General features: G+C 59.6%; 107 protein-coding genes, 1 tRNA gene and 3 pseudogenes (2 of these 111 running past the window's edge). 37 read left to right on the plus strand and 74 right to left on the minus strand.

Annotated elements, in window-relative coordinates:
* The 6 genes and pseudogenes from fabG to BLW24_RS23220 form a co-directional block, all read right to left on the minus strand.
* A protein-coding gene (gene fabG, locus BLW24_RS23195) for a 3-oxoacyl-ACP reductase FabG (protein ID WP_090387264.1) crosses the window boundary here: on the minus strand, positions 1-202 show its 5' portion. Its footprint begins 542 nt before the window's first position; only the first 202 of its 744 coding nucleotides appear in the window; the start codon lies at positions 200-202; the stop codon falls past the left edge of the window.
* A gap of 16 nt (positions 203-218) precedes the next feature.
* A complete protein-coding gene (gene fabD, locus BLW24_RS23200; protein ID WP_090387266.1) occupies positions 219-1157 on the minus strand; it encodes an ACP S-malonyltransferase in 939 nt (312 codons plus the stop codon).
* A gap of 104 nt (positions 1158-1261) precedes the next feature.
* Entirely contained in the window at positions 1262-2272 is a 1011-nt protein-coding gene (plsX, locus tag BLW24_RS23205) for a phosphate acyltransferase PlsX (RefSeq protein WP_139272738.1), read from the minus strand.
* A 3-nt stretch (positions 2273-2275) separates the two neighbouring features.
* On the minus strand, positions 2276-2458 hold the full coding sequence (rpmF, locus tag BLW24_RS23210) for a 50S ribosomal protein L32 (RefSeq protein WP_002552688.1): 183 nt from the start codon (positions 2456-2458) through the stop codon (positions 2276-2278).
* A 13-nt stretch (positions 2459-2471) separates the two neighbouring features.
* Entirely contained in the window at positions 2472-2999 is a 528-nt protein-coding gene (locus tag BLW24_RS23215; RefSeq protein WP_090387270.1) for a YceD family protein, read from the minus strand.
* Positions 3000-3249: 250 nt separating this feature from the next.
* Positions 3250-4229 (minus strand): annotated as a pseudogene (locus BLW24_RS23220) (IS5 family transposase).
* A gap of 85 nt (positions 4230-4314) precedes the next feature.
* Here BLW24_RS23220 and BLW24_RS23225 point away from each other — a divergent pair.
* Complete coding sequence (locus tag BLW24_RS23225) at positions 4315-4893, plus strand: Maf family protein (RefSeq protein WP_090387272.1); 579 nt, start codon at positions 4315-4317, stop codon at positions 4891-4893.
* 50 nt (positions 4894-4943) lie between these two features.
* Here the strand turns inward: BLW24_RS23225 and BLW24_RS23230 are convergent, their stop codons facing one another.
* From BLW24_RS23230 to rluC, 3 genes are read right to left on the minus strand one after another with little or no spacing between them, the layout of a single operon-like run.
* Complete coding sequence (locus BLW24_RS23230) at positions 4944-5921, minus strand: S49 family peptidase (RefSeq protein WP_090387274.1); 978 nt, start codon at positions 5919-5921, stop codon at positions 4944-4946.
* Positions 5911-6606, minus strand: a complete 696-nt coding sequence (locus tag BLW24_RS23235; RefSeq protein ID WP_208600208.1) for an HAD-IA family hydrolase — start codon at positions 6604-6606, stop codon at positions 5911-5913. The genes BLW24_RS23230 and BLW24_RS23235 overlap by 11 nt, the downstream gene beginning before the upstream one ends.
* Positions 6599-7552 carry a 23S rRNA pseudouridine(955/2504/2580) synthase RluC gene (gene rluC, locus BLW24_RS23240; RefSeq protein WP_090387276.1) on the minus strand — a complete coding sequence of 318 codons (954 nt, stop codon included), beginning with the start codon at positions 7550-7552 and terminating at the stop codon, positions 6599-6601. Before rluC ends, BLW24_RS23235 begins: the two co-directional genes overlap by 8 nt.
* Before the next feature lie 579 nt (positions 7553-8131).
* Here rluC and rne point away from each other — a divergent pair.
* Entirely contained in the window at positions 8132-11176 is a 3045-nt protein-coding gene (gene rne / locus BLW24_RS23245; protein WP_090387278.1) for a ribonuclease E, read from the plus strand.
* 120 nt (positions 11177-11296) lie between these two features.
* On the opposite strand, the gene murB is transcribed toward rne, so the two are convergent.
* From murB to BLW24_RS23290, 9 genes are all read right to left on the minus strand, one after another.
* Positions 11297-12331 (minus strand): UDP-N-acetylmuramate dehydrogenase, encoded by a 1035-nt coding sequence (gene murB / locus BLW24_RS23250; RefSeq protein WP_090387280.1) that lies wholly within the window; start codon positions 12329-12331, stop codon positions 11297-11299.
* Positions 12328-12792 carry a low molecular weight protein-tyrosine-phosphatase gene (locus BLW24_RS23255; protein ID WP_090387282.1) on the minus strand — a complete coding sequence of 155 codons (465 nt, stop codon included), beginning with the start codon at positions 12790-12792 and terminating at the stop codon, positions 12328-12330. Before BLW24_RS23255 ends, murB begins: the two co-directional genes overlap by 4 nt.
* Positions 12792-13556, minus strand: a complete 765-nt coding sequence (gene kdsB, locus BLW24_RS23260) for a 3-deoxy-manno-octulosonate cytidylyltransferase (RefSeq protein ID WP_090387284.1) — start codon at positions 13554-13556, stop codon at positions 12792-12794. The genes BLW24_RS23255 and kdsB overlap by 1 nt, the downstream gene beginning before the upstream one ends.
* Positions 13557-13742 (minus strand): Trm112 family protein, encoded by a 186-nt coding sequence (locus BLW24_RS23265; protein ID WP_090387286.1) that lies wholly within the window; start codon positions 13740-13742, stop codon positions 13557-13559.
* Between the two features lie 61 nt (positions 13743-13803).
* On the minus strand, positions 13804-14805 hold the full coding sequence (gene lpxK / locus BLW24_RS23270; RefSeq protein WP_090387288.1) for a tetraacyldisaccharide 4'-kinase: 1002 nt from the start codon (positions 14803-14805) through the stop codon (positions 13804-13806).
* 13 nt (positions 14806-14818) lie between these two features.
* Entirely contained in the window at positions 14819-15247 is a 429-nt protein-coding gene (locus tag BLW24_RS23275; protein ID WP_090248015.1) for an ExbD/TolR family protein, read from the minus strand.
* On the minus strand, positions 15244-15876 hold the full coding sequence (locus BLW24_RS23280; RefSeq protein WP_090387290.1) for a MotA/TolQ/ExbB proton channel family protein: 633 nt from the start codon (positions 15874-15876) through the stop codon (positions 15244-15246). Before BLW24_RS23280 ends, BLW24_RS23275 begins: the two co-directional genes overlap by 4 nt.
* Before the next feature lie 72 nt (positions 15877-15948).
* On the minus strand, positions 15949-18174 hold the full coding sequence (locus tag BLW24_RS23285; protein WP_090387292.1) for a DNA internalization-related competence protein ComEC/Rec2: 2226 nt from the start codon (positions 18172-18174) through the stop codon (positions 15949-15951).
* Positions 18175-18229: 55 nt separating this feature from the next.
* On the minus strand, positions 18230-19258 hold the full coding sequence (locus BLW24_RS23290; protein WP_090375993.1) for an IS30 family transposase: 1029 nt from the start codon (positions 19256-19258) through the stop codon (positions 18230-18232).
* A gap of 166 nt (positions 19259-19424) precedes the next feature.
* Here BLW24_RS23290 and BLW24_RS23300 point away from each other — a divergent pair, with 166 nt between their 5' ends.
* A complete protein-coding gene (locus BLW24_RS23300; RefSeq protein ID WP_090387296.1) occupies positions 19425-19958 on the plus strand; it encodes a DUF2062 domain-containing protein in 534 nt (177 codons plus the stop codon).
* Between the two features lie 51 nt (positions 19959-20009).
* Here BLW24_RS23300 and BLW24_RS23305 read toward each other — a convergent pair whose 3' ends face one another.
* Genes BLW24_RS23305 through BLW24_RS23315 form a run of 3 tightly spaced genes read right to left on the minus strand, consistent with a single transcriptional unit; the run spans position 20010 to position 23210 of the window.
* Positions 20010-21254, minus strand: a complete 1245-nt coding sequence (locus tag BLW24_RS23305; protein ID WP_090387298.1) for a lipoprotein-releasing ABC transporter permease subunit — start codon at positions 21252-21254, stop codon at positions 20010-20012.
* Complete coding sequence (gene lolD / locus BLW24_RS23310; protein ID WP_178124367.1) at positions 21254-21937, minus strand: lipoprotein-releasing ABC transporter ATP-binding protein LolD; 684 nt, start codon at positions 21935-21937, stop codon at positions 21254-21256. The genes BLW24_RS23305 and lolD overlap by 1 nt, the downstream gene beginning before the upstream one ends.
* A 22-nt stretch (positions 21938-21959) precedes the next feature.
* Positions 21960-23210, minus strand: coding sequence for a lipoprotein-releasing ABC transporter permease subunit (locus BLW24_RS23315; protein ID WP_090387300.1), 1251 nt, complete (start codon positions 23208-23210; stop codon positions 21960-21962).
* Positions 23211-23304: 94 nt separating this feature from the next.
* Here BLW24_RS23315 and BLW24_RS23320 point away from each other — a divergent pair, with 94 nt between their 5' ends.
* From BLW24_RS23320 to BLW24_RS23330, 3 genes are read left to right on the plus strand one after another with little or no spacing between them, the layout of a single operon-like run.
* Positions 23305-23886 carry a PilZ domain-containing protein gene (locus tag BLW24_RS23320; RefSeq protein ID WP_090387303.1) on the plus strand — a complete coding sequence of 194 codons (582 nt, stop codon included), beginning with the start codon at positions 23305-23307 and terminating at the stop codon, positions 23884-23886.
* Between the two features lie 12 nt (positions 23887-23898).
* Complete coding sequence (locus BLW24_RS23325) at positions 23899-24201, plus strand: phosphodiesterase (protein WP_090387305.1); 303 nt, start codon at positions 23899-23901, stop codon at positions 24199-24201.
* Positions 24198-24914 carry a glycerophosphodiester phosphodiesterase gene (locus tag BLW24_RS23330; protein WP_090387307.1) on the plus strand — a complete coding sequence of 239 codons (717 nt, stop codon included), beginning with the start codon at positions 24198-24200 and terminating at the stop codon, positions 24912-24914. Before BLW24_RS23325 ends, BLW24_RS23330 begins: the two co-directional genes overlap by 4 nt.
* A 154-nt stretch (positions 24915-25068) precedes the next feature.
* Here BLW24_RS23330 and sthA read toward each other — a convergent pair whose 3' ends face one another.
* The 9 genes from sthA to BLW24_RS23375 all read right to left on the minus strand — a co-directional run bounded on the left by sthA (position 25069) and on the right by BLW24_RS23375 (position 33692).
* Positions 25069-26463, minus strand: a complete 1395-nt coding sequence (sthA, locus tag BLW24_RS23335; protein ID WP_090387309.1) for a Si-specific NAD(P)(+) transhydrogenase — start codon at positions 26461-26463, stop codon at positions 25069-25071.
* A gap of 122 nt (positions 26464-26585) precedes the next feature.
* Positions 26586-26813, minus strand: a complete 228-nt coding sequence (gene nqrM, locus BLW24_RS23340) for a (Na+)-NQR maturation NqrM (protein ID WP_090387311.1) — start codon at positions 26811-26813, stop codon at positions 26586-26588.
* A complete protein-coding gene (locus BLW24_RS23345) occupies positions 26810-27733 on the minus strand; it encodes an FAD:protein FMN transferase (RefSeq protein ID WP_090387859.1) in 924 nt (307 codons plus the stop codon). The genes nqrM and BLW24_RS23345 overlap by 4 nt, the downstream gene beginning before the upstream one ends.
* A 104-nt stretch (positions 27734-27837) precedes the next feature.
* Complete coding sequence (nqrF, locus tag BLW24_RS23350; protein ID WP_090387313.1) at positions 27838-29064, minus strand: NADH:ubiquinone reductase (Na(+)-transporting) subunit F; 1227 nt, start codon at positions 29062-29064, stop codon at positions 27838-27840.
* Positions 29065-29079: 15 nt separating this feature from the next.
* Positions 29080-29688: an NADH:ubiquinone reductase (Na(+)-transporting) subunit E gene (gene nqrE / locus BLW24_RS23355; protein ID WP_090387314.1), complete on the minus strand. Its 609-nt coding sequence runs from the start codon at positions 29686-29688 to the stop codon at positions 29080-29082.
* Positions 29688-30362 (minus strand): NADH:ubiquinone reductase (Na(+)-transporting) subunit D, encoded by a 675-nt coding sequence (locus tag BLW24_RS23360; protein ID WP_178124369.1) that lies wholly within the window; start codon positions 30360-30362, stop codon positions 29688-29690. The genes nqrE and BLW24_RS23360 overlap by 1 nt, the downstream gene beginning before the upstream one ends.
* Entirely contained in the window at positions 30359-31147 is a 789-nt protein-coding gene (locus BLW24_RS23365; protein WP_090387319.1) for a Na(+)-translocating NADH-quinone reductase subunit C, read from the minus strand. Before BLW24_RS23365 ends, BLW24_RS23360 begins: the two co-directional genes overlap by 4 nt.
* Positions 31140-32351, minus strand: coding sequence for an NADH:ubiquinone reductase (Na(+)-transporting) subunit B (locus BLW24_RS23370; RefSeq protein ID WP_090387321.1), 1212 nt, complete (start codon positions 32349-32351; stop codon positions 31140-31142). The genes BLW24_RS23365 and BLW24_RS23370 overlap by 8 nt, the downstream gene beginning before the upstream one ends.
* Before the next feature lie 3 nt (positions 32352-32354).
* Positions 32355-33692, minus strand: coding sequence for a Na(+)-translocating NADH-quinone reductase subunit A (locus tag BLW24_RS23375; RefSeq protein ID WP_090387323.1), 1338 nt, complete (start codon positions 33690-33692; stop codon positions 32355-32357).
* A gap of 270 nt (positions 33693-33962) precedes the next feature.
* Between BLW24_RS23375 and BLW24_RS23380 the strand changes: the two genes are divergently transcribed.
* Positions 33963-34523 (plus strand): chalcone isomerase family protein, encoded by a 561-nt coding sequence (locus BLW24_RS23380; RefSeq protein ID WP_090387325.1) that lies wholly within the window; start codon positions 33963-33965, stop codon positions 34521-34523.
* A 65-nt stretch (positions 34524-34588) separates the two neighbouring features.
* Here BLW24_RS23380 and BLW24_RS23385 read toward each other — a convergent pair whose 3' ends face one another.
* The gene (locus BLW24_RS23385) at positions 34589-36055 is read right to left on the minus strand and encodes a glyceraldehyde-3-phosphate dehydrogenase (protein ID WP_090387327.1); all 1467 of its coding nucleotides are present in this window, start codon (positions 36053-36055) and stop codon (positions 34589-34591) included.
* Between the two features lie 131 nt (positions 36056-36186).
* Here BLW24_RS23385 and mfd point away from each other — a divergent pair, with 131 nt between their 5' ends.
* Together mfd and BLW24_RS23395 are read left to right on the plus strand one after the other, a co-directional pair.
* The gene (mfd, locus tag BLW24_RS23390) at positions 36187-39639 is read left to right on the plus strand and encodes a transcription-repair coupling factor (protein WP_090387329.1); all 3453 of its coding nucleotides are present in this window, start codon (positions 36187-36189) and stop codon (positions 39637-39639) included.
* An 11-nt stretch (positions 39640-39650) separates the two neighbouring features.
* Complete coding sequence (locus BLW24_RS23395; protein ID WP_090387331.1) at positions 39651-40190, plus strand: CsiV family protein; 540 nt, start codon at positions 39651-39653, stop codon at positions 40188-40190.
* A 61-nt stretch (positions 40191-40251) separates the two neighbouring features.
* On the opposite strand, the gene BLW24_RS23400 is transcribed toward BLW24_RS23395, so the two are convergent.
* The 4 genes from BLW24_RS23400 to BLW24_RS23415 are packed head-to-tail and all read right to left on the minus strand — an operon-like array spanning position 40252 to position 43299.
* Complete coding sequence (locus BLW24_RS23400) at positions 40252-40989, minus strand: S-methyl-5'-thioinosine phosphorylase (protein WP_090387333.1); 738 nt, start codon at positions 40987-40989, stop codon at positions 40252-40254.
* 10 nt (positions 40990-40999) lie between these two features.
* Positions 41000-41998 carry a beta-N-acetylhexosaminidase gene (gene nagZ, locus BLW24_RS23405; RefSeq protein ID WP_167360435.1) on the minus strand — a complete coding sequence of 333 codons (999 nt, stop codon included), beginning with the start codon at positions 41996-41998 and terminating at the stop codon, positions 41000-41002.
* Positions 41999-42019: 21 nt separating this feature from the next.
* The gene (locus BLW24_RS23410) at positions 42020-42544 is read right to left on the minus strand and encodes a L,D-transpeptidase (protein ID WP_090387337.1); all 525 of its coding nucleotides are present in this window, start codon (positions 42542-42544) and stop codon (positions 42020-42022) included.
* Between the two features lie 47 nt (positions 42545-42591).
* On the minus strand, positions 42592-43299 hold the full coding sequence (locus tag BLW24_RS23415) for a TetR/AcrR family transcriptional regulator (protein ID WP_090387339.1): 708 nt from the start codon (positions 43297-43299) through the stop codon (positions 42592-42594).
* Positions 43300-43574: 275 nt separating this feature from the next.
* Here BLW24_RS23415 and lexA point away from each other — a divergent pair, with 275 nt between their 5' ends.
* Together lexA and sulA are read left to right on the plus strand one after the other, a co-directional pair.
* Positions 43575-44186 carry a transcriptional repressor LexA gene (lexA, locus tag BLW24_RS23420; RefSeq protein ID WP_090387341.1) on the plus strand — a complete coding sequence of 204 codons (612 nt, stop codon included), beginning with the start codon at positions 43575-43577 and terminating at the stop codon, positions 44184-44186.
* A 10-nt stretch (positions 44187-44196) separates the two neighbouring features.
* Entirely contained in the window at positions 44197-44673 is a 477-nt protein-coding gene (sulA, locus tag BLW24_RS23425; protein WP_090387343.1) for an SOS-induced cell division inhibitor SulA, read from the plus strand.
* 110 nt (positions 44674-44783) lie between these two features.
* Here sulA and BLW24_RS23430 read toward each other — a convergent pair whose 3' ends face one another.
* The 6 genes from BLW24_RS23430 to fadB all read right to left on the minus strand — a co-directional run bounded on the left by BLW24_RS23430 (position 44784) and on the right by fadB (position 52098).
* Positions 44784-45017 carry a hypothetical protein gene (locus BLW24_RS23430; protein ID WP_090248059.1) on the minus strand — a complete coding sequence of 78 codons (234 nt, stop codon included), beginning with the start codon at positions 45015-45017 and terminating at the stop codon, positions 44784-44786.
* A 77-nt stretch (positions 45018-45094) separates the two neighbouring features.
* On the minus strand, positions 45095-45613 hold the full coding sequence (locus BLW24_RS23435) for a DUF6586 family protein (RefSeq protein WP_090387346.1): 519 nt from the start codon (positions 45611-45613) through the stop codon (positions 45095-45097).
* A gap of 74 nt (positions 45614-45687) precedes the next feature.
* On the minus strand, positions 45688-48297 hold the full coding sequence (topA, locus tag BLW24_RS23440; protein ID WP_090387348.1) for a type I DNA topoisomerase: 2610 nt from the start codon (positions 48295-48297) through the stop codon (positions 45688-45690).
* A 125-nt stretch (positions 48298-48422) separates the two neighbouring features.
* Positions 48423-48659, minus strand: coding sequence for a DUF1653 domain-containing protein (locus BLW24_RS23445; protein ID WP_090387350.1), 237 nt, complete (start codon positions 48657-48659; stop codon positions 48423-48425).
* 85 nt (positions 48660-48744) lie between these two features.
* Positions 48745-49920, minus strand: coding sequence for an acetyl-CoA C-acyltransferase FadA (fadA, locus tag BLW24_RS23450; RefSeq protein ID WP_090387352.1), 1176 nt, complete (start codon positions 49918-49920; stop codon positions 48745-48747).
* 30 nt (positions 49921-49950) lie between these two features.
* A complete protein-coding gene (gene fadB, locus BLW24_RS23455; RefSeq protein ID WP_090387354.1) occupies positions 49951-52098 on the minus strand; it encodes a fatty acid oxidation complex subunit alpha FadB in 2148 nt (715 codons plus the stop codon).
* 480 nt (positions 52099-52578) lie between these two features.
* Here fadB and BLW24_RS23460 point away from each other — a divergent pair, with 480 nt between their 5' ends.
* Positions 52579-53397: a hypothetical protein gene (locus BLW24_RS23460; RefSeq protein ID WP_090387356.1), complete on the plus strand. Its 819-nt coding sequence runs from the start codon at positions 52579-52581 to the stop codon at positions 53395-53397.
* A 158-nt stretch (positions 53398-53555) separates the two neighbouring features.
* Here the strand turns inward: BLW24_RS23460 and BLW24_RS23465 are convergent, their stop codons facing one another.
* Positions 53556-53993: a hypothetical protein gene (locus BLW24_RS23465; protein WP_090387357.1), complete on the minus strand. Its 438-nt coding sequence runs from the start codon at positions 53991-53993 to the stop codon at positions 53556-53558.
* 87 nt (positions 53994-54080) lie between these two features.
* Between BLW24_RS23465 and BLW24_RS23470 the strand changes: the two genes are divergently transcribed.
* Complete coding sequence (locus BLW24_RS23470) at positions 54081-54521, plus strand: universal stress protein (protein ID WP_090387359.1); 441 nt, start codon at positions 54081-54083, stop codon at positions 54519-54521.
* 30 nt (positions 54522-54551) lie between these two features.
* On the opposite strand, the gene BLW24_RS23475 is transcribed toward BLW24_RS23470, so the two are convergent.
* Positions 54552-55238: a DUF6901 family protein gene (locus BLW24_RS23475; RefSeq protein ID WP_090387361.1), complete on the minus strand. Its 687-nt coding sequence runs from the start codon at positions 55236-55238 to the stop codon at positions 54552-54554.
* A gap of 59 nt (positions 55239-55297) precedes the next feature.
* Positions 55298-57220, minus strand: coding sequence for an ATP-binding cassette domain-containing protein (locus BLW24_RS23480; protein WP_090387363.1), 1923 nt, complete (start codon positions 57218-57220; stop codon positions 55298-55300).
* Between BLW24_RS23480 and BLW24_RS23485 the strand changes: the two genes are divergently transcribed.
* From BLW24_RS23485 to BLW24_RS23495, 3 genes are all read left to right on the plus strand, one after another.
* The gene (locus BLW24_RS23485) at positions 57219-57464 is read left to right on the plus strand and encodes a hypothetical protein (protein ID WP_090387365.1); all 246 of its coding nucleotides are present in this window, start codon (positions 57219-57221) and stop codon (positions 57462-57464) included. The two genes, BLW24_RS23480 and BLW24_RS23485, sit on opposite strands and share 2 nt — an antisense overlap.
* Positions 57465-57624: 160 nt before the next feature.
* The gene (locus BLW24_RS23490) at positions 57625-58605 is read left to right on the plus strand and encodes an IS5 family transposase (RefSeq protein ID WP_090375425.1); all 981 of its coding nucleotides are present in this window, start codon (positions 57625-57627) and stop codon (positions 58603-58605) included.
* A gap of 179 nt (positions 58606-58784) precedes the next feature.
* Positions 58785-60710, plus strand: a complete 1926-nt coding sequence (locus tag BLW24_RS23495; RefSeq protein ID WP_090387367.1) for a transglycosylase SLT domain-containing protein — start codon at positions 58785-58787, stop codon at positions 60708-60710.
* Positions 60711-60759: 49 nt separating this feature from the next.
* On the opposite strand, the gene BLW24_RS23500 is transcribed toward BLW24_RS23495, so the two are convergent.
* Complete coding sequence (locus BLW24_RS23500) at positions 60760-61566, minus strand: MOSC domain-containing protein (protein WP_090387369.1); 807 nt, start codon at positions 61564-61566, stop codon at positions 60760-60762.
* A 64-nt stretch (positions 61567-61630) separates the two neighbouring features.
* Between BLW24_RS23500 and BLW24_RS23505 the strand changes: the two genes are divergently transcribed.
* Entirely contained in the window at positions 61631-62044 is a 414-nt protein-coding gene (locus BLW24_RS23505; protein ID WP_208600209.1) for a DUF1499 domain-containing protein, read from the plus strand.
* A gap of 37 nt (positions 62045-62081) precedes the next feature.
* On the opposite strand, the gene BLW24_RS23510 is transcribed toward BLW24_RS23505, so the two are convergent.
* Positions 62082-63017, minus strand: a complete 936-nt coding sequence (locus tag BLW24_RS23510; RefSeq protein WP_090387373.1) for a chemotaxis protein CheV — start codon at positions 63015-63017, stop codon at positions 62082-62084.
* A gap of 153 nt (positions 63018-63170) precedes the next feature.
* Positions 63171-64067, minus strand: coding sequence for a lipid kinase YegS (yegS, locus tag BLW24_RS23515; protein WP_090387375.1), 897 nt, complete (start codon positions 64065-64067; stop codon positions 63171-63173).
* Between the two features lie 208 nt (positions 64068-64275).
* On the opposite strand from yegS, the pseudogene BLW24_RS23520 reads away from it, so the two are divergent.
* Positions 64276-64975, plus strand: a pseudogene (locus tag BLW24_RS23520) (pirin family protein).
* 139 nt (positions 64976-65114) lie between these two features.
* Here the strand turns inward: BLW24_RS23520 and BLW24_RS23525 are convergent.
* The 3 genes and pseudogenes from BLW24_RS23525 to BLW24_RS23535 all read right to left on the minus strand — a co-directional run bounded on the left by BLW24_RS23525 (position 65115) and on the right by BLW24_RS23535 (position 69877).
* Positions 65115-66674 (minus strand): FGGY-family carbohydrate kinase, encoded by a 1560-nt coding sequence (locus BLW24_RS23525; RefSeq protein WP_090387377.1) that lies wholly within the window; start codon positions 66672-66674, stop codon positions 65115-65117.
* 20 nt (positions 66675-66694) lie between these two features.
* Positions 66695-68279 (minus strand): annotated as a pseudogene (locus tag BLW24_RS23530) (glycerol-3-phosphate dehydrogenase/oxidase).
* A 2-nt stretch (positions 68280-68281) separates the two neighbouring features.
* Positions 68282-69877, minus strand: coding sequence for an FAD-binding oxidoreductase (locus tag BLW24_RS23535; protein ID WP_090387379.1), 1596 nt, complete (start codon positions 69875-69877; stop codon positions 68282-68284).
* 125 nt (positions 69878-70002) lie between these two features.
* Between BLW24_RS23535 and gliR the strand changes: the two genes are divergently transcribed.
* Entirely contained in the window at positions 70003-71025 is a 1023-nt protein-coding gene (gliR, locus tag BLW24_RS23540; protein WP_090387381.1) for an AraC family transcriptional regulator GliR, read from the plus strand.
* A gap of 93 nt (positions 71026-71118) precedes the next feature.
* Here the strand turns inward: gliR and BLW24_RS23545 are convergent, their stop codons facing one another.
* Entirely contained in the window at positions 71119-72333 is a 1215-nt protein-coding gene (locus BLW24_RS23545) for a molybdopterin molybdotransferase MoeA (RefSeq protein ID WP_090387382.1), read from the minus strand.
* Positions 72330-72869, minus strand: a complete 540-nt coding sequence (gene moaB, locus BLW24_RS23550; RefSeq protein ID WP_090387384.1) for a molybdenum cofactor biosynthesis protein B — start codon at positions 72867-72869, stop codon at positions 72330-72332. The genes BLW24_RS23545 and moaB overlap by 4 nt, the downstream gene beginning before the upstream one ends.
* A gap of 67 nt (positions 72870-72936) precedes the next feature.
* On the opposite strand from moaB, the gene mobA reads away from it, so the two are divergent.
* The 3 genes from mobA (at position 72937) to BLW24_RS23565 (ending at position 74047) form a co-directional block, all read left to right on the plus strand.
* Positions 72937-73554 (plus strand): molybdenum cofactor guanylyltransferase MobA, encoded by a 618-nt coding sequence (gene mobA, locus BLW24_RS23555; RefSeq protein ID WP_090387386.1) that lies wholly within the window; start codon positions 72937-72939, stop codon positions 73552-73554.
* A gap of 56 nt (positions 73555-73610) precedes the next feature.
* Entirely contained in the window at positions 73611-73832 is a 222-nt protein-coding gene (locus BLW24_RS23560; protein ID WP_090387389.1) for a YgdI/YgdR family lipoprotein, read from the plus strand.
* 139 nt (positions 73833-73971) lie between these two features.
* A tRNA-Pro gene (locus tag BLW24_RS23565) sits at positions 73972-74047 on the plus strand.
* Positions 74048-74101: 54 nt separating this feature from the next.
* Here BLW24_RS23565 and BLW24_RS23570 read toward each other — a convergent pair.
* The 3 genes from BLW24_RS23570 to BLW24_RS23580 are packed head-to-tail and all read right to left on the minus strand — an operon-like array spanning position 74102 to position 76483.
* The gene (locus BLW24_RS23570; protein WP_090387391.1) at positions 74102-74986 is read right to left on the minus strand and encodes a chemotaxis protein CheV; all 885 of its coding nucleotides are present in this window, start codon (positions 74984-74986) and stop codon (positions 74102-74104) included.
* 49 nt (positions 74987-75035) lie between these two features.
* Positions 75036-75278, minus strand: coding sequence for a glutaredoxin family protein (locus BLW24_RS23575; protein ID WP_090387393.1), 243 nt, complete (start codon positions 75276-75278; stop codon positions 75036-75038).
* A 50-nt stretch (positions 75279-75328) separates the two neighbouring features.
* Complete coding sequence (locus BLW24_RS23580) at positions 75329-76483, minus strand: DUF5610 domain-containing protein (protein ID WP_090387395.1); 1155 nt, start codon at positions 76481-76483, stop codon at positions 75329-75331.
* A 259-nt stretch (positions 76484-76742) separates the two neighbouring features.
* Here BLW24_RS23580 and BLW24_RS23585 point away from each other — a divergent pair, with 259 nt between their 5' ends.
* Positions 76743-77996 (plus strand): OprD family porin, encoded by a 1254-nt coding sequence (locus tag BLW24_RS23585; RefSeq protein WP_090387397.1) that lies wholly within the window; start codon positions 76743-76745, stop codon positions 77994-77996.
* Positions 77997-78067: 71 nt separating this feature from the next.
* Here the strand turns inward: BLW24_RS23585 and BLW24_RS23590 are convergent, their stop codons facing one another.
* Positions 78068-79276 carry an ammonium transporter gene (locus tag BLW24_RS23590; protein WP_090387399.1) on the minus strand — a complete coding sequence of 403 codons (1209 nt, stop codon included), beginning with the start codon at positions 79274-79276 and terminating at the stop codon, positions 78068-78070.
* Between the two features lie 377 nt (positions 79277-79653).
* Between BLW24_RS23590 and BLW24_RS23595 the strand changes: the two genes are divergently transcribed.
* The 8 genes from BLW24_RS23595 (at position 79654) to BLW24_RS23630 (ending at position 88465) form a co-directional block, all read left to right on the plus strand.
* Positions 79654-79971 (plus strand): ElaB/YgaM/YqjD family protein, encoded by a 318-nt coding sequence (locus tag BLW24_RS23595; protein WP_090387401.1) that lies wholly within the window; start codon positions 79654-79656, stop codon positions 79969-79971.
* Between the two features lie 11 nt (positions 79972-79982).
* On the plus strand, positions 79983-80366 hold the full coding sequence (locus BLW24_RS23600; RefSeq protein ID WP_090387403.1) for a phage holin family protein: 384 nt from the start codon (positions 79983-79985) through the stop codon (positions 80364-80366).
* Positions 80363-80719, plus strand: coding sequence for a hypothetical protein (locus BLW24_RS23605; RefSeq protein ID WP_090387405.1), 357 nt, complete (start codon positions 80363-80365; stop codon positions 80717-80719). Before BLW24_RS23600 ends, BLW24_RS23605 begins: the two co-directional genes overlap by 4 nt.
* A 73-nt stretch (positions 80720-80792) precedes the next feature.
* Entirely contained in the window at positions 80793-81956 is a 1164-nt protein-coding gene (locus BLW24_RS23610) for an EAL domain-containing protein (RefSeq protein ID WP_090387407.1), read from the plus strand.
* Positions 81957-82126: 170 nt separating this feature from the next.
* On the plus strand, positions 82127-82879 hold the full coding sequence (locus tag BLW24_RS23615) for a substrate-binding periplasmic protein (RefSeq protein WP_139272739.1): 753 nt from the start codon (positions 82127-82129) through the stop codon (positions 82877-82879).
* Between the two features lie 125 nt (positions 82880-83004).
* A complete protein-coding gene (locus BLW24_RS23620) occupies positions 83005-84336 on the plus strand; it encodes a deoxyguanosinetriphosphate triphosphohydrolase (RefSeq protein ID WP_090387411.1) in 1332 nt (443 codons plus the stop codon).
* Between the two features lie 3 nt (positions 84337-84339).
* Positions 84340-85410 carry an FUSC family protein gene (locus tag BLW24_RS23625; protein WP_090387413.1) on the plus strand — a complete coding sequence of 357 codons (1071 nt, stop codon included), beginning with the start codon at positions 84340-84342 and terminating at the stop codon, positions 85408-85410.
* A 97-nt stretch (positions 85411-85507) separates the two neighbouring features.
* Positions 85508-88465 (plus strand): HD domain-containing phosphohydrolase, encoded by a 2958-nt coding sequence (locus BLW24_RS23630; RefSeq protein WP_090387416.1) that lies wholly within the window; start codon positions 85508-85510, stop codon positions 88463-88465.
* A gap of 60 nt (positions 88466-88525) precedes the next feature.
* Here BLW24_RS23630 and BLW24_RS23635 read toward each other — a convergent pair whose 3' ends face one another.
* Entirely contained in the window at positions 88526-88867 is a 342-nt protein-coding gene (locus BLW24_RS23635; RefSeq protein ID WP_090387418.1) for a YggL family protein, read from the minus strand.
* A 234-nt stretch (positions 88868-89101) separates the two neighbouring features.
* On the opposite strand from BLW24_RS23635, the gene dacB reads away from it, so the two are divergent.
* On the plus strand, positions 89102-90538 hold the full coding sequence (gene dacB / locus BLW24_RS23640) for a D-alanyl-D-alanine carboxypeptidase/D-alanyl-D-alanine endopeptidase (RefSeq protein ID WP_090387420.1): 1437 nt from the start codon (positions 89102-89104) through the stop codon (positions 90536-90538).
* A 33-nt stretch (positions 90539-90571) separates the two neighbouring features.
* On the opposite strand, the gene BLW24_RS23645 is transcribed toward dacB, so the two are convergent.
* Complete coding sequence (locus BLW24_RS23645) at positions 90572-91081, minus strand: MarR family winged helix-turn-helix transcriptional regulator (RefSeq protein WP_090387423.1); 510 nt, start codon at positions 91079-91081, stop codon at positions 90572-90574.
* 77 nt (positions 91082-91158) lie between these two features.
* Between BLW24_RS23645 and BLW24_RS23650 the strand changes: the two genes are divergently transcribed.
* The 5 genes from BLW24_RS23650 to BLW24_RS23670 all read left to right on the plus strand — a co-directional run bounded on the left by BLW24_RS23650 (position 91159) and on the right by BLW24_RS23670 (position 99306).
* Positions 91159-92928, plus strand: a complete 1770-nt coding sequence (locus BLW24_RS23650; RefSeq protein WP_090387425.1) for an N-acetylglutaminylglutamine amidotransferase — start codon at positions 91159-91161, stop codon at positions 92926-92928.
* Positions 92929-93001: 73 nt separating this feature from the next.
* On the plus strand, positions 93002-94741 hold the full coding sequence (ngg, locus tag BLW24_RS23655) for an N-acetylglutaminylglutamine synthetase (protein ID WP_090387427.1): 1740 nt from the start codon (positions 93002-93004) through the stop codon (positions 94739-94741).
* Positions 94742-94802: 61 nt separating this feature from the next.
* Positions 94803-95993 (plus strand): osmoprotectant NAGGN system M42 family peptidase, encoded by a 1191-nt coding sequence (locus BLW24_RS23660; RefSeq protein ID WP_090387430.1) that lies wholly within the window; start codon positions 94803-94805, stop codon positions 95991-95993.
* 80 nt (positions 95994-96073) lie between these two features.
* Entirely contained in the window at positions 96074-98827 is a 2754-nt protein-coding gene (locus BLW24_RS23665) for a hybrid sensor histidine kinase/response regulator (RefSeq protein ID WP_090387433.1), read from the plus strand.
* Between the two features lie 239 nt (positions 98828-99066).
* Positions 99067-99306 carry a YheU family protein gene (locus BLW24_RS23670; protein ID WP_090387437.1) on the plus strand — a complete coding sequence of 80 codons (240 nt, stop codon included), beginning with the start codon at positions 99067-99069 and terminating at the stop codon, positions 99304-99306.
* Positions 99307-99410: 104 nt separating this feature from the next.
* Here the strand turns inward: BLW24_RS23670 and BLW24_RS23675 are convergent, their stop codons facing one another.
* From BLW24_RS23675 to tnpC (BLW24_RS23755), 16 genes are all read right to left on the minus strand, one after another.
* Positions 99411-99839 carry a hypothetical protein gene (locus BLW24_RS23675; protein WP_090387439.1) on the minus strand — a complete coding sequence of 143 codons (429 nt, stop codon included), beginning with the start codon at positions 99837-99839 and terminating at the stop codon, positions 99411-99413.
* Between the two features lie 110 nt (positions 99840-99949).
* Positions 99950-101026 (minus strand): MFS transporter, encoded by a 1077-nt coding sequence (locus BLW24_RS23680; RefSeq protein WP_244161291.1) that lies wholly within the window; start codon positions 101024-101026, stop codon positions 99950-99952.
* 47 nt (positions 101027-101073) lie between these two features.
* Positions 101074-102630: an IS66 family transposase gene (gene tnpC, locus BLW24_RS23685; RefSeq protein WP_090375563.1), complete on the minus strand. Its 1557-nt coding sequence runs from the start codon at positions 102628-102630 to the stop codon at positions 101074-101076.
* Between the two features lie 18 nt (positions 102631-102648).
* Positions 102649-103044 (minus strand): IS66 family insertion sequence element accessory protein TnpB, encoded by a 396-nt coding sequence (tnpB, locus tag BLW24_RS23690; RefSeq protein ID WP_244161054.1) that lies wholly within the window; start codon positions 103042-103044, stop codon positions 102649-102651.
* A 249-nt stretch (positions 103045-103293) separates the two neighbouring features.
* The gene (locus BLW24_RS23700; RefSeq protein ID WP_090387860.1) at positions 103294-103617 is read right to left on the minus strand and encodes a ComEA family DNA-binding protein; all 324 of its coding nucleotides are present in this window, start codon (positions 103615-103617) and stop codon (positions 103294-103296) included.
* Between the two features lie 159 nt (positions 103618-103776).
* The gene (locus BLW24_RS23705) at positions 103777-105783 is read right to left on the minus strand and encodes a polysaccharide biosynthesis protein (protein WP_090387445.1); all 2007 of its coding nucleotides are present in this window, start codon (positions 105781-105783) and stop codon (positions 103777-103779) included.
* Positions 105698-106378 carry an acetyltransferase gene (locus BLW24_RS23710; protein ID WP_208600210.1) on the minus strand — a complete coding sequence of 227 codons (681 nt, stop codon included), beginning with the start codon at positions 106376-106378 and terminating at the stop codon, positions 105698-105700. The genes BLW24_RS23705 and BLW24_RS23710 overlap by 86 nt, the downstream gene beginning before the upstream one ends.
* Positions 106375-107391, minus strand: a complete 1017-nt coding sequence (locus BLW24_RS23715; protein ID WP_090387447.1) for an MraY family glycosyltransferase — start codon at positions 107389-107391, stop codon at positions 106375-106377. Before BLW24_RS23715 ends, BLW24_RS23710 begins: the two co-directional genes overlap by 4 nt.
* The gene (locus BLW24_RS23720; RefSeq protein ID WP_090387449.1) at positions 107388-108350 is read right to left on the minus strand and encodes a UDP-glucose 4-epimerase family protein; all 963 of its coding nucleotides are present in this window, start codon (positions 108348-108350) and stop codon (positions 107388-107390) included. Before BLW24_RS23720 ends, BLW24_RS23715 begins: the two co-directional genes overlap by 4 nt.
* A 4-nt stretch (positions 108351-108354) precedes the next feature.
* On the minus strand, positions 108355-109482 hold the full coding sequence (gene wecB, locus BLW24_RS23725; protein ID WP_090387451.1) for a non-hydrolyzing UDP-N-acetylglucosamine 2-epimerase: 1128 nt from the start codon (positions 109480-109482) through the stop codon (positions 108355-108357).
* Positions 109475-110485, minus strand: coding sequence for a polysaccharide biosynthesis protein (locus BLW24_RS23730; RefSeq protein WP_090387453.1), 1011 nt, complete (start codon positions 110483-110485; stop codon positions 109475-109477). The genes wecB and BLW24_RS23730 overlap by 8 nt, the downstream gene beginning before the upstream one ends.
* Before the next feature lie 69 nt (positions 110486-110554).
* Positions 110555-111415 carry a dTDP-4-dehydrorhamnose reductase family protein gene (locus BLW24_RS23735; RefSeq protein ID WP_090387455.1) on the minus strand — a complete coding sequence of 287 codons (861 nt, stop codon included), beginning with the start codon at positions 111413-111415 and terminating at the stop codon, positions 110555-110557.
* 25 nt (positions 111416-111440) lie between these two features.
* The gene (locus tag BLW24_RS23740; RefSeq protein WP_167360436.1) at positions 111441-112229 is read right to left on the minus strand and encodes an oligosaccharide flippase family protein; all 789 of its coding nucleotides are present in this window, start codon (positions 112227-112229) and stop codon (positions 111441-111443) included.
* Positions 112192-112944, minus strand: coding sequence for an MATE family efflux transporter (locus BLW24_RS23745; protein WP_139272741.1), 753 nt, complete (start codon positions 112942-112944; stop codon positions 112192-112194). The genes BLW24_RS23740 and BLW24_RS23745 overlap by 38 nt, the downstream gene beginning before the upstream one ends.
* Positions 112941-113624 carry a hypothetical protein gene (locus BLW24_RS23750; RefSeq protein ID WP_139272742.1) on the minus strand — a complete coding sequence of 228 codons (684 nt, stop codon included), beginning with the start codon at positions 113622-113624 and terminating at the stop codon, positions 112941-112943. The genes BLW24_RS23745 and BLW24_RS23750 overlap by 4 nt, the downstream gene beginning before the upstream one ends.
* On the minus strand, positions 113594-114287 hold the 3' end of the coding sequence (tnpC, locus tag BLW24_RS23755) for an IS66 family transposase (RefSeq protein ID WP_090375474.1). The gene runs 863 nt beyond the window's last position; the window shows 694 of its 1557 coding nt (coding positions 864-1557); the start codon falls outside the window, past its right edge; the stop codon is at positions 113594-113596. Before tnpC (BLW24_RS23755) ends, BLW24_RS23750 begins: the two co-directional genes overlap by 31 nt.

The following is a 114287-nucleotide window of genomic DNA, read 5'->3' on the forward strand; positions in this document are numbered from 1 at the left end:
ATTCGTCATTACTGACATCCAGCACCAGACCGGCACCTTCGATGCCATTGGCTTTCAGAGTTTCCGCAATACGCTCGGCACCCGGGGCGGAAGTGGCGGTACCAATGACCACAGCGCCCTGACGCCCTAGCTCCAGGGCAATGGCCTGGCCAATACCACGGCTCGCGCCGGTAACCAGTGCGACTTTACCTTGCAGGCTCATATCGTTTCTCCTTAAATCAGACCAGAGCTGCGTTCGCAGCAGCGAAGGCGTCCGGGGTGTCCAGGTTATGGGTATTGATGCCTTTGACGCAGCGCTTGTTCAAACCAGACAACACCTTGCCCGGACCGCACTCAACCAGATCGGTCACGCCTTGAGCAGACAGGCAGACGATCGATTCAACCCAACGCACCGGACTGTAAAGCTGAGCCAGCAGATCACGCTTGAGCCCCTCCAGATCCGTCACGGCCGCAGCACTGACGTTCTGTACCAGAGCAATTTGCGGTGCCTGCCAGTCAATTGCCGCTACTGCTTCGGCAAAGCGCTCAGCCGCCGGGCGCATCAGTGCGCAGTGCGACGGCACGCTAACCGGCAATGGCATCGCGCGCTTGGCGCCACGCGCCTTGCACGCCTCAATGGCACGTTCAACGGCAGCCGCGCCACCGGCGATAACCACCTGACCTGGCGCATTGAAATTCACTGCACTGACCACTTCACCCTGCGCAGCTTCGGCGCAAGCATCCAGTACATCAGCATCTTCCAGACCGAGAATCGCCGCCATGCCGCCCTGCCCGGCAGGAACCGCCTGCTGCATCAGCTGACCGCGATGCTCAACCAGCTTGACCGCCGCCGCCAGCGACAAACTACCGGCAGCAACCAGCGCCGAATACTCACCCAGGCTGTGCCCGGCGACAAAAGCCGGACGCGCATCACTCTCGGCAAGCCAGGCACGCCACAGCGCAACAGAAGCGGTGAGAATCGCCGGCTGAGTTTTGTCAGTTTGATTGAGTTGTTCTTCAGGGCCTTGCTGGGTCAACGCCCAGAGGTCATAACCGAGGGCTTCGGAAGCCTCGGCGAAGGTTTCTAGGATCAGCGGCCGTTGCGCACCATGCTCGGCGAGCATGCTCAGCGACTGGGAACCCTGACCCGGAAAGACGAATGCGAGAGATGCAGACATGGAAACCTGTTCCTAATGATCGTGATCGTCGGTAATACGCGCCCAGCCTAGCCAAGCGCAAGAAACTGACAGTTGGATGACAGGCTGACCGCTGCGGTCACATTCTAAAGCAGGTGCTCACCCAATCGACCATGCAAACGCTGCGGCAAATTTTCTTCAATCTCCCGCAAAGCTCGGCGAATGGCGCTTTTAAAGCCTTCTGGCCCAGCCGCACCATGGCTTTTCACCACAATACCCTGCAGCCCGACAAAACTCGCACCATTGTGCTGCGCAGGGGCCAACTCCCCCTGCAAACGTCGTAACAGCGGTAACGCAAAAAACCCCACCATGCGTGCTGCCAGACTGGATTTGAACAGCGCCTCAATCCGCCCGGCAATCATCGCCGCCAGGCCTTCACTGGACTTGAGCAGGATATTGCCGACAAAGCCATCGCACACCACCACATCAGCCTCACCGCGATACAGTCCATCGCCTTCGACAAAGCCTATGTAGTTCAGGCCTTCCGCTTGCTGCAACAAACTGGCGGCCAACTTAACCTGCTGATTGCCCTTGATGTCTTCAGTGCCGACGTTCAGCAGCGCCACACGCGGACGCACTGCACCCAGCGCCTCGGCAGTAACCGAGCCCATCACGGCAAACTGGTAGAGGTGCTCGGCGCTGCAATCGACATTGGCACCCAGATCAAGCAGATGACAAAAGCCCGCCTGCGTCGGAATAGCCGTGACCATGGCCGGACGATCAATCCCCGGCAAAGTTTTCAGCACGTAGCGCGACAGCGCCATCAGCGCCCCGGTATTACCGGCACTGACACAGGCCTGGGCCGCGCCACTGCGCAGCAATTCAAGACTGATACGCATCGACGAATCCGGCTTGCCACGCAGCGCCTGAGCCGGACGCTCATCCATGGCAATAATCTCGCCAGCATGCTCAACGCGCAGACGTGCACGATCGACGCCAGGATAGCGAGCAATCAAGGATTCAAGGAGAGAGGATTGGCCGACGAGGACCAAGTGTAACGAAGGGTATTCAGCCAGACAGGAGATGCAGGCCGGAACAATGCAGTGGGGACCGAAGCCCCCACCCATTGCATCAATCGCGATGATCGGAGCGGACAAGATTTACTCGTCAGCGCCCTTGTCGATCACTTTACGACCACGGTAAACGCCTTCTGGCGATACGTGGTGACGCAGGTGAATTTCACCGGTGGTTTTCTCGACCGACAGAGTGCTGGCCTCAAGAGCATCGTGCGAACGACGCATGTCACGGGCGGAACGGGATTTTTTGTTCTGCTGAACAGCCATAACTAATTAACTCCTAAACGTTTGGGTCACGCTTTAACTGCGCCAATACACTGAACGGGTTGGACCGCGCTACCTCGTCCTCGCTCGACTCGGACTCTTCGAGGCAGGTCGGCTGCTGGCAATCTTTAGGGTCATGAGCCGGGACAATGGGCAAGGCAAGCAGAAGCTCCTCCTCAACCAGCGCCAGCAGATCCAATGGGTCTTCACCCAACTCAACCACGTCATAGCCTTGCGGCACTGACTGGGTATTCCCACCCTCTTTCACCACAGCGTAATCACACGCACTGTGGATCGGCAAAGTGACCAGCTCCAGACAACGCTGGCAAACCATCTTGACTTCAACCTCAAGCTCGCTGTGAAAAACTACAGCATTGCGCTCGTCGCGCTCGAAGAAGAACTTCGTACGCACCATGCCTTGGTTATCGGCAAGCGGGCCGCAGAGACGCTGCAAATCTGACAGTTGCAGCTCACCTTCGAGGGTGGCACTGCGATCGGCTAGTTTGCGCGGATCAACGTGAGGTGGAATCGGGCCATTTGACATAGGCGGCGCATTTTAGGGATGCAACCCGCCGCTGTCAAAGGAAATTCGGCCTGTCCAGCATATGGACCGACAGCTAGAATCGCCCACCATCTGCAAACCCCTATGGACCCTCTGAAGTAGCCATGCATTTCTGGCTGACGTCAGCCTCTGCTGATTTCGAAAGTGATAAATCGATCAAAAACGATCAGATTACCGGCTCATTTCTGTGTTTTTAGCCGCCGCGAGCACCTCGCGACAGCCATTTCCAGCATTACGGGCGCACCTCTCCTGCATTCGTCAGTAAATCTCGGCGCGCCATCCACAGATTTGACAGCGCGAATAAAGTCACCAGTTGCGCCGTGTTTTTGACCAGGCCACGGAAGCGCGTCTTCACATAACCGAACTGACGCCTGATCACCCGAAACGGATGCTCGACCTTGGCTCGCACTTGGGCCTTGGCCTTCTCGATTTTGCGCTTGGCTTTGTACAGCGCGCTGCGCTTACCGAGTTTCTTGTAAGTGCTACGCCGTGCTGCAACCTGCCAGATCACTTGACGGCCCTCATGCTCGGGGCGCTTCTCGACACCGGTATATCCGGCATCGGCCCCACCATGTTTTCCTCGCCGTGCAGCAGCTTATCGACCTGGGTGACATCCGCCACGTTGGCGGCAGTACCCACCACGCTGTGCACCAAGCCAGACTCGTCATCCACCCCAATGTGCGCCTTCATGCCGAAGTAATACTGATTGCCTTTCTTGGTTGAGTGCATCTCAGGGTCACGCTTACCGTTCTTGTTCTTGGTTGAACTCGGCGCGTTGATCAGCGTGGCATCGACGATGGTGCCTTGGCGCAGCGACAAACCACGGTCACCCAGGTAGCCATTGATCACGGCCAGGATGCCGGCAGCCAGTTCGTGTTTTTCCAGCAAGCGGCGGAAGTTGAGGATGGTGGTTTCGTCAGGAATGCGCTCCAGAGTCAGCCCGGCAAACTGGCGTAGGATGGTGGTCTCGTACAGCGCCTCTTCCATCGCCGGATCGCTGTAACCGAACCAGTTTTGCATCAGATGCACTCGCAGCATCGCCATCAGCGGATAGGACGGTCGGCCGCCTTCACCCTTTGGATAATGCGGCTCGATCAAAGCGATCAACCCTTTCCATGGCACTACCCGATCCATCTCGATCAGGAACAATTCTTTGCGGGTCTGCTTGCGCTTGCCGGCGTACTCGGCGTCGGCGAAGGTCATCTGCTTCATCGGAAAACTCGGCGGGTGGAGTGCGGATATTTTGCCAAAATCAGGAAGTCTTTTTCAGACCATCCCTATATAGAAGGAAATCGCCGTGCTGCCTCTGGTGCTTGCCTCCAGCTCACCCTACCGACGTGAACTACTCACCCACCTACGCCTACCCTTCACCTGGAGCGCTCCGCAAATCGACGAATCACGGCGCCCTGATGAAGATGCAGAAGCCCTGGTGCGCCGATTATCGCTGGAAAAGGCCCAAGCACTGAGCGCTACCCACCCACAACACCTGATCATCGGCTCAGACCAAGTGGCAGTACTCGGCTCACAGATCATCGGCAAACCACACACCCTGGAGCGCGCTCGCGAACAGCTACTGGCCGCCAGCGGCAACAGCGTGACCTTTCTGACCGGCCTCACCCTGCTTAACAGCGCCACCGGCCAGCAGCAAACCGACTGCATACCCTTCACCGTGCATTTTCGGCCACTCAGTGACGCGCAAATCATGCGCTACCTAACCGCCGAACAACCCTTCGACTGCGCCGGCAGCTTCAAAGCCGAAGGCCTGGGCATCAGCCTGTTTCGCAGCACAGAAGGCAGCGACAGCAACAGCCTGATCGGCCTCCCCCTGATCCGCCTGGTGGACATGCTGCTGGCCAGCGGCATCGATATCCCCTAAAAACAACAAGCCCGATCAATGACCGGGCTTATTTGCAACAGCTTCAAACCTTAGCGCAACGCCGGCCCCTGAAACCCCATCCACAGGGCAATGCGCTCAGCCATGCTAGCACCCAGGGTTTTCGCGAAGCGATCGAAAGGCGACTCCTGCACCGTGAAATCAACGATTTCCTTCTCGCCAATCACCTCCCGCGCCACATAGCTGGTATTGCCCAAGGCATCGACCAAACCCAGCGTTAAAGCCTGCTCGCCCGACCAGACCAGACCCGAGAACAGTTCAGGGTGCTCGGCGTCCTTCAAGCGCTCACCACGCCCCTGCTTGACGCTGGCAATAAACTGACGATGAGTGGTTTCCAGCACCCCCTGCCAGAACTCGGTCTCTTCGGCCTTTTGCGGCTGGAACGGATCGAGAAACGCCTTGTGCTCGCCAGAGGTATACACGCGACGATCAACACCCAGCTTCTCCATCACCCCGACAAAGCCAAAGGTTGCCGCAGTCACACCAATGGAGCCAACCAGACTGGCTTTGTCGGCATAGATCTCATCAGCCGCACTGGCGATGTAATAGGCACCCGACGCACCCAAATCGGTGATCACCGCATACAGCTTGATCGCCGGGTATTCCGCGCGCAGACGGCGAATCTCGTCATAGATGTAGCCCGACTGCACCGGACTGCCGCCCGGGCTATTAATGCGCAGGATCACACCCTTGGTGTTGGCATCCTCAAACGCCGCACGCAGGCTGCTGACAATATTGTCGGCACTGGCAGCCTCCTGATCAGCAATCATCCCGCGCACTTCAATCACCGCAGCATGACTACCGGTGGTCGCGCCTTTTTTCATCGCCAACATGGGCGAGAACAAGGCCAGCGCGCCGAAGATATAAATAAAGGTCAGCAGCTTGAAGAAAATCCCCCAGCGCCGCGCACGGCGCTGCTCCTGCACACCGGCCAGCAGAGTCTTCTCCAGCAGCTGCCAGCTTTTACCGTCACCATCAGCCGCTGCCGACGCCTTCCATTCATCTGCCATGCAAAACCACCTCAACTGACTGATTAGACGCACGCCGACCCAACCAGGCGCGCAACTCGGTAAAACACTCTATTGCCAACGTTGGCTGACACTCGCGTAACGCCTGCAAAGGCTGCGCACCATAACCGACCGCAACACAATCCATCCCCGCGCGCTGCGCCATCAACAGATCGAAGGACGAGTCGCCAACCATCAACGCCTGACTGGCAGTAACGCCGCTCTGCGCAAGAATTTCGTGCAACATCAGCGGGTCTGGCTTGCTCGCCGCTTCATCGGCGCAGCGGCTGTAATCGAAATAATCCAGCCAGCCGCGACCAGCCAACACGCGCTGCAAACCATGCCGCCCTTTGCCGGTCGCAACCGCCAGACGATAGCCCTCGGCACGAAACGCCTCCAGCCCCTCAGCCACACCGTAAAACAGTGCCGAAGGCTCCGCCTCAAGAGCCAGATAGTTTTCGCTGTAACTGTGCCGCAACTGCTGCGCACAAGTCGCATCATGCATATCCGGATACAAGCTGCGAATGGCCTCAGGCAAACCCAAGCCAATAATGCCGCGCACCTGCTCATCCGTGCAGCGCGGCAAGTCACAGGCATCAGCAGCCATATGCATCGCAGCAACGATTCGACCAATCGAATCGACCAACGTGCCATCCCAATCAAAGATCAACAGCCGATAATCACGCACCGAGACGCTCCAGAGTTCGCGCCCACATCTCATCAACCGGTGCTGCTAGCTTGAGTTGACCACCTTCAGGTAGCGGCACAATCAACTCATAGGCATGCAGAAACAGGCGCTTACAACCCAGATCGCGAATTTCCTTGGTGAAATCGTCATCGCCGTATTTGCTGTCACCGGCAATGCAGTGCCCGGCATGCTGCGTATGCACACGAATCTGATGGGTACGCCCAGTCACCGGCTTAGCCTCAACCAAGGTGGCGAATTCGCCAAAGCGGCGCAACACACGGAAGACGGTCAAAGCCTCTTTACCTTCAGGATTGACCTCAACCATACGCTCACCGGAACGCAGATTGCTTTTCAACAACGGCGCATTGACTTGCTTCTTTGCGGTCGCCCAGTGACCGCGCACCAACGCCATATAACGCTTATCCACACCATCGCCACGCAAGGCCTCATGCAAGTGGCGCAACATGCTGCGCTTCTTGGCAATCATCAACAGGCCCGATGTATCGCGATCAAGGCGGTGCACCAACTCCAGATCTTTGGCATCCGGACGCAACTGACGGAAGGCTTCGATCACCCCGTAGTTCAGACCACTGCCGCCATGCACAGCGATGCCAGCCGGCTTATTCAGCACGATCAGCGCCTTGTCCTCATAGACAATAGCTGCCTCAAGGCGCTGCAAAAGCCCCTGAGCCAGCGACTCAGGTTCATCGCGCTCAGCCAAGCGCAGCGGCGGTACACGAACGACGTCACCCGCCTGTAGCTTGTACTCAGGTTTGATCCGCCCCTTGTTCACCCGCACTTCGCCTTTACGCAAAATCCGGTAAATCAGAGTCTTGGGCACGCCTTTGAGCTGGGTGCGGAGAAAATTATCAATGCGCTGGCCGGCAAGTTCCGGCGCAACCTCGAGCAGCTGAACGCCGGAGGTTGGAGGGGAAGGATTTGTCATCGCGCAATCATAACAATTTTTTATGGAATTGAAGCACTTAATCATTGCTGCTATAGTCGGGAACGCCGCCAAAAGCGGCCTGGTTTGCGGATGATCGCCAAAACTGCCATCCCCAACCAACGCAACCCATTCGGGACGTGAGGCCGTCCGACGGGTTATTCAACGAAAGAAAAGCCTCCAAGGCTGTGAATAACTCGGAAATAAAGCCTTTAAGCCATGATGCGCAACCTGCCCCTCTGGACGGTTGCGGTAATAGTTAACCCGCTGCGGATTTTCGCGAGCGGCACCCGAGTTTCAGCGATACGTGTAGGGTGGAGATGTACAACTGTTGGTCCGCGTAGCAGCTCGCTTTACCAAGACGCCTCATCTCGTCCGCTACCAACAGCTGATTCCTCCTCCTGACTTAGTGCTTTCTGTTATCACAGCGAGCAGGAGACGTCCGTCGCGGCCCAGCACAATTGGCTGCCGCCGCTAGACACTGGAACGCTTTACGACCGTTCCTGACGCACCTGACACCGACCCCTGAAGTCGTGTGTGCCGAACGCCGCTTCCGCCAGCACCGGAAACCGACGGTACTACATGAAAAGAATGCTGATTAACGCAACTCAGCCCGAAGAGTTGCGTGTTGCCCTGGTAGATGGGCAGAAACTCTACGACCTGGACATCGAGTCCGACGCTCGTGAGCAGAAAAAATCCAACATCTACAAGGGTAAAATCACCCGCGTAGAGCCTAGCCTCGAAGCCGCTTTCGTCGACTTCGGTTCTGAGCGCCACGGCTTCCTCCCGCTCAAAGAAATCTCCCGCGAATACTTCAGCAAGGCTCCAGAAGGCCGCGTCAATATCAAAGACGTGCTCAAGGAAGGCCAGGAAGTCATCGTTCAGGTCGAGAAAGAAGAGCGTGGCAACAAGGGCGCAGCCCTGACCACTTTCATCAGCCTCGCCGGTCGTTACCTGGTGCTGATGCCGAACAACCCGCGCGCCGGTGGCATCTCGCGTCGTATTGAAGGTGAAGAGCGCAACGAGCTGCGTGAAGCGCTGAATGGCCTGGTCGCCCCAAGCGACATGGGCCTGATCGTGCGCACCGCAGGTCTTGGCCGCTCCAGCGAAGAAATGCAGTGGGATCTCGACTACCTGCTGCAACTCTGGACTGCTATCAAAGAAGCTTCGCTGGACCGCGCCGCACCCTTCCTGATCTATCAGGAAAGCAACGTAATTATCCGCGCCATCCGCGACTACCTGCGCCAGGACATCGGCGAAGTACTGGTCGACAGCATCGAAGCGCAGCAGGAAGCCCTGAGCTTTATCAACCAGGTGATGCCGCAGTACGCCAGCAAGATCAAGCTGTATGAAGACAGCGTACCGCTGTTCAACCGCTTCCAGATCGAAAGCCAGATCGAAACCGCCTTCCAGCGCGAAGTGAAACTGCCGTCGGGTGGTTCCATCGTTATCGACCCGACCGAAGCTCTGGTGTCCATCGACATCAACTCGGCGCGCGCCACCAAAGGTAGCGACATCGAAGAAACCGCCCTGCAGACCAATCTGGAGGCGGCTGAAGAAATCGCCCGCCAATTGCGTCTGCGTGATATCGGCGGCCTGATCGTCATCGACTTCATCGACATGACCCCGGCGAAGAACCAACGCGCCGTGGAAGAAAAAGTCCGTGAAAGCCTGGAAGCCGACCGCGCCCGTGTACAAGTGGGCCGTATCTCACGCTTCGGCTTGCTGGAAATGTCGCGTCAGCGCCTGCGTCCATCTTTGGGTGAGACCAGCGGTATCGTCTGCCCGCGCTGCAACGGTCAAGGCATTATCCGCGACGTTGAGTCGCTGTCGCTGGCTATCCTGCGCCTGATTGAAGAAGAAGCCCTGAAAGACCGCACCGCTGAAGTTCGCGCACAAGTGCCAATTCCGGTTGCCGCTTTCCTGCTCAACGAAAAGCGCAACTCGATCACCAAGACCGAACTGCGTACCCGCGCCCGCATCGTGATCATCCCGAACGATCACCTGGAAACGCCGCACTTTGAAGTGCAGCGCATCCGTGACGACAGCCCGGAAGCTCAATCCACCCAATCCAGCTATGAAATGGCTGTGGTTGAAGTGGAAGAAGAAAAGCAGGCTGCCGCCACCCGCACCCTGGTTCGCCAGGAAGCTGCGATCAAGACCGCCCCACAGCGCACCGCACCAACGCCCGCTGAGGCCGTCGCTGCACAACCAGCTGCCACTGCCGAGCCAAGCCTGTTCAAAGGTCTGGTCAAGTCGCTGGTCAGCCTGTTTGCCGGCAAGGAAGAAGAAAAACCTACCGTCATCGAGAAGAAGACCAGCGAACGCCCACAGCGCAGCGATGAGCGTCGCAACGGTCGCCAGCAGAACCGCAACCGTGGCGGTCGCAACAATGAAGATCGCAAACCACGCGAAGAGCGTGGCCCACGTGAAGAACGCGCACCGCGTGAAGAGCGCCAGCCACGTGCCGCCCGCGAAGACCGCGCACCGCGCGAAGAACGCAGCCCACGCGATGTCGTAGAGGTTCGCGAGCCGCAGGAAGTGCGTCAATCGCGCCCTCCGCGCGAAGAGCGCCAGCAACGCGACCGCAAGCCACGCGAAGAGCGCCAGCCACGCGAACTGCGTGAGCCGCTGGATGCCGCCCCCGGCGAGAGCGCAACCGCCAGCGAAGAAACCCGCGCCGAACGCCCGCAACGCGAACCGCGTCAGCCGCGCCAACCGCGTGAAGAACGCCAGCCGCGCGCCGAACAGGCAGCAGCTGCAGGTGACGAAGCAGCACTGAACGCGGAAGAAGCACTGCAGGACGATGAGCAGGAAGGCAACGAAGGCGGCGATCGTCCACGTCGCCGCTCCCGTGGCCAGCGTCGTCGCAGCAATCGTCGCGAGCGCCAGAACGACGCCAACGGCAATCCGATCGAAGGCAGCGAAGAAGCAACAGAAGCAACAGAAGCAACAGAAGCAACAGCCAATGTCGACAACGCAGTAGTTGCAACAGCAGTAACCGCCGCCGTTATCACTAACGCGGACGAAACCGCCCAAGCGAACGCTGAAGTCGCACCAGTAGTTGTCGAGCAGGAGCAGCCACGCGAACTCACTGCAACTGAAGCGCCACAAGCCGTTGTTGAGATCGCTGCTGTAGAAGCAGTGGTCGAGACCAGCGAAGCACCTGCACATACCGCCGAAACCAGCAAAGCTGCACCAGCACCTGCTGTTGTAGAAACTCCTGCCCCGGCCGCAGAGGTTGTTGAAGTGCCCGCTGTGGTTGCTGCTCCCGAACCGACTGCTGAAGTTGTGGCAGTTGAAGCTGCACCTGCAGTCGCTGTCAGCAGCACCGGCCGCGCGCCTAACGATCCGCGTGAAGTGCGCCGTCGTCAGCGTGAAGCCGAACGCCTGGCACGCGAAGCCGCCGAAGCACCAGCTACCTCCGCACTGGTTGAAGCGGCTGCTCCGGTGGCTGAAGAGCCGGTTGCCGAAGCCGTAGTTGAAACTGCAGCTGAAGCACCTGCGAGCATCGAAGCAGCCGAGCCAAAGGCTGAAGCAGAAGTGAGCCAGGAGCCGCAGAGCTCACTGTTTACTGAAGTGGAAGCTGACGAGCAGGACAAAGAAGCGGTCAAACCACAGGTCTGATCCGCAGGATAGCCGCCAGGGATGGCGGGCTACAAAAAAGGGGATGCTTCGGCATCCCCTTTTGCGTTCTGGCTTTATTACAGCGCGATCAATACGCGCGATGCCTAACATCACAAGGCTTTACAGCACGTTTGGCTCGATCTCCAACTCCACTGCAAAACGCTGGGCGATATCTGCCTGGATACGCTGCGCCAGTGCCAATAACTGCGCACCGGTGGCGGCGCCATAATTCACCAGCACCAACGCCTGCAGACGATGCACACCTGCATCCCCCTCACGAAAGCCCTTCCAGCCCGCCCGCTCGATCAACCAACCAGCGGCCAGCTTGACCTGCCCGTCCGCCTGGCCATTCACCACCTGAGGATAGGCCACCAGATCGGCATGCTCGGCGCGCAAGCGCTGTGCGAGTTCGGCCGATACCAACGGGTTCTTGAAGAAGCTACCGGCATTACCCAGCTCAGCCGGATCCGGCAGTTTTTCGCTGCGAATAGCGCAGATGGCCTGGCTGACATCCCGCGCCGTCGGGGCACTGATGCCCTGCTCCGCCAACCGCTGACGCACCGGACCGTAATCCAGGTGCAACGCAGCCGTGCGATTCAAGGCAAAGCGCACCCGGAGGATGACCCAGCGCCCGCTTTCGCGCTTGAACAGGCTGTCGCGGTAGGCAAAGGCGCAGTCCACCAGAGAGAACTCGCATAACTCGCCGCTGTGCCGATCCAGGGCAGTCAAACCGACAAACAGGTCCTTCAATTCAACGCCGTAAGCGCCAATATTTTGCACCGGGGCAGCACCTACGGTGCCAGGGATCAGGCTGAGGTTTTCCAAACCGGCAAAACCCTGCGCCAGCGTCCACTGCACAAAAGGATGCCAAGGCTCGCCCGCCTCCGCCTCGATTACTACACGCTCGCCGTCATCGCTGAGTACGCGAATACCGCGACTGGCCATGCGCAGCACCAGCGCTTCAACATCGGCGGTGAGCAGCAGATTGCTGCCACCCCCGAGCAATAACAGCGGCAACTGCTGCGTTTGTGCATAGCTCAGCGCTTCGCACACCTGCTGATCATTCTCAGCCTCGGCAAAGTGGCTGGCCAGGGCCTCGACGGCAAAGCTGTTATAGGGCTTCAGCGATACCTGAGTACGCACCGAGAGGCTCATAAGCGCCCCTTGAGTTCAATAATCAGGGCATCACAGGCCTGCTCAATCAAATCCAGCACCTGGGCAAAACCGGCCTCGCCACCGTAATAGGGGTCCGGCACTTCATCCAGTTCCAGCTGATAACGGCGCAGAAACAGGTCCAGCTCGGCCGCATCATTGCCCGGACGCAGCTGCTGCAGGTCGTGCAGGTTGCTGTTATCCATCGCCAGAATCAGGTCGAAGGCATGAAAGTCTGCCGCCTTGACCTGCCGACCGCGCAGCGCGGACAGGTCATAGCCACGCTGCTGCGCAGCCTGGCGCGTGCGCAGATCCGCAGCCTTGCCTACGTGCCAGTCGCCAGTGCCAGCCGAATCTACTTCGACGCGCCCGTCCAGCCCCGCTTCACGTAGCTTATGGCGCAACACGCCTTCGGCCGTTGGCGAGCGGCAGATATTGCCCAGGCAGACAAACAGAACGCGCATCAGCCCCCCAGCAGGCGACGAACCCGCTCCAGGTCTTCCAACGTGTCGACGCCCGCAGGTGGCGCTTCCAGTGCATCGGCGACATGGATACGCACGCCATGCCAGAGCGCGCGCAGCTGCTCCAGGCACTCGGTATCCTCCAACCAGCACGGGCCCCAGCTGACGAAGTCATGCAGAAACTGCGCACGGTAGGCGTAGATGCCAATGTGGCGGCGGTACGGCACGCCTGCTGGCAGCTCATCGCGGCTTTTGGCAAAGGCATCACGCGCCCAGGCCAGCGGCGCACGACTGAAGGTCAGTGCCAGGCCGGTCTTGTCGCTAACCACCTTGACCACATTGGGGTTGAACAGCGCCTGCACATCCTCGATCGGCTCGGCCAGGGTAGCGATGGCTGCCTGTGGATTGGCTGCCAGGTTGGCGGCAACCTGATCAATGATCGCTGGCGGAATCAGCGGCTCGTCGCCCTGCACGTTGACCACAATGGCGTCAGCCGCCAGGCCCAGAGCCATGGCTACTTCAGCCAGACGGTCGGTGCCTGAGTTGTGATCGACGCGGGTCAACACCACTTGCGCACCAAAGCCCTGACACGCCTCAACGATGCGCGCATCGTCAGTGGCAACGACCACCTGCTGGGCGCTGCTTTTGCACGCCTGCTCCCAGACATGCTGAATCATCGGTTTGCCGGCAATATCCTGCAGCGGCTTACCCGGCAGACGGCTGGACGCAAAACGCGCCGGAATCACAACGGTAAAGGCTGTGCTCATTTACTTGTCCAGGCGCTCGTCGACGTTGAGGGTGCGGGCTTCGGTTTCCAGCATCACCGGGATGCCATCGCGAACCGGGAAAGCCAGTGCGTCGGCCTTGCAGATCAGCTCACTCTTGTCAGCGGCGAGCTTCAGCGGGCCCTTGCACAGTGGGCAGGCGAGAATGTCGAGTAGTTTCGGGTCCATGAGAGATCCTTGATAGGAAGCAGCAGCTGAGACGGACGAGGCCGCCGAATGATCAGAACAGTCAGGCGCGCGGCACAAGACGCTGCAATTGCTGATCAAACCAGGCAACAAACGCGGCCGAAGGCTCGGCATCCACCGCCAGGTACCACCAATCGTCAGCCGCAAAGGCACGGCACTTGACCGCATCCTTTTCCGTCATCAACACCGGCAGCGCCGGGCTGAAATTCAGCAACTCGGCGCTGTACGGCGCGTGGTCGGCAAAGGCATGCGCGACAGGCCGCCAGTGTAGCCCTTCGAGGGTATTGAAGAAACGCTGCGGATTGCCAATACCGGCGACCGCATGCAGGGCCTGACCAGCAGGAAAATAGTTCAGAGGGTGCTGCTCGCCACTGCGCAGATTGACCAAGGTACGCGGCTGCAGGGTAAAGCCGTAGCCTTCCTGCGGATCGCTGGACGCGCCGTTATACAGCAGCGCATCCACGCCCTGCAGACGCTCTACCGGCTCACGTAAAGGGCCGGCAGGCAGGCAATGGCGATTACCCAAGCCGCGCGCCGCATCGATCAGCACCAGCTCGAGATCTCGGGCCAGACGGTAGTGTTGCAAGCCATCGTCACTGAGGATCAGGTCCAGCGGTTCGTCTGCCAGCAGGGCCGCCACAGCACGTCCGCGATCAGGATCAATCATCAGCGGCACGCCGCTACGCTGCACAATCAGCAGCGGCTCATCACCGGCCACGCGTGCGGTTTGATCAGCCTGCACGCGCCAGGGCAGCTGCGGCGGCTGCGCACCATAGCCGCGACTGACCACGCCGACGCGCAGCCCTTGCCGGCGGCAATGCTCGATCAGCCAGAGAATCATCGGGGTTTTTCCGGTGCCGCCGACAGTGATATTGCCGACCACCACGACCGGCACGGGAGCACGGTAGATCACGCCCTCACCCGCCAGAAAACGTGCGCGCTTGCGCTGCACTACAGTGCGATACAGCCACTCCAGCGGACGCAGCAGGCCCAGTGCCGGATGACCGGCGTACCAGGCAGCAGTAAGGCGTGCGGAGAGGCTCATCAGCGGGCAACCCTCAAGGCGCGGCTTGCGCCTCGATGGTGGTCATGCGCAGGTGGGCAAAACCCAGCTTGCCGGCCGCATCCATGGCGGTAATCACCGCCTGATGCTGCGCCTTGGCATCGGCGCTGATGATCAGCGGTAGGCTGTTATCGCCCTCCGATTCCTTCTGCAACGCTGCCATCAGGCTTTCCAGATCACTTTTCAGCAACTGTTTGGCATTCAGCGAGTAGCTGCCATCGGCGGCAATCAGGATTTCCAGCTGCTTCAGTTCGGTCTGCTCCGGCGGTGTGCCAGTGGCGGCCTCAGGCAGATCAACCTTGAGCTGGGTCTCACGGGTAAAGGTGGTGGTGACCACGAAGAACAGCAGCAGGATAAACACCACGTCAATCAACGAGGCCAGGTTGATCTCGACGTTCTCCCGCGGTTTGCGCCGGAATTTCACGCCTTGTCCTCGCCCATGTCGACGTCACGGTCGCCCTGCACCACTTCTACCAGGCGAATTGCCTCCTGCTCCATACCGACCACCAACTCATCGACGCGGCGTTGCAGGTAACGGTGGAAGAACAGTGCCGGAATGGCCACCATCAAACCCGCCGCCGTAGTGATCAGCGCCTTGGAAATACCGCCGGCGAGCAAGGACGCATTAGCCATGCCCGAGCCCATAAAGGAGCTGAAGATTTCGATCATGCCAAGCACCGTACCGAGCAAACCCAGCAGTGGCGCAATGCCGGCAATGGTGCCCAGGGCATTCAGGTAGCGCTCCAGGTCGTGAATCACCCGCGCGGCGGCTTCCTGGATGCACTCTTTCATGATCTCACGACCATGTTTGGAGTTGGCCAGACCAGCGGCGAGGATCTGCCCCAACGGCGAGTTGGCGCGCAGCTCCTTGAGCTTCTGGTTATTGAGTTTTTTATCCTTGATCCACTTCCATACCTGACCGAGCAGGTTGGGTGGCGTAATGCGGCTCGGCCGCAGCGCCCACAAGCGTTCGGCAATGATGCCGGCCGCAGCGATAGAACACAGAATGATCGGCAGCATCATCCAGCCGCCAGCTTTAACCAGTTCCCACACGGTGGCAGATCCCCTTCACAAAAGTGGCGCCACTCTAGCATAGGGTCGCGGCCTCGCCGACCGTCGCTGTTCTCATTTTTCCCGCCAAAAACGTGCTCGATAGCGCAAACCCTGCGCAGGCTCGAATGCACCCAAACGAATCCGTACCGCGCCGTGTTCGACGGTGTCGTACAGCCGCGCATCCAATGCCCGGTAACGCTCGACAACTTCGGCATGCGGATGACCAAAGGCATTGTGCGCACCACGGGAAATCAGCGCAGCTGTAGGCCTGACCTTTGCCAGCAAGGCCGCCGAGGATGAACTGCGACTGCCATGGTGCGGTGCCAGCAGCCACTGCGCCGGCATTACCAGACCACTGTTAAGCAAGGCACGCTCAGCGTGGCTGTCGATATCACCAGTTAGCCACAGCCGCTCGCCATTGGCCTCGATGCGCAGCACGCAGGACGCCTGGTTGCCATCAATCGCACTCGCCCAACGCCAGGTACTGAATTGCACGCCATCCCACTGCCAGTGCTGACCACTGGCACAGGCTTGGGCCTGCAGTGACGGCGCGAGCTTATCCAGCTCGCCACTGAACACCTGCCTGACAGGCAGACCGCGCTTGATTGCTGTGGCGCCCCCGGCGTGATCGTTATCGGCATGACTGATCAGCAACAGATCAAGGGCGCGAACATCCAGCGCCCGCAGAGAAGGCAGTACCACGCGCTCACCGGTATCGAACTCGCCAAAACGCGGCCCAGCGTCATACAGCAGAGCATGTGTCTGGGTGCGCACCAGCACCGCCAGCCCCTGGCCGACATCCAGCATCCACACCTCGGCTAGCCCGTGTTCAGGACGCTGCTGTGGGCTGAATAACAAGGGCAGCAGCAATAGCCCACCCAGGCTGCGCATAGGCAAAGCGGCTGGCAGGAGCAAAACCAGCGCACCCAGCGCCACCAATAGCCAGGCCCAGAATGGCAAGGCGCTAGGTAACCAAGCCGGCAACCATAGGGCCAATTGCGTCAGCAGAGAAAACAGCAAGTCCAATACCCAGCCTGCTATCCAGAGCAGCGCAGCACCAACCCCAGGCAAGGGCAGCAATAACATACCAAGTAATGCCAGCGGCACCACCAATAACCCAACCACGGGTACCGCCACCAGGTTGGCCAAGGGACCACTGGCACTCACAGGTAAACCGAGCGCCAGCAGCAACGGCAACAAACCGATGGCCATGGCCCATTGTGCGCGCAATAAGGTGCTCCACCAGGGCCTGACACCCAAGCGTCCGCTGAAAATCAGGATCAATAGCATCACCGCGCCAAAGGACAACCAGAAGCCAGGCTGTAAACTGGCCAGCGGTTCACCCAGCAGCACCCCAAGTAATGCCATTAGCAGAGGCAGCCACACACCCAGGTAACGAAAACGCCAGCGCCAGAGCAGCACCAGACCGACCATCACGCAGGCGCGCTGTACCGGCACCTCAAAACCTGCCAACAACCCATAAGCCAAGGCGCCGGCAAATGCCATTGCACAAGCAAAGGGCAGCCAGGGCCAGCTGCGCGGCCAGAATCCCCAACGCGCCAAACCGGCAACCAGGCCATATAACAGCGCTGCCAACAGACCGATATGCTGACCGGATATCACCATCAGGTGCACCGTGCCGGTGTTCTGCAGCACCTGCCAATCTGCTGTCGAAAGCCCCGAATCGTCACCCAACACCAGGGCCGCCAGCGCGCCTTCGCGGCCATGTGCGGGCGCTGCCAAGAGCTGCTGACGCAAGCGGTCGCGCCAGGCCCCGGAACCACTGGCAGGGGCAATCAGCTCGCCGCTTTTCACCGTACCCGTGGCGCCGATGCGCTGCGCCAGCAGCCAGGCTTCGTAGTCGAATGCCTGAGGATTGACCAAGCCATGGGGACGCTTGAGCCGTACCGCCAGACGCCAGGTCTCGCCCGCACGCACGGCCGGCCCGTCATACCAGGCCAGGCGCAGACGCGCGGGCAATTTGTCGCGACGTGAAGCCACCTGCTCCAGCTGAAAGCGCACCACGCCCTCACCCACCTCAGGCAAGCCGACCACCTGCCCTTGCAGCCACAAGGTACGCGCATCCAACTGCCGCGCCAGACGATCATCCAGCGCCCACTGCGCCGATACGCACGCCCAAGTGAAGCCGAATAGAAACAAGGCTACGGGATAACTGCGAAACGGCAACAGCATCAAGCCAGTGATCGGCAAAAGAACCAGCAGCCAGAACGGCGGCAAGGTCGGAAGAAAGCGCAGCACCAGCAGCCCGGCCACCAGCGCGAAAACCCCTGTGCGCATAGACTCGCTCCGTGAGTCGAATACAGGGCGGTTGCAGGAGCTGAGTGCAGCACGGTTATTGAATTGACGCTGGCGCATCATGCCGCATAGCCATGGCTTCTTGCATTACTTCGCTCATGACTTCGATCGGGCACTTGAAGTCGAAGCGCTTACGCGGCCGCATATTCAGTTGCAGTGCAATGGCATCCAACTGTTCTTGGCTGTGTCCCGACAAGTCTGTGCCCTTGGGCAGGTACTGGCGAATGAGGCCGTTGATGTTTTCGTTGCTGCCGCGCTGCCAGGGGCTGTGTGGGTCGCAGAAGTAGATCGCTATGCCGGTTCTCTGGGTGATCTCGGCGTGCCGCGCCATCTCCCGGCCCTGGTCGTAGGTCATGCTCTTACGCATCGCCAGCGGCATACGATTGAGTGCGGCGCTGAAACCTTCCATCGCCGAGGTCGCCGTCGCATCGTTCATCTTGATCAGCATCAGGTAGCCACTGGTGCGTTCTACCAAGGTGCCGACCGACGAGGCGTTGGCCTTGCCCTTGATAAGGTCGCCCTCCCAGTGGCCCGGCATCAGGCGGTCTTCAATCTCCGGCGGGCGCACGTGAATACTGACCAGCTCCGGGAGCTGGCCACGTCGATCCACGCCGCCAGAGCGCGGCCTGCGCGTCGTCTTGCTTTGGCGCAGGCAGATAATCAGCTCCTTACGCAGCTCGCCGACCGGCAAGGCATAGATCGCGGTATAGATCGTCTCGCGACAGACGTAGGCATCTCTGAGGCTGGGTATGTTCATGCTGCGCAGCTTGCCGGCAATCTGCTCGGGAGACAAACGCTCACGCAGCATATGGGTCACCAACTCGAAGCGTTCACTACCGGGCAGCAGCTTTCGCTTGGGCCGGCAGACTTGGCGCCGGGCTCTCATCTGCTGCTGCGCCGCACGGGCCGAGTAACGACCGCAGACCTCTCGATTACGGCGCAACTCGCGACTGATAGTCGAGGGGGATCGGTTGATCAGGTGGGCAATCTTGCGCAGGCTAAAGCCTTGGGCATGACCGATTTGAATAGTGGCGCGCTCTTCAACGCTGAGTTCGGAATAAGACATAGGGGCAGCACCGTATCGGAAAGATCAGGTGCTGCACTCAGTTTTTGCCGCCGCCCAGCATTTAACCTATCGATCAGCTTTTGCTTATTTGCTGTCACAAAGTGTGAAAGCAGGCTGTCATCAAAGGGTGCATAATGTCGGCGCTTTTACCCGCCAGAGAGCCTTCATGCCGCGTCGTTTATTCAAGCGCTACATGCCCCACCCAGACCGTATCAAGGGCAATAAATCCCTGCGCTTTCTGGGCAGCCTGATCCACGATCCCAACCTCTGGCACCTCAACCGCCATTCTGTTTCACGCGCAATGGCCATCGGTCTGTTCTGGGCAATGATCCCCATACCCATGCAAATGGCCGCCGCTGCCGCCGTGGCGATTCCAGCCCGGGGTAACCTGCCGATTTCGATTGGCCTGGTCTGGCTGACCAATCCGATCACCATGCCGCCAGTGTTTTATTGCAGCTACAAGTTCGGCGCCTGGCTGATAAACACGCCTACCCTGCAAATGCCTGATCACATCACCCTCGGCTGGGTCGGCCATGTTCTACAAACTCACTGGCAGCCACTCTATCTTGGCTCTCTGGTGCTTGGCCTGCTGCTCGCTCTGATCGGCTACTTTGGCACCAACGCCTACTGGCGCTGGTGGGTGCGGCATAACTGGCGCAAACGTCAGGAAAAACGTCGGCAGCAAGACGTACAGAACTGAAACAAAAAAGCCGTTACTGAGTAACGGCTTTTTTGTTTCTGCCAGCGTAGCTTATTCGTAACGCAGCGCATCGGCAGGCTGAATCTGTGCAGCACGCCAGGACGGGTAAACGGTAGCCAGAAAGCTCAGGCTGAACGCCGCCCCGCAGATCAGCAGAACATCAGACAGCAGCAGCTCAGACGGCAGGTTACTAATGAAATACACGTCCGAGCTCATCACCTGTTGGCCGCTCAAGCGCTCGATCCAGCCCACCAGCTGGCTGACATTCAACGCAGCCAGAATACCCAGCACCGCGCCAATCAACGTACCAATGGCACCGATCACAGTGCCCTGCACCATAAAGATGCCCATGATCTGCCCGGGTGTCGCACCCAAGGTGCGCAAGATGGCGATATCCGCCCCCTTGTCCGCCACCACCATGATCAACGTGGCGATGATATTGAAGGCCGCCACCGCGACAATCAGCAGCAGCAACAGACCGATCATGGTTTTTTCCATTTTCATCGCACTGAACAGGCTGCCCTGAGTCAGGGTCCAGTCAGCGGAGCTATAACCCGCACCCAGCTCACCGACAATCTGCGCGGCCACTTGCGGCGCCTGATACAGGTCCTGCAGTTTCAGCCGCACGCTTTGCACCTGGCCCGGCTGCATGCGCTGGATATGCGCCGCATCGGCGACGTGAATCAACGCCAATGAACTATCCAGCTCAGCGCCCACTTTAAAGATGCCGACCACGTTAAGACGCTGCATGCGCGGGCTGATGCCGCCCGGCACGCTGCTGAGTTCCGGCACGATCAGCGCCAGCTTGTCACCCACCCGCAGCTGGAAGCGCCGCGCGGTGATTTCACCCAGCACCACGCCAAACTCGCCTTCACGCAAATCGCTCAAGCGGCCTTGCTGCATATGCTTGTCGATGATCGACACCTGCGGCTCCAGCACCGGATCGACGCAGTGCAGCTGCACCGGCTGCATCGCCCCGCGTACCGAGAGCATGCCTTCCAGCTCGGCAAACGGCACTGCGGCGACCACCTGCGGATTGCTCTTCGCAGCAGCAGCAACCTGCTGCCAATCATCCAGCGGCTGGCTACCAATAATGCTGGCGTGAGGCACCATGCCGAGAATGCGCGTGCTCATTTCCTTCTGGAAACCGTTCATCACCGACAACACCACGATCATGGCCAACACTCCGAGGGCCAAGCCGATCATCGACGTCATCGAGATAAACGAGATGAAGTGATTGCGCCGCTTGGCCCCGGTGTAGCGGATACCGATAAAGATACTCAGCGGGCGAAACATCAGGCAGCCACCAGTTTGCCGTCTTCCAGACGCAGAATGCGGTCCATCTGCTGGGCCAGGGCCATGTCGTGGGTCACCACCAGAAAGGCGGTTTGCGACGAGCTGCTAAGCTCCTTCATCAGGTCTTGAATACCCTGCGCGGTGTGGTGATCGAGGTTGCCGGTCGGTTCATCGAGCAGCACCAGGCCCGGCTGATTGACCAGCGCACGGGCAATCGCCACCCGCTGGCGCTCACCACCGGACAACTCTGCAGGCTTGTGCGCCAGGCGATGACCCAGGCCAACCCGTTCCAGCAATGCCGTGGCCCGCTGACGCGCCTCGCTGATCGGCGTGCGGCCAATCAGCAGCGGCATGCACACATTCTCCAGCGCGGTGAATTCCGGCAACAGGTGGTGGAACTGATAAACGAAACCCAGAGCGCGGTTGCGCAGCAGACCGCGTTGCTTTTCATTCAGCGCCGACAATTCCTCGCCGGCCAGCCAGACGCTGCCGGTGCTCGGCGTATCAAGACCGCCGAGCATGTTCAACAAGGTGCTCTTGCCCGAGCCGGAACTGCCAACAATCGCCACGCGCTCGCCAGGGTGCAGCTCCAGCTGCAGGTCCTGCAGCACCACCACCGATTGCGGACCTTCGTCGTAGCTTTTACCAAGGTTGCGACAACTCAACACTGCACGATCTTGCATAACCGAATCACTCATAACCTGATCATTCATAACGCAGGGCCTCCGCAGGCTGGGTGCGCGCTGCGCGCCAGGCCGGATACAGGGTGGCGAAAAAACTGAGAATCAACGCCGCGCCGCAGACCAGCAGCACGTCCACCAGCATCAGCTGCGAGGGCAGGTAGTCGATGAAATACACATCGGCATTGAGGAATTTGATCCCCAGCAGCTCTTCAAGCGCGGCAATCGCACTGCTGATATTCAAGGCGGCCAGGCAGCCCAGCACCGCACCGATGGCTGTGCCGAATACGCCGATCACCGTGCCCTGAACCATAAAGATCGCCATGATCTGTCGCGGTGTGGCACCCAGGGTGCGCAGGATGGCGATATCGCCCTTCTTGTCGGTGACCACCATCACCAGAGTGGAAATGATGTTGAACGCGGCCACCGCAACAATCAGCAGCAACAGCAGGCCAATCATTGCTTTTTCCATGCGGATCGCCTGGTACAGGTTGCCGTGGGTACGGGTCCAGTCGCGGGCGTAGTAATCACCCTCGCCGAGAGTTTGCGCCAGCGCCCAAGCGGTGCGCGGGGCTTCGAACAGATCGGCGAATTTCAGGCGAATGCCCTGCACCTCATCGGCCTGCCAACGCTGCAGACGCGCCAGATCCTGCACATGGGTCAGGGCCAGGTGGCCGTCGATCTCGCCGGCGCCGACATGGAAGATGCCCACCACGGTAAAGCGCTTGAGGCGCGGAAACATACCGGCTGGAGTAACCGTCACTTCCGGCGCGACAAAGGTGACCTTATCACCCAGACTGACGCCGAGCTTGGCCGCAGCCTTATCGCCCAGCACCATGCCGAACTCGCCGGGTTGCAGATCTTCCAGGCGGCCCTGCTTGAAGAAATTGCCGATAATCGAAACCTTGGCTTCTTCAAGCGGATCGACCGCGTTGATCAGCACTTTCTGCACCTTGCCGTCGTTAGTCAGCAGGCCCTGCATCTGGCTGAAGGGCGCAACCGCCAGCACCTGCGGATTGCTCTGTGCCTTGTCGGCCAGGCTGCGCCAGTCCTTGATCGGCGTGGCGCTCTCGACGGTGGCGTGCGGCACCATGCCGAGCACGCGGGTACGCATTTCATGGTCGAAGCCGTTCATCACCGACAGCACCAGAATCATCACCAGCACACCCAGTGCCAGCCCGATCATCGAAGTCAGGGAAATAAAGGATACGAAGTGGTTGCGACGCTTGGCCCGCGTGTAACGCGTGCCGATAAATACGAACAGAGGTCTGAACATGTCGGGGCTGATTCGAGGGAAAAAGAAACGTCCTTGTGGCGGGGCTTGGCGAGCGGCCTTACACTCTGACCACTACTGCTGCCATGGGTTCGCCATGCCGACTCAAGATGAAGATGATCGCCGCGAATACTATCGTATCGACGATACGATCGCACTGGAATTCACCCTGCTCTCGGGCGCAGAAGCCCTGGCCAGTGACGAGCTTCACGACAGCTCGCCACTGTTCAACCTGCTTAGCGATTTGCACCTGATGGACTTCGAGTCGCAGCACCTGCTGCGGCATATCAGTGAGCGCGACCGCACCCTGGCCAATTACCTCAAAGTGATGAACAAGCGCATCGACCTGCTCGGTCAGGCCGTGGCGCAAAGCCTGCTGCGCGACATCGGCACACCGCGCAAGGTCAGCCTGTCCGAGGGAGGCGTCAGTTTCAACAACCCTCAACCTGTGGCTGCCGGTGCCCACCTGGCGGTGAAGATGGTACTGATGCCGCAAGCCTTGGGCCTACTGTTGCGGGCCAAGGTGGTGCATTGCCAGCCATTGCCCTCGCAGCAATTTGAAATCGGCGCGGAATTCGAAGCTGTGAGCGATGCCCAACGCCAGTTGCTTGCCCGGCATATCTTGCAGCGCCAGGCCCTGGAACGTCGCCAGGCCCGCGAGCAGCCCCTGCAACCCTGATAGCGAGCCACCATGCCCCGTCTGTTTCTGCTTCTCGCCCTGCTCCTGCCTCTCGGCGCCCACGCCGACACCCTGCAAATTCCTATCGGCCAGCAAGGTGGCAGCACACTACAGCTGCCGCAGCTCGGCGAATCCCAGCGCGCCGTGCTTGAGCGTTTCGGCCTGGCCGATGAAGAGCATCCCAGCGTTGGCAACCCGCCGATCACTCGCTGGGATTACCGCGAATTCAGCGTCTACTTCGAGCACAAACACGTGATCAACAGCGTGCGCCATCATCAGCCCGGCGCCGCCCTGCCCGAGAAGGAGCAACAGTGACAGTCATTTATGGACATCGCGGCGCCAAAGGCGAGGTGCCGGAAAACACCCTGGCCAGCTTTCAGCAATGCCTGAAACATGGCGTTCGCCGCTGCGAGCTGGATCTGCACCTGTCGCGCGATGGCGAGCTGATGGTGATTCACGACCCAACCCTCAAGCGCACCACCGGCCACCGCGGCAAGGTGGTCGAGCATGACGCCGCCGAACTGGTGACCTATGACGCCCGCAAAGGTGGTCCTGGCGCCGTTACCCCCTGTCCGATCCCACGGTTGGAAGAATTGTTCCAGCACTGCGACTTCGAGCACTGGCAGCTGGAAGTCAAAAGCGCCTCGAAGGTGCGCTCCGCCCGGATGGTCAAGGCGATAGCCGAACTGGCCGAACGCTACAAACTGACAGACAAAGTCACTGTGACTTCCAGCTCCCGCGAAGTGCTCGGCGCCCTGCAGCGCCTGACGCCGCACCTGCAGCGCGGGCTGGTAGCCGAATACGCCTGGCTCGACCCACTCAAGGTTGCCAAGCATTACGGCTGCCACCTGCTCGCGCTGAACTGGACGCTATGCACTCCCGAGCGCCTGCTCAAGGCACAGAAGACTGGTTTGCATGTCTCGGTGTGGACGGTCAATGAGCCGGCACTGATGCGCCGCCTGGCGGACTTCGGTGTAGACAGCATCATCACCGACTTCCCCGGCCTGGCCGTGGCGACCCTGGAGTAATCTCCCGCCCCCAGCCAGAGAAACGAAAAAACCGGCCGCAAGGGCCGGTTTTTTGTTAAGCCTGATCAGAAACTTTCGCGATTAGGCCAACGCCAGTCGCAGGAGTCGCTGAACGGGTTCTCCCCGGCCGGCTCAGGCCACCGGCCGGAGCCGCTCAAAAAAGCCGGTTGAGGCCGTCGAACGCCGCCACCCGGTAGGCTTCCGCCATAGTCGGGTAGTTGAAGGTGGTGTTGACGAAGTACTTGATGCTGTTGGCCTCACCCTTCTGGTTCATGATCGCCTGACCGATATGCACAATCTCCGACGCCTGGTAACCGAAACAGTGCACACCCAGTACTTCCAGGGTCTCGCGGTGGAACAGGATCTTCAGCATGCCCACCGGCTCGTGGGAAATCTGCGCCCGGGCCATGCCTTTGAAGAACGCCTTGCCGACTTCATAAGGGATCTTGGCCTGAGTCAGCTCGCGCTCGTTCTTACCGATCGAGCTGATTTCCGGAATGGTGTAGATACCGGTCGGCACGTCATCGACGAAGCGCCAGCTGCCATTGTCGACGATGCTACCGGCAGCCGAACGGCCCTGGTCGGCGGCGGCACTGGCCAGGCTCGGCCAGCCGATCACATCGCCAGCAGCGTAGATGTTCGACACCTGGGTGCGGTAGCTTTGGTCAACCTCGATCTGCCCACGGCTATTGACCTTGATGCCAATGTTTTCCAGGCCCAGCTGATCGGTATTGCCGGTACGGCCGTTGCACCAGAGGAAGGCGTCGGCCTTGATCTTCTTGCCGGACTTGAGGTGTAGGATCACCCCATTCTCCACCCCTTCAACGCTTTCATACTCTTCGTTGTGGCGAATCAGCACGTTGTTATTGCGCAGGTGATAGCTCAAGGCATCGGAGATTTCCGCATCGAGGAAGCTCAACAGCTGATCACGGTTGTCGATCAGGTCAACCAGCACGCCCAAACCACTGAAGATCGAAGCGTACTCGGAACCGATGACTCCGGCGCCGTAGATGATGATGCGGCGTGGGGTATGACCGAGGCTGAGGATGGTGTCGCTGTCGTAGATGCGTGGATGGTGGAAGTTCACATCCACCGGGCGATAAGGCCGCGAACCGGTAGCAATGACAATCTGCTTGGCCACCAGCTTTTCCACCACACCATTGGCGCAGACCACTTCGATGGTGTGCTCATCGGCAAAGCTGCCGGTACCGAAGAACACATCAATACGGTTACGCGCGTAGTAGCCGGTGCGCGAACTTACCTGCTTGGCGATCACCCGCTCGGCGCTCTTCAGCACGTCAGGGAAGGAAAACCAGCGCGGCTCGCCGATCTGGCGGAACATCGGGTTGGTGTTGAACTGCATGATCTGCCGCACCGAATGGCGCAGTGCCTTGGACGGAATGGTGCCCAGGTGGGTGCAGTTGCCGCCAACTTCACGACGACTGTCGACCACGGCGACCTTGCACCCGGCCTTGGCCGCGTTCATTGCCGCGCCTTCACCCGCAGGGCCGGAACCCAGCACCACTACGTCGTAGTTGTAGACCGCCATGTTTACTCCTTCAGGACACACCGGAGCACTTGTACCGTGCTCTCGGCAGGGCCAGACCGCGTACGCAGCCTGGCAATCAATTCGTAGCTGCAAGCCTAGCCTTTCAGCCGACCGCTGGACGATTAGCGTTTGGTCGCGTCGTAGGCCAGGGCTGTGGTTTTGCCTTGCGGGTCGCTGTTGACCTCTTCGCACTTCTCGCGGCTGCCACCACAGATCGAGCATTCCTTCTCAATACCCAGATTGGCGATACCGCCGCACGAGCCGGCGATGGGCTTACGGCCCATGATCACACCCACGGCCATCATGCCGACTACCAGCAGCATGACCAGAAACACCACTAAAAACGTCATTGCTCGTCTCCTGCAGCGAATAGCTGCTCGAAAGCCTGAGTTGTCTGTGTGACGAAAGCGTCACCTTCACGGGTCACGAAAAACGCCGCAATACCCATGCGCTCAGCAAATGCCAGGCCACGCTCAGTGCCCATCACCATTAGCACTGTAGACAAGCCATCGGCGCGCAAGGTCGATTTGTCCACCACGGTTACCGCTGCCAGCTTGTGCGTGATCGGCGCGCCGGTCAACGGATCGAGGGTGTGCGAATAACGCTGCCCTTCTTCCTCGAAGTAATTGCGGTAATCACCCGAGGTTGAAATGCCGTAACCATCCTCCGCCAGCACCCGCTGAGCGACTCGCTGACCGTCCTGCGGCGCCTCCAGGCCGATGCGCCAGGGCTGACCATCCGGCTTCTTGCCCGCAGCCTTGAGTTCACCAGTAGCCTCAACCATATAGCTGGTCACACCCAGCTCGTTGAAGCGCTGCACGATCTTGTCCACCGCATAACCGGCGGCAATGCTGTTGAAATCGACCTGAACATCAACTTCTTTACACAACTGCTGCCCATCACGACGCAGATGCTGCATGCCCACCCGCGCACGTGCGGCGGTCAGTTGCTCAGCGGTCGGCACCTTTTCGGCGCGCGCTTTGGGGCCGAAACCCCAGAGATTGAGCAGCGGTTCCAGGGTCAGATCGAATGCGCCCGCACTTTGCTCATGCAGCACACGCCCAGCCTCGACCAACTCCAGCACCCCAGCAGGCATTGCCTGACAGGCACCCGCCGGAGCCTGGTTGAATTGCTCGATTGCGGAATCATCGCGATAGGTCGACAACTGTTGGTCAACCTCAGCCAGGATTGCATCGGTCTCGCGCTTGAGTAACTCAAGGCTCGGCGAATCCTTGCTGCGCACATATTTGACCGTGTAGGTGCTGCCCATGGTCGGGCCGCCAAACTCTTCTACACGCTCTGAAAACCAACAGCCCGTTAGGGCTGTCAGCAAGCTGACAGCGATAACGGGCCGAAGTAGCACATGGCTCATGCTTAACCGCCGAAGTCGTCGAGCAGGATGTTTTCCTCCTCCACACCCAGGTCGATCAGCATCTTGATCACGGCTGCGTTCATCATGGGCGGGCCGCACATGTAGAACTCGCACTCTTCCGGAGCCGGATGGTCCTTCAGGTAGTTCTCGTACAGCACGTTGTGGATAAAGCCCTTGAGGCCAGTCCAGTTGTCTTCCAGTAGCGGATCAGACAAGGCCAGATGCCACTTGAAGTTGGGGTTCTCGGCCTGCAGCTGATCGTATTCTTCAACGTAGAAGGCTTCACGCATGGAGCGTGCACCGTACCAGAAGCTGATCTTGCGGGTCGACTTCAAGCGCTTGAGCTGGTCGAAGATGTGCGAACGCATCGGCGCCATACCGGCGCCACCACCGATAAACACCATCTCGGCATCGGTGTCCTTGGCGAAGAACTCACCAAACGGACCGTATACATCGATCTTGTCGCCCGGCTTGAGGCTGAACACGTAGGAGCTCATCTTGCCTGGTGGCAGATCGTCCTTGCCCGGTGGCGGCGAAGCAATACGGATATTGAACTTCACCAGCCCCACTTCTTCCGGATAGTTGGCCATGGAGTAGGCACGGATCACAGTCTCTTCGACCTTGGACACGTACTTCCACTGGTTAAACTTGTCCCAGTCGCCGCGGTACTCTTCCTGAATATCGAAGTCCTTGTAGTGCACTTCGTGCGGCGGGCATTCCAGCTGCACATAGCCACCGGCGCGGAAGTCGACGCTTTCGCCTTCCGGCAGTTTCAGCGTCAGCTCCTTGATGAAGGTGGCCACGTTGGGGTTGGACTCAACGGTGCACTCCCACTTCTTCACGCCGAACACTTCTTCCGGCACTTCGATCTTCATGTCCTGCTTGACCGGAGCCTGGCAGGACAGACGCCAGCCAGCCTTGGCTTCGCGACGAGTGAAGGCAGCCTCTTCAGTCGGCAGCATTTCGCCGCCACCGTGCTCGACCACGCACTTGCACTGGGCGCAGGTACCGCCGCCACCGCATGCCGAAGACAGGAAGATATTGTTGGCCGCCAGTGTCTGCAGCAACTTGCCGCCAGCTGGCACCACGATGGTTTTTTCGCCGTTGATCTCGATGCTCACGTCACCGCTGGAAACCAGCTTGGCGCGCGCAGCGATAATGATCAGCACCAACGCCAGCACAATGCCGGTGAACATGCCGATGGCGATGAAAATCTCGAAATTGATCATCTATTCATCCCTTCCTTACAACTGCACGCCGGAGAAGGACATGAAGCCCAGAGACATCAGACCGATGGTAATAAAGGTGATGCCCAGTCCCTGCAGACCTTCAGGTACATCGCTGTACTTGAGCTTCTCGCGAATCCCCGCCAGCGCGGCAATCGCCAGGGCCCAGGAAACACCGGCACCGACACCGTAAACAGTGCTTTCCGCCAGGTTGTAGTCACGCTCGACCATGAACAGCGAGCCACCCATGATGGCGCAGTTCACGGTGATCAACGGCAGAAATACGCCGAGGGCGTTGTACAGCGAGGGCACGTACTTATCCAGGGTCATCTCGAGGATCTGTACGATCGCCGCGATCACGCCGATAAAGGTCAGCAGGCCAAGGAAGCTCAGGTCGACTTGTGGGTAACCGGCCCAGGCCAGTGCACCGTCCTTGAGCAGGTTGGTGTAGATCAGGTTGTTCACCGGCATGGTGATACCCAGCACCACCACTACGGCGATACCGAGACCAATGGCGGTTTCGACCTTCTTCGAGATGGCAATAAAGGTGCACATGCCGAGGAAGAACGCCAGGGCCATGTTCTCAACGAACACCGCACGGACGAACAGGCTGATGTAGTGCTCCATTAGTAGGCCTCCTTATTGGATACCTGAGGCGCCATCTTGAAGCTCGGCTTCTCGATCTGGTCCTTTTTCCAGACACGAATACCCCAGATAAACAACCCGATCAGGAAGAACGCCGAAGGTGGCAGCAGCAGCATGCCGTTAGGCTGGTACCAGCCACCGTCGTTGACCACCGGGATGATCTCGTAGCCCATCAGTTTGCCCGCACCAAACAGTTCACGAATGATGCCCAGCACGATCAGAAAGGCGCTATAGCCCAGACCGTTACCAATACCGTCGAAGAACGACAGCACCGGCGGGTTCTGCATGGCAAAGGCTTCGGCACGGCCCATCACGATGCAGTTGGTGATGATCAGACCAACGAACACCGAGAGCTGCTTGGACAGACTAAAGGCAAAGGCCTTGAGCACCTGATCCACCACGATTACCAGGGAAGCGATAATCACCATCTGCACGATCATGCGGATCGAACCGGGGATCTGGCTGCGGATCATCGAGATAAACAGGTTGGAGAACGCCGTGACCAGAGTCAGCGCGGCAGACATCACCAGCGCAGTTTTCAGGTTCGAGGTCACCGCCAGGGCAGAACAGATCCCGAGAATCTGCAAGCCAATCGGGTTGTTGTTGAAAATCGGGTTAAGCAGGACTTCTTTAATAGTCGGCTGCGACATGATCAAGCCTCCCCTGCACGCAGGTTCGCGATAAACGGACCGAAGCCATTCTGGCCGAGCCAGAACTTCAGCAGGTTGTCCACACCAACGCTGGTCAGCGTAGCGCCTGCCAGGCCATCAACCTGATGCACGGCCTTGGCGCTCTGCGCATCGACACCACCCTTGACGATTTGCACGGCCAGTTTGCCGTCCTCATCGAACAGAGTTTTGCCCGGCCATTGGCCTTTCCACTTCGGATTGTCGACTTCGCCACCCAGGCCCGGCGTTTCGCCGTGCTGGTAGAAGCCCATGCCAACCACAGTATTCAGATCGCCCTTGACTGCGATAAAGCCATGCAGGGTCGACCACAGACCGTAACCACGCACCGGCAGAATCAGGGTTTCAACCTGACCATCCTTCTCCACCACATACACGGTGCTGAAGCGTTCCTGGCGCTTGATCCCGGCGATGTCGTCGCTGCCCTTGAGCACGTCAGACATCTTAGGGTTCTTGGAGGCCTTCAACGGGTCAAAGGTGATCGGATCCTGAGCGTCGGAGAATTTACCGGTCTTCAGGTCCACCAGTTTGGCGCTGATGGTGCCTTTGAACATGTCTTTAACCTGGGCGCTGGACATGCTGGCATCGCCCAGACCAGCAATCGCCAGAATGCTGCGCTGCTTGTCCAGCAGACGGTTGTCCACCTGGGTCGGCTTCAGCGCCACGGCTGCACCGGCAACAAACACCGAGCACACCAGACAGACCAACAGGGCCACCACCAGCGTACGGACGGTGGATTCTTTTTGACTAGACATTGCGCGCCAGCCTCCGCTTGATATTGGCTTGAACGACAAAGTGGTCGATCAGCGGTGCGAACAGGTTGGCGAACAGAATCGCCAGCATCATACCTTCCGGGAAGGCCGGGTTGACCACGCGGATCAACACCACCATCACACCGATCAGCGCACCGAAAATCCACTTGCCGGTATTGGTCATGGACGCCGACACCGGGTCGGTGGCCATAAAGAACATACCGAAAGCAAAACCGCCCACCACCAGGTGCCAGTACCAGGGCATGGCAAACATCGGGTTGGTGGTCGAACCGAGGGCGTTGAACAGCAGGCTCAGGCCAATCATGCCCAGCATCACACCGGCGACGATGCGCCAGGCGGCAATCTTGGTGATCAAGAGCACCAGGCCGCCGATGGCGATGGCCAGGGTGCTGGTTTCGCCGAGCGAGCCGTGAATGGTGCCGACGAAGGCATCCATCCAGGTAATGCCGTTATTGATCACGTTGTCGATGCCGCCGGAAGCCGCCAGGCTCAGCGAAGTGGCGCCGGCAAAGCCGTCCACTGCAGTCCACACCGCATCACCGGACATCTGCGCCGGGTAGGCGAAAAACAGGAAGGCACGACCGGTCAGCGCCGGGTTGAGGAAGTTCTTGCCGGTACCGCCAAACACTTCCTTGCCGATCACCACGCCGAAACTGATCCCCAGGGCCACCTGCCACAGCGGAATGCTCGGCGGCAGAATCAGGGCAAAGAGTACGGATGTGACGAAAAAACCTTCGTTAACTTCATGCTTGCGGATCGAAGCGAACAGCACTTCCCAGAAGCCGCCGACGATAAACGCCGTGGCATACACCGGCAGAAAGTACGCCGCGCCCTGGATGAAGTTATCCCACAGGCTGTTGGGATCGAACCCGGCCAGCGAGCCGATCAGCGCAAAGCGCCAGCCTTCCTGGGCCGCCAGCAGCTCAGGGCTGTTAGCGAAGATCAGGTTGGCCTGATAACCGGTGTTCCACATCCCGAAAAACATCATCGGGAAGGTACACAGCCACACGGTGATCATCATGCGCTTGAGGTCGATGCCATCACGCACGTGAGCAGTGGTCTTGGTTACGCTGCCAGGGCGGTAGAAGAAAGTATCGACAGCTTCATAGAGGGCGTACCAGTTCTCGAACTTGCCGCCTTTTTCGAAGTTGTGCTCGACTTTATCGAGGAATGCACGAATACCCATGACTTAACCCTCCTTCTCAATACGGGCGAGGTTATCGCGCAGGATCGGGCCGTACTCATACTTGCCGGCACAGACATAGGTGCACAGCGCCAGGTCTTCTTCGTCGAGTTCCAGACAGCCCAGCTTCTGAGCCATCTCAGTGTCACCGACAATCAGGTAGCGCAGCAGTTGCGTCGGCAGGATATCCAGCGGCATCACGGCCTCGTAGTTGCCCACCGGCACCATGGCCCGCGGGCTGCCATTGGTCGTTGTAGAGAAGGCGAACTTCTTCGCGGCGTTGAGCTTGGAAACAAAGATGTTCATCACCGAGTGCTTGTTGACCCCGGCACGCAGGTAGTGCATCAGCTCGCGTTCATGCCCTTCGACCAGGCAAGACACCTGCAGGTGATAGCGACCGAGGAAGGCGAAAGCGCCCTGCGCCGTACGGCCACCCAGCACCGAGCCGGAAATAACCCGGTTGAAACCAGGCTGTAGCTGGCCAGCTGTCAGTTCGCTGAGGTTCGCGCCCAGACGGGTGCGCACCAAGCGTGGTTGCTCGACCACGGGGCCGGCCAGCGCAACAACGCGCTCGGTCCACAGCTGCCCAGTGGTGAACAGTTTGCCGATGGCAATCACGTCCTGATAATTGATCGACCAGACGCTCTTGCTGACGCTGACCGGATCGAGGAAGTGAATGTGCGTGCCTGGCAAGCCCGCAGGGTGCGGGCCGGCGAAGGCTTCGGTATGCACCTTGCCTAGCTGCTCGCCAGGCAAGCTGGCACCCTCAGCCTTGCACAGAAACACCTTGGCCAGATTGCTCAGCACCTGCAGACCATTAGTAAAGTCGGCGGCGTACTCGGCAATCACCACAGCCGGATCGGCTGCCAGCGGGTGGGTATCAATGGCGGTGACGAAAATCGAGCTGGGCTGCGCATCGGCAGCCGGCACCTTGCTGAACGGACGGGCGCGAAATGCAGTCCACAGACCAGACTGCAACAGTACTTCACGCACTTTGGCGTCGCCGACAGTTGCCAGCTGCTCTACCGCTACCTGATCAAAGGTGATTTGCTCATCGCCCTCGACATCAATGACCACGGATTGCAGCACACGCTTTTCACCACGATGGATGGCGCTGATCACGCCTGCGGCTGGAGCAGTGTATTGCACGCCTAGCGACTTCTTGTCCGAGAACAGCACCTGACCAAGCTTGACCCGGTCGCCGACCTGAACCTCCATCGAAGGCTTCATACCGTGATAATCGAAGCCTATGACGGCGACACTACGCACCGGCCTTGCAGCCTCGATGCGCTGCACCGGCACGCCTGTTATGGGCAAATCAAGCCCATGTTTTATTTTGATCATAGGTTTGCCTAACCACTGATTTATAAACTTTTTAGAATACGGACGACACCAACGCAGAAAAATGCGGCGCAACGCCAAAAACAAGTCAGGCGCTGGGCAGGATGTCGGTCGCGGGAAAAAATCTGGTCGATTATAAGTCGCACCTTCGGCCACTGGCCACCCAAGCGCTTGCTTTTATCCGGTTTAACGTAACAGAAGGCAACAGATGCCGGCTTGACTGCGAAGCCGCCGCGCGCGACATAAGACTAATAGACCAACCGGAGCCTCGCCATGCGCCTGCTATTCGCGCTCACCACCCTACTGTTGCTGAGCAGCGAGTCATTCGCCAACAACCGCGAACGCCTGCAAGAAGCCAACTTCGCCGCCACTCACCAGCTCGAACAGAGCAGCCTGGAACGCAAGAACCAGAGTGTGCTGACCTACCTGTGGGCCGATGTCTACGCCGCTGCCTTCTATGCTCCAACCGAGGCCAGCGCCAGCCAGGCAGTCAGCAAGCCGCTCACACAGCGCCTGGAGCTCTACTACTTCCGCAATATCGACAGCCAAGACGTGATCAAGGCAGCCTGGGTCACGCTCGAACGCCAGCACGATGCCGCCACACTGCAGCGCCTGCGGCCCGAGGTAGATGCCCTGCATGCCACGTTCAGGGATATTCGTCCAGGCGACCGTTACGCCCTGAACTTCAACCAAGATAGCGGCCTGACCCTGGAAGTGAACGGCAAAGTCGCCTACACCAGTCAGAACCCGGCACTAGCCAAGGCCTACCTGGGCATCTGGCTCTCGCCCAACGGCCTGTCGGATAAGTTGCGCACCAGCCTGCTGGCCGATTAATTCCAGCGGTTTCAGACAACAAAAACGGGAGCCGAAGCTCCCGTTTTTTTATGCATCACCTGCGCTTAGCGCGGGAAGGCTGGTGGGTTGACCCCGGCCATGTCTTCCATCACGCGAACCACCTGGCAGCTGTAACCGAACTCGTTGTCGTACCACACGTACAGCACAACGCGGTTGTCGTTGCAGATGGTGGCTTCAGCATCGACCACACCGGCATGGCGCGAGCCAACGAAGTCAGTGGACACCACTTCCTGCGACTGCACGAAGTCGATCTGCTTCTGCAGATCCGAGTGCATGGCCATCTGGCGCAAGTACTCGTTGATCTCTTCACGGGTGGTGGCTTTCTCAAGATTGAGGTTGAGAATGGCCATCGACACGTTCGGCGTTGGTACGCGAATAGCGTTGCCGGTCAGCTTACCCTTCAGCACTGGCAGTGCCTTGGCAGCAGCAGTGGCAGCACCGGTTTCGGTGATCACCATGTTCAGCGGGGCGCTGCGGCCACGGCGGTCGCCTTTGTGGAAGTTGTCGATCAGGTTCTGGTCGTTGGTGTACGAGTGAACGGTTTCGACGTGACCGTTAACGATGCCGTACTGGTCATTGATCGCCTTGAGCACCGGCACGATGGCGTTGGTGGTGCAGGACGCAGCCGAGATGATCTTGTCATCCGGGGTGATCTCACCGTGGTTGATGCCGTGCACGATGTTCTTCAGCGCACCCTTGCCAGGTGCAGTGAGGACCACGCGATCAACGCCCGGGCAAGCCAGGTGCTGACCCAGGCCGTCGGCGTCACGCCATACACCGGTGTTGTCCACCAGCAGCGCGTTCTTGATGCCGTACTGGGTGTAATCCACCTCGGCCGGCGATTTGGCGTAGATCACCTGAATCAGGTTGCCGTTGGCAGTCAGGGTGCTGTTTTCTTCGTCGATGGTGATGGTGCCATCGAACTTGCCATGCACCGAGTCGCGGCGCAGCAGGCTGGCGCGCTTGACCAGGTCATTGCTCGCCCCCTTGCGCACAACAATCGCGCGCAGACGCAGGCCGTCACCGCCACCGGTTTTCTCGATCAGGATGCGTGCCAGCAGACGACCGATACGACCGAAGCCATACAGCACCACGTCGGTGCCTTCTCGGGCTTCACTGTTCTGCTTGCCAACCACTTCAACCAGTTCATCCTTGACGAACTGCTCGATGCTGCGGCCCTGGCCTTCGGCCTTGAACTTGCTGACCATCTTGCCCAGGTCCACCGAGGCGGCGCCCAGCTTGAGCTCGCTCATGGCCTTGAGCACTAGGAAGGTATCGTGCACCGACAATTCGCTGTCGCCAGTCAGGCGGTGACGTGCGAAGCGGTGGGCCTTGAGAATGTCGATCACCGAGCGGTTGATCAAACCACGGCCGTAGATCGAGGTGACCACGTTGTTGTTACGGTAGAGTTGGCCAATCATCGGAATCATCGCTTCCGCAAGGGCTTCTCGATCGATCCACTCACCGAGACACTGGTCGGGCTTCTGAGTCACGGGCAGTACCTTCCACATGTAGGGGCTGAAAAAAGGGGCTACATTATGACGGCGCAAGCAAGCATGAGCAATGCACGACTGTCGTAACTGACACCGCACATAAACGCCCGCTACAATCGCCGACCTTGTGCCATGACCGTGAGCCGCCCGTGTCTGAACCGACCGCGTCCGTACTGCGTCTACCGTCCTTACCGGCCACTGCCGGCAAACAACACTGGGGCAACCTGCCCGGTGCCGCGCTGAGCCTGGCCATTGCCGAAGCTGCCAGCAATGCCAAACGTTTCACCCTGCTGCTGACTGCCGACAGCCAGAGCGCTGAGCGCCTGCAAGAGGAGCTGAGCTTTTTCGCTCCGGATTTGCCCGTGCTGCACTTCCCCGATTGGGAAACCCTGCCCTACGACCTGTTTTCGCCACATCAGGACATCATTTCCCAGCGCATCGCCGCACTTTATCGCCTACCCGAGCTGAAACACGGCGTATTGGTAGTCCCGATTACCACCACCCTACACCGCCTGGCGCCCAAGCGCTTTCTGCTCGGCAGCAGCCTGGTCATGCAAGTTGGCCAGCAACTCGACGTCAACCAGATGCGCAGCAATCTGGAAGCCGCCGGCTATCGCTGCGTCGATACGGTGTACGAGCACGGCGAATTCGCGGTACGCGGTGCGCTGATCGACCTGTTCCCGATGGGCAGCAGCCAACCCTACCGCATCGACCTGTTCGATGACGAAATCGAAACCCTGCGCACCTTCGACCCGGAAAACCAGCGTTCCATCGACAAGGTCGAGTCGATCAAGCTGCTGCCGGCGCGCGAGTTCCCGCTGGAAAAGAAAGCCGTTACCGATTTTCGCGGGCGTTTCCGCGAGCGTTTCGACGTGGATTTCCGCCGCTGCCCGATTTACCAGGACCTCAGCACCGGCATCACCCCAGCCGGGATCGAGTACTACCTACCGCTGTTCTTCGAGGAAACCGCCACCCTCTTCGATTACCTGCCCGCCGACACCCAGGTGTTCTCCCTGCCAGGAATCGAGAAAGCCGCCGAGCAGTTCTGGGTGGATGCGCGCAGCCGTTATGAGGATCGCCGCGTCGACCCGGAACGCCCGCTGCTGCCGCCCGCCGATATCTTTCTGCCGATGGAAGACTGCTTCGCCCGCCTGAAAAACTGGCCGCGCGTGGTGGTCAGCCAGGACGATATCGAAGAAGGCGTCGGCCGCCTGCGCTTTAACGCCAAACCGCTGCCCGACCTGGCGATCCAGGCCAAGGCCGGCGAACCGCTGGCCGCGCTGCGGCGCTTTATCGAGGAATACCCCGGTCGCGTGCTGTTCTGCGCCGAGTCCGCCGGGCGTCGTGAAGTGCTGCTGGAGTTGCTCGCACGCCTCAAGCTCAAGCCCAACGAATTTGAAAGCTGGCCGGCCTTTACCGCCAGCAAACAGCGTCTGGGCATCTGCATTGCTCCGCTGGATGACGGCCTGTTGCTCGAAGACCTGGCACTGGTGGCGGAAAGCCCGCTGTTCGGCCAGCGGGTTATGCAGCGCCGGCGCCGCGAGAAATCCCGCGATGGCGGCGACAACGTCATCAAGAACCTGACCGAGCTGCGCGAAGGTGCGCCGGTGGTACATATCGACCACGGTGTCGGCCGTTACCTGGGCCTGGTGAGCATGGAGTTCGACGGCCAGGCCGCCGAGTTCCTCGCCCTGATGTACGCCGAAGAAGCCAAGCTCTATGTGCCAGTGGCCAGCCTGCACCTGATCGCCCGCTACACCGGCAGCGACGACGCCCTCGCCCCGCTGCACCGTTTGGGCTCGGAAATCTGGCAAAAGGCCAAGCGCAAAGCCGCCGAACAGGTGCGTGATGTCGCCGCCGAGCTGCTCGACATTTATGCCCGTCGCGCCGCCCGCGAAGGCTATGCGTTTGCCGATCCGAAGGCCGATTACGCCACCTTCAGCGCCGGCTTCCCCTTCGAAGAAACCCCGGACCAGCAGGCCGCGATCGACGCAGCGCATGACGACATGCTCGCGGCCAAGCCCATGGACCGCCTGGTCTGCGGCGATGTCGGCTTCGGCAAGACCGAAGTGGCGATGCGCGCCGCCTTTATCGCCGTGCATGGCGGCAAGCAGGTGGCGGTCCTGGTACCGACCACATTGCTTGCCCAGCAGCACTACAACAGCTTCCGCGACCGCTTCGCCGATTGGCCAGTCAAAGTCGAGGTGATGAGCCGCTTCAAGAGCGCCAAGGAAGTCAGCGACGCCGTGCAGCAACTGGCCGAGGGCAAGGTCGACATCGTCATCGGCACCCACAAGCTGCTGCAGGAAGACGTCAAATTCAGCAACCTGGGCCTGGTGATCATCGACGAAGAGCACCGCTTCGGCGTGCGCCAGAAGGAGCAGCTCAAGGCCCTGCGCAGCGAAGTCGACATCCTCACCCTCACCGCCACACCGATTCCGCGCACCCTGAACATGGCCGTGGCCGGCATCCGCGATCTGTCGATCATCGCCACGCCGCCGGCACGGCGCCTGTCGGTACGCACTTTCGTTATGGAACAGAACAACCCGACGATCAAGGAAGCCCTGCTGCGCGAACTGCTGCGCGGCGGCCAGGTGTATTACCTGCACAACGATGTAAAAACCATCGAGAAATGCGCCGCCGATCTTGCCGAACTGGTGCCGGAAGCACGCATCGGCATCGGCCACGGACAGATGCGCGAGCGCGAACTGGAACAGGTGATGGGCGATTTCTATCACAAGCGTTTCAACGTGCTGATCGCCTCGACCATCATCGAAACCGGTATCGACGTACCGAGCGCCAACACCATTATCATCGAGCGCGCCGACAAGTTCGGCCTGGCCCAGCTGCACCAGTTGCGCGGCCGCGTCGGCCGTAGTCACCACCAGGCCTACGCCTATCTGCTGACGCCGCCGCGCAAGCAGATGACCGACGACGCGCAAAAGCGCCTGGAAGCCATCTCCGGCGCCCAGGACCTCGGCGCCGGCTTCACCCTGGCCACCCACGACCTGGAAATCCGCGGCGCTGGCGAGTTGCTCGGCGATGGCCAGAGCGGGCAGATTCAGGCAGTCGGCTTCACCCTGTATATGGAAATGCTCGAACGCGCGGTGAAATCGATCCGCAAGGGCGAGCAGCCGAATCTCGACCAGCCGCTGGGTGGCGGCCCGGAGATCAACCTGCGCGTACCGGCGCTGATCCCCGAGGCTTACCTGCCCGACGTGCATGCGCGGCTGATCCTCTACAAACGCATCGCCAACGCCGCCGACGAGGATGGCCTGAAAGAACTGCAAGTGGAGATGATCGACCGTTTCGGCTTGCTGCCGGATGCAAGCAAGAACCTGATACGCATCACCCTGCTGAAACTGCAGGCAGAAAAGCTCGGGATCAAGAAGGTCGATGCCGGCCCGCAAGGTGGACGTATCGAATTCGCCGCAGATACCTGTGTCGATCCACTGACCCTGATCAAGCTGATCCAGAGCGCGCCGAACCGTTACAAGTTCGAAGGCGCAACGATGTTTAAAATCCAGGTGCCCATGGAGCGCCCGGAAGAACGCTTCAACACCTTAGAGGCGCTGTTCGAGCGCCTGACTCCCTCGACTTAAAGGACTGACCCATGCGCGCACTTCGCACCCTGGCCCTGCTGCCGCTTCTCCTGCTGAGCCTGCTCAGCAGCACTGCCGCCCTGGCTGAAAGCCTGTATCAGGTTGAAGTCATCGTATTCCGCCAGGCCGTCACGCCGATTTCCGCCGGCCAGCTGCCGCCCGACAACTGGGCGCAGAATGCGCTGCCCGTGGATGGCAGCAACAGTCGCAGCACCGCACTGAATGCCGAAGCCGGCAAACTCAACCCATCCAGCGGCTATCAGGTTTTACTGCACAAAGCCTGGCCCCAGAGTTTGGGCGAGTCGAGCAGCCGCGTCGCCATTAGCACCGGCAATGAGCAGTTCGGCCACTACCCCGTCGAAGGCACTATCAGCCTTAAAGCCGGCCGTGTAATCGAGCTGGACAGCGACATCTGGGTCAACCAGATCGACGCCAGCGGCATCCTCAACGACAGCGAGCGCATCAAACAAAGCAGCCGCCTGAAAAGCGGCGAGCTGACTTTTGTCGATAATGGCAGTCTGGGCATGCTGATTCGCGTCAGCCCGCTATAAGAACACCGCCACAAAAAAGGGCCGCATTGCGCGGCCCTTTTTTTATTGCAGCAATGACCGTTCAGCTGGTCAGCACACGCGCCAATACGGCCTTTACCGTACCCATCCCCTCTTCCAGGGCGCGTTCGATTTCCGCCATGGTGATCAGCGCACGGGACTTGCCAGCAGCCGGGTTCACCACCAGCGCCAGGCAGGCGTAGGGCAAAGCCAGCTCACGGGCCAGCACGGCTTCCGGCATACCGGTCATACCGACGATATCGCAGCCATCACGCTCCATCCGCGCGATCTCCGCAACGGTCTCCAGGCGTGGCCCCTGGGTGCAGCCATACAAGCCGTGATTGCTGAACGCACAGTGCTCGGCAGTCAGGGCATTGGCCAGTTTGGTGCGCAGCCCAGCGTCATAGGGGTGGCTGAAATCCACATGGGTGACATGCTCCAGCTCACCCTCAAAATAGGTGTGCTCGCGCCCATAGGTGTAATCGATGATCTGATGCGGCAGGCAGAAGTGCCCGGTGCCCATCGCCGAGTGAATACCGCCCACCGCGTTTACCGCGATGACGGCCTTGGCCCCCGCTTCACGCAGCGCCCAGAGGTTGGCGCGGTAGTTGACCTGATGCGGCGGGATACGGTGCGGATGTCCGTGGCGTGCGAGAAACAGCACCTCACGGCCGGCATAATCGCCCTTGAGCACAGCAGCAGAAGGCGCACCATAGGGCGTATCAATATGCAGCGCAGCCTTGATGGTCAGACCGTCCAGCTTGGTCAGACCCGTACCGCCGATAATCGCGTAAACCGTCATCCCTTACTCCTCAGTCGATTAATTGCGCATCGCGCAGGCTGCCAAGTGCCGCAAGCCAGCGCGGGTTCTGCCGATACTCAATACCCGGGAAGGCCTGCCGGCGCATCCGCGCTAGGCCTTGCGGCGGTTCCACCTTGAGTCGCTGCAAGGCGCTCAGGGCCAGTTCCGCCGCTGCCCGGTCATTACACACCAGGCCCATATCACAACCCGCTGCCAGCGCAGCCTCGATACGGCAGGCCGCATCGCCGACCACATGGGCACCAGCCATGGACAGATCGTCACTGAAAATCACCCCATCAAAGGCCAGCTCGCCACGCAGAATGCCCTGCAGCCAGCGCCGGGAGAAGCCCGCAGGCTGACTGTCCACCTGAGGGTAGATCACATGGGCAGGCATCACTGCCGCCAACTGCCGACGCAGCTGAGCAAACGGCTGCAAATCAACTGCACGAATCTGCTCCAAGCTGCGTTCATCGACTGGAATGGCCACATGTGAATCCGCCTCCGCCCAACCGTGCCCAGGGAAATGCTTGCCGGTGGCGGCCATGCCCGCTGCATTCATCCCACGGATAAACGCGCCGGCTAGCAAAGTCGCACGCTGCGCATCACCTTCGAAAGAACGGCTGCCAACCACGGCGCTGCGCTGATGATCCAAGTCCAGCACAGGAGCAAAACTCAGGTCCAGACCTGCAGCCAGCACTTCGGTGGCCATGACCCAGCCGCACTGCTCAGCCAAATGCTCGGCATTGGCGTTATCGGCCAGCGCACGCATCGCCGGCAAGCGCACAAAGCCCTGACGCAGACGCTGCACACGCCCGCCTTCCTGATCCACCGCCAGCAGCAGATCTGGCCGCACCGCACGAATCGCCGCAGACAGCTCGCGCACCTGGCGCGGATCTTCGATATTGCGCGCGAACAGGATCAACCCAGCCACCTGCGGCTGACGCAGGATCTGGCGATCCTCAGCAGTCAACCAGGTGCCGGCGATATCCAGCATCAATGAACCTTGCATGGGTAAACTCACAACTCGTCCTTAAATAAGAGGCGCAACTGCCCACTCAGGGCAAGCGGCTTCGTCAATCTGTACCGCACATTGAACCGGGACACGCGCAAAGAGTTCCAACAGATCGCTGTTGCGCAGACGCACACAGCCATGCGACAGCGCCACGCCCATAGGCTCGCTGTCCGGCGTACCGTGTATGTAGATATAGCGGCGAAAGGTATCGACAGCGCCCAGACGATTGCGTCCGGGCTCACAACCACTCAACCAGAGAATGCGCGTAAGAATCCAGTCACGGCCGGGGAATTGTGCATGCAACTCGGGCGACCAGACCTCACCGGTCCAGCGCCGCCCGCGCAGTATGGCAGCGCTCGGCAAGCCCTCACCAATCTTTGCCCGCACTTGGTGCAAGCCACGCGGTGTACAGCCAGAACCATTGCGCTCGCCGGCGCCATTCAGCGCAGTAGAAACACTCAGACGCAGCTGCAGCTGCCCGTTGGCAAAGCCATACAGACACTGATCGGCGAGGGAGATGTGCAGATAATCGAGAGCAACCATGGGCGGCTAGCTTAGCGGATAGCATCCACCAAGCCCACCCGCCGAGGTCAAACTTTGCTGGGCGCTGCGGGAGTCTTGGTACGCGGCTTAAGCTGTGCGCTGGCCAGGGCTTCATCGGCCAGGCCGGTTTCCGAACGCATGCCGGCCGCCAGAAATGGCACCATCAGGCGCATCACCTGCTCAATCGAGGTACTCACCCCAAAATCGGTTTCCGACATCGCGCGCAGAGCCTTGATCCCGGACATGCTGAACGCCGCAGCGCCGAGCATAAAGTGCACGCGCCAGAATAGCTCCAGTGGCGGGATGCGCGGGGCGGCTTCATGCACCAGCTGCATATAGCGACGGAACACTTTTCCGTAGACCTCTTCGAGGTACTTACGCAAGTGCCCCTGGCTCTGACTGAAGGCCAGACCCAGTAGGCGCATAAAGATTGACAGGTCGTTACCACTGCGCGGCTTTACTGCCAGCGCCTGCTCGACCAGCAGCTCAAGCAGCTCTTCCAGACTGACCTTGGTTTCCGGTTTGGCCTGACGACGATCCAGTTCGCGCTCCAGGCTTACGCAGAAAGGCCCGAGAAAGCGCGAGAACACCGCCTGAATCAGGGCCTTTTTCGAGCCGAAGTGATAATTCACCGCAGCCAGGTTCACTCCAGCCTTGCTGGTGATCAAACGCAGAGAAGTTTCTGCGAAACCTTTCTCCGCAAAAAGCTGCTCTGCCGCATCGAGAATGCGTTCAACGGTTTCCGACTGGGCCATGACTCTTTTCATCTGAACAAACACTTGTTTGAAACATACGTTTCAGTCGCCCGCCTTGTCAAGCCGGGCAAACCATCTTGTGGCCGGGCGGTCACAGACATTCGCTAATAGGCACGGGCTAACCCTAGTTAGACGCCCCCCCTGAGAGACCCGAGTAACAGTGCGCCGCAACAGACGAGATAAAGGTCAATTGAGTAGAGATCAGAACACAAGGATTGCCAAGAGCTAATCACTGTATACAATCCCAGCAACTGTACAAAAAGACAGAGTCGACCATGCTAAAACTGACGCCGCGCCAAGCTGAAATTCTCGCCTTCATCAAGCAATGTCTTGAAGACAACGGCTACCCGCCTACCCGAGCGGAAATCGCCTTGAAACTGGGTTTTAAATCACCTAATGCAGCGGAAGAACACCTCAAGGCCCTGGCCCGTAAGGGTGCAATCGAAATGACCCCTGGCGCTTCGCGCGGTATCCGCATTCCCGGCTTCGAGCCCAATGCCGATGAAGAAGAAGGCCTACCGGTAATTGGCCGCGTCGCTGCCGGCGCACCAATCCTGGCGCAGCAACATGTCGAAGAGTCCTGCAAGATCAATCCGGACTTCTTCCACCCCAAGGCCGACTACCTGCTGCGTGTACGTGGCATGAGCATGAAAGACATCGGCATCTTCGATGGCGACCTTCTGGCCGTGCACACCACCCGTGAAGCCCGTAATGGGCAAGTGGTGGTGGCGCGCCTCGACGATGAAGTGACCGTGAAACGTTTCAAGCGTGAAGGCAACAAGGTCTGGCTGATTGCGGAAAACCCGGAGTTCGCGCCGATCGAAGTAAATCTGGAAGAACAGGATTTGATTATTGAAGGCTTGAGCGTCGGCGTTATCCGCCGCTAGTGGAGGATTTATGCAGTTCCCGCAATCACTGAACCGTACACAACTGCCTTTGTTCGATGCATTTCTGGCATCGACGGTGACGCCGTTACTTGCCGATCGCGCTGAGCTGCCCTGGCAAGATGATGAGACAGAGGCTTTCAGTGAACTGTCGCTGCGTGGCGCAGCCGGGCACTGCCTGAACCTTCTCGCACCGATTTTGCGTGAACTTAGCGATAACCTCGATGAGCGCTGGCTGACCCTGATTGCGCCACCATCAAGCTTGACCCAAACCTGGCTACGCGAGGCGGGCCTGAACCGCGAACGCATTCTGCTGCTCCACCCACGCGGCGCACAAAGCGCGCTGGAGTTGGCGCAACAGGCCCTGACACTAGGACGCAGCCATACCGTAGTCAGCTGGCTACACCCTCTGGAACGTCAGGCGCGGCAACAGCTTGAGCAAGCGGCCCGTCAGGGCAAGGCGCAAAGCCTAAATATCAGCCTGGGATAGTTGGCCAGCAGCCATGCACAAGGATTGTGCGCGCCAGCCAGTAGAACCTGACGCTAGAAATAACAAACACCAGCAAAACACTCTAACCAAAACCCGGAAAAGCTCTGCAATCAATGCAGAACCCGCGGCCCCTCTTCCTGCTGGAAATTATTTTCCGCCAGGCGCCCCGCCATCTGTACACCGACATTGAGCATGGCCTTGGCCACCTCAACATGCTGCCCCTGCAGAAAGGCTTTGGCATCGGCAGAGAAATCCAGCACCACCAGTGACTCTTCATCCTCGGCACGACGCAGGGCAATGCGCCCGTCGGGCAATTCAACAATTTCCAGGAATGATGTAGGCATTGGCTTAGCTCTCCACGAAAGGCCGACAGTGTAACAGCCGACCCGGGTTCACCCTAGTCCACCGGTCCAATCAGCCTTTACCATTCGCTCAGGGTTTGCCGAAAGCGTTGTGCCAGAGCCTTCAGCTGCTGACGCCAGGCCTCAAGCGCCTCCTGCGCCAAGGGTACGACTTCTTCATCCAGGCTGACCGCTGTGATCAATGGCGTAGCGGGATCGACCTTGGCTTTCTTACCCGCTTGCGGCGGCTGAAACAGCTCGGCATAGGCCTTGAGCAACTGAGCAACCCAGCTGTCAGCGGACTTTGCCAGCTCGACCAGCTCCCCCAGCTCCTGGCTTGGCGCCCCCTGCAACACCTCGTCGGTGAGAAAGCGTTCGGCCTGCGGAGCAGCGCTGTCAGGCAAACGGTAATAGCCAGCAATCTCATGGCACAGGCCGAGCAAGGCACCATACAGATGAAACAACGCAGCCTCGCGCTCAGCCTGGATCAAAGCCAGGGCATTCATGCTCTGGCCTTGTTCAGCCTTGCGCCAGGACTCTAGCGCCAGACCGGCATAGAAAATTTTCTGGTTGGTGCGGGTATAGAGTTCATTGGCCATTGCGGCGCCCTCCATAACAACGGATTGGACAAGCATGCGCGCACCGGCCAATGGCCGACACGCGCACCGCTAAATCAGCTCTTGTCTTCGACTTTCCACTTGCCGCCATCAAAGAACGCACGCCAGCCAGTCGGTTTGCCGTCAACTTCGGTCTGTACGTACTGCTCCTTGGTCTTGCGGCTGTAGCGGATCACCGCTGCGCGACCTTGCGGATCTTTCTTAGGCGCTTCGCAGAGGAAGTGGTACTTGGGGTCGATCTCATCGCGATGCGGAATCAGCTCCAACACCAGCGGTGCGCGAGTTTCACGGTTTTTCGGGAACTGGCTGGCCGCCAGGAACAGGCCCGAAGCGCCGTCGCGCAGGATGTAGGTGTCGTTGACTTTTTCGCACTTGAGCTCCGGCATCTTCACCGGGTCCATTTTCGGCGGTGCCGCCTCACCGCTTTTCAGCAGTTTGCGGGTGTTCTTGCACTCGCTATTGGTGCAGCCAAAGAACTTGCCGAAACGACCGGTTTTCAGCTGCATCTGGCTGTCGCACTTGTCGCAGTCCAGGCTTGGGCCTTCGTAACCCTTGATGCGGTACTGCCCCCGCTCTACTTCATAACCGCTGCAATCCGGATTATTACCGCAGATATGCAACTTGCGGGTTTCATCGAGCAGGTAGGCGTCCATCGCGGTCGAGCAGATCGGGCAGCGGTATTTGCCGAGCAGCACGCGCGACTCCGACTCACCCTCATCGTCCGCAGCAATTTCATCGCCCGGCACCAGGTTGACGGTGGCCTTGCAGCGCTCTTTCGGCGGCAGGGCATAGCCAGAGCAGCCAAGGAATACGCCAGTAGAGGCAGTACGAATGGTCATCGGCCGGCCACAGTCACGGCAGGCGATATCGGTCAGCGTCGGCTGGTTGGCACGCATGCCACCCTCACCTGCTTCAGCCACTTCAAGCTTCTTCTTGAAGTCACCGTAGAACTCGTCGAGCACGTGTTTCCACTCGCGCTCGCCCTGAGCCACATCGTCCAGGTGCTCTTCCATGCCGGCAGTAAAGCCGTAGTCCATCAGGTTGGAAAAGCTTTCCGCCAGACGCTCAGTGACGATGTCACCCATCTTCTCCGAATAGAAACGGCGGTTGTGCAGCGCAACATAGCCGCGGTCCTGGATGGTTCCGATGATCGCGGCGTAGGTCGACGGGCGACCAATGCCGCGCTTCTCCATTTCCTTGACCAGGCAGGCCTCCGAATAGCGCGCTGGCGGCTTGGTGAAGTGCTGACTGGGGTCGAGCTTGACCAGTTTGAGCACTTCGCCCTGAGTCATTTCCGGCAATACGTCGTCATCGCCCGGCTTGCTCAGCTGCGGCAACACGCGGGTATAACCGTCGAATTTGAGGATACGGCCCTTGGCACGCAGCTCGAATTGCGCCGCTGTGACCGTCACTGTGGTCGACAGGTATTCGGCCGGCGGCATCTGGCAGGCGACGAACTGGCGCCAGATCAGCTCATACAGACGCTCGGCGTCACGTTCCATGCCCGACAGCTGAGTCGGCTTGAGGTTGACGTCGGAAGGACGAATCGCTTCGTGCGCCTCCTGAGCGCCCTCCTTGCTGCTGTAGGCAATAGGGTTGGCAGGCATGTACTTCTTGCCGAACTCGCTTTCAATAAAGCCACGCACCATGCTCACGGCATCAGCCGAAAGATTGGTCGAGTCGGTACGCATATAGGTGATGTAGCCGGCCTCATACAGACGCTGAGCCATCATCATGGTTTTCTTCACCCCAAAACCCAGGCGGTTACTGGCGGCCTGCTGCAAGGTGGAAGTAATGAACGGCGCTGACGGCTTGCTGCTGGTCGGCTTGTCTTCGCGTTTGCTGATGCTGTAGCTGGAGGCTTTCAGCGTCGCTAGGGCCGCCATGGCCTGGGCCTCATTCAGCGGCTTGAAGGCTGCGCCGTTCTCACGGGCCACTTCAAAACGGACATTGGCGCCTTTGGCGGTTCCCAGATCGGCGTGCACTTCCCAGTACTCTTCAGGGACAAACGCGCGGATCTCTTTCTCGCGCTCGACCACCAGTTTCACGGCTACCGACTGCACACGACCGGCGGACAGACCACGGGCGATCTTCGCCCACAGCAGCGGCGAGACCATATAGCCCACTACACGGTCGAGGAAGCGCCGCGCCTGCTGGGCGTTGACCCGGTTGATATCCAGTTCGCCAGGCTTGGCAAACGCTTCCTGGATCGCCTTCTTGGTGATTTCGTTGAACACCACGCGCTTGTAGCGGCTGTCATCACCACCGATGGATTCGCGCAGGTGCCAGGCAATGGCTTCCCCCTCGCGGTCCAAGTCGGTTGCGAGATAGATGGTGTCGGCATCCTTGGCCAAACGGCGCAACTCTTCGACCACCTTCTCTTTGCCAGGGAGGATCTCGTACTTGGCTTTCCAGCCGTGCTCGGGATCCACGCCCATGCGTGCAAACAGCTGACGCTTAGCTTTTTCCTTGGGCGACAGCGCCGGTACTTCACCTGCAGCGGCTTTACCACGCTTGACCGGCTCTTTGGCGGTACTCGCCGAACCACTGGTGGGTAGGTCACGGATGTGGCCGATGCTCGACTTCACCACGTACTCGTTGCCCAAGTACTTGTTGATGGTCTTGGCCTTGGCCGGGGATTCCACGATGACCAGCGATTTGCCCATGGATTGGAAAATTCCTGAAATTCGATAAATAAATGCGGGAGGCGCTGTACTGCCTACTAGCGCGGCACCGCTATATATAGTGGTGGTCCGGCCGAGGTCAAGCGCAGCAGTGGCCCGATGTCAGCTTAAGGCCGAGTAAAGAGTGCGGTTTCAGCCTGAATCAAAGCAAAGCGTGGAACCGTCTCGCCGTCCACCTCAACGCTTTCGCAAAACATCTCCAACGGCCGCACCCACAAGCCAAACTCGCCGTACAGCGCCTGATAGACCACCATCGCCTGTTCCGTTTCGGAATGCTGGGCTACGCCAAACACACGGTATTCAGGGCCTTTGTAGTGACGGTAAAGACCAGGCTGTAGCTGCATCGGTGAATTCCTTGAAGATTTTCTGCGGATAAACAAAAACCGGGGCACTGGCCCCCGGTTTTTCCATCTCTTACACCGATGAAGCTTAGAGGCGTTCGAAGACGGTGGTGATGCCTTGGCCGAGACCGACGCACATGGTCGACACACCGAAGGTACCGCCATTCTGCTTCATCACGTTCAGTAGGGTACCGGAGATACGCGCGCCGGAACAACCGAACGGGTGACCCAGAGCGATGGCGCCGCCGTGCAGGTTGACCTTCTCTTCCATCTTGTCGAGCACTTTCAGGTCCTTCAGCACAGGCAGAGCCTGAGCAGCAAAGGCTTCGTTGAGCTCGAAGAAGTCGATGTCGTTGATGGTCAGGCCAGCACGTTTCAGGGCTTTCTGAGTCGACGGTACTGGGCCATAACCCATGATCGCTGGATCAACACCGGCCACGGCCATGGCGCGAACCACTGCCATTGGCTGAATGCCGAGGCCCTGAGCACGCTGGGCGCTCATGACGATCATGCAGGAAGCGCCATCAGTGATCTGCGAGGACGTACCTGCAGTCACGGTACCGCCTTTCGGGTTGAACGCAGGCTTCAGCGCAGCCAGGCTTGCCAGGGTGGTTTCCGGACGAATGGTTTCGTCGTAGTCAAACACTTTCAGGAAACCGTTCTCGTCGTAGCCTTGCATCGGGATGATTTCATCCTTGAACTTGCCTTCGACGGTAGCTTTGTGGGCCAGACGGTGCGAACGCTCACCGAAGGCGTCCTGCTGCTCACGGCTGATGCCGTGCATCTTGCCGAGCATTTCAGCAGTCAGACCCATCATGCCCGAGGCCTTGGCCGCGTACAGCGACAGGTGCGGGTTTGGATCAACGCCGTGCATCATGCCAACGTGGCCCATGTGCTCCACACCGCCGATGACGAATACGTCACCGTTGCCGGTCTGGATTGCCTGCACAGCAGTGTGCAGAGCGCTCATGGACGAACCGCACAGGCGGCTCACAGTCTGGCCAGCAGCAGTGTGCGGGATCTGGGTCATCAGCGACGCCATGCGCGCGATGTTCCAGCCCTGCTCCAGGGTCTGGTTTACGCAGCCCCAGATCACGTCTTCCACTTCAGCTGGGTCCAGCTTGGTGTTACGTGCCAGCACGCCGCTGATCAGGTTGGCCGACATGGTTTCGGCACGGGTGTTGCGATGCATGCCGCCCTTGGAACGACCCATCGGGGTACGACCGAAGTCGACGATGACTGCATCTCTAGGATTCAGGCTCATAAATTCACTCTCGCTCTAGTCGTTGCGCGATTAACCGAAAAACTTCTGGCCGTTAGCGGCCATTTCGCGAAGCTTGGCAGTCGGGGTGTACAGCGCGCCCAGCTCGGCGTATTTGTCGGCCAGGGCAACGAACTCGGCTACACCGACGGTGTCGATGTAACGCAGTGCACCACCGCGGAACGGAGGGAAGCCGATGCCGTAGATCAGGCCCATATCGGCCTCAGCTGCGGTATCAACGATGCCGTCTTCCAGGCAACGCACGGTTTCCATGCACAGAGGAATCATCATGAAGTTGATGATGTCTTCATCAGTCACTTCACGCTGCTCGGTCACGATGGACTTGAGCAGGTCGTAGGCAACCGGATCGGAAACCTTCTTCGGCTTGCCGCGCTTGTCCATTTCGTAGGCGTAGAAGCCCTTGCCGTTCTTCTGACCCAGGCGATCTGCTTCGTACATCACGTCAACCGCGGTACGGCCTTCAACTGCCATGCGATCCGGGAAACCTTCAGCCATCACATCACGGCCGTGGTGACCGGTGTCGATACCAACCACGTCGGACAGGTACGCCGGGCCCATCGGCCAGCCGAACTTCTCCATGACCTTGTCGATACGCACGAAGTCGACACCGAATGCCAGCAGCTTGGAGAAGCCACCGAAGTACGGGAACAGCACGCGGTTAACCAGGAAACCTGGGCAGTCGTTGACCACAACCGGGGTCTTGCCCATTTTCTTGGCGTAAGCAACGGTAGTAGCCACGGCTACGTCGCTGGACTTCTCGCCACGAATCACTTCAACCAGCGGCATCATGTGCACAGGGTTGAAGAAGTGCATGCCGACGAAGTTTTCCGGACGCTTGAGGGCCTTGGCCAGCAAGCTGATGGAAATGGTCGAGGTGTTCGACGCAAGGATGGCGTCTTCTTTGACCACGCCTTCCACTTCAGCCAGAACAATCTGCTTGACCTTCGGGTTCTCAACCACGGCTTCGACAACGATGTCGACAGCGCCGAAATCGCCGTAGGACATGGTTGGACGAATGGCAGTAAGGGCTTCAGCCATCTTCGCCGGGGTCATACGACCTTTGGTAACGCGACCGCCGAGCAGCTTGGAAGCCTCGGCCAGTCCCATCTGGATACCCTCTTCACGGATATCCTTCATCAGGATCGGAGTGCCCTTGGAAGCAGACTGGTAGGCGATACCGCCACCCATGATGCCGGCACCGAGTACGGCGGCCAGTTTCACGTCTTTGGCGATTTCGTCGTGCTGCTTGGCTTTCTTCTTCAGATCCTGATCGTTCAGGAACAGACCAATCAGGCTGGCAGCAACCGGGGTTTTAGCCAGTTTAACGAAGCCCGCAGCTTCCACTTCCAGCGCTTTGTCGCGACCGAAGTTAGCGGCTTTCTGAATGGTTTTGATCGCTTCAACCGGCGCCGGGTAGTTCGGGCCAGCCTGACCTGCGACGAAACCTTTGGCAGTTTCGAAGCACATCATCTGCTCGATCGCGTTGAGCTTGAGCTTTTCCAGCTTCGGCTGACGCTTGGCCTTGTAGTCCAGCTCGCCAGAGATGGCGCGCTTGATCAGATCCAGAGCAGCGGCTTGCAGCTTGTCAGCGGCAACCACAGCATCCACTGCACCCATTTTCAGGGCGTCAGCAGCTTTGTTTTCTTTACCACCGGCAATCCACTCAACGGCGTTATCGGTACCGATAACCCGTGGCAGACGCACGGTGCCGCCGAAGCCTGGGGAGATGCCCAGTTTGACTTCTGGCAGGCCAACCTTGGCGCTTTCGGCCATGACGCGGTAATCCGCGGCCAGGCACATCTCAAAACCACCGCCCAGGGCGATGCCGTTGATCGCGACAACAGTCGGAACATTGAGGTCTTCAAAATCACTGAAGATCTTGTTGGCTTCGAGGTTGCCAGCCACCAGTTCTTCGTCTGGCAACCTGAAGTTGTCGACGAACTCGGTGATGTCGGCGCCGACGATAAATACGTCTTTGCCACTGGTGACAATCACGCCCTTGATCGAACCATCGGCCTTGATCGCATCAACGGATTGACGCAGTTCATTGAGGGTAAGACGGTTGAATTTGTTGACGGATTCACCCTTGAGGTCGAATTTCAATTCGACGATGCCGCTCTCAAGAGCCTTAACCGTGATGGCTTTACCTTCGTAAATCATCAACTGATCTCCACGGTATGGAAGCTGAACAGTACACATCGGAGCCAACCAGCAAGCTACTCCACGGCACAGCCGTCTAGAGTAACCCCAATCAGCCTGGCACACCCACCGACGCGATAATCGGACTGTAAAGGCGCTGTCTTAAGAGGCAAACGCTCAATTCATACGCCCGTTTGATTTGGATGTGCACACCTTCAAGGAAAAGCCCCAACTTGTCAATTGGCCTGTTGTGACTGCAAAGGCGTACAAAAAATTACGTTCAGACCTACGCAGGCATGCAGATCACTCTGCAGCGAACAGGCGGCCATCCGCAGCGATTTACGGTTACTTCGCCAACTCTGCAAACAGAAGTGTGATCCAGTGCATACCTAGCAAAATGATTTGGCTGCAGGTACAGTCGTCTCAATACGGCCGTTTTAGACCGCCCGTAGCCAAAACAAAAACAATTAGAGCCCAATCAAGGGCGCACGGAGTTCCCCCATGTCGAGCCGCATGCTTGCCATTGTTTTGAGCACCCTGCTCGCAATTACCCTCCCCCTCTTCAGCGCCGCGACCCAGGCTGCAGATGCAGCAACCAGCCTGCTGAAACTGCACCAGCTGCGCCTTGCCGCACAAAAGTCTCTGAGCGACTTCTACATGTTCAATGGCATGGAAGGCGATCAACGCTATGCGCGGATGATCAACGACTCGGTGAGCGAGGTGAACAGTCATCTGAACGCGCTAACGGACATGCCCGGCGAAGGCGCAAAGGCGCTGCGCTCGCAGCTGGATCAGCAATGGAAGGGTTACGAGATCGACCTCAACAACCTGATCAACGCGCTGAAGAGCCAGGGTTACACCGACCTGCAGCCAGTAGCCGACCTTGCAGCCCGCAACCAGCAACTGATGACCCTGAGCCAGGAGCTGTATACCAAGATCCAGCAGGAAGGCAGCTACAGCGTGCCAGCACTGACTCAGCGCAGCCGCGAACAGAGCATGCTGATGCAAGGCATTGCCGTGGATTACGCCTCGCGCAGCGCCTCGGTAGGCGCCACCTTTATGGGCGGCGGCGATGCACGGCCAATCGAGGAACTGGTCAGTGAGTTCGCCAGCAAGATGGCAACACTGGAGAAAGACCCGAAGAACAGCCCACAGCTCAAGCAATCCTGGGAAGGGGTCGCCACCAAATGGCGCTATATTGAGAAATCGCTGATCAACTACAACGAAAACAGCGTGCCATTTCTGGTCAACAAGTACTCCAATACCATCATCCAGGGCATTGAACAGATTTCCGGTCAGTACGCGACCGCCAACCTCTGATCACGAGCGCTGCCATCCGTATTCGCTTTACCGGCCTGCCTGGCCGTACTCCGGCCCAGTGCTTGCACTGGGCTTTCTTTTTATGGCCCTCCATCCATGGCGACCACCCCTCGGGCCGTCGCTGCGCGACGTTAAAAACTGCTCCAGGCAACTTTTATTCAGGCTTTAGCCTGGAGAAACGCAACAATTGCCTCCAGCGCTTCGCCAGCACCTCGTTCGCCCCAGCATACCGAGAGCATCTGATCGGTCGCCTCAACCTTGAACGCATCGACCGGCAAGGCCTGCAATTGCGCCAACAAGGCCTGATCGGCGCAAGGCTCGCGCCATTTATTCACCCACTGCCCCGGCTCCAGCTGCCAATAGCACCAGCTATCGACCTGGCCACGGCGGCGTGCACGGTGGTATTGCGGACAGGCATGCGGCGGCTGACGCAGCAGCCAATGCGGCCACTCCTGGCGCGACAACTGCATTGCCACGCCCATCCGCCGCGCCTGCAAGCGCACATCCATCTGCCCACGCTGATGGCGCGAGGGCACCAGCCAGGCCAGCGGGCTGAGCAAAAAGGCCAGGAGCAAAAGCAGAAACCAGGGACTCATATCGTTATCTCACCGGCAAAAGCCTGTCATCAGCGCTCAGGACGGCCATACTAAAACTATTGATCCACTTGCAAGGAGAGTTACCCCATGCCCTACCAGCATATTCTGGTCGCCGTCGACCTTACCGAGGAATGCGACCCGGTCATGCACCGCGCACAGAAACTGGCCGCCAGCAGCGGGTCCAAGCTGTCTGTGGTGCATATCGTCGAACCTATGGCCATGGCCTTTGGCGGCGACGTACCGATGGACCTGTCGATGCTGCAACAACAGCAATTCGACCAGGCCCGCGAGCGCCTGGACAAGTTTTCCGGCAAGTATCCTGACCTCAGCGCCGAGCATCGTCACCTGGCCTACGGCCAACCGCGCCAGGAAATCCACCGCCTCGCCGAAGAACAGCAATGCGACCTGATCGTTGTCGGCAGCCACGGCCGTCATGGCCTTGCACTACTGCTGGGCTCAACAGCCAACGACGTACTGCACGGCGCACCCTGCGATGTGCTGGCCGTGCGCCTGAAAAAAACCGAGTAACGCGAGCTGCGGGTGAATAACGCTGCAGCGTTATTCACCGCTATCAGGCGAGCTCATGACCAGCGGGCGAATCTTCTGCAGCTGGGTCTCCAACGAATAGGTCATGCTCGAGGCCATGGAGAAGAAGGTCAGGAATGCCTTGAGGTTGGAATCTCCCTCGCAGGTTGCATGAATGCGCTGCCAGAACGCCTGGTTAACCAGCTGTAACTGCTGGAACATGCGCACCAGGCCCTTCAGTTCCCAATCCGCAGCACGCCCTTCGCGCAGGTTGAAATACTGCTGGTTCAGGTACAGCGACACCGTGCGCAGGATGAACTCCTGGCTGTTGGCGAACGGCAGATGATGCTGTGCCATGGGCTTGAGCTTACCCAGCACCGGACAGGCACTGGTAGCCATGATCACCCCAAGCAGCGCACGCAGGCCCTCTTCCAGGCCCACCTGCTTGTTGTACTCACGCTCAGGCGTGCGCACCCATACAGCCACCTTCTTGAAGGCCGGCAGGCCCTGGAAATCCTCGATTACCCGATGCAGATCGACAGCCGCCGGGCAATGGCTGAAGTTGTCCTTGCTCAGCGGGCAGTTGCTGCATTGCTGGTATTCAAGGCGCGTCCAGGCCGGTGCGCTTTGCGCAGCCTCTGCCTCGTACACCCGGTCCAGCTCGATCCTGTAGCTGAACTGATGATTGTCGTCGAGAGTGATGCGGTACTCGATGGCCATGACTGTCTCCGCCAGAAGGCTCAAAATCCTGTTTGAGCGCGCTATTTTACGCCTTGGGCTTAGCCTTCCAGCTCAGCCCAACGCTCGACCAACTGCTCCAACTCATGCTGCACAGCCTGCAATTTCGCCAGCACCTCGGCGGTCTTCTCCGCAGGCTGCTGATAGAAACTCGGCGAGCCAATCTGTTCCTGCAAGCTGGCAACCTGCCCCTCCAGCACATCGATCTGCCCCGGAATGGCCTCCAGCTCGCGCTGTAGCTTGTAACTGAGTTTTTTCTTGCTCGCTGCAGCAGCCACCACCGCCACAGGCTCCGCCGCCACTGGCGTCGGGACCACAGCTGAGGCTAGTTCAGGCTTGCCGGCTTTGCTTTCACCCACCCCGAGCAGGCGCGGCGAACCGCCCTGACGCAGCCAATCCTGATAACCACCAACGTATTCGCGCACACGACCTTCACCTTCGAATACCAGGGTGCTGGTCACCACATTGTCGAGGAAGGCCCGGTCGTGACTGACCATCAACACAGTGCCCGGGAAAGTCAGCAGTACTTCTTCAAGCAACTCCAGGGTATCCACGTCGAGGTCGTTGGTCGGCTCGTCCAGCACCAACAGGTTAGCCGGCTTGCTGAACAGCTTGGCGAGCAAGAGACGTGCCCGCTCACCCCCGGACAAAGCCTTGACCGGTGTACGAGCCCGCTGTGGGCTGAACAGAAAGTCGCCCAGGTAGCTCAGCACATGACGGTTCTGCCCGTCGATCTCGATAAAGTCGCGACCTTCGGCGACGTTATCGATCACGGTCTTTTCCAGATCGAGCTGGTGACGCAATTGGTCAAAATAAGCCACTTCGATGCGTGTACCTTCGGCCACTTCACCGCTGGTGGGCTGCAAACCGCCGAGCATCAGCTTAAGCAAGGTGGTTTTGCCCGTGCCGTTGGCGCCGAGCAGACCAATGCGGTCGCCGCGCTGCAGCACCATGGAGAAATCCTTGATCAGGAACGGACCATCTGGATGCGCAAAGCTGACGTTTTCCAGCACCATCACCTGCTTGCCGGATTTCTCGGCGGTTTCCAGCTGGATATTGGCCTTACCAGTGCGCTCGCGCCGTTCGCTGCGCTCAACCCGCAAGGCTTTGAGGGCGCGCACACGGCCTTCGTTACGGGTGCGGCGGGCCTTGATGCCCTGGCGAATCCACACTTCTTCCTGGGCCAGACGTTTGTCGAACAGCGCGTTGGCGGTTTCTTCGGCGGCCAGGGTGGCCTCCTTGTGCACCAGGAAACTGGCATAGTCGCCGTTCCAGTCGATCAGGCCGCCGCGATCCAGTTCGAGGATGCGCGTAGCCAGGTTCTGCAGGAAGGAACGGTCGTGGGTGATAAACAGTACTGCGCCCTGGAAATCCGCCAAGGCTTCTTCCAGCCAGGCAATCGCACCGATATCCAGGTGGTTGGTGGGTTCATCGAGCAGCAGCAGATCGGGCTCGGAGACCAACGCCTGAGCCAGCAGCACGCGGCGACGCCAGCCACCGGACAGTTCAGCCAGGGTCTTGTCGGCCGGCAGCTGCAGGCGGCTCAGGGTGCTGTCGACCAGTTGCTGCAGGCGCCAGCCATCACGGGCCTCGAGGTCCTGCTGCACATGCATCAGCTTGTCCAGATCGGTGTCGGTGACACAGTTCTGCGCCAAATGATGGTACTGAGCGAGTAACTCACCCACTCCATCCAGACCTTGAGCGACCACATCAAACACCGTGCGATCGTCAGCCAGCGGCAGCTCCTGCGGCAACTCGCCGATCTTCAGGCCAGGTGCGCGCCAGACGGCGCCGTCATCGGCCTTCTGATCACCCTTGACCAGCTTCATCATGCTCGACTTGCCGGTGCCGTTGCGGCCGATAATGCACACCCGCTCGCCACGGGCGATCTGCCAAGACACCTTGTCCAATAGCGGCATTGCGCCGTAGGCCAGGGAAATATCAGTGAACTTGAGCAGGGTCATGGCACGCCTCAACAAAAAACGACAGGTGAACGCTGGTAAAACCGTGGCCGAGCAACGGGCTTCGTTGCATCCAGTGCACAGCGGCAACCTGAAACACCAAAAAATCATCTGCGGCCGCCCAGGGCACCCGCAAAACAGGGCGCGCATTCTAACCGAGAAGCGCCTCGACCAAGCAGGCAATTTCAGCGGCGGGCGCGGTAAATTCTGCGCACGCCATCTGCTGCCCTGGCAACCAGCGCTCTAGGGCGGATGCCAGGGCAGCAGATGCCGATTAGTGCCGACAATTACCCGTTGCAACGCTTTGCGCCTTCACCGCCCCTGGGCAAACGACTAAGCTAGGGAAACTCTGAATAAGACTTCCTGATTTTGGCAAAATGCCCGGACGCCACCCGCCGAGTTTTCCGATGAAGCAAATGACCTTCGCCGATGCCGAGTACGCCGGCAAACGCAAGCAGACCCGCAAAGAGTTGTTCCTGATCGAGATGGATCGGGTGGTGCCGTGGAAGGGTTTGATCGCACTGATCGAACCGTATTACCCCAAGGGTGAAGGCGGTCGGCCGGCCTATCCGCTGATGGCGATGCTACGTGTGCACCTGATGCAGAACTGGTTCGGCTACAGCGACCCGGCGATGGAAGAAGCGCTGTACGAGACCACTATCCTGCGGCAGTTCGCCGGGCTGAGTCTGGAACGTATCCCCGACGAAACCACCATCCTCAACTTCCGTCGTCTGCTGGAGAAACATGAGTTGGCTGCCGGCATCCTGGCCGTCATCAATGGCTATCTTGGCGACCGTGGCCTGTCGTTGCGCCAAGGCACCATCGTCGATGCCACGCTGATCAATGCGCCGAGTTCGACCAAGAACAAGGACGGCAAACGCGACCCAGAGATGCACCAGGCCAAGAAGGGCAACCAATACTACTTCGGCATGAAGGCGCACATTGGCGTGGATGACGAGTCGGGGCTGGTACACAGCGTGGTAGGCACGGCGGCCAACGTGGCGGATGTCACTCAGGTCGACAAGTTGCTGCACGGCGAGGAAAACGTGGTGTGCGCCGATGCGGGTTATACCGGCGTCGAAAAGCGCCCCGAACATGATGGGCGCGAGGTGATCTGGCAGGTTGCTGCCCGCCGCAGCACCTATAAGAAGCTGGGTAAGAGCAGCCCGCTGTACAAAGCCAAACGCAAGATCGAGAAGGCCAAGGCCCAGGTGCGCGCCAAGGTTGAGCACCCGTTCCGGGTGATCAAGCGTCAGTTCAGTTATGTAAAGACACGCTTCCGTGGCTTGGCCAAGAACACGGCGCAACTGGTGACGCTGTTCGCGCTGTCGAACCTGTGGATGGCACGCCGACATTTACTGACCAATGCAGGAGAGGTGCGCCTGTAATGCGGGAAATGGCTGCCGCGAGCTACTCGCGGCGGCTAAAAACACAGAAATGAATGGGTAATCTGATCGTTTTTGATCGATTTGCCGCTTTCAAAATCGGCGGGGCTGAAGTCAGCCAGAAATACATGGCTACTTCAGACCATCCCTAGAGCCATACGCACTATTTGCCTGGAAGTGTCATGCGCGGCCCCCTGTTCAGTCTGCTGCCCTGCCTATTGGTTTCCTCCCTGAGCGTCGCCGCGGCGCAAGCCGCCACTCTGACGCAACAGCGTCAATACTACGATCAAGCCAAAGCCGCGCTGGCCAAGGGCGACAAAGGCCCTTACCAGCGTTATGCCAGCGCCCTGCGTGACTATCCGCTGGAACCTTATCTGGTATATGACGAGCTGACCGCTCGACTGAAATCGGCTAGCAACGACGAAATCGAGAAATTCCTCGCCGAACATGGCGACCTGCCGCAAATCAGCTGGATGAAGCTGCGCTGGCTGCGCTGGCTGGCCGAGCGCGGTGAATGGCAGACTTTTATCAACTACTACGATCCGGCGCTGAACTTTACCGAGCTCGACTGTTTGTATGGCCAATACCAGCTGAGCCACGGCATGCGCGCCGAAGGCAACGCTACCGCCGAAAAACTCTGGCTGGTGGGCAAATCCCAGCCCAACGCCTGCGACCCACTGTTCACACTGTGGGCCGCAGAAGGTCAGCTCACCGAACAGAAACGCTGGCAGCGCGCCAAGCTGGCGGCCGAAGCGCGCAACTATGGCCTGGTCACTCACCTGATCAAGAGCATGCCGACCCTGGGCAACCACGGCAAAACCCTGCTGCAGGTTGCACAGAAACCTGAGCTGCTGAAACAGCCCTCACGTTTTACCCAGACCGACGCGGCCATGGCCGATGTAGTTGGCCTGGGGCTGCGCCGCCTGGCCCGCCAGGACCCGGAAAGCGCGCTGAAGCTGCTCGATGGCTACGCCCAACGGATGAAATTCTCCAGCGAGGAACAGGTCGCCATCGCCCGCGAAATCGGTCTGACCCTGGCCAAGCGCTTCGATTCCCGCGCCCTGCAAGTCATGGCCAAATACGACCCTGAACTGCGTGACAACACCGTCAGCGAATGGCGCGCCCGTCTGCTACTGCGCCTGGGCCGTTGGGATGAAGCCAACCAGCTGACGCGCCGGATGCCCGCGGAACTCGGCAACACCAACCGTTGGCGCTACTGGCAGGCGCGTAGCCTGCAATTGGCACAGCCCAATAGTCAGGAACCAAAAGCGCTGTATCAGGCGCTGGCCAAAGAGCGTGACTTCTACGGTTTTATGGCTGCTGACCAGGTGCAGGCGCCCTATCAGCTCAACAACAAGCCGCTGACTCTGAGCCCACAGACCATCCAGAAGGTGCGTAATTCGGCAGCGATTCGCCGTGCCCTGGAGTTCCACGCCCGTGGTCAAGTCGCCGATGGTCGGCGCGAGTGGTACAACGTCAGCCGCCTGTTCAGCCGTGATGAAATGGTTGCCCAGGCGCGTCTGGCCTATGAAATGGGCTGGTACTTCCCGGCCATCCGTACCATCAGCCAGGCACAGTATTGGGACGATCTGGAGGTGCGTTTTCCCATGGCTCACCGCGAACACCTGGTGCGTGAGGCGAAGAACCGCGACATTCATTCCAGCTGGGTATTTGCCGTCACCCGCCAGGAAAGCGCCTTTATGGCCGATGCCAAATCCCATGTCGGCGCCATGGGTTTGATGCAGCTGATGCCAGCCACCGCCAAGGAAACCGCCAGACGTTTTGGCATTCCGCTGTCATCGCCGCAGCTGGCCTATCGCCCGAAAGTCAATATTCAGCTGGGTGCAGCTTACCTGAGCCAGATCTATGGCCAGTTCAACGGTAACCGCGTGCTCGCCTCCGCTGCCTACAACGCCGGCCCAGGCCGCGTGCGCCAGTGGCTGCGCGGCGCGGATCATCTGTCGTATGACGTGTGGATCGAAAACATCCCGTTTGATGAAACCCGCCAGTACGTACAGAACGTGCTGTCCTACTCGGTGATCTACGGCGAGAAGCTCAACGCACCGCAGCCACTGATAGCCTGGCACGAGCGTTACTTCGATCAGTAATAGCGAAACAGACATGCTCAACAGCAATTGTTGAGCGTGCTCTACTCGCTTATTCCAGCACCTGCACCGGCATATCCAGACGCAGCTGCCCTTCGCCACAAGCGATCAGGTTCTGCCCGAAAAACACATCGCCGTCACGCTCACGGTAAGTTTTCAGGGTGGTCAACGGCTCGCGATCGGCGCTGCGCTCGCCGGTTTGTGGGTCGAGGGTGGTCATAATGCAGCGCGAGCAGCCTTTGACCACACGAAACTCCAACTCACCAATGCGAATCCGCTTCCAGCTGTCCTCTGCATACGGCTCACTGCCACTGACCACCAGATTCGGACGAAAACGCAGCATCGGTAACGGCCGGCCGACCCGCGCCGACAGGTCATCCAGCGAGGCCTGGCCGATCAGCAGCAAAGGAAAGCCATCGGCAAACGCCACCTTGTCGCCCACTTCGGCATAGGCCCTATCGACCTGCCGCGCACGCGGTTCCGACACCTGCACCAGGCGGCAGGCGCGACCGAGAAACTGGCTCAGCCACTGCGCAGCCACATCGCCAGCATCTGGCACCTGCAAACTGTCGCGCCAGATGGTCACACCGCGCAGCGCCGCCTGCTCATCCGGCACTGCCACCTGCAGCTCAGGCATGCCCGACGCACTCAGCTGCAGGTGCGTGGCACCCAGCCAGCGCGCCTGCAACTGAGTCATCTGCGCCAGCAAGCGTTGCGTAAGGAAGCGCCCGCTTTCAGCATCGACTACCATCCAGCGACGATCACCCTGCACGCCCAAAGCGTCCAGCACCGTTTCGCGCAAGGCCTCGCCTGCCGCCGACTTCAGTGGATAACGGTACAACCCGGAGAGATGCAACATGAGCCCAGCTTCCCTTTGGCAAAACGCCCTTATACGAGTAACCCGCCACACTCACAAGCCCATCTTGCCCCTACCGCTGCTGGTCCTGCTAAGCGCCTGCAGTGGCACCGCACCGGATAACCTGGGTATCCATGATGGCCAGCTGAGCGCCTGCCCGGACTCACCGAACTGCGTAAATAGCCAAGCCAGCGATGCGCGACACGCCATTGAACCGCTACCACTGCAAGGCAGCGCCGAAGCAACTCAGGCACGTATCAAGGCGTTGCTCAGTGCAGAGCCACGCGTGAGCCTGGTGGAGGAAGCGCCGGGTTATTTGCGCGCGGAATTCAGCAGCAAGCTGATGCGCTTTGTCGATGATGTGGAATTTATGATCGGCGCAGCCCGAGTGGATGTGCGCTCGGCATCGCGCCTGGGTTACGCGGATTTCGACGTTAACCGCGAGCGCATTGAGCATCTGCGCCAGCGGCTAAGCGAATAAACAGTAAGGTGAATGCCCGCCTGACACCGCGCCAGGCTTATTCCTCGGGGTGCAGCAGGGCCAAACGCTGGTGCACCACATCCACCAGTTTGTCCGGCTGGAACTTGGAGAGAAAGTTGTCGCAGCCAACCTTCTTCACCATGGCCTCGTTGAAACTGCCGGACAACGAGGTGTGCAGCACCACGTACAAGTCCTTGAGACGTGAGTCGTTGCGAATTTCGGTGGTCAGGCGATAGCCGTCCATCTCCGGCATTTCCGCATCGGTGATCACCATCAGCAGCTTTTCATGCACATCGACTCCGGCGTCAGCCCAGCTCTTCAGCAGGTTGAGCGCGCGCAGGCCATCGCTGGCGGCATGGCAACGGATATCCAGTTGCGCCATGGTGCCCTTGAGCTGACTCATGGCCACGTTGGAGTCATCCACCAGCAGCACCTCACGGCCCTTGGCGTATTCCAGCATCGGGTCGGCGAGTTTTTCCGGGGAGACCTTGGTGCTCATCGGGCTGATTTCCGCCAACACCTTTTCCACGTCGATCACTTCGACGATCTGGTCTTCGACCTTGGTAATGGCCGTCAGATAATGCTGACGCCCGGCGCCACCTGGCGGCGGCAGAATGGATTCCCAATTGAGGTTGAGAATGCGCTCGACCCCACCGACTAGGAAGGCCTGCACCGAGCGGTTGTATTCGGTCACGATGATGGTGCTGCGCTCATCCGGCACGATGGGCCGCATGCCGATAGCCTGGGACAGATCGATCACCGGCAGCGTCTGCCCACGCAGATTGACCACTCCGCAAACAAACCGGTGACGCTGCGGCATCAGAGTCAGTTTGGGCATCTGCAGGACTTCCTGCACCTTGAACACGTTGATCGCAAACAACTGCCGCCCCGTGAGGCGGAACATGAGAATTTCCAGGCGGTTCTCACCCACCAGCTGGGTACGTTGGTTCACTGAGTCGAGAATGCCGGCCATCATGCGCTCCTGTTCACTTATCGATCTAGCCTAGCTCAAATAGCCATGCCCTGGTGTATCGGCAATCTGCCGCGCATCTGAAGGCGGATGGCGCGACGCCATCATGCGATAAGCGCGGCGTCGAGGCCAGCCAGGCGACAGGAGCCGCCGCGTCTATTCCATCAACAGCGGCGAATTCTCCGGCAAATGCATGTGCAATGCTTGCGGCATTGACGCAAAGCGTAACTTACGACTTTCCATCGGCTCGCCATCCAGATTGAGATCCAAACCTTCTGGTGCTTCGACCTCCAACCAAGGCAGCCGGGCACTCAGAGCCACGCTCTGCAAGCCATTGATCCCGCCAGACAGCAGCGTGCCCAGAGTGCCGACCACATCAGCCGCAGCCGGCACGATGCAGATATCCAACAAGCCATCGTTAACCCATGCGTTGGGGCACAGCACGTGTCCACCACCGGCCTGGCGACCATTACCAGTGCCGAGGGCGAGAAACTCACCCTCCCACTGAAAATCCGGCCCGGTAAAACGGCCAAACGACGACTGCACTTCGGCAAAACGGGTCAGCCCCGTCAAAAAGTAAGCCGCACCGCCAAGCACGCGCTTGAGATCTTCTGAGGTATTGGCGGTGACATTGCAGCCGAAGCCGCCAGTGGCCATATTGAGAAACACTTGGCCGTCAACTTCACCCAGATCAACCGGCTGCGCGGGCGTATCCAGCAATGCCAGGGCAATTCGCGGGTCAAGATCAACCCCGGCTGCCTGGGCAAAGTCGTTGGCCGTGCCCAACGGCAATAGCGCCAGACTGGCCTTGGTTTTTGCCAGCGTCATGGCTTCAGCCACTTCGCGCAGGGTGCCATCACCTCCGCCGGCAATTAGGGTCGGGTAATCGGCCTGCAGCGCCTCGTTGACCAGACGCTGCGCATCGCCGCTCTCCCAGGTCACCCGCACATCCAGTTGCCAGCCCTCTTCACGACGCGCCTGCACCGCAGCACGCACCTCGGCATTAAGGGCTTGCTTGCCATGCAGAATCAGCAGCGCTTTACGTTCTTGCATCCAAGGCATCCTTTCACATTTCAAGAAAAAGACTCAGCGACAGGGCTTGAGTTTGCATCATCGTGCAAACGGCGACCTCAACATCAAATAACTAGATTGTTAGCCTCAATGTTTACGCATTTTTAATCGCATTGATTTATTGGATCATCCGTCCATCGCCAATGAACACCGCCAGTGCAAGCCGGTGCTCCTTAATGAGGATATGCAGATGATCGAAGTACGTCCCTTCGCCGAACTCGGCGGTGCCCATCATGGCTGGCTGAATGCCCGTCATCACTTTTCCTTTGCCGAATACCATGACCCGGCGCGTATGAGCTGGGGGCCATTGCGGGTCTGGAACGATGATGAGATCGCGCCACACACGGGTTTTCCAACCCATCCGCACCGCGACATGGAAATCATCACCTATGTACGCCAAGGGCGTCATCACCCACAAGGACAACCTGGGTAACCATGGCCGTACTGAGGCCGGTGATGTGCAGGTGATGAGCGCCGGCACCGGAATTGCCCACAGCGAATACAACCTGGAGGACACCACCACCAAGATCTTCCAGATCTGGATTCAGCCCAACCAGTCGGGCCTACCGCCGTCGTGGGGCGCCAAGCCGTTCCCCAAAGGTGAACGTGCCGGCACCTTCGTCACCCTGGCCAGCGGCTTTGCCGAAGATCAGGACGCTCTGTCGATCCGCACCAATGCGCGGATGGCCGCGGCCACCCTGCAAGCCGGCCAGAGCACCGAATACCCGATTGGCGCGGCGCGCCGGGCGTATCTGGTAGCAGCAAGCGGCAGCATCGAGGTCAACGGCATCAGCGCCCAGGCCCGTGATGGCGTGGCAGTCAGCGATGTAGAAGTGATCCGCGTGACGGCCATCGAAGATAGCGAAATCATCCTAGTAGATGTGGCATAAGCGCCACGACCGAATCTGGACGAAGGCTCACGAGCTAGAGTCCTGCAAGGCAAAAACAGGCGAGGAAGCGGAGTGTACTGTTGTACATGAGCATTCCGAGCCTGTTTTTAACGCAGTAGGGCCGACGCGCAGCAGCCTTTTACGCCGGGTAGCCGGTAATTTTGCGAATGGTCTGATACAGCGGCTTGAGTTGTTTGTACATGCGCTGATAAACCTGCATGTACAGCTGCTGATAGGTGCGCTGCGCTTCTAGATTGGGCGTAAAGACCTGACCGACCCGAGTCATGGCTTTGATCGCTGTGGGGTAATCCGGATGCAAACCCAGGCCCACCGCGCAGTTGATCGCTGCGCCCAGGCCGCTGGTTTCATACAGATGCGGACGCTCGGCAGGCAGGCCGAAGATATCGGCAGTCAGCTGCATTGCCGCGTCGCTCTGCGAGCCACCACCTGACACACGCAGGCGGGTGATACGGGTACCCGAACGCTTCTCGATCTTCTCCTTGCCCTGGCGCAGGGCATAGGCCAGTCCCTCAAGAATCGCCCGATAGATGTGCGCACGGGTGTGCACATCACCAAAACCGATGATCGAACCCTTGGCCTCCAGCCCCGGCTCGCGGATACCCGGCGACCAATAGGGCTGCAACATCAGGCCCATGGAGCCGGCCGGTACGCTGTTGACCAGCTTGTCAAACAGCGCCTCAGGCTCGACACCCAGCTCCTTGGCCCGCTGCATCTCGCGCAGGCCGAATTCCTGCTTGAACCAACTGACCATCCAGAAACCGCGATAAATCATCACTTCGGTATTGAAGTGATCGGGAATCGCCGAGGGGTATGACGGAATCAGCGGGATGGTTTCCAGGTACTTGCTACGGGTGGTGTTGATGGTCGCCGTGGTGCCATAGGACAGGCACGCAGTGCTCGGCTCCACACCACCGGCGCCGAGCACCTCACAGGCCTTGTCGGCACCGGCGGCAATCAGCGGCAGGCCTTCGGGAATTCCGGTATGCCGGCTGGCCGCCGCCGTGATGTGACCGAGCAACTCACCGGGCTTGCACAGCTCCGGCAACTGCTCGCGACGCACCGGCATGGCCTGCCATTTCCAGTCGCCCGGCTTGGCCCACTGCAGGCGCTTGTAGTCGAATGGCAGATAGGCCACGCAACTGGTCAGCGAGTCGACAAACTGGCCGCACAGCCGATGGGTGAGGAAACCCGAAAGCAGCAACACCTTGTGGGTATTGGCCCAGATGTCCGGCTGATTTTGCGCGATCCAGTTGACCTCGGCCTGAGCGCGAAAGTAGTCCACCGTGGCCTGCAGACCCGCGAGTTTGAACAGCCAGCCCCAGGGCCCGGTGATCCGCCCTTCGACCTTGGCCTGACGCTGATCGAGCCAGAGCATCGCCGGGCGCAGCGGTTGGCCTTGCGGGTCAACATTGATCAGGGTGCCGCGCTGGGTGGTCAGTGACACGCCCTTGATCAGGCTGCGATCGATATCCACCTGCTGCCACAGCAGCGCGCAAGCCTCACCCAGGCTGGCCCAGTAATACTCAGGATCCTGCTCGGCCCAACCAGGCTGCTTGGAGTAATAGGCCTCCAGCTCCACCTTGCCCTTGGCGAGCAGGTTGCCCTGAAGATCGAACAACAGCGCCCGGATACTTTGGGTGCCATTGTCGATGGCCAGCAGGTAACTTTTCTCGCTCAAGACGCCGTCCTTTCTATTGATCAATCTTCTGCTGGCAAGCTGTAACAGCGCTGCCAGAGTTGCAGATACACCTGCTCCTCCCACTGCCAGCGCGTGTCACTCCAGCCCAGGCGGGCCTGACACAAAGCGCGGATACGCGGCAATTCGGCTGCCGCACCCTGAGCCAACAACAGGCCCAGGCGGGTACGGCGTAGCAGCAGATCATCCAGGTGCAGCACCAGTTCCTGCTCGGCCGCCCAGGCCAACTCGGCCCATAGCGTGTCCGTGCCGGCCACCTGTTCGACGCCTAGCTCTTCGAGCAGCACCAGCAGCTGCGGCAGCGCCCTGCCATAACGGCCGATCAGGCGCTGCTGCTGGGCAGGGCTTAGCGTTGGCATCGGTTGACTGGGTACAGGTGCAAAAGTCGCCGCGCCCTGATCCGCCACACAGCGCGCAACAAAAGGCGCACAGGCCCGCAGCACTTCCAGCGCCAATAGACGGAAAGTGGTCAGCTTGCCGCCAGCCAGGGTGACGCAGCCGGGCTCGACCCACAGCGCATGCTCGCGCTTCTCATCCGAGGGTTTGCGCTCCGCAACACCGTCGCTGACCACCGGACGCACGCCGGCCCAACTCGACAGCACATCCGCGGCGCGAATCCCGGCGGAGGGAAATTGCTGATTGCAGGCAGCCAGCAGGTAATCCACCTCTTCACGGCTGATTCGGGCTTCCTGCGCCAAGGGCGCCGAGTGATCCAGATCGGTAGTACCGATTACCGTCGCGCCTTCCCAGGGGAAGACAAACACCGGACGTTTATCAGACGCGTGCATAAAGCTGAACGCATGGGCCACCGGCAAGCGCCAGGCGGGCAACAACAGATGGCTGCCACGCAACGGGCGGATATGTTCCAGACCGGTTTTCCAGCGCAACTGATCAGCCCAGGCACCGGTGGCCTGAGCTACCACGCGGCTGTTAAAACGGTACAACTTCCCGGTTTCGGCATCTTCGGCCAACAGACCGCTGACCTGCCCGTCTTCGCGCCGTAACTCGACCACGCGCATGCCGTTGAGCGCTTCGCCGCCCTCGGCACGGGCCTCACCCAGCACGCGCTGCACCAACCGTGCGTCGTCGGTTACTGCATCAAAGAAGCGCGTGCCGCCGAGCAGGCCATCTTCCTTCAGGCCTGGAGCCAGGTAGCGCAGCTGCTGCAACGGGTAGAAGAGATGATTGCGCTTGCCGGCCAGGGCCGTCATACAGCGCCAGCAAGCTGCCGAACACCTTGGGACCGGGAAAGCCGCCCTGGTAATGGGCCATGATAAAACTCAAGGGGTCGACCAGCCCCGGCGCTTCTTGCAGCAGACGCTGGCGCTCGCGAACCGAATCGCGGGTCAAGCCAAACTGGCCTTTGGCGATATAGCGAAGCCCACCGTGGACCATCTTCGAGGAACGGCTGGAAGTGCCCCATGCGAAGTCGCGCTGTTCCAGCAGCAGGCATTTCCAGCCGCGCCGCGCTGCTTCACGCAGAATCCCGGCGCCACTGATACCGCCACCCACGACTATCAAATCCCAGTCGCGCGCGGCCAGCCCGGGCAGCGCCTGTTCGCGCCAGGCGGCGTTCCACTGAGTCATCATCAATCCTGCAGCAATACGCCAGGGGCCAGGCGCTGATCGGGATCAAAATGCCCGGCCAAGGCCTTGAGCGTGGCCATGCCCAGTTCGCCCTTCTCCACCGGCAGATAAGGCGCGTGATCGCGGCCGACGCCGTGCTGATGGCTGATGGTGCCGCGGTTCTCGGCGATGGTCAGGCAGGCGGCATGCTTGAGCTTCTGCCAGCGCGCCATGGCCTCGGCGTAGTTCGCACCCGGGCGGAACACGTAGGTGGTGTAGATGCTCGAGCCTTCGTTGTAGACGTGAGACAGGTGGGTAAACACATGCACCTGCTCGCCATCTTCACTCAGACCAGTGCGCAGGCTGGCTTCGACCTTGTTCAACAGGTTGTCGACATTGCTCCAGTCGGTAGCGGTTTCCAGCGTATCCACCGCGTAGCCGGCGGCCCACAGGCCGTGGCGCAAGTAGGGAAAACGGAAGCGGTTTTCCGCCCATTTCTTGCCCAGCAGAGTGCCGCTAAATACGCCGTCAAAACTCTTCAGCAGCTTCTTCGCCTGTTTCAGCGAGGCGGCATTCTGTGTGCGGCTGCCGGTGACACCAAAGGTCAGCATGCACTTGCCATCGCGTGCGCCGCGCAGGGCCAGGTATTTCTCCAGCCAGGCGATCTGCTGCGGATGGCCGGCCAGGGCCAGCTGGGTCTTGGTCTCGATGGCGTTGGACAGGCGCAGCATCGACAGCGGTACCCGCGCCTGGGCCAGACTGCGAATGGCGTTCAGCGCCTGCTGCCAGTTGGGCAGGAACACCGCATAGAAGTTTTCCTGCTCGGCCAGGCGGGTGACGCGCACCTTGACCTCGGAAATAATGCCAAAGCGCCCTTCCGAACCCATCAGCACTTCGCGCAGATCCGGGCCTGCAGCGGAGGCCGGGAAGGTTGGAATCTCCAGGGTGCCGGCAAAGGTCTCGACCTTGCCACCGGCGAACAGCTGCTCGATGCGCCCGTAGCGCAGCGACTGCTGGCCGCTGGAACGGCTGGCGACCCAACCGCCGAGGGTCGACAGCTCCCAGGACTGGGGGAAATGGCCGAGGGTATAGCCCTGGGCACGCAGCTGGCTTTCCACTTGCGGACCATTGGCGCCAGGGCCGAAGGTGGCGATCAGGCTGTCGTGATCGATCTCGATCAGTTTGCCCATGCGTGCCAGCGACAGGGTCAGCACTGGCTTGCTGCTGGCCTGCGGGTTGATATGCCCGGCCACCGAAGTTCCGCCACCGTAGGGAATCACGATCAGATCCTGCTGGCTGGCCCAGGCCAGCAGCTCGCGAATCTGCGCGGCGCTTTCCGGGTAAGCCACGCCATCGGGAAACACGCCAAAATCACCAGAACGCATCGCCAGCCAGTCCGGCAGGCTCTGGCCACGGGCGTGACGCACGCGGTCTTCGGCATTCAGGCAGATCAGCGGGTGAGCCTGCAGACGCGAGGCCGGCACTTGCGCCAGCACCTGTTCCAGACTGGCATCGGCCAGCAACTGACCAGGGCCGACCAGTTCGGCGAGAAAAGCCTCGCCATGGGCCGGCAGCTCCACCACTGTTGCTTCATCACCCCAGCCGTTCCAACGTCGCATCTGTGTCTCCCGGATATTTCAGTCACCCTCGATGGCTGCCTATACTAGCTGGCCGCTTCAAGGCGTCACTGTCGTATCGAGCCAGGCGATATCGCCAATCAAGACATTCAGAATAAGAACAGTTCATGGAAAACCTCGGTTATACCTCTGTCCCCTCCCTGCTCAAGTACCTGCGCCACGCCGAGCAATTGGGTCTGGATATCGACCAGGCGTTGGCAGCAGCCGGCATCAAGGCCGAGGACCTGGCCGACAACAGTAAGCGCATCCCCAGTGAAACCCATGAGCGCCTGCTCGATCACTTGCTCAAGGTGTCGGCTGACCCGCTGTTTGGTCTGCACTGCGCGCGCTTTGTGCAACCGGGTTCGTGGAGCGTGCTGGGCTATATCACCATGAACTGCGCCACCCTCGGTGAGGCCATGAGTCGCATCGTGCCTTACGAAAAACTGGTGGGGGATATGGGTGTCAGCCGGGTCGAGGCCGGCGCTGACCACGTTCGCCTGATCTGGAGCTGCCGTCATCAGGCTGAGCCAATCCGTCGGCATATGGTGGAGAACGTACTGGCTTCGTGGCTGCTGTATGCGCGCTGGATCTCTGATTCGGACAGCTCGCCGCGGGAGGTGTGGTTCGAACACGCCTTGCCTGAAGGCGTCGATAGTGCCGAGTATCAAGCGATTTTCGGCTGTCCGATCCGCTTCGAACAAAGCTGCAATGCGCTGCTTGTGCCGCTGGAATACCTCGCTGTGCCGCTGCGCCAGGCCGACGCCAACCTGCTGCGCACTTTAGAAGAACACGCCCTGACCCTGATGGCTGGGCTGGACGACAACGAGCCGCTGCCGCAACGAGTGAAGAACGCCCTGCGCCTGCTGCTCAAGGATGGTCTGCCGCGCAAGGAACGGGTGGCGGAGAAGTTCAATATGACGGTGCGTACCCTGCAGCGTCATCTGCAGCTGGCGGGCACCAGCTACCAGCAGATTCTCGATGAACTGCGCCAGGAGCTGGCCGAGCACTACCTGCTGCGCAGCGACCTGGCGATTCAGGATATCGCCAGCTACCTGGGCTTTACCGAATCACGCTCATTCCACCGCAGCTTCAAGACCTGGACCGGGCAGACGCCGGGCGAGTTTCGCGAGAGCCGGCGCACGGGTTAACCCGCTTGGTGGATGGGGGAAGCGCCATCCACCCTACCCGGCGACTCCAACGGTAGGGTGGATGACGCTGTTTTCATCCATCGCTGCGCTGACCTACCCGAGGATTTCGCTGAGCGGAATAAAGCGCAGGCTATCGCCCTCGGCCAGCGTGGTATTTTCCTGCACTTCGGCAAACCCCTCGGCCCAGGCCGCACTGCGCAGCACACCGGAGCTCTGGTTCGGGTAAGGCACCACCCGGCCATTTTCCAGGCGCGCACGCAGGTATTCACGGCGGTTGCCCGGCTTGCTCCAGGTGAAGCCCGCCGGCATCGGAAAGCCCAATGGCTCGACCCGCTGCACACCCAGACGGCGCAGCAGGTAAGGCCGCGCCAGCAGGCCGAAGGTCACCAGGGTCGAGGCCGGGTTGCCCGGTAGGCCGATCACCGGAACGCCACGGAACTGCCCGCAGGTCAGCGGCTTGCCCGGTTTGATCGCCAGCTTCCACAGCGCCAGCTCACCCTCCTCACGCAGGGCCATGCCGAGGAAATCCGCCTCGCCCACCGACACCCCGCCGGTGGAAAAAATCAGATCGACATCACTCAACGCACCCAGCGCCGCGCGAGTCTGTTCCAGGTCATCGAGCAGAATGCCGCCATCCACCACCTCACAGCCCAGACGCTGCAGCCAGGCGATCAATACGCGGCGGTTGCTGTTGTAGATCTGCCCTGGCCCCAGTGGCTGACCCGGTTCTACCAGCTCATCGCCAGTGGACAACACGGCCACCCGAGGTCGGCGGCGCACCGTCAATTCGGCGCAACCCAGGGATGCGGCCAAACCCAGCTCGATCGGGCCTAGACGGGTACCGGCTGGTAATACGCTATCGCCAACACGGGTTTCCTGGCCCTGGGCGCGCACATTCTGCCCGAGCTTCAGCGGCTCGCTAAAAGCAACGCGGCCATCCTCACCGAGCACGGCGTTTTCCTGCATTTCCACGGTGTCGGCGCCAGCGGGCAGCGGCGCGCCGGTAAAGATCCGCGCACAGGTACCAGGCTGTAACGGCTGCGGCGCACTGCCGGCCTGGATGCGTTGGCTGACAACCAGCGGTTCGCCATTCCAGTCGGCCAGGCGCAGGGCATAGCCATCCATCGCGCTATTGTCCCAGGGCGGCAGATCCAGCTTGGCAATCAGCTGCTCAGCCAGCACGCGGCCAGCCGCGTCATGCAGGTAGACCTGCTCGGTTTCAACAATTGCCGAAGCCTCAGCCTGCGCCAACAAACGCGCCAGCGCCGCCTCGACGGGCATCAACCCAGGGTTGTCACAGCAGCTCATTCACGGCTCTCGCAGGCGGCCACCGATTTGAGGTGCGGGACGAAATTACACGGACGGTGGCGGTTATCCAGCTGCTCACCCAGGATGCCATCCCAGGCGGTACGACAGGCGTTGGTCGAACCCGGCAGGCAGCACACCAGGGTGCCGTTGGAGAGCCCCGCCAGGGCGCGCGACTGGATGGTGGACGTACCGATATCAGCCACGGAAATCTGCCGGAACAGCTCACCAAAACCATCGACCTGTTTGTCCAGCAAGCAGCTCACCGCTTCCGGGGTGCTATCACGACCGGTAAAGCCGGTGCCGCCTGTAATCAGCACCACCTGCACCTGGTCCTCGGCAATCCAGGTGGCGACCTGGGCGCGAATCTTGTACAGATCGTCCTTGAGCAAAACCCGGGCGGCGAGCTGATGGCCGGCCGCCTGCAGGCGGTCAACAAACAGCTGGCCCGAGGTGTCAGTATCCAGGCTGCGGGGGTCACTGACGGTCAACACCGCGATATTCAAGGGCACGAAATGTGCCTCGGCCTTGTGGTTCATGGCAGGCTTCCAGTTATGGGCGATAATGCCCGCCGTTATAACACAGGCCCGCTTTCGGAGACTGCGCATGCCCGCTTCCGCAACCCTGCCGCGCTGTTCTGTCTTGCTGCTTTCCGGCGGCCGTGGGCAACGTATGGGCGGTGCCGACAAAGGCCTGCTCGACTGGCAAGGCCGTCCGCTGATTGCCTGGTTGCACGAGCTGGTGCGGCCCTTGACCGACGACCTGATCATCTCCTGCAACCGCAACACCGAGCGCTATGCGCCCTTTGCTGATCGGTTAGTTGCAGATGGTCCTTCTGACAATGGCAATGGCAACTTCCAAGGCCCGCTGGCAGGCATACGTGCCGGTCTGCGCATCGCGCGCCAGGAGAATCTGTTGGTATTGCCGTGTGATGCGCCACAACTCGACAGGCCGCTGCTGGAGGCACTACTGCGCCTGGCCGGTCAGCGCGCAGTCGTAGTGCGCCAAGGTGAGTTTCTCGAGCCGTTGTTCAGCGTTATTCCTCGGGCACTGCATGCCGGCCTGGAACAGGCCTGGCAAGCCGGTGAGCGCAGCCCGCAACGCTGGTTGCGCAGCCTTGATCCATTGACAGTCGAGTGTCCACTCGGTGACCCTCGCCTGGCCAACCTAAACACCCCGGACTTGCTAGGCGACACGCGGATAAAGGCCAACAAGGGAACTTGATTGGCAAAATTTCGTCACAAGCAGGGTAAAAACCTCTATCAATCAAGGAGAAACCCATGTCTCAGCGGATTATTCCAGCATTGCTGCTTACCTTGGGCCTGGTCGCGCTGACTGGTTGCGCGTCCCCGACTGTAATCACCCTCAATGATGGCCGCGAAATTCAGACCATCGACGAGCCGAATTATGACGAAGATTCGGGCTTCTACGAATTCGAACAACTCGATGGTAAACGCGCCAAGGTCAACAAGGATCAAGTGCGTACCGTCAAAGAGCTGTAAGAAAATGCCCCAGGCGCTGCCAGGTACTTTTGCTCGGCGCCTGGGCGCTGAGCGATACATGCAAAGCGTTTGGCCAATAGAAAAAATAAGCCCTAACCCCTTGTACGGTAAAACTTTCTCAGTAGAATCTTGAGCCATTCGGAGTGTAGCGCAGCTTGGTAGCGCGTCTCGTTCGGGACGAGAAGGTCGCAGGTTCGAATCCTGTCTCTCGACCAGAACCCATAAAAAAGCCCGCTTAATCGCGGGCTTTTTTATGCCTGTGGCAAAGGCTATTGCAGACTTTCGAATGCCTGCACCAGGGCCTTGCTCAGGTCTATAGTGGAGAACTTGGTCAGCACGTCATTGGCGCCGACCGCCTTGGCTTTTTCGGTGTTCATGGTGCTGTCGAGCGAGGTGTGCAATAGCACATAGATCTGGCCGATATCCGGCTTCTTGCGCAGCGTGCGTACCAGGTCGTAGCCATCCATTTCCGGCATTTCGATATCCGAGACCAGCACCTCGATGGGTTCCCCGGCATCGAATTGCCGCTGCAGCAACTCAAGTGCGTCGGCGGCGCTGCGCACCATCTGGCAATCCAGTTCCAGCTTACGCAGGGTAATCATCGTCTGGTGCAATGCGACGTGCGAGTCATCCACCACCAGTACGCGACGCCCTTTGAGCAGCGCCCGCTCACGTTCTGAGAGCAACTGCTCGTCCAGCTCCTCGATAATCATCGGCGCGAGCTCGTGCAGCACTTTCTCGATATCGAGAATCTGCACAATCTTGCCGTCGATCTGCGTCACCCCAGTGATAAAGGCTTTGCTGCCGGAACCTGCCGGCGGCGGACGAACATCGCGGGTGTAGCACTGCACGATGCGCTCCACGCTTTGCACATGCAGGCCCTGACGCGAGCGGCTGAGTTCGGTGACGATCAGGCAACCATCATTGTTGCCCGGCACGCCCTGCTCGCCGATGGCCTTGGCCAGATCAATCACTGTCAGCGCCGAACCACGCAGGGTGGCCACGCCACGCACGTGGGGATGACGACTGGGCAGTTTGCTCAGCGTCGGGCAGGGAATGATTTCCTGAACCTTGAGCAGGTTGATCCCCAACAAACGACCGCTGTGTAAGCGAAACAGCAGCAGCGACAGGGCGTCTCCAAGCACCATGCTCATTGATCTTCTTCCTTCACTAAATCATTGACCGCCGCACACCCATCAAGCATCAGGTGCTACGCAGGAATTCGACAATCTGTTCGGCTTCGAATGGCCAGTTCAACTCGGCCCCGGTGTCGCTGCGGCGCAGCACCGGAATGCGCAGACCATACTCCTCGACCCAGTGCTCATGCTCGGCAATATCGATCAGCTCGACCAACAGACCGTGCTCGACAAAAGGCATCAGCAGCGCTTCGGCCACCTCACACAGGTGGCAGCCGAGCGTACCGAATAATTGGCATTCCGGGAGCATCTGCGCACCTCCACTGACTACTGGAGGTGCAGTTTAGCACTGCCCTAGGCTCAGGCGTCCTTGGACTTGCTGCTGTCTAGGGCGGGATTGAGCAGGTTCTGCAGGCCATCCAACAAGCGGCTGTTGAGCTGTTCGGCCTTGTCCAGACGACCGCTGTCAAAACGCTCATCCAGCGAGAAGCCACCCTTGAGCATATCCAGCAAGCTGGTTTTAGCGGTGCCTTCTTCAGCCACTTGATTGGCGCTGCGCAATGCGTCAAGCAGGCCCTGAGCGTAGTCGATCAGCGAGCTGTTGACCGCGCTGGCAGCCTGGCCGCCATCTTGCGCAACGGCGCTGTAGGCATCGGTTGCCTGACGCACAGTGGTTTGGGTCAGACGCAGGGACATGGACGCCAATTGCTCGCCATCCATTTCCAGCGCCATGGCCCGATCGAAGGCACTCGACAGATCACCGGCATAGAACTTGTTGGAGAGGTCCTGCACCTGACCGAAGAGTTTTTCCAGTGCAGCGCGTTCTTCGTCATCCAGCTCGCCTTCGACACTGACTTGCCAGGCACCTATCTGCAGGCTCCCGGATTGGCTGCTGGCAACTACTGAGCTGCCGTTGCCATTGCTGCTAGCAACAACGCCACTCTGCGACCAGTTGGCCGAAGCCTGGGCGATGGAAATACGCAGCCGATCACCATCACGGGTGGTCACTTCCATATCGAAGGTTTCCGCTTGCGCGGCAAACCGTTCGCTGTAAGCGGCGATATTGGTTGAGCCCTCAACCAGCGCCGCATCCGGATTAAAGCGCTTGTCCAGGTCACTGAAACCGTCCTGGATTTTCTGGTAGGTGTCGCCGATATCGCTCGCCACCTTGCCTTGCAGCACGCCCATGCCGTCGAGAATCTTACGCGCCTCGGCAAAACCCTTTTCCACGCCGCTACGCGCCTGTTCAAGCAAGCCCTTGAGCTTGCTTGGGTCGGCACCAGCAGCTTGTTCGCTTTGCAGGCGCTGCTCGATAAAACCGAGAATGCGCCCGGCGACTTTCTCCGGAGTGTAATCATTGGCCTTGCCGGCCAACGCACCGGGCTCAAGCCCCAGGCGCTCAGCCAGGCGATTGGCCAGTGTCGCCTGCGCATCGGCAACATTACGTACAACCGGCTGAGCAGTGGCGGAGGTAGGACGTGAAGCGGAGGATAAATTTGCGGCCAGGGGGTTCATGGCAAAGTACCTAGGCGGTGTATCTGACTGGTTGGCGGCCGTGCGGGATGAAACTTTAGCCTGATTGCGGATAAACCGATCAACGGTGCGCCAGGCAGGCTAGAGCGATTGCAACTGCGTCCACTGCACGCCAGACCAACAAAGACCGAAACCGAGCAGACCAAAGTCTAAAAGCCAAGCCTAAGCCCCCATGCTTTATTGCGCCTCGCTGTATCAGATCGGCCACAAGCCGACCCGCACACACGAGGAGCTAACAATAATGACTCAATCTCCCCTCGCCCGCGCTGTGGCACTCGCCACACTGGGCACCTGCCTCTGCCTGCCATCGCTGGCCCAGGCAGAGTTTATCAAGGACAGCAAAGCCACCCTTGAGCTACGCAATTTCTATATGAACCGCGACCTGCGTAACAGCACCGCAGCGCAGCAATCCAAACGCGAAGAATGGGCCCAGGGTTTTATCCTAAAAGCCGAGTCGGGCTTTACCGAAGGCACCGTGGGCTTTGGTCTGGATGCTTACGCAGGCCTGGGCCTGAAACTCGACTCGTCCGATGAGCGCGCAGGCACCGCCTTGCTGCCAAACAGCTTTGGTAATGAGGGGCCAGGGGAGTATTCCGAAGCCACAGCAGCAGCCAAAGTGCGTATCTCCAAGACCGTTGGCAAAGTCGGCGGCCTAATGCCTAAGTTGCCTATCGTGGCGTCCGGTGACTCGCGCCTGCTGCCACAGGTGTTTAACGGCGGGATGATCACCTCCCAGGAAATCGACGGACTGACCCTCAACGGCGGCCAGTTACGCGAAGTGAACTTCCGCAGTTCCACCGACAGCCAGGACATCACCGCCAGCAACGTCGGCGGCGTGAGTGACCGTTACAACTTTGCCGGTGGCGACTACAAATTCAACGCCGGCAACACCACCGTAGGCCTGTGGTACGGCGAGCTGGAAGATATCTACGACCAGAAGCTCTACAACCTCATCCACGTACAACCCATCGGTGACTGGAAGCTGGGGGCCAACCTGGCCTACTTCGATTCCCAGGACAACGGCAGCAAACGCGGCGGCAAGCTGGATAACGACCTGACGTCGGTCAACCTCTGGGCTGGCACAGGCGCACACACCTTCCGCCTGGGTTACCAGAAGGTCGGCGGCGACAACGCCTTCCCATTCCTCACCGAAACCGATCCTTACATCGTCAACTACCTGCAGATTCTCGATTTCACCCGCAAGGACGAGAAATCCTGGCAGGCACGCTATGACATCAACTTCGCCACCTACGGCGTACCCGGTCTGAGTGCCTTCGTGCGTTACGTTACCGGCGATGGCTTCGATGGCGCTGGTGGCCGTGATGGCAAGGAATGGGAACGCGACTTCGATGTCAGCTACACCATTCAGGAAGGCACCTTCAAGAACCTGGCATTCCGCTGGCGGAACGCGATGGTGCGCAGCAACGCGACAGCAACCGGCGGCGACCTTGACGAGAACCGTCTGATCGTCAGCTACACCCTGCCACTGTTCTAAGCCTCACATTTAAGCGGTCGCAATAAAAAGGCCCGGACACTGTCCGGGCCTTTTGCATTAACACCTAGCCATCAATCCTGGCTGACGGCGCCAATCTTGTGCACCGAGAGGTCAGCACCGTAGTACTCCTCTTCCTGGCTCAGGCGGATTCCCACGGTAGCCTTCAGCACACCATAAACCAGTACGCCACCAATCAAGGCCACTACCACGCCCAGCGCGGTGCCGACAAACTGGCTGGCCAGGCTTACACCGCCCAGGCCGCCCAACACCTCTTGGCCGAAGATGCCGCAGGCAATACCGCCCCACACACCGCACAGACCGTGCAGTGGCCAGACACCCAGCACGTCGTCGATCTTCCATTTCACCTGGGTTGCAGTAAACGCCCAGACGAACAGCGCACCAGCAATGGCACCAGTAACCAGCGCACCGACCGGATGCATCAGGTCGGAACCGGCACACACCGCCACCAGGCCAGCCAGCGGACCGTTGTGCAGGAAGCCAGGGTCATTGCGACCAACCAGCAAAGCCGCCACCGTACCGCCGACCATCGCCATCAGGGTATTGACCGCCACCAGGCCGCTGACGCTGCCCAGGGTCTGTGCGCTCATCACGTTGAAGCCAAACCAGCCGATGATCAGAATCCACGAGCCCAGCGCCAGGAACGGAATATTCGACGGGGCAAAGGCCACCAGACGACCATCGCGGTAACGCCCATCACGACGCCCCAGCAGAATCACCGCGCCAAAGGCCAGCCAGCCGCCCATCGCGTGCACCACCACCGAGCCGGCAAAGTCATGGAAGGTTGCGCCGAACTGCGCTTCCAGCCAGGCCTGCACGCCGTAGTTGCCGTTCCAGATCATCCCCTCGAAGAAGGGGTAGATAAAGGCCACGATCAGCACCGTGGCGCACAGTTGCGGGCCGAACTTGGCGCGCTCGGCGATACCACCGGAAATAATCGCCGGAATGGCCGCAGCAAAGGTCAGCAGAAAGAAGAACTTCACCAGGGCGTAGCCGTTGCCTTCAGTCAGCACGCTGGCTGGCTCTAGGAAGGTCACGCCGTAGGCAATCCAGTAGCCAACAAAGAAATAAGCCAGGGCCGACACGGCAAAGTCGGAGATGATCTTCGACAAAGCGTTGACCTGGTTCTTCTGCCTGACCGTACCCACTTCAAGAAAGGCAAAGCCGGCGTGCATAGCCAGCACCATCACGGCACCAAGCAGAATAAACAGGGTATTGGAGCCGTGAATCAGGGTTTCCACAGCACTGTTGATGTTTTCCATCTGCGAAGAAAACTCCGTCGCGGGGAAAAAGCACCAAAGCGGATCACAAATCAATAAATACGCACCATATGGCGGCACTCATCATGATCCAGCTCGCCGAGGTCAAGGCCGCGCAGCACCAAGCCGGTGCCGACTGAACCTTGTCTCGAAGTACTTATTCCATAGTTATTAATAAGTTATTGATGCACCACGGCGTCCTGGCCAGAACCCTTGCAGCCCCATAAAGGAGCGCATCAGCAAGAGCGCGCACCAACGCAATGCAAGCGCTGTACCAGCCGAGCAATCAGCGGCATCCCCCTGTGCCGAAGAAAAGAAGGAACCACTGCCCCACAGAGGACTCGAACCCCCTACACTGCCCCGTCATAAGGAGAGACACCATGGTTCGTAAGACCCCCATATCGTCCAGCTCGGATCAGTTACTCGACGAATTCCAGGCGCTGGTGCGTGACACCGAAAGCTTGTTGCAGCATTCCGCCAGCCTCGCCGGTGAACAGGCCGAGGAACTGCGCGAGCAGATCCGCAGCAGCCTGGGCCGCGCGCGTAGCACCCTGCACAACGCCGAAGACGCCTTGCATGCCCGCGGCAAGGCGGCTATTGAAGCCACCGAAGGCTATGTGCAGACTCACCCATGGCAGACCCTCGGCATCGCTGCCGCCATTGGCCTGCTGCTCGGCATGCTGATTTCCCGGCGCTAAAGAGAACATCCATGGATGCGTCGCAGCCCGCCCCGCCAAGTCGCGGCAGTTCACCACGGCGATTTGCCAGCGCCTTGCTGGGGTTATTGCAGGGCCATATCGCGCTGTTTGGCGAAGAGCTTAAAGAGCAGCAAAGCCATACCCTCGGCCTGCTGGTGCTGACCAGCCTGAGCCTGCTGTTCGGCCTGCTGCTGATCATCGGCCTGTCCGCCGCGCTGCTGATTGCCTTCTGGGAGACACACCGCCTACTGGTTATCAGCGCCCTGTGCGCCTTCTATGCAGTGGGCCTGCTGGGCACCCTGATCGTGCTATTGCAGCGAGTACGCAATGCACCGGCGCCCTTCAGCGCCAGCCTTGAAGAACTGGCCCGTGACCGTGAGCAACTGCTGCCATGACTATGCCCGAGCTACCCGCCAAGGCCTCGCGCCGCGAACTACGTAAAACCCTGCTGCGCATGCGCCTGCAAATGCACCGCCAGGAACTGCGCCACGAAACCCTGGTGATGCTGCAACCGCTGCGTCAGGCGCAGCACTGGCGCAATAACTGGCGTGAAGAACTGAGCAACAGCAACGCACCACTTTGGGTCGCAGGCGGTGCACTACTGTTGGCCACCGTCGGCATCCGCCGTGGCCACTGGCGACGCTGGCTGCGTATCGCCCTGATCGCCTTTCCGCTGCTGCGGCGCAATCCTCCGCGACGCCCAGACACTTCTGTCGACACGACTAAAGATACCCACACAGGGGATTAAGCTGGCCACGATATTGCTTAGTCACCTGGCTACGCCGCCCACCGGGGCGTCTGCCTGGCTAAGGAACTGCGCAGTGTTCAACGGTCAACCGCTTGCTGTTTTTCAACCTTTTATCGATACCGCCACCGGACGTATTGCCGGTGTCGAAGCACTGGCGCGCCTGCGCAGCGCTGATGGCCAACTGCACTCGGCAGGCCCCTTGTTCAGTGACCCGAAAACCCCGCCCACTGCCCTGCGCCGCCTCGACCGCGAAGTCCGCGAACAAGCTCTGCGGCGCTTTCATGAAGCCCCGCATGACTGGTTTCTCAGCCTGAATATCTCGCCACGCTGGATCAGTCGGCTGCGCCCCGAACAAGCACTGCCCAGCCTCAAACAGCTGCAACACAGTGGCATCGACCCAGCACGTATCGTCTTTGAAATCACCGAACTGGGCGGCGCCAGTTCACGCCTGCCGGGTGTGGTGGAACGTTATCGAGAAGCCGGCGCACGCATCGCCATCGACGACTTCGGCGCGGGCTACTCTCAGCTCGACCGCGTACTGGCCTTGCAACCGGACATCCTCAAGCTGGACATGCGCCTGTTTCAGCAGGCCGCCCGTGGCGGGCCAAGCAGCGAGATCGTCAAGGCCCTTGCGCAGATGGCAGAAAAGACCGGCTGCTGGATCATTGCCGAAGGCGTGGAAACCGAGGCCGAGCTGGATTTCGCCCTGGAGTGCGGCGCGCGTTATGTGCAGGGTTATCTATTTGCCAAACCCGAAGAGACTTTTTTCAGCAGCAACGCCTTCTTCAAACGTTTTGCCCAGTTGCGCGACCATTATGTGCAGCAAAAACTCGCTGAACGCGCACGGCTGATGACCCTGCGCCAGCAGCTCGGTGAGCTGATGAACGGTTTCAAGACCTGGATCGAAAACGGCTCACAGCCCAAGCAACTGCCGCAACCGCATACCTACCCCTGGCTGCTGCGCATCTACCAATGCGACCGCCACGGCACTCAGCTAACCGCCAACCTGGAATGGCGCGAGCACAGCTGGCACAGCGATGCGCGCTATGTCGGGCATAACTGGTCGTGGCGGCCATATTTCTACCAACTACTGGCCGAAGGCTGGGAAGAACGCCGGCTGATCCTCTCCAGCACCTACCGCGACGCTACCACCAACCAGTACTGCCTGACCGCCGGGCAATTTATCGACAACGGCAAACGGTTACTGCTGATCGATATCGACGCTGCAGGCTTCTGAAGCTTACAAGAATGTTCCACGGCATTGACTAATACCCCAGCACGGCCACAATCAAAAAAGGACAGGCAACGTAGAGTGCAGCCCATTGAGGCTGCCGGGTGTTCCACCACCCACGGCGACAAAGCATCATGCAAGTGGCCATATCCAGTTTACTGCTTGTACTCATACTGATGCCCCAGACACTCAAGGCCGAGGGTCCCTCCGTTCTGCGCCTGTGCTACCAGCTGCAGGATCACCCGCCGTTCACCTTCCCCGCGAACAACGCACAAGCGCCTGGCCCCGGCATTCTGCTGGAGCTTATTCAGGCGGCCGCAGAGCAGACCGAGCTGACCATCGACTGGCAACGCCAGCCCTGGAAACGCTGCATCCTTGCCCTGCAAAAAGGCGAAGTGGATGGCATCTTCCCGGCCATCTGGCAGGCAGAACGCGACACCTGGGGCCAGTTCCCCGGCCGCGACCCGCAACGTGGCCAGCCAGTGCAGCGAGAGTATCGGCTCTGGCAGGTCGACTACCCGATTGCCACCCGCAGCGACACCCGCCTGAGCTGGGATGGCCAACGCTTCACCAACCTCAAGTACGGCCTGAGCTCACCGCTGGGTTATCTCACCCGCCAACGTTTGGCCGATCTGGGCGCCCTTAACAGCGTTTCACTGCAACCCAACAAAGCCCTGCTGCTGGTGGCCAGTGGGCGCCTGGATGGCTTTGTCATCGAACGCAATATCAGCAGGGCACTGATCGCCGAATTGCAGCTGCAAGAACAGCTGCAGTTTCTCCCGCAACCCTTGCTCCAAGCGGACTGGCACTTGCCGCTGTCACAGCCCTTCTACCAACGCCACCCGCAGCAAGCCATGCGCTTCTGGCAGGCCCTTGGCCAACAGCGCGAAATGCGTGAAGCCGAATTGCGTCAGCGTTATATGCCCTAGATAACGACAGCAAAAGAACGGGCCTCATCCGGGTATAAATCGCTCAACTGCCTGCAGCCGCCTTGCATCATCGGCATAGAACCTCGAAGCTAGCTGCCACAGCCAGGTAACGGCGAGGACAACCCTTGGATTGGCAAACCCTGCTCAACCGCGAACGACTCGGCAAGCCGACGCACAGCGTCGCCGAACTGGGCCGCACCCCGTTCCACAAAGACCATGACCGCATCATCTTCTCCGGCGCCTTCCGCCGTCTGGGACGCAAGACCCAGGTGCACCCGGTTTCCAGCAATGACCATATCCACACCCGCCTGACTCACTCGCTGGAAGTCAGCTGCGTGGGCCGCTCGCTGGGTATGCGCGTTGGCGAGATGATCCGCGATGCCCTGCCGGACTGGTGCGAGCCAAGCGACCTGGGCATGGTCGTGCAGTCTGCCTGCCTGGCTCACGACATTGGCAATCCGCCCTTTGGCCATTCCGGTGAAGATGCCATCCGCCACTGGTTTCAGCAGGCCGCCGGGCGTGGCTGGCTGGACTCGATGAGCGCGGCCGAGCGCAGCGACTTTCTCAGTTTCGAGGGCAATGCCCAGGGCTTTCGGGTACTCACCCAACTGGAATATCACCAGTTCGATGGCGGCACCCGGCTGACTTACGCGACGCTCGGCACCTACCTGAAATACCCCTGGACCGCGCGTCACGCCGAAGCCCTGGGCTACAAGAAACACAAGTTTGGCTGCTACCAGAGCGAGCTGCCGCTGCTTGAGCAGATCGCCGGCAAACTCGGCCTGCCGCAGCTGGAAGAACAACGCTGGGCACGCCATCCGCTGGTCTACCTGATGGAAGCGGCGGATGACATCTGCTACGGCCTGATCGACCTGGAAGACGGTCTGGAAATGGAGCTGCTTGAATACAGCGAGGTCGAGGCGCTACTGCTCAACCTGGTCGGCGATGACCTGCCGGAAACCTATCGCCAGCTCGGCCCGGACGACTCCAAGCGGCGCAAGCTGGCAATCCTGCGCGGCAAAGCCATCGAGCACCTGACCAATGCCGCTGCACATGCCTTCGTCGAGCAACAGGACGCCCTGCTCGCCGGCACCTTGCAGGGTGATCTGGTTGAGCATATGCACGGCACCGCCAAGCGTTGCGTGCAGAGCGCCAAGGACATGGCCCGGCAGAAGATCTTCCAGGACAAGCGTAAGACCCTGCACGAGATCGGCGCCTACACCACCCTGGAAATCCTACTCAACGCCTTCTGTGGCGCGGCGTTGGAACAGCATGGTGGGCGTACGCCGTCGTTCAAGAACCGCCGTATCCTCGACCTGCTCGGCAATAACGCACCTGACCCAAGCTGGCCGCTGTACCGTTCTTTCCTGCGCATGATCGATTTTATCGCCGGCATGACTGACAGCTACGCTACTGAAATGGCCCGTGAAATGACGGGCCGTTCTAGCCCGGTATAAGCCATGAATAGCCTACTGCGACAAACCTTCAGCTGGCATGCCGGTCCCCCCGCCTGGGGCCCGGCCATGGTCGCCGGCTTCGGCTGTGCGCTGCCATTGCTGCTTGGGCTGTTCAGCGCTCACCCGGGGTTTCTCTGGGCCTCGGCTGGCGCCTTCCAGGCGGCGCAAGCCAACCCACTGCACCGCCTGGGCATGCTGCGCATGCTGATGCTCTGCGGCCTGGGTGCCTGCAGCGCAGGACTGGGCTTCTGGTCGGCCAGCCATCCTTATGCCAGCTTGCTGGTCTTCGCCCTGTTTGGCTTTCTGCTCGCCTGGCTGCAACGCTTTGGCAGCGAAGCCGGCAAGCTGGGTATCGGTCTGGCTATCTGCCTGTGCCTGGGCCAAGGCCAACAAGGCCTGGGCTCGCTGAACAACCCCTACGCCATCGCCATGCTGTTTATCCTCGGTGGGCTCTGGGTGATGCTGCTGGCCTTCGGCCTGCGCGGCATGCATGGCCTGCGCATGTGGCCGTACATGCCGCGTTTTATCAGCATTTTCAAGGTGCTCAAACGGCACGCCAAACGCCTGCCACAACAGAAGTGGCGGCTGCATGCACTGGGCTGCACCCTGGCATTCGCCCTCTCCGGGCTGATCGTCAACCTGGCCGAGCTGCACCGCGGCTACTGGCTGACACTGACCGTGGTCACCACCTTGCAGCTGGATTTTCAGGGCAGCCTGGTGCGCGCCGTGCAATCAATCCTCGCCAGCCTGGGCGCGGCTGCGTTGCTGATTCTGCTCGGCCACAGCCTGCAGAATCCGGCGCTGATGGTCGCCACATTGCTACCGCTGATCGCCCTCAGCCGTGCCCTGCAGGCCAACCATTACGGCCTGTTTGTGCTGCAGACCACGGTGTGCTTCGTGTTGCTGGCCGAAAGCCTGGCACATGACTGGCAGCTACCCCAGGTACGTCTGTTCAACAGCCTGATTGGCGTGGCCCTGGCCTTGCTGGTAGCGCTGCTGGTATATGGCCTGGAGCGCTGGCTGGTCCATCGAAACAATCTGCAAAAAATCAAGCACAGCACAGGCCCAACCTAGAGCTGTTGCCGCACAAGAAACCTGCATCCGCGCCACGGCAAAACGCACAACGCTCCACTATGCTTGGCGCTAGCCAAGGTATACAGGACATGCGCGGATGCAGCAGACAGCAAGGTCCAAGGAACGACGTTTTCCGCTCCATATCCATATCAGCGTGCTGTTCACTCTGCTGCTGCTGGGCTCTGGCGTGGTGCTGGGGTACTTCAACTACCAGCAGACCAGCAACATCATCCTCAGCAGCAGCGACCAGCTGTTCACCCAAATGCGCAAGGAAGTTCAAGCGGATCTGCGCAATACCTACCAACCCATTCGCTACATGATCAACCTGCTGGCGCGTAACGAGCAGATCAACGGCCGTGACCGCCATGAGCGCATGATCATGCTGCCGATGTTCAGCCAGGCACTGCGCGACAACCCCAAGCTGGCGTCGATCTATGTCGGTTATGGCGATGGCAGTTTCTTTATGGTGCGGCCGCTGCGCAGCGAGAAACTGCGGCAGATTTTCTTTGCCCCCGAAAATGCCGAGTATCAGGTGTGGAGCATTGACCGCATCAGCGAACAACGCCTGGATTCCGAATACCTGTTCTTCGACGCACAGCTGCAGCCCATCAGTCGCCGGCAGAACCTCAAGGAAACCTACGATCCGCGTCGCCGCCCCTGGTACAACAGCGCGCTGCAGAGCTCGAAGCACTTCACCACCGCGCCCTATGCCTTCTTCTCCACCCAGGAAATCGGCACCACCATTGCCCGCAAAAGCAGCGAAACCACGGTGGTGGGCGCCGACCTGACCCTCGACGACCTCTCCGCCACCCTGGCCCAACATCGCCTGACGCCCTCCACCGAAGTGGTGCTGTACAGCCCCGATGGCAGCGCGGTCGCCTACCCGGATAGCACACGTCTGATTATCCCCGGGGAAACGCTTCAACTGGCGCAGGTCAAGGATCTCAGCCCGGTGCTCGCCGACTTTCTCAGCCTCGGCCTCGATGAGGATCGTCAGGGCGCCGTGCGCCTGAACAAGCAGCGCTGGCAAATCTCCTACAGCCAGTTCAACGAGGGGGGCCCACAAGGACTGCGCCTGGCTCTGCTGGCCCCGGAAAGTGAACTGCTCGCCGATGCCTACCGCATCCGCTGGCAAGGCGCCGTATTGACTCAGGGCATCCTACTGCTGTGTATCCCGATTGGCTGGCTGCTCTCCAATATTCTGGTCAAACCGCTGCGCCTGCTGGTGGGCGAAGCCGAGGCCATCCGCAGCTTCAATTTCGATTACCCGGCCAGTGGCCGTTCCTTCGTCAAGGAAGTCGACCAGCTCGCGGTGTCGATGGGGCGGATGAAGGAGACCATCTCCAGCTTTCTCGATATTGCCGCCACGCTCTCGGCGGAAACCCGTTTCGACGCCCTGCTGCGCCGGGTGCTGCGCGAAACCGTCGACCTCAGCGAAGCCAGCGGCGGCCTGCTCTACCTGCGCGACAGCAGCAGTGGCCGTCTCGAACCACACGGTCTGTTTATCAACGAGCGGCAGCACAACCTGGAAGAGCATCGCATCCCCAGCTTCGACCCGAATGACCCAGCCCTGCCCAGCTGGCTCGCGCAAACGGCAACCGGCGGCCCCAGCGTCACCGTGGCGCTGGGCTTCGAGCATGCGCAGGGTTTCCAGAGCCTGCTACACACCCTCGACAGCCCGCGTGCGCACCTGGTCTGTACCGGCCTGCATAACCGCCAGGGCCAGACCCTCGGCGTACTGCTGCTGTTGCACCGCGACACCGGTGACGAGGCCGATCTGGCCATGCTGCGCCCCGAACGCATTGCCTATGTCGAGGCGGTCTCCGGCGTGGCTGCGCTGTGCATCGAGAGTCAGCGCCTGCTCGATCAACAGAAGAAACTGCTCGATGCCTTTATCCAGCTCATCGCTGGCGCCATCGACGCCAAGAGTCCCTATACCGGTGGCCACTGCCAACGGGTGCCGGAAATTACCCTGATGCTCGCCCGCGCTGCTGCCGCCAGCGAAGATGACGCGTTCAGCGACTACCAACCCACAGACGAAGAATGGGAGGCTCTACATATCGCCGCATGGCTGCATGACTGCGGCAAGGTCACCGTGCCCGAGTACGTGGTGGACAAGGCCACCAAACTGGAAACCATCTGCGACCGCATCCATGAAGTGCGCATGCGCTTTGAAGTGCTCAAACGCGACGCCTGGATCAGTTACTGGGAACATCTCAGCCAGGGCGGTGAAGCGGCCAGCCTGGCTCAGGTGCGCGATGAACTGCTCGCCACTCTGGATGATGAATTCGCCTTTATCGCCCGCTGCAACCTGGGCGGCGAAGCGATGGCCGACGCTGACCTTGAGCGCCTGCGCAGCATCGCCGCGCGCACCTGGATGCGCACCCTGGATGATCGCCTGGGGGTTTCCTGGGAAGAGAACCTACGCCAGTCGCGTACCCCGGCGCAGCCGTTACCGGTGCAGGAAACGCTGCTCAGCGACAAAGCCGAACACCTGATCGAGCGCCCCGAAAACGAGCTGATCGCCGAAGACAACCCTTGGGGCTTCAAGCTGGAAGTGCCGCATTACAAACACAATCGCGGCGAGGTCTATAACCTCAGCATCGGCCGCGGCACCCTAACCAACGAAGAGCGCTTTATCATCAACGGCCATATGGTGCAGACCATTCGCATGCTCAGCCACTTGCCCTTCCCCGCACACCTGACCAGCGTTGCCGAGATTGCCGGCGGCCACCATGAAAAGATGGACGGTACGGGCTACCCGAAACGCCTGAAGCGCGAAGACATGAGCCTGCCGGCCAGGATGATGGCGATTGCCGATATCTTCGAAGCGCTGACCGCCGTGGACCGCCCCTACAAGAAGGGCAAGCTGTTGTCCGAATCACTCAATATCATGGCGGGCATGTGCAGAGGCGCACACATCGACCCCGAGCTGTTCGGCCTGTTCGTGCGGGAAAATATCTACCAGGAATACGCTGAGCGCTTTCTGCGCCCTGAGCAGATTGATCAGGTCGATAACGCTGCGCTGCTGGCCAAGGCGGGCCTGAGCGACTGACGAGCATTGCAGAAGGGAAAAGCAACAGGGCATGCGCGATGCATGCCCTGCTTACAGGTTTCAGGCCTGATTGATCGAGTTGTCTGGATACCAGACGTCGAGCAGCGGGCTGGCGGTGAAATCCACCAGCTCGTCACGGCCTTTCAGCCAGGCTTCAACGGCAGCGCGCTGCTCTTCGTTGACCGAGCCACGCTTGGACAGGCATACCAGACCGAAGTCATCGCCGCCGACATAGCCCAGGCCGTTAGCGGTCATGGCTTCACGCAGGAACTGCTCAAGAAAGCTGTCGATGGCCTCATCGGCCAGGTCTTGCTTGAAGTTCAGGTTCAGCTCAAAACCCAGCTCCTGGAATTCATCCACGCAGAGTTTTTTGCGCAGACGGCGGGAACGGTTAGTAGCCATGGAACAATCCTCAAAAGTGATAACGCGCGGCACTCTAGCAGTTTCGCGGCCTGCGCGCCCGCCTGGAAGACGACAGGTCGCCCGATTGCCCACAGAAAAGCCCGGCTGATGGCATTTACTGCCATTCAGCTGGAACTGTATTGGGGCATAATTGCCAACATCTTCTCAATCCGCGATGGAACCTCTTTACATGCCTCGCGTCACCTTTGTCCCTCAGTTGGAGGGGAGTCGCCCATGATCAAAACCCTGCGTCATCTGGCCATCGCCGGCCTACTGCTGCCTGTTTGCCTGCCACTGGCAGCCGCCACGAACGGTTTATCAAACAAGGTTCAGCAATCGCTGAAAGCCAACAAGATCAGCAGCCAGTCGCTGTCCGTGGTCACCGTTCCGCTCAATGGCCCTGGCAGCAGCACCTTCTTCAACGCCGACATTTCCGTCAACCCGGCCTCCACCATGAAGCTGGTCACCACCTACGCAGCGCTTGAACTGCTCGGCCCGACCCATCAGTGGAAAACCGAGTTCTTCACCGACGGCCAACTGAAGAACGGCGTGCTCAACGGCAACCTGTACCTCAAGGGCGGCGGCGACCCCAAGCTGAATATGGAAAAGCTCTGGCTGATGATGCGCGACCTGCGTGCCAATGGCGTGCTGCAGGTGACGGGCGATCTGGTGCTCGACCGTAGCCACTTCGTACAGCCACAGTTACCGAGTTTTAATGACGATGGCGGCGATGCCAACAAGCCGTTCCTGGTCACCCCGGATTCCCTGCTGGTCAACCTCAAAGCCCTGCGTTTTATTGCCCGCACCGAGGGTGGCAAGGTGCATATCGCCGCCGAGCCGCCGATTGCCGATATCCGCATCGACAACCGCGTCAAAGCCCTGCCGGCAGCCAAATGCCCGGGCTGGCCGGATGTGCGCTACAACCCGGTCACCGAATTCGACGGCACCACGGTCATCGTCACCGGCAAGCTGGCCGAAGGCTGCAGCTCGCAGACCTACCTGTCGCTGCTCGACCACCCGAGTTATGCCGCAGGCGCCATCCGCGCCATCTGGCAGGAGCTGGGCGGCAGCATCATGGGCAAGGACCGTCTTGCCCCAGTGCCAGAGAAGGCCCGCCTACTGGCCCGCGCCTATTCGCCGGACCTGACCGAGATCATCCGCGACATCAACAAATACAGTAACAACACCATGGCCCGGCAGCTGTTCCTCAGTCTCGGCGCGCAGTTTCGCAACTCCGCCGACCAGGACGACAGCAAGGCAGCACAACGGGTGATCCGCAGCTGGCTGGCACGTAAAGGCATCACCGCGCCACACCTGGTGATGGAAAACGGCTCCGGGCTGTCGCGTGCCGAGCGGGTCAGTGCGCGGGAAATGGCCACCCTGCTACAAGCGGCCTGGAAGAGCCCTTACGCCGCCGAATTTATGGCCTCGCTGCCATTGGTGGCGATGGACGGCACCATGCGCAAACGCCTACACCGCACCCCACTGGTGGGCGAGGCGCGAATCAAGACCGGTACGCTGAACAATGTGCGCGCCATCGCCGGCTTCAGCCGCGACAGCAACGGCAACAGCTGGGCCGTGGTCGCTATCCTCAACGACCCACGCCCTTGGGGCGCCTCGTCGATTCTCGATCAGGTGCTGCTGGATCTGTACAAACAGCCCAAACGCTAAGCCTGTCATGCCGCGCCGACCTGGCGCGGCTTTTTACTCCATCTCCCCACACAGCTGTGCCGCGCGTAACAACGCGGCGGTCAAGCTGTGGCGCTCCCACTCCTGCAATCCGGCAAAGCGCGTGACAAACTCCGGCGGCAGCAGGCTCGGCGCCTGTTGCAGCAGGGTGCGGCCCTGTTCGCTGAGCAGCAACCACTGCCGGCGCCGATCCTGATCGTCGCGCTGACGTTGCAACAGGCCCTTTTCCTCCAACCTGTCGAGCATGCCCGACAGGGTCGCAGCCGTCAGGCTGACCCGGCCACTGAGGTCGCTGGCCGTCAACCGTGCCTCTCCCGCCAACACCTGCAGAATCATCAATTGCATCGGCGTCAGCCCACCAAAGCGGCCGAGGCGCTTTGCATGCACTTCACCGGCCTGCTGCAAACGCCGCAGCGCCTGAAACAGCGGCAGCTCGAAGGCCGAAACAGATGACAAATCTATTTCAGTAGAAACCTTTTTTATCAGCCATATACGCCTTTTTAATTCGATATAAAACTTTGACATGAAAACATTATTTTGTTTTTGTGTCAAAGGTTCGGCAGCCCCGAACCACTCCCCAACGGCAATACCGGTAAGGAATTATGTGCGCAATCGCTGGAGAATTACGTTTTGATCAACGACCGGCCGACCTGGCTGCAGTCGAGCGAATCACCCACCATATGGCCGCCCGCGGCCCCGACGCCTACGGCTTTCACAGCCAGGGCCCACTCGCCCTCGGCCATCGCCGCCTGAAAATCATGGACCTGGCCGAAGCCTCGGGCCAGCCGATGATCGACAGCGAGCTGGGCCTGACGATGGTGTTCAACGGTGCCATCTACAACTACCCGGAACTGCGCGAAGAGCTGAAAGCCCTCGGCTATCGCTTCTTCTCCGGTGGCGACACTGAAGTGCTGCTCAAGGGCTATCACGCCTGGGGCACCGACCTGCTACCCAAGCTCAACGGCATGTTCGCCTTCGTCATCTGGAAGCGTGACAGCCAGCAACTGTTCATCGCCCGCGACCGCCTCGGGGTCAAGCCGCTGTATTTGTCACGCACGGCTGAACGCCTGCGCTTTGCCTCCAGCCTGCCAGCACTGATGGCCGGTGGCGACATTGGCAAGACCCTCGACCCCGTCGCCCTCAACCACTACCTGAACTTCCACGCCGTGGTGCCCGCGCCGCGCACCCTGTTGGCCGGGGTAGAAAAACTGCCGCCCGCCAGCTGGATGCGCATCGACGCCCAGGGCAACTGTGAACAGCAGACCTGGTGGAACCTGACATTCGGCCCACAGCGCGAGGAAATCGCCTTCGGCCTGGATGAATGGCGTGAGCGCGTGCTGGACGGCATGCGTGAGGCCGTATCAATCCGTCAACGCGCAGCCGTGGACGTCGGCGTGCTGCTCTCCGGCGGTGTCGATTCGAGCATGCTGGTCGGCCTGTTGCGTGAAGCCGGGGAGGACAACCTGTCGACCTTTTCCATCGGTTTTCAGGATGCCGGCGGCGAGCGCGGCGACGAGTTCCAGTATTCCGACCTGATCGCCGAGCACTTCGCTACCCGTCACCATCAGCTGCGTATCGGCGAACATGAGATTCTCGAACAGCTGCCGGCGGCCTTTCGCGCCATGAGCGAACCGATGGTCAGCCACGACTGCATCGCCTTCTACCTGCTGTCACACGAGGTGGCCAAGCACTGCAAGGTGGTGCAGAGCGGCCAGGGCGCCGATGAGCTGTTCGCCGGCTACCACTGGTACCCGCAAGTGGACGAAGCCGAAGATGCCTTCGGCGCTTACCGCGCGGCGTTCTTCGACCGGGATTACGACGAGTACGCCGCCTGCGTGCAGCCGCAGTGGCTGACCGGCGACATGGCCGGCGACTTCGTCCGTGAGCATTTCGCCCAGCCCGGCGCTATAGCCGCCGTGGACAAGGCGCTGCGCCTGGACAGCACGGTGATGCTGGTCGATGACCCGGTCAAACGGGTCGACAACATGACCATGGCCTGGGGCCTGGAGGCACGCACGCCGTTCCTCGACTATCGCCTGGCCGAGCTTTCGGCGCGTATTCCGGGGCGCTTCAAACTGCCCGATGGCGGCAAGCATGTGCTCAAGGAAGCCGCACGACAGGTCATTCCCAGCGCGGTGATCGACCGGCCCAAGGGCTACTTCCCGGTGCCAGGCCTCAAGCATCTGCAAGGCGCCACCCTGGGCTGGGTGCGTGACCTGCTGCTCGACCCCAGCCAGGATCGCGGCCTGTTCAACCCGGCCATGCTGGATCGTTTATTGAGTGACCCGCACGGTCAGCTGACGCCTTTGCACGGCTCCAAGCTGTGGCAGTTGGCCGCGCTGAATCTCTGGTTGAACGAACACGGCCTGTAGAGCGCTGCGGTGGCTGGACACAGCCCCGCCACCGCAGCATCTGCCACCTGCTCACGGCAAAGGAACCCCTCCAATGCGTGCCACTGCCTTTAATCAACGCCTGCTACGCGGCCAAGCGCCTTCCTACGAGCGCCTGCAGGCGCGCCTGGCCGAAGATCACACCGCCCCGCCCAGCCAACCACAAGCCGTGCACTGCGGCTGGGGTCGCCTGCTGCTCGGCCACACCTACCCAGATGCTGCCGCCCTGGCCAGCGATCTGCTGACCGAGCAGCCCGGCGAGCGTGATATCGCTCTATATGTCGCAGCACCGCACCAGGTGCTGGCGCAAGCGCCGCAGCAGCTGTTTCTCGATCCCTCCGATACGCTACGTCTGTGGTTTACCGACTACCGCCCCGCGCGCCGGGGGTTTCGCGGTTACCGCGTACGCCGCGCGCAGAGTGCCGAGGACTGGCAGGCGATCAACGCTCTGTATCAGCTACGCGGCATGCTGCCGATCGCGCCGGACAAACTCACCCCGCGCCACCTGGGCGGGCCGGTGTACTGGCTGGCAGAGGATGAAGACAGCGGCACGATAATCGGCAGCGTGATGGGCCTCAATCACCACAAGGCCTATCAGGACCCGGACCACGGCAGCAGCCTGTGGTGCCTGGCGGTCGACCCACGCTGCAGCCGACCTGGCGTCGGCGAGGTGCTGGTACGTCACCTGATCGAACACTTTATGAGCCGCGGCCTGAGCCACCTGGACCTGTCCGTGCTGCACGACAACGAGCAGGCCAAGGGCCTGTACGCCAAGCTGGGCTTTCGCGAGCTGCAGACCTTCAGCATCAAGCGCAAGAACGGCATCAATGAAGCGCTGTTTCTCGGCCCCGGCCCGCACACCCCAATGAACCCTTACGCGCGGATCATCGTCGATGAAGCACTGCGCCGTGGCATCGAAGTGCAGGTCGACGACGCCGACGCCGGGCTGTTCACCCTGAGCCACGGCGGCCGACGCATCCGCTGCCGGGAATCCCTGAGCGACCTGACCAGTGCGGTGAGCATGACCCTGTGTCAGGACAAGCGCCTGACCCACCGTGCCCTGGCCCGCGCCGGCCTGCACCTGCCGGCCCAGCGCCTGGCTGGCAGCGCCGAGGACAATGCCGCCTTTCTCGCCGAGCATGGCAGCCTGGTGGTCAAGCCGGTGGATGGCGAACAGGGTCAGGGCGTGGCGGTGGATCTGCGCACGCCGCTGGATGTGCAGGACGCCATCGAACGCGCCAGTACCTTCGACAGCCGCGTCCTGCTGGAAAGCTTTCACCCAGGCTTTGATCTGCGCATTCTGGTGATCGGCTTTGCCGTGGTCGCCGCCGCCATTCGCCGCCCGGCGGAAGTGATCGGTGATGGCCAGCACAGCATCGGTGAACTGATCGATGCGCAGAGCCGCCGCCGGCAAGCCGCCACCGAAGGCGAAAGCCGCATTCCCAAGGACGCTGAAACCTTACGCACCCTGCATGCCGCCGGGGTTGATTACGACAGCGTGCTGCCGGCCGGCCAGCGCCTGGCCGTGCGTAAAACCGCCAACCTGCACACCGGCGGCAGCCTGGAAGACGTCACCGATATCCTCCACCCGGTGCTGGCCGATGCCGCCGTAAAAGCCGCCCGCGCCCTGGATATTCCGGTGGTCGGCCTCGACCTGCTGGTGCCCGCGGCCAATCAACCCGAGTACGTGTTTATCGAAGCCAACGAGCGTGCCGGCCTGGCCAACCACCAACCGCAACCCACGGCCGAGCGCTTTATCGACCTGCTGTTTCCCTTGAGCCAGGCACCCAGCTAACCCATTCCCAGCCCCTCTCCCGCTTACAGCCGAGGGGCGCAATCGCCGTAGAGGAGACTCCATGCAGCAACTCCCCGAACCCGACCTCGTCTATCTGCAGAAAGTGCTGCTGGAAATGCTCGCCATTCCCAGCCCCACCGGCTTTACCGACACCATCGTGCGCTACGTTGCCGAGCGCCTGGAAGAGATCGGCATCCCCTTTGAAATGACCCGGCGCGGCACCATTCGCGGCACCCTCAAAGGCAAGCAGAGCAGCCCGGACCGCGCGGTCTCGGCGCACCTGGACACCATTGGCGCCATCGTCCGCGAGCTGCAGGACAACGGCCGCCTGGGCCTGGCCGCCGTCGGCTGCTGGTCGAGCCGCTTCGCCGAAGGCAGCCGTGTCAGCGTGTTTACCGATCAGGGCGTGATTCGCGGCAGCGTGCTGCCGCTAATGGCCTCGGGCCACGCATTCAATACCGCCGTGGACCAATTGCCGATCAGCTGGGACCACGTCGAACTGCGCCTGGACGCCTACTGCAGCACCCGCGCCGACTGCGAGTCGCTGGGCATCTCGGTGGGCGACTTTGTCGCCTTCGACCCACTGCCAGAGTTCACCGAAAGCGGCCATATCAGCGCGCGCCATCTGGATGACAAGGCCGGCGTCGCGGCGCTGCTCACCGCGCTCAAGGCCATCAAGGAAAGCGGCCTGGAGCCGGAAATCGACTGCCACCCACTGTTTACCATCACCGAGGAAGTCGGCTCCGGCGCAGCAGCAGCCCTACCCTGGGATGTCAGCGAATTTGTCGGCATCGACATCGCCCCGGTCGCGCCCGGCCAGCAGTCCAGCGAACACACCGTCAGCGTGGCGATGCAGGACTCAGGCGGGCCTTACGACTATCACCTGTCGCGCCAGCTGTTGCGTCTGGCCAGCGAAAATGAAATCCCGGTGCGCCGCGACCTGTTCCGCTATTACCACAGCGACGCACAGTCGGCAGTCACCGCCGGCCACGACATTCGCACGGCTCTGCTGGCCTTCGGCTGCGACGCCACTCATGGCTATGAACGCACGCACATCGACAGCCTCAAAGCCCTGAGTCGACTGCTTGCCGCCTACGTACTCAGCCCACCGGTATTCTCCAGCGACGCTCAGCCTGCACAGGGCTCGCTAGAACGCTTCAGCCACCAACTGGAGCACGATGCGCAGATGGAAAGTGATACCCGCGTCCCGACTGTCGACAGCCTGTTGCGCCCCCGCGATCAGGACGCTTGAAGGGCCGCGCGCATCCGGGCAAAGTGACGGCATGATGCGGGGCCGGATCAGGCCTCAAATAATAATATTGAGGTCGGTAAATGCCTCGGATATGGCTGGCTGTGGTGCTGTTCTGGCTGTGTGGATCGGCGTGGGCGCTGCAACCTGCAACGCTGAACAACGCCGATCTGCGCCTACCACTCGGCCCCTCCATGGCCTACCTGGAAGACGCGCAAGGTGAGCTGAGCGTCGAACAGGTCGGCGCCCTGGCCGACGAACGCTTTACCCCAGTTAAGGGCGAGCACGCCAACCTCGGCAAGAATGATTCGGTCTGGTGGTTCAAGGTACGTCTGAACAACAGCCTGGCGCAGAACCTGGCTGGCTACCTGGAGGTCAACTACCCACTGCTCGACCATCTGCAGGTGTTTCTGGCCAGCGCCGATGGCCAGTGGCAGATGCAGGAAAGCGGCGACCGCTATGCCTTCTCCCAGCGCCCGGTACAGGTGCGCAACTTCTGGTTCCCACTTGAGCTGACGCCCGGCGAAAGCACCCTGCTGGTGCGGGTCGAGACCACCAGCACGATCTTTATGCCGCTGTTCTTCAGCACCTACCAGGCCAGCGCCGCCGCCCAGGAAAACCTCATGGGTTTCAATGGCGCGTTCTACGGCGTGCTGTTTGCGATGTTCTGCTACAACCTGTTCCTGTTTATCTCACTGCGTGAATCCGCCTACCTCTGGTACCTGGCCTACAACCTCAACGTCGGTCTGCTGGCCGCCTGTTTCGACGGCATGCTGTTCAAGCTGCTGCCCGAGCATGTGGCGTTCCAGTCGGTGAGCATCTACATCCTGATGTACCTGCACTGCCTGACGGCCATTCAGTTCAGCCGTCACTTCCTGCATGCACCGCAATACTTTCCACGCCTGGATACCGGCCTGCGCCTGTTGATGCTGGCCTGCGCCGGCTGCCTGCTGTCGGTGCCACTGATTGGCTTCAACGCCTGGAATATCCTCGCCAGCGTCACCGTTTCGCTGGTCTCGCTGACCCTGCTGCTCACCGGCCTGTATATCTGGCGCCGGGGTGTACGTTACGGCTCCTACTACACCCTCGCCTGGGCCATCCTGCTGTTCGCCTTTATCCAGGCCACCACCGGCTCGCTGGGCGTGGAAGTCTTTGGTGTATTCGGCGCCACGGCCGTGAAGATCGGCGTGACCATCGAGCTGATCACCCTGTCCATCGGCCTGGCCGACCGCATCAACCTGCTCAAGGAAGAAGGCTTCCAGTCACGCCGCGCCGCTGAGCAAGCAGAAATCGAAAACCAGGCCAAGAGCCGCTTTCTGGCCAAGATGAGCCACGAAATCCGCACCCAACTCAACGGCGTGCTGGGCATGTTACAGCTGCTCAAGGAGACCCCGCTGGACCGCAGCCAGCGCTTCTACGTCGACACCATTTCCAGCTCCGGCAGCTCGCTGATGGCGGTGATCAACGACATCCTCGATTACGCGCGCATCGAATCCGGCAAGCTCAGCCTGGAACACATCGAGTTCGATCTGGAAGAGCTGATTTCTGACACCCTCAGCCTGTTCACCGGGCAAGCCCTGGACAAGCGCCTGCGCCTCTATGTCAGCCTTGAAAGCGGTGTACCACGCCGTACCCAGGGCGACCCGACGCGGCTCAAGCAGGTACTGATGAACCTGCTCAGCAACGCCCTAAAGTTCACCGCCGAAGGCCACGTGGCACTGAATGTCTGCCGGCACAATGACTCCCAGGGCAAGCCGCATCTGGTGTTCGCCATCAGCGATAGCGGAATCGGCATCAGCGACCAGGCGCTGACCCAGCTGTTTGAGTCCTTTGCTCAGGGCGACTCCAGCACCACCCGTCGTTACGGCGGCAGCGGCCTAGGCCTGGCGATCAGCAAGGAGCTGGTGGAAATGATGGGCGGCCGCATCGAAGTGCAGAGCACACAGGGCCAGGGCACGCGCTTTGCCTTCGATATTCCGCAAGGGGATGAGATTCTGCCCGCCGACCCGCTGCACGAACTGCTCAAGGGCCGTACCGCGCTGCTCACATCGCTCGACGGCCTCGGCCTGGATGCCTTGAGCCGCCTGCTCGGACGCTGGGGCATGCGCACCGAACGCTGCCAGAATCCGGAAACCCTGCTCGGCTACCTGGAGGATTTCGCCGCCCCACCGCTGTTGGTACTGATGGCGCCCTGGCCGGGCAGCATCCAGCACTGGCTGGAGTCGCTGCGTCCACTGCTGCAGCCCGGACAACGCGTGCTGCTGCTCTGCGCACCGGAACAATGCCAGCAACTGCCCAGCTCCGCCGGCCTGCGCCTGCTCGGCCTACCCCAACCGCTGGCGATCAACGCTTTGCGCAGCGCCCTACTCGAACTGTACGAAGAGCCGCGTATCGTGGAAATCAAAGCACAACCGAAAGCCCATACCGACACCGGCAGCACGCCCTGCATCCTGGTGGCTGAAGACAACCCGGTGAATCAGCTCGTCGTCCAAGGCTTTCTGAAAAAGCGTGGCTACAATGTGCGCCTGGTGACCAACGGCCTGGCCGCCCTCAACGAATACCAGCGCGACCCAGGCGCCACGCAACTGATCCTGATGGACTGCGAAATGCCGGAGATGGATGGCTTCGAAGCCACCCGACAGATCCGCCGCCTGGAACGCCAGCACAACCTGCCGGCCGTGCCGATCATCGCCCTGACCGCACACATCCTCGATGAGCACCGCCAGCACGGGGTCGAGTCTGGAATGAATGACTTCCTCGGCAAACCGCTGGACAGCGCCAAGCTTTACAGCACCCTGGAAGCCTATCTGCAGCCGGCCGAACGACCCGCCCAGTAACTGCACGGCAAACATGGCCAGCCGGGGTTGCGCACGTTAGCAGGTCGCTGAAAAATGCAGGCGAGGCAGGCAAGACAAGGCGCTACGTAGTAACAGCCGAAGGCTGGTCAAAGCGCCGAGGAAGCGGAGTGTACGAGTTGTACATGAGCCTTCCGAGGCCGTTTTTAACGCAGTATTGCCAACGTAGGTAATTTTTCAACGGCCTGCTAGCATCCGCGCTGCGCTCTGGAGGCCCTACCGTGCTGATCCCCTACACACTGCTCGAAGCTGACACCCTGACCCGCCTGATCGAGGACTTCGTTACCCGCGATGGCACCGACAATGGCGACGAGACCCCGCTGAATACCCGTATCGAACGAGTACGCCACGCATTGAGTAAAGGCCAGGCGGTAATTGTCTTCGATGCGGAAAGCCAGCAATGCCAGCTGGCGCTCAAACGCGATGTGCCGAAAGAGTGGCTGGATGCGCTTGAGGAATAAACACCGTGAGGGCAACCGCATCCTCGTAGGTTGGTGCTGAGCACAGCGAAGCCCAACCAGGCGGCATGTTCGTGGGGCTTCGTCGCTGCGCGACTCAACCCAACCTATCCGCGTAAACCACCTTCGCGCTCCCACGCACAGCGCACGCGCAGCTCGCCTTCCTGCGGGCTGTGAAAGTCGCCATCCGACTCCCAGCGAAAGGTGTGGGTGCCGTTCAGCTCGGTTTCCAGATGCACCACCGCGCTCGCCCAATACAGGCGCTTGAGCAGCGCCTCGAACTGCTTGATCCACAGGCCCCACTCGTATTCCACCGTACGGTAGCTGGCGCCGAAATGGATCACCTGGGTCTGATACAGGCCATCGCCCGGCTGCTCGCAACAGGCAAACATCTCCCGCCCAAGAAAACTCCAGGCATCGCCGGCCGGCAGCTCATCGAGCACTTGCCGATTGATTTCACGACGCAGACGGCTTTCCGCCGGACTGTCCGAGGGCCAGTCACGGATGCAACCATAAACGATGGATTCGGACTCCACGCAGGCACTCCAGCAAATCAAGGCTGCCTTCTATCACAGCCGTCCTGAGCAAGGAAGGAACTGCTGCCAAATAAGCATCAGTGCATCACCGCAGCGACGCCTGGCCGGCATCATTTATGGGTGCGCGTCGGTCCACGGCGCATCAGCCAGGCCAGCAGCGTCATCAGCGTCGCAAGCCCGGTAAGCACCATAAACGGCAACTGATAGTTACCCGCCAGATCACGCGCCAGGCCCGTCAGCACGGGCGTCAGGCAAGCAATGCTGTAGCCCATACACAGCATCATCGCCGTCCAACGGCTGACCGCCATTGGTGAGCCGGCCTCATACAGGGGCAGCACCAGTGACAAGGCAAAGGAGCCGCCCAGACCAAAGCCGATAGTGACCGCCCACAGCTCAGGCAGCACCGACGGCTGAAAGGTGATCATCGCCAGACTGATAGATGACAACAGCCCGCAACCCACCAGCAGCAGGTAACGGTTCTTGAAACGCTGCGCCAACCAAGGCAGTAGAAACGAGCTGGGCAAGCCCATCAGCATCGACACACTGAACAGGCTATTGCTGTGCATCAGGCTCAGGCCGGCTTCGTGATAACGCGCCACAGCCCAGGTGGCCAGGGCATAGAACAAGCCGGCCTGAATGGCGAAGAAGGCACTGATCAACCAGGCCCGCGGCTGTCGCCAGGGCAAGCCCTTACCGCCCTCTTCACTCTCAGCTTCAGCGCGATTGGGCAAGCACAGCCAGAGCACTAACCCGACCAGCGCCGGCAGCGCCCAGATGGCCAGGCCGTAGGTCCAGTCATTACCCAGCCATAGCGTGGCCGGCACGGTGAGAACCGCACCCCCGGCGCCACCAATCGCCATGCTCAGCGAGTACCACCCCACCACACTGCCCATGCGCCCGACAAAGTGCCGCTTGATAAAGCCCGACAGCAAAGGCCCGGCAACCGCGATGGCTGCGCCCAACAGCACCGCGCTGCCAATCAGAATCGCACTGGCATGTCCCACTGCGCGCAGCAGCAGCGCCACCGCGATGACCGCCATGCACAAGGCGATGGTGCGCTCCAGCCCCATACGCACGGCCAAACGCGGCGCAAAAGGCGCCAACAAGCCCATGCACAACACCGGCAACGCAGTGGTGAGGCTGATCAGGCTGCGGCTCAAGGCCAGTTCTTCGGCGATCCGTTCAATCGTAAGCGCTCCATAGACCCCACCTCCCTCTGGAGAGGTTTTGCGTTTTACAGTGGCGTCGTTGGTTGGCAGTTCCAAGGCAGCAGCGCTTCGTAGGCTTCAACGCTGTTGGCCAGCGGCAGGCGTTCGAGGACATGGCGCAACCAGGCGTAGGGCTCCTGGCCATTGGTCTTGGCGGTTTCCACCAGGCTGTAGAGTTGGGCGCTGGCGGTCGCGCCTTTCGGCGTGTCGCTGAACAGCCAGTTCTTGCGACCTATGACGAAGGGCCGGATCGCGCGCTCGGCAGCGTTGTTATCGATCGGCAGGTGGCCAGCCTCGATGTAGCGTTCGAGTCGGCTCCAGTTGCTCGCCAGGTAGTTCACTGCTTTGCCCAGGGCATTCTGCGCCGTGACCTGCGGCTGGGTTTTCTCCAGCCAGGTCTTGAGCTGATCGAGGAGCGGTAGGCTGTGCTGCTGGCGGCCCCGGTAGCGCTGTTCATCGCTGGCATCCTTAAGTTCGCGCTCGATGCCGTAGAGCTTGTTGATCATCCCCAACGCGATGTCGGCACGCCCGGTTTTGCCCTTCGGTTGCACCTTTTGCGCTTCGACGAACTTGCGCCGCGCATGCGCCCAGCAGGCCAGGCGCTCAACACCTTGTTGTGCGGCCACGGCGTTGTAGCCGGCGTAATCGTCGGTCATCAGGTAGCCGCGATAACCGTCGAGCAGGCGCAGCGGCACCTCCTGCGCGCGGCTGGTTGTGTAGTCGAAGAGGATCACCGGTTTGCCAGGCGGGCCACCGGTCTGCACCCACATCCAGGAGTGGCTGCTCGGATCGCGCCCAGGCTCCTTGAGCACCTGCACGCGGGTTTCATCGCAGTGGATCACCGGACTGTCCAGCAGCCTGTCGCGCATCAGGTTGAGCAACGGTTGTAGCAGTTCGCCGCACTGGATCACCCAGCGCGCCAGGGTCTGCCGGGGGATGTCGATGCCATGGCGACTGAGCATCTTTTCGAAGCGATACAGTGGGATGCCGTCGGCGTATTTGCTGGTCAGCAGCATCGCCAGCACGCTCGGGCTGGCCAGCCTTTTCTCGATCAGTTGGGCCGGTTTGTCAGCGGTGACCGGCGCGCTTTCGCAGGCCTTGCAGGCATAGGTCTTGCGAATGTGGCGGATCACCTGAACCTGCATCGGGATGATTTCCAGCTGCTCGCTGGTTTCTTCGCCGATGGCCTGCTTGCGGCAACCGCATTCGCAGGTCAGTTCGTGTTCGGGCAGTTCGTGGATGACCTCGACACGCGGTAGTTCGGCCGGTAACGGCTTGCGCTTGCCGCGGCGCTTGGTCGGCGCAACGACTTCTTCCTCGACCTCAGCGGCCGGAGCTTCAGCCGCCGCTTCGGCCAGGCTTTCCGCTTCGTTGAACATCTCTAGCTGCGGTGAATCCGGGTCGCTGCTCTGCTCGGATTTACGGCCGAACAGGCGCTGGATCAACAGCGCGTTTTGTTCGCGCAGGCGCTCGATCTGCCCATCCTTGTCCTTGGCCAATTCCTGCGCCGACGACAACACCTCAGCGAGCAATTGCTTGAGCGCGGCGGGGTCATCAGGAAGGGTTTCGGGCACAGAAATCATGCCGTGGATTATACCGGCTCAGGTGACGAACCTAGGGGTCAAAACCTGGTGCGGCCGGTTGCGCCACAGGTCGATACCGTCCAACAACCAGTTCAACTCCTGGGCCGTCAGCACGATCGCATCTTCGCCAGGTTCCGGATGCGACTTGAAGCGTTCAGCCTCCAATCGCTTGAGCCACAGGCAAAAGCCGTTGCGCTCCCAATACAAAATCTTCACCCGGCTGCGCGCGCGGTTGAGGAAGACGAACAGCACCGGGTCGAACACCGCCACCTTGATATCCAGCTCGACCAGGGCGGCCAGGCCATCGATGGATTTTCGGAAATCCACCGGCTTGGGGTATAGATAGACTTTTTCGACTTTGGCGTCGGGGCGCATCATGACGGCTGGCTCCAGAAAGAAATTGGAGCTCAGCATTGGCTGGCCTGCGGATCATTTGTAGATGAGGTTTATGGAGCGCTTACGGTTTATGGAGCGCTTACGAATAAACAACAGGTGCACAACCACCACCGCATCTGCCGCTACTGCCAACCAAAACATAAAGCGCCTCTCGATTAATTCTCAGCCCTATTTTTACAAAATAACGCGCATGCGTATTAAAAACATGAGCGCCAGAAAGCAAAAAGGCCGGTTAATAACCGGCCTTAATTAAAACAACTGAACGTATTAGTTAATGCTCAATTTGTCGCGATTCTTCTCCAACGTCGCTTCGCCAATACCCTTAACTTCCAGCAACTCATCCACCGAAGCAAAGTCGCCGTGCTCATCACGATAAGCCACAATCGCCTGCGCCTTGACCTCACCAATCCCCAGCAACTCACGTTGCAGAGTGGCAGCATCAGCAGTATTGAGATTGATCTTACCGACCGTAGCCACTTCAGCTGACTCAACAGCGGGCGCTGGCTGAGTCTGCGTTTCAGCAGCGAAAACCGCCAGGGACATGGAAGCAAGAACAGCGAACAACAGAGAAGACAGCTTGGCTTTTAGCATGTAGTGCATCCTTTCGTTAGTTTTCATCGACGTGGGATTTCCTCTCCACGCCCTGAAAACTAGCTGCTGCAATGCACTTGTCAAATAACCCTATGCGTTGCTGAATGAATCAACCCCAACCTGCCCACAGGTCCCGCTCAACCAGCCTTACGGCAAACCCTACGGTTCCAGTCGACGCTTTATATGTATCCAATCAACAATCTCGCCTTCTGGCTTGTAACCACTGACTGTTTCGCGCAGCAACTGCCGCACGCGCTCATAGTCATCACGCCCAACGGCATCCAGCAACTCGCTCAAGCGCACTTTTAACTGCTCCCACGGCAAGTGCTCCTCATTAGCACGCATGATCATAGGATGTTCCGTAGGGCTGACGTTATCGCCAATCAGCAACTCCTCGTAAAGCTTCTCGCCAGGGCGCAGACCAGTGAATTCGATAGCGATATCACCGTTTGGGGTTTTATCTGAACGCACACTCAAGCCGCTCAGATGGATCATCTTCTCGGCCAGCACAGCAATTTTCACCGGTTCGCCCATATCAAGGACGAATACATCACCGCCTTCGCCCATGGACCCCGCTTGAATTACCAACTGCGCGGCCTCAGGGATGGTCATAAAGTAACGCGTGATATTCGGATGGGTGACCGTGACAGGCCCGCCCTTGCGAATCTGCTCGTGAAACAGCGGAATCACAGAACCGGACGACCCCAAAACATTGCCAAAGCGCACCATGGTAAAGCGTGTTTTATTGAGCTGATGCACGGCGTCATCATCGGCAAACAACACAGGGGCGGACTCGCGACTAAGTGCCTGTAAAACCATTTCCGCCAAGCGCTTAGTGCTCCCCATCACATTGGTCGGACGTACCGCCTTGTCAGTGGAAATCAACACAAAATTGGTTACGCAAGCCTTGACCGCCGCTTGCGCAGTATTGAGCGTCCCTATCAGGTTATTCAGCACGCCCTCGGCAATATTGTGCTCCACCATCGGCACATGCTTATAAGCCGCCGCGTGATAAACAGTGTTGACCTTCCAAGTGCACATCACATCAGCAAGACGCGATGCATTACGAATCGAGCCCAGAATAGGCACCAAACGCAGCGGTAATGACTCACGCCTGACTCTCGCTTCTAGTTCACTATGAATGCTGTATAGATTGAACTCGCTGTGTTCGAACAGCAGAAGCGTCGCAGGTTGGTTAACCAAGATTTGCCGACACAACTCAGCGCCAATAGAACCGCCAGCACCGGTGACCATAACCACGTGGTTACGGATACAACGCTCAAACAGCACCTGCTCCGGAGGAACAGAATCACGCCCTAACAAATCGGCGATATCCACTTCCTGCACGTCCTCGACTTTGACCCGACCACTGGCCAGGTCCATAAAACCGGGAATACTGCGCACATGCAGCGGATAGGACTCTAAAGCCTCAAGAATCTCCCTCCGCCTCGCGCGTGAAACCGAAGGCATCGCCAGAAGAATTTCACCGGCGCAGGTCTCATCAATCATCTGGTCTATGTGCTTGGGCGTATACACCCGCAGACCTGCAATCGACCGATTGGCAATCCCAGGGTCATCATCGATAAAAGCAACGGGGCGCATAGCCCGCCCCAACCGCAGCGCAGCGACCAATTGATTGCCCGCAGCACCTGCGCCATAGATCGCAACCTTTGGCACACCCAAAGCGTCGGCTTGCATATTCCCGGCATTCAGCTCAAACCAGCTACCAACAAAATACTGACGCAGAGCAAGACGCAAGCCGCCAAGCAGCAGCAGACTCAACCACCAGTAATTGAAAACCATAGAGCGAGGAACCACCGCACTGGGCCCGCGATACCAGTAAGCTGCCAGTGCTAGCACCAAGGCAGACAGCGTTACGGCCTTGGCAATTGTAATCAGCGCATCATTACCCACATAGCGCATCACCGCCCGATACATACCCAAACGAATAAAGATCGGCAAAGCGATAATGGGCGCTAGGAGAAAAAGCCAACCATGACCGTCAAATGGCTGGGCTGCATCCAATTCTCCTAGGCGCAGAGCAAATGAAAGCCATAGCGCCAACCAGATCAGAGCAACATCAGTCACCACTTGCAAAAACCGCTTTTGTCGACGCGGTAACTGCAAGAGTCCCTGACGTAGAGCGTCTATCCGCTGGCGAATCATATTCATTCCTTATTATCTGGCTTGCAATGCGGTGCCCGGGGCAACACATCACCTGATGCAACACTAACACCATAGCCTGCACTACAACAGGCCTGCAGCCATGCCGAAGCTCCCACCTGAACACCGCCAGCCAAATTGACGCCGCCCCAAGATGGGCAAAGTCACCGACGCAAACATCGTGATCAACCACCGCACCGGCATTGACGATTGCACCTTGACCAAGCCTAGCGTCAGTGCCAATTACCGCCATTGCGAGTACAGCCACCCCCTGCCCTATGTGAGCCGATGGGCTAATCCAGGCACGCGGATGCACAATGCTGACCACCTCGATGCCTGCAGCTTTAATCCGCTCTACCCACGCCTTACGCAAAGAGTTATTACCCACAGCTGCAATACCTCCAGCCACTGAAAGGCCTGGCTCAAGTAGACTGTCGAGATCACCGATCACATCTATGCCACAGACCACCTCTAATTGCGGCCAGCGATCATCGAGAAAACAGACCCGTTGCCACTCACCAGACAGCAAGGCAGCCTCCGCAACAGACTTGCCATGCCCACCCGCGCCAAGCACTAACAATGTTCGTAACGAACTCATACTTGCTCCAGCGCGCCCGCTCGAAACCTGACAGCCAATATCACTAGCGGTGTATAGGCCAGCAACAGCGCACACAAGCCGTCACCACCGAAGGCGACCCAAAGCGCGATTGGTAATAACCAGAAGAAATTGATTGCAATGACAGCCAAAGTCACTGGCAAATGACGGCCAAAGTGACGTGAGGCGTATTGATAGGCATGGCTACGGTGGGCTTCATAAACCTTATCTCCACGTAACAACCGCCGGAAAAGAGTAAAGGTTGAATCGACAATAAAGACCCCTAACAGAATCAACCAGCCCCAAAGCAATGACGCGTCGGTCCAGGCGGCTTGCAGAGAGAGAATGCCCAATACGACGCCGAGGAAACCACTGCCTGCATCCCCCATAAAAATACGCGCGGGAGGAAAATTCCAAAACAAAAATCCCGCAACCGTCGCAGCCAACAACAATGGCAAGAGCAGCATATTTAAATGCCCGAGAAATCCGTACATCAACGCGCCACCAAGGCAAACACTAATCGCCTCGACACTGGCTATGCCGTCAATACCATCCATAAAGTTGTAAAGATTGAGCAGCCATACCAGATAGAGGGAAGCCAACAAATAACCGAACCAACCCAGATCAACTACATGACCGAGTACCTGCACAGGTGGCAAACCATTGAGCCAGAACAGAACCCAAGCAGCAGCCGTAAAATGCCCAAGCAGACGCCAGCGGGCTGCGATATGTCCATGATCATCAAGAAAACCAAGCAATGCGATAAGCGCACCAGCACCGCTCAATGCATAAAAGTACTTAGTTTGAACTCCCATACCCATGGAGAAAGCTATACACAGCGCTAACAGGAAGGCCACGACAATAGCCATGCCACCGCCCCGCGGCGTAGGTTGGCTATGGGAGCTGCGTGCATTTGGAACATCCATCAAGCTGCGAGACAACGCATAGCGCCGCAACCAAGCTGTCAATATCCAGGACAACACAGCAACTAAAAAACTAAAGATCAGAACACTCATGAATGGGCGTCTTCCAGAAAGTGTGCAGCTGTTTTGGCCAGTGCCTGCTCCACAGTAAGTGGCGGCACCCAGCCTAGGCACTCGCGAGTTTTATCTATATTCACCTGTAACGAGCCACATAATCTCTGGCTCAGTGCGCGCTGCCCCAATAATCCCGCTCCATACTCGATCCATAACTGAGGAATAGGAACTAACCTGGCCGGGCGCCCCAAGGCATGACTCAAGCGGCGCAACAACTCAGTCGTTGACAGGTCCTCACCATCGCTCACAAGAAAACGCTGCCCATTTGCTGCAGGATGCGTGAGAAACAACACCAGTAAATCCACCAGATTATCCAGCGCCACAAAACTACGATGGTTATAGATAGCCCCAAAGGGTAGTGGTATACCGCGATGCAACCAGCGCAGCATGCTGTGGAAGTTTGCCTTCACGCCCGGACCATAAATCAGCGGCGGACGAACAATAACCACCTCCAGCCCTGTCTCGGCAGCCAACGCCCTCAACCCTTCTTCGGCCTCATATTTGGATATGCCATATGGGTCTTCAGCCTCTGGCACGTCATCGGCACAATAGGCATGCCCCGGCAAAGTCTGCTCACCATTGACCTTGATCGAGCTGACGAAGATGAAACGACGTACGCCAGCCTCCACTGCCTGGCGAGCCAGCCGCAGAGTGCCGTCAACGTTGACCTGACGAAACTCGGCAAGCGGGTCAATAGCTTGCTCGTTCATCACATGCACCCGAGCAGCGCAATGGATAACAGCATCGACATTGGCCAATGCCGTCGACCAATCCGCATCCGAGGCCAGCCCTGGGGACAGGAAAACATCAAAATTAGCCGGGGAAGTAGGCGGTAACTGACGCATGGCGCAGCGCAATTCATGTACACCATCGACTAGCAGGCGTGCCTGCACTGCGCGCCCAACGAAACCGCTGGCACCCGTAAGCAAAACACGCATGGTTTTAGCCCTTGTGCCAGACAGTACGATTTACATAGTCCGTGTAGCTGAGCACGACTCGCACGACCTGCAACGATACCGGGCCACCTTCATAATCAGGAACCAGCGGAATACGGCGCGAGCCGGGTTGATGCTGACTGGTAATGACCTTGACCGCCGACAACACCGAATCCTTCTTTAATCCACTCATTATCAGAGTGCCCTGGTCCATGCCTTCTGGACGCTCGTGAGCGTTGCGCAGGGTCACAGCCGGCAGGTTGAGTAAAGAGGCTTCTTCAGTAATGGTGCCGCTGTCGGATAGCACACAGAACGCATTCATCTGCAGCTTGATGTAGTCCAAAAGACCGAATGGCTTGGAGAAGCGAATCAGCGGGTGCTCCAGTGATTCGCCCAGCGCCTCCAGACGCTTACGAGTACGTGGATGGGTCGACACGATCAGCGGATAACCATACTCATCGGCCAGTGCACGCAGGGTAGCAAGTAGATCGCGCAGATTATCTGGAGTGTCGACGTTCTCCTCACGATGGGCGCTGACAATAAAGAACTTGCCAGTCTCCAGCCCCTCACGAGCAAGCACGTCAGAGGCCTCGATCTTCGGCCGGTAATAGTCCAGCACCTCATGCATATGCGAGCCAGTCTTGATGATGGTCTCGGGGCGGATGCCCTCAGCGATCAAATATCGACGGGCATGCTCGGTGAGCACCATGTTGATGTCAGACAGGTGATCGAGCACCTTGCGATTGAGCTCCTCCGGTACCCGCTGGTCAAAACAACGATTTCCCGCTTCCATATGAAACACGGGAATCTTCCGACGTTTGGCCGCAATGACCGCAAGACAAGTATTGGTATCGCCATACAGCAACAACGCATCAGGTTTTTCTAACTCGAACACCGCATCAGCCTTGGCGATTACCTCTGCAATAGTCTGTGCAGCAGTTTCACCGGCAGCGCCAAGAAAGTGATCAGGCTTACGGATTTCCAGGTCATCGAAGAAAACTTGGTTCAGCTCATAGTCGTAGTTCTGCCCAGAGTGCACCAACACGTGATTAACCTGACGGTCGAGTTCGGCAATTACCCGACTCATTTTGATCAATTCCGGACGCGTCCCTACCAGGGTCATAACCTTAAGCATCGAGCTGCTCCTTGATGTAGTCGAGCTTGAGCAGCAGTTGCTTGATGCCCTCGATGTCCAGGCGCTCGGTATTGTGCGAGGTGTAATCATCGAACTCGGCGATCTTCTCCTCACCTTCGACGAAGTACTTCTTGTAATTCAGATCGCGGTTGTCCGCAGGAATACGGTAGTAGCGGCCCATATCCTCGGCTTTAGCCATCTCTTCGCGTGAAACCAACGACTCGTAAAGCTTCTCGCCATGACGAGTACCGATCACCCGCACCGGGTTATCGCGACCGAACAACTCCTTGAGACCCAGGGCCAGATCACCAACGGTTGAGGCTGGAGCCTTCTGCACGAAAAGATCGCCTTGTTCACCATGCTCGAAAGCGTGCAGCACCAGGTCGACCGAGTCTTCCAACGACATCAGGAAGCGCGTCATGTTGGGATCAGTGACGGTCAGCGGCTCGCCGCTGCGTAGTTGCTCGATGAACAACGGGATCACCGAACCGCGCGATGCCATCACGTTGCCATAGCGGGTGGCGCAGACCACGGTGCCGCCGGCCGGAATCATCCTCGACTTGGCCACCATCAACTTCTCGGACATAGCCTTGGAGATGCCCATAGCGTTGATCGGATACACAGCTTTATCAGTAGAGAGTACCACCACGCGTTTCACGCCACTGGCAATGGCAGCATTAAGTACGTTCTCTGTGCCATTGACGTTGGTGCGCACGGCCTCCATTGGGTAAAACTCGCAGGAAGGTACCTGTTTGAGCGCCGCTGCGTGGAAGATGTAATCGACGCCAACCATAGCCTGCTTGAGGCTGTCGTAGTCACGCACATCGCCAATGTAGAACTTGACCTTGTCGTTGGCCAAGGCAATGCGCATATCCTCTTGCTTCTTCTCATCGCGGGAGAAGATGCGAATCTCACGCACATCGGTATCGAGGAAGCGGCGCAACACCGTATGGCCAAAGGAACCGGTGCCACCGGTGATCATCAATACCTTGTCGTCGAACATATAACCTTCCAGAACGTGAACGCAGCCCGGAGGCTGCGTGGATTCCTTTTCACCAGCAAACCGGAGTGATTACCGGCGCTGCTCGTACATACGCCGAATCAGCTCCGGCCACTCGGGTGCCACATAACCGGTCGCTTCGCGGAAACGCGAACAGTCCAGCGAACGATCGATTACCAGTGCATCATCCGGCCGGATGTCAATAGCCTTGCCATACTGCACAGCCACCAGACTGAGAAGCCGGAACTTGTCGATCGGCTTAGCGGCGACATGATACAGGCCATTGAGCTGCCGGTGCGGGATAACGAAGTCCTTCATCAACCGCGCCAGCTCGACCGTCGGCAGACCAGAGAAAATTGCCTTGGAGAACCCTCGTACTCTGCCTTCTTGTGACAGAAACCAGTCCACCAGCGAGTAACTCGAGTTCAACTCGTGTCCGATGATCGAGGTTCGCAGGGTAATCGCGTTAGGCAGATCGTGCAGTTCGCCGATGTACTTGGACTTGCCATACAGGTCCTCGGCATCCGAAAGATCGCTCTCAAGGTAGCCGCCCTTACGACCCGAGAACACGCAGTCGGTACTGATATGAATCAGCCGTGCACCGCTCAAGTCGCAGAGGCGCGCGAGTCGATGCGGCAACATCGCGTTGATCGGCAGAGCAGTCAGCGGGTCCTTGGCATCGGCCAATTGCTTGATCAGCCCGACACAGTTAATGACAACGTCCGGGCGTACTTTGGCCAACACCGCCACGAGCGCGTCCTGGTCAAGCACGTCCACCCCACTGAGCAGACGCTCCTGGCTCTGTTGCGGGAAGTTCCGCAGCGCCGCACCACTGCGCACGGTGCCCCATGTCTCATGCTCTGCATCGGCAGAGAACGAGCGAAATACGGCGCTGCCGAGCATGCCGGTTATACCAAGAATCAAGATCTTCATATCTATCCTTTAACTTCGGACTGTCTTAACGACGCCCCGAAAAACTAGCCAATTTGAGCTTAAAGCGCGCAAACAGTTGCCGAGCGAAGAGTCGCTCGTCAGAGCGCATGATCAGAAAACTGAACAGTAACGTTAGAAAAAAAAGTATGAGATTCCTGGAATAGAGCTCTCGATCGCTCCAGCAAAGCCAGCTGGTGAGGACCACCATTATAAATCCACCCAACCAGTACAAAAGCCTTCTGCCTTCTAACGACACGCCATAACAGGTCAAAAGACGCCATGTCAGGAATGCAAGGTAGAACACATAACTCACCAAATAAGCAAAACCAACCCACTCCAGCCCGTGCGACAACAACAACAACGACATCGCCATAAAAATGATACTCCAAAGGCCTTCAGCCAGCGCGAAGCCCTTCATATCAGCTCGCGCTACCAGCGCCGTTGAAATAACCCAACCAAGTACTCTCACAAAGTCACCTATAAGGACCCAGCGCAGTACATTTAGAGAGGGGAGAAACTCATGACTGAACAGCACGGAAACGATCAATGGCTTCATGACTACCAGGCAGGTAATCAGTGGCAGGGAAATCAACAGAGAAAAATGAAACGCCTTGCCGAGCGCCGAGTGCATCTCATCGCCGGTACCTACCTGGCTAAGCTCAGGTAACAGGTAACTCTGCAATGAAGTCAGAAACAGAGCCAGATACATGGCACTGATACTCCAGGCCGCATCGAACTGCCCCGCGCCTTCCAGTCCATAGAGCCGCACAATGTAACTACGCACGATCAAAACGCTGCCAAGCGTCAGGAACAAGGACAGTAATGACGGCAACGCAACTCGCAAAAACCGCAAGGTAGCGCTCCAGGTAGCGCCACTCGGCGCTCCAGGTAGCGCCACTCGGCGCTACCGCCGTTAAACCTTGAAAATACCCCTGACGCCGCACGAAGATGAATGCAGCAATCAACCCGAGTAGAGGCCCACCGGCAAGCAGCAGAACCATGATATCGGGGTATCCGCGAGCGTAGACTAGCCCAACGGGCAGTGCGACTAGCGCTGCCCCAAGACCTGTCAGCATAGTGACGATGCTCAATGCACCGAATTGCATTTCAGCAGTCAGCACGCCTCGAAAGAAGAACAACATTGCTCCGAGAACAATAGGGATCACCAGCCAGCGAATAGCAGAAGCATGCTCACCTGCAAAAATCCAGGCAGCGATGAAGTCCGCAAAGATCAATATGGCTGCCGAGAGTAAAAGACTGGCCAGTACAAACACATAGAAGGACGACAAAAAGAACTTCCGCCTAGCTACGCACTGATGACTGCTCAAGCCCTGAACAACCGCGTTCTGTCCACCTATCGACGCTACTGACGAGAGCATTTGCTGCAAATGTCGCAACACCGAGTACAAACCGACACCGGCAGGCCCCGCCAATACCGCTAGCAACTTGACGGCAATTGCCCCAAGCAACAGACCGCAAAATTGCCCAACGGCAGTCTTTAATGTAGACACCGCCATGCCTGGCTTCATTTATCAGCACCAGTTTGACTAATAGCGGTCGAGGCGGCGGGCCTTTCAAAAAGCAGAAAAGCCAGAACCACATAGATGAAGAGTCCACCACTGAGTAGAGTCGCGGTCAGTGAGCTCACAGATGCAATAAAGAAACAAACAAAACTCGACACCATCAAGACCCGACTACCAGAGGAAAATATACAGGCCGCACAAAATGTGAAGATGAGGCAGTACAACACTACACCAGCCCATCCAAATGCTAGTTTGGCATCGACAAAGAAAACGGTATTGGATGCGCCGGCCCCGCCGGGCGAAGCTCCAAACTCGTACACATAAACCATCTTCTCAAGGAGCATTTTAGGCTCACCAAAAAGAAGATGAACAAATCCAACCGAACGCCCCAAAGTTAACTCTCCCTTGAGAACGGTACGGTGAAAGCCAAGCCAGTCATAAGCTGTAATGTAAGGAATCCATACGATCCTATTGAACAACACCAATAGCTTGCCGGATACCGCACTTGCTTCGACTGGGGTGGATTCAAACCCAAGCCTAGTGAACTGTCTGTAAAATTCGTTAATCCAATGCCGAGCCAGTATACTGCGCGCTCTATCGTCATGAATTGTAAGCGCTCCATAGACCCCACCTCCCTCTGGAGAGGTTTTGCGTTTTACAGTGGCGTCGTTGGTTGGCAGTTCCAAGGCAGCAGCGCTTCGTAGGCTTCAACGCTGTTGGCCAGCGGCAGGCGTTCGAGGACATGGCGCAACCAGGCGTAGGGCTCCTGGCCATTGGTCTTGGCGGTTTCCACCAGGCTGTAGAGTTGGGCGCTGGCGGTCGCGCCTTTCGGCGTGTCGCTGAACAGCCAGTTCTTGCGACCTATGACGAAGGGCCGGATCGCGCGCTCGGCAGCGTTGTTATCGATCGGCAGGTGGCCAGCCTCGATGTAGCGTTCGAGTCGGCTCCAGTTGCTCGCCAGGTAGTTCACTGCTTTGCCCAGGGCATTCTGCGCCGTGACCTGCGGCTGGGTTTTCTCCAGCCAGGTCTTGAGCTGATCGAGGAGCGGTAGGCTGTGCTGCTGGCGGCCCCGGTAGCGCTGTTCATCGCTGGCATCCTTAAGTTCGCGCTCGATGCCGTAGAGCTTGTTGATCATCCCCAACGCGATGTCGGCACGCCCGGTTTTGCCCTTCGGTTGCACCTTTTGCGCTTCGACGAACTTGCGCCGCGCATGCGCCCAGCAGGCCAGGCGCTCAACACCTTGTTGTGCGGCCACGGCGTTGTAGCCGGCGTAATCGTCGGTCATCAGGTAGCCGCGATAACCGTCGAGCAGGCGCAGCGGCACCTCCTGCGCGCGGCTGGTTGTGTAG

The organism is Pseudomonas anguilliseptica, assembly GCF_900105355.1.
Taxonomy (GTDB): Bacteria; Pseudomonadota; Gammaproteobacteria; order Pseudomonadales; family Pseudomonadaceae; genus Aquipseudomonas; species Aquipseudomonas anguilliseptica.

What these genes read in the sequence shown, in the direction of transcription:
- BLW24_RS23735 (WP_090387455.1), bottom strand. Translation starts at nt 111,415, where the DNA reads ATGAAGATCTTGATTCTTGGTATAACCGGCATGCTCGGCAGCGCCGTA.
- BLW24_RS23485 (WP_090387365.1), top strand. Translation starts at nt 57,219, where the DNA reads ATGGCACGCCTCAACAAAAAACGACAGGTGAACGCTGGTAAAACCGTG.
- BLW24_RS23415 (WP_090387339.1), bottom strand. Translation starts at nt 43,299, where the DNA reads ATGGCCCAGTCGGAAACCGTTGAACGCATTCTCGATGCGGCAGAGCAG.
- BLW24_RS23660 (WP_090387430.1), top strand. Translation starts at nt 94,803, where the DNA reads ATGCAGCAACTCCCCGAACCCGACCTCGTCTATCTGCAGAAAGTGCTG.
- nagZ (WP_167360435.1), bottom strand. Translation starts at nt 41,998, where the DNA reads ATGCAAGGTTCATTGATGCTGGATATCGCCGGCACCTGGTTGACTGCT.
- BLW24_RS23545 (WP_090387382.1), bottom strand. Translation starts at nt 72,333, where the DNA reads ATGAGCTGCTGTGACAACCCTGGGTTGATGCCCGTCGAGGCGGCGCTG.
- BLW24_RS23580 (WP_090387395.1), bottom strand. Translation starts at nt 76,483, where the DNA reads ATGAACCCCCTGGCCGCAAATTTATCCTCCGCTTCACGTCCTACCTCC.
- BLW24_RS23700 (WP_090387860.1), bottom strand. Translation starts at nt 103,617, where the DNA reads ATGCTAAAAGCCAAGCTGTCTTCTCTGTTGTTCGCTGTTCTTGCTTCC.
- ngg (WP_090387427.1), top strand. Translation starts at nt 93,002, where the DNA reads ATGCGTGCCACTGCCTTTAATCAACGCCTGCTACGCGGCCAAGCGCCT.
- BLW24_RS23445 (WP_090387350.1), bottom strand. Translation starts at nt 48,659, where the DNA reads ATGCAGCTACAGCCTGGTCTTTACCGTCACTACAAAGGCCCTGAATAC.
- lolD (WP_178124367.1), bottom strand. Translation starts at nt 21,937, where the DNA reads ATGCAAGATCGTGCAGTGTTGAGTTGTCGCAACCTTGGTAAAAGCTAC.
- BLW24_RS23705 (WP_090387445.1), bottom strand. Translation starts at nt 105,783, where the DNA reads ATGATTCGCCAGCGGATAGACGCTCTACGTCAGGGACTCTTGCAGTTA.
- BLW24_RS23495 (WP_090387367.1), top strand. Translation starts at nt 58,785, where the DNA reads ATGCGCGGCCCCCTGTTCAGTCTGCTGCCCTGCCTATTGGTTTCCTCC.
- BLW24_RS23710 (WP_208600210.1), bottom strand. Translation starts at nt 106,378, where the DNA reads ATGAGTTCGTTACGAACATTGTTAGTGCTTGGCGCGGGTGGGCATGGC.
- BLW24_RS23460 (WP_090387356.1), top strand. Translation starts at nt 52,579, where the DNA reads ATGTCGAGCCGCATGCTTGCCATTGTTTTGAGCACCCTGCTCGCAATT.
- BLW24_RS23375 (WP_090387323.1), bottom strand. Translation starts at nt 33,692, where the DNA reads ATGATCAAAATAAAACATGGGCTTGATTTGCCCATAACAGGCGTGCCG.
- BLW24_RS23650 (WP_090387425.1), top strand. Translation starts at nt 91,159, where the DNA reads ATGTGCGCAATCGCTGGAGAATTACGTTTTGATCAACGACCGGCCGAC.
- nqrF (WP_090387313.1), bottom strand. Translation starts at nt 29,064, where the DNA reads ATGATCAATTTCGAGATTTTCATCGCCATCGGCATGTTCACCGGCATT.
- BLW24_RS23380 (WP_090387325.1), top strand. Translation starts at nt 33,963, where the DNA reads ATGCGCCTGCTATTCGCGCTCACCACCCTACTGTTGCTGAGCAGCGAG.
- BLW24_RS23300 (WP_090387296.1), top strand. Translation starts at nt 19,425, where the DNA reads ATGCCGCGTCGTTTATTCAAGCGCTACATGCCCCACCCAGACCGTATC.
- kdsB (WP_090387284.1), bottom strand. Translation starts at nt 13,556, where the DNA reads ATGAGCACAGCCTTTACCGTTGTGATTCCGGCGCGTTTTGCGTCCAGC.
- mobA (WP_090387386.1), top strand. Translation starts at nt 72,937, where the DNA reads ATGCCCGCTTCCGCAACCCTGCCGCGCTGTTCTGTCTTGCTGCTTTCC.
- BLW24_RS23370 (WP_090387321.1), bottom strand. Translation starts at nt 32,351, where the DNA reads ATGGGTATTCGTGCATTCCTCGATAAAGTCGAGCACAACTTCGAAAAA.
- BLW24_RS23285 (WP_090387292.1), bottom strand. Translation starts at nt 18,174, where the DNA reads ATGCGCACAGGGGTTTTCGCGCTGGTGGCCGGGCTGCTGGTGCTGCGC.
- BLW24_RS23490 (WP_090375425.1), top strand. Translation starts at nt 57,625, where the DNA reads ATGAAGCAAATGACCTTCGCCGATGCCGAGTACGCCGGCAAACGCAAG.
- tnpC (WP_090375563.1), bottom strand. Translation starts at nt 102,630, where the DNA reads ATGATTTCTGTGCCCGAAACCCTTCCTGATGACCCCGCCGCGCTCAAG.
- BLW24_RS23510 (WP_090387373.1), bottom strand. Translation starts at nt 63,017, where the DNA reads ATGGCCGGCATTCTCGACTCAGTGAACCAACGTACCCAGCTGGTGGGT.
- BLW24_RS23575 (WP_090387393.1), bottom strand. Translation starts at nt 75,278, where the DNA reads ATGCTCCCGGAATGCCAATTATTCGGTACGCTCGGCTGCCACCTGTGT.
- BLW24_RS23410 (WP_090387337.1), bottom strand. Translation starts at nt 42,544, where the DNA reads ATGGTTGCTCTCGATTATCTGCACATCTCCCTCGCCGATCAGTGTCTG.
- topA (WP_090387348.1), bottom strand. Translation starts at nt 48,297, where the DNA reads ATGGGCAAATCGCTGGTCATCGTGGAATCCCCGGCCAAGGCCAAGACC.
- BLW24_RS23535 (WP_090387379.1), bottom strand. Translation starts at nt 69,877, where the DNA reads ATGCGACGTTGGAACGGCTGGGGTGATGAAGCAACAGTGGTGGAGCTG.
- BLW24_RS23265 (WP_090387286.1), bottom strand. Translation starts at nt 13,742, where the DNA reads ATGGACCCGAAACTACTCGACATTCTCGCCTGCCCACTGTGCAAGGGC.
- BLW24_RS23400 (WP_090387333.1), bottom strand. Translation starts at nt 40,989, where the DNA reads ATGACGGTTTACGCGATTATCGGCGGTACGGGTCTGACCAAGCTGGAC.
- BLW24_RS23730 (WP_090387453.1), bottom strand. Translation starts at nt 110,485, where the DNA reads ATGTTCGACGACAAGGTATTGATGATCACCGGTGGCACCGGTTCCTTT.
- BLW24_RS23630 (WP_090387416.1), top strand. Translation starts at nt 85,508, where the DNA reads ATGCAGCAGACAGCAAGGTCCAAGGAACGACGTTTTCCGCTCCATATC.
- BLW24_RS23365 (WP_090387319.1), bottom strand. Translation starts at nt 31,147, where the DNA reads ATGTCTAGTCAAAAAGAATCCACCGTCCGTACGCTGGTGGTGGCCCTG.
- gliR (WP_090387381.1), top strand. Translation starts at nt 70,003, where the DNA reads ATGGAAAACCTCGGTTATACCTCTGTCCCCTCCCTGCTCAAGTACCTG.
- BLW24_RS23665 (WP_090387433.1), top strand. Translation starts at nt 96,074, where the DNA reads ATGCCTCGGATATGGCTGGCTGTGGTGCTGTTCTGGCTGTGTGGATCG.
- BLW24_RS23585 (WP_090387397.1), top strand. Translation starts at nt 76,743, where the DNA reads ATGACTCAATCTCCCCTCGCCCGCGCTGTGGCACTCGCCACACTGGGC.
- sulA (WP_090387343.1), top strand. Translation starts at nt 44,197, where the DNA reads ATGCAGTTCCCGCAATCACTGAACCGTACACAACTGCCTTTGTTCGAT.
- BLW24_RS23500 (WP_090387369.1), bottom strand. Translation starts at nt 61,566, where the DNA reads ATGTTGCATCTCTCCGGGTTGTACCGTTATCCACTGAAGTCGGCGGCA.
- BLW24_RS23595 (WP_090387401.1), top strand. Translation starts at nt 79,654, where the DNA reads ATGGTTCGTAAGACCCCCATATCGTCCAGCTCGGATCAGTTACTCGAC.
- BLW24_RS23470 (WP_090387359.1), top strand. Translation starts at nt 54,081, where the DNA reads ATGCCCTACCAGCATATTCTGGTCGCCGTCGACCTTACCGAGGAATGC.
- BLW24_RS23480 (WP_090387363.1), bottom strand. Translation starts at nt 57,220, where the DNA reads ATGACCCTGCTCAAGTTCACTGATATTTCCCTGGCCTACGGCGCAATG.
- BLW24_RS23645 (WP_090387423.1), bottom strand. Translation starts at nt 91,081, where the DNA reads ATGTCAAAGTTTTATATCGAATTAAAAAGGCGTATATGGCTGATAAAA.
- BLW24_RS23560 (WP_090387389.1), top strand. Translation starts at nt 73,611, where the DNA reads ATGTCTCAGCGGATTATTCCAGCATTGCTGCTTACCTTGGGCCTGGTC.
- tnpB (WP_244161054.1), bottom strand. Translation starts at nt 103,044, where the DNA reads ATGCTGAGCTCCAATTTCTTTCTGGAGCCAGCCGTCATGATGCGCCCC.
- fabD (WP_090387266.1), bottom strand. Translation starts at nt 1,157, where the DNA reads ATGTCTGCATCTCTCGCATTCGTCTTTCCGGGTCAGGGTTCCCAGTCG.
- BLW24_RS23605 (WP_090387405.1), top strand. Translation starts at nt 80,363, where the DNA reads ATGACTATGCCCGAGCTACCCGCCAAGGCCTCGCGCCGCGAACTACGT.
- rne (WP_090387278.1), top strand. Translation starts at nt 8,132, where the DNA reads ATGAAAAGAATGCTGATTAACGCAACTCAGCCCGAAGAGTTGCGTGTT.
- BLW24_RS23720 (WP_090387449.1), bottom strand. Translation starts at nt 108,350, where the DNA reads ATGCGTGTTTTGCTTACGGGTGCCAGCGGTTTCGTTGGGCGCGCAGTG.
- BLW24_RS23215 (WP_090387270.1), bottom strand. Translation starts at nt 2,999, where the DNA reads ATGTCAAATGGCCCGATTCCACCTCACGTTGATCCGCGCAAACTAGCC.
- BLW24_RS23570 (WP_090387391.1), bottom strand. Translation starts at nt 74,986, where the DNA reads ATGAGCATGGTGCTTGGAGACGCCCTGTCGCTGCTGCTGTTTCGCTTA.
- BLW24_RS23430 (WP_090248059.1), bottom strand. Translation starts at nt 45,017, where the DNA reads ATGCCTACATCATTCCTGGAAATTGTTGAATTGCCCGACGGGCGCATT.
- rluC (WP_090387276.1), bottom strand. Translation starts at nt 7,552, where the DNA reads ATGACAAATCCTTCCCCTCCAACCTCCGGCGTTCAGCTGCTCGAGGTT.
- BLW24_RS23600 (WP_090387403.1), top strand. Translation starts at nt 79,983, where the DNA reads ATGGATGCGTCGCAGCCCGCCCCGCCAAGTCGCGGCAGTTCACCACGG.
- nqrE (WP_090387314.1), bottom strand. Translation starts at nt 29,688, where the DNA reads ATGGAGCACTACATCAGCCTGTTCGTCCGTGCGGTGTTCGTTGAGAAC.
- BLW24_RS23320 (WP_090387303.1), top strand. Translation starts at nt 23,305, where the DNA reads ATGCCGACTCAAGATGAAGATGATCGCCGCGAATACTATCGTATCGAC.
- BLW24_RS23615 (WP_139272739.1), top strand. Translation starts at nt 82,127, where the DNA reads ATGCCCCAGACACTCAAGGCCGAGGGTCCCTCCGTTCTGCGCCTGTGC.
- BLW24_RS23290 (WP_090375993.1), bottom strand. Translation starts at nt 19,258, where the DNA reads ATGTCTTATTCCGAACTCAGCGTTGAAGAGCGCGCCACTATTCAAATC.
- nqrM (WP_090387311.1), bottom strand. Translation starts at nt 26,813, where the DNA reads ATGACGTTTTTAGTGGTGTTTCTGGTCATGCTGCTGGTAGTCGGCATG.
- BLW24_RS23465 (WP_090387357.1), bottom strand. Translation starts at nt 53,993, where the DNA reads ATGAGTCCCTGGTTTCTGCTTTTGCTCCTGGCCTTTTTGCTCAGCCCG.
- moaB (WP_090387384.1), bottom strand. Translation starts at nt 72,869, where the DNA reads ATGAACCACAAGGCCGAGGCACATTTCGTGCCCTTGAATATCGCGGTG.
- BLW24_RS23305 (WP_090387298.1), bottom strand. Translation starts at nt 21,254, where the DNA reads ATGTTTCGCCCGCTGAGTATCTTTATCGGTATCCGCTACACCGGGGCC.
- BLW24_RS23385 (WP_090387327.1), bottom strand. Translation starts at nt 36,055, where the DNA reads ATGTGGAAGGTACTGCCCGTGACTCAGAAGCCCGACCAGTGTCTCGGT.
- lpxK (WP_090387288.1), bottom strand. Translation starts at nt 14,805, where the DNA reads ATGAGCCTCTCCGCACGCCTTACTGCTGCCTGGTACGCCGGTCATCCG.
- fadA (WP_090387352.1), bottom strand. Translation starts at nt 49,920, where the DNA reads ATGAGCCTGAATCCTAGAGATGCAGTCATCGTCGACTTCGGTCGTACC.
- BLW24_RS23715 (WP_090387447.1), bottom strand. Translation starts at nt 107,391, where the DNA reads ATGAGTGTTCTGATCTTTAGTTTTTTAGTTGCTGTGTTGTCCTGGATA.
- BLW24_RS23745 (WP_139272741.1), bottom strand. Translation starts at nt 112,944, where the DNA reads ATGAAGCCAGGCATGGCGGTGTCTACATTAAAGACTGCCGTTGGGCAA.
- BLW24_RS23255 (WP_090387282.1), bottom strand. Translation starts at nt 12,792, where the DNA reads ATGCGCGTTCTGTTTGTCTGCCTGGGCAATATCTGCCGCTCGCCAACG.
- BLW24_RS23325 (WP_090387305.1), top strand. Translation starts at nt 23,899, where the DNA reads ATGCCCCGTCTGTTTCTGCTTCTCGCCCTGCTCCTGCCTCTCGGCGCC.
- murB (WP_090387280.1), bottom strand. Translation starts at nt 12,331, where the DNA reads ATGAGCCTCTCGGTGCGTACTCAGGTATCGCTGAAGCCCTATAACAGC.
- sthA (WP_090387309.1), bottom strand. Translation starts at nt 26,463, where the DNA reads ATGGCGGTCTACAACTACGACGTAGTGGTGCTGGGTTCCGGCCCTGCG.
- BLW24_RS23625 (WP_090387413.1), top strand. Translation starts at nt 84,340, where the DNA reads ATGAATAGCCTACTGCGACAAACCTTCAGCTGGCATGCCGGTCCCCCC.
- BLW24_RS23345 (WP_090387859.1), bottom strand. Translation starts at nt 27,733, where the DNA reads ATGGGCAGCACCTACACGGTCAAATATGTGCGCAGCAAGGATTCGCCG.
- BLW24_RS23590 (WP_090387399.1), bottom strand. Translation starts at nt 79,276, where the DNA reads ATGGAAAACATCAACAGTGCTGTGGAAACCCTGATTCACGGCTCCAAT.
- BLW24_RS23395 (WP_090387331.1), top strand. Translation starts at nt 39,651, where the DNA reads ATGCGCGCACTTCGCACCCTGGCCCTGCTGCCGCTTCTCCTGCTGAGC.
- BLW24_RS23230 (WP_090387274.1), bottom strand. Translation starts at nt 5,921, where the DNA reads ATGGCAGATGAATGGAAGGCGTCGGCAGCGGCTGATGGTGACGGTAAA.
- lexA (WP_090387341.1), top strand. Translation starts at nt 43,575, where the DNA reads ATGCTAAAACTGACGCCGCGCCAAGCTGAAATTCTCGCCTTCATCAAG.
- BLW24_RS23635 (WP_090387418.1), bottom strand. Translation starts at nt 88,867, where the DNA reads ATGGCTACTAACCGTTCCCGCCGTCTGCGCAAAAAACTCTGCGTGGAT.
- rpmF (WP_002552688.1), bottom strand. Translation starts at nt 2,458, where the DNA reads ATGGCTGTTCAGCAGAACAAAAAATCCCGTTCCGCCCGTGACATGCGT.
- fadB (WP_090387354.1), bottom strand. Translation starts at nt 52,098, where the DNA reads ATGATTTACGAAGGTAAAGCCATCACGGTTAAGGCTCTTGAGAGCGGC.
- dacB (WP_090387420.1), top strand. Translation starts at nt 89,102, where the DNA reads ATGATCAAAACCCTGCGTCATCTGGCCATCGCCGGCCTACTGCTGCCT.
- BLW24_RS23315 (WP_090387300.1), bottom strand. Translation starts at nt 23,210, where the DNA reads ATGTTCAGACCTCTGTTCGTATTTATCGGCACGCGTTACACGCGGGCC.
- BLW24_RS23435 (WP_090387346.1), bottom strand. Translation starts at nt 45,613, where the DNA reads ATGGCCAATGAACTCTATACCCGCACCAACCAGAAAATTTTCTATGCC.
- BLW24_RS23475 (WP_090387361.1), bottom strand. Translation starts at nt 55,238, where the DNA reads ATGGCCATCGAGTACCGCATCACTCTCGACGACAATCATCAGTTCAGC.
- yegS (WP_090387375.1), bottom strand. Translation starts at nt 64,067, where the DNA reads ATGCAAGAACGTAAAGCGCTGCTGATTCTGCATGGCAAGCAAGCCCTT.
- wecB (WP_090387451.1), bottom strand. Translation starts at nt 109,482, where the DNA reads ATGCTTAAGGTTATGACCCTGGTAGGGACGCGTCCGGAATTGATCAAA.